The organism is Streptomyces sp. NPDC037083 (assembly GCF_055606485.1).
The window spans coordinates 1-115,343 of record NZ_JBVJSQ010000016.1 but is presented as its reverse complement, the minus strand read 5'-3'; the positions used below and the strand labels follow the sequence as shown (position 1 = coordinate 115,343).

The 115,343-nt window shown below is 72.1% G+C and carries 92 protein-coding genes and 2 pseudogenes (1 of these 94 running past the window's edge); 73 read left to right on the top strand and 21 right to left on the bottom strand.

The annotated features are described in order from the left end of the window. Window positions 1-205, bottom strand: the start of a protein-coding gene (locus ACZ7DE_RS34495; protein WP_470768454.1) for a CAP domain-containing protein. The gene continues 932 nt to the left of window position 1, outside the view; 205 of the gene's 1,137 nt are visible here — the first part of the coding sequence; the start codon lies at window positions 203-205; its stop codon lies off the left edge, out of view. 196 nt (window positions 206-401) lie between these two features. Between ACZ7DE_RS34495 and ACZ7DE_RS34490 the strand changes: the two genes are divergently transcribed. The 4 genes from ACZ7DE_RS34490 to ACZ7DE_RS34475 all read left to right on the top strand — a co-directional run bounded on the left by ACZ7DE_RS34490 (window position 402) and on the right by ACZ7DE_RS34475 (window position 6,678). Beyond that, a complete protein-coding gene (locus ACZ7DE_RS34490) occupies window positions 402-683 on the top strand; it encodes an acylphosphatase (RefSeq protein ID WP_470768191.1) in 282 nt (93 codons plus the stop codon). Between the two features lie 380 nt (window positions 684-1,063). After that, window positions 1,064-1,267: a hypothetical protein gene (locus tag ACZ7DE_RS34485; protein ID WP_020128723.1), complete on the top strand. Its 204-nt coding sequence runs from the start codon at window positions 1,064-1,066 to the stop codon at window positions 1,265-1,267. Between the two features lie 257 nt (window positions 1,268-1,524). Then, the gene (gene smc / locus ACZ7DE_RS34480; RefSeq protein ID WP_470768188.1) at window positions 1,525-5,079 is read left to right on the top strand and encodes a chromosome segregation protein SMC; all 3,555 of its coding nucleotides are present in this window, start codon (window positions 1,525-1,527) and stop codon (window positions 5,077-5,079) included. A gap of 180 nt (window positions 5,080-5,259) precedes the next feature. Next, entirely contained in the window at window positions 5,260-6,678 is a 1,419-nt protein-coding gene (locus tag ACZ7DE_RS34475; protein ID WP_470768186.1) for a sugar porter family MFS transporter, read from the top strand. 96 nt (window positions 6,679-6,774) lie between these two features. Here ACZ7DE_RS34475 and ACZ7DE_RS34470 read toward each other — a convergent pair whose 3' ends face one another. Then, entirely contained in the window at window positions 6,775-7,746 is a 972-nt protein-coding gene (locus tag ACZ7DE_RS34470; RefSeq protein ID WP_470768183.1) for an LLM class flavin-dependent oxidoreductase, read from the bottom strand. Window positions 7,747-8,503: 757 nt separating this feature from the next. On the opposite strand from ACZ7DE_RS34470, the gene ftsY reads away from it, so the two are divergent. Beyond that, complete coding sequence (gene ftsY, locus ACZ7DE_RS34465) at window positions 8,504-9,718, top strand: signal recognition particle-docking protein FtsY (protein ID WP_470768181.1); 1,215 nt, start codon at window positions 8,504-8,506, stop codon at window positions 9,716-9,718. Between the two features lie 216 nt (window positions 9,719-9,934). Here the strand turns inward: ftsY and ACZ7DE_RS34460 are convergent, their stop codons facing one another. Then, a complete protein-coding gene (locus ACZ7DE_RS34460; RefSeq protein WP_470768179.1) occupies window positions 9,935-10,591 on the bottom strand; it encodes a bifunctional DNA primase/polymerase in 657 nt (218 codons plus the stop codon). 448 nt (window positions 10,592-11,039) lie between these two features. Here ACZ7DE_RS34460 and nsdA point away from each other — a divergent pair, with 448 nt between their 5' ends. The 6 genes from nsdA to ftsH all read left to right on the top strand — a co-directional run bounded on the left by nsdA (window position 11,040) and on the right by ftsH (window position 20,736). Continuing rightward, window positions 11,040-12,524, top strand: coding sequence for a transcriptional repressor NsdA (nsdA, locus tag ACZ7DE_RS34455; protein WP_470768177.1), 1,485 nt, complete (start codon window positions 11,040-11,042; stop codon window positions 12,522-12,524). Between the two features lie 362 nt (window positions 12,525-12,886). Then, the gene (locus tag ACZ7DE_RS34450) at window positions 12,887-14,230 is read left to right on the top strand and encodes an ammonium transporter (protein WP_470768175.1); all 1,344 of its coding nucleotides are present in this window, start codon (window positions 12,887-12,889) and stop codon (window positions 14,228-14,230) included. Next, window positions 14,227-14,565, top strand: a complete 339-nt coding sequence (locus tag ACZ7DE_RS34445) for a P-II family nitrogen regulator (RefSeq protein WP_003997576.1) — start codon at window positions 14,227-14,229, stop codon at window positions 14,563-14,565. The genes ACZ7DE_RS34450 and ACZ7DE_RS34445 overlap by 4 nt, the downstream gene beginning before the upstream one ends. 26 nt (window positions 14,566-14,591) lie before the next feature. Next, complete coding sequence (locus ACZ7DE_RS34440; protein ID WP_470768172.1) at window positions 14,592-17,039, top strand: [protein-PII] uridylyltransferase; 2,448 nt, start codon at window positions 14,592-14,594, stop codon at window positions 17,037-17,039. Window positions 17,040-17,159: 120 nt separating this feature from the next. Further along, entirely contained in the window at window positions 17,160-18,710 is a 1,551-nt protein-coding gene (ffh, locus tag ACZ7DE_RS34435) for a signal recognition particle protein (RefSeq protein ID WP_470768170.1), read from the top strand. An 85-nt stretch (window positions 18,711-18,795) separates the two neighbouring features. Continuing rightward, window positions 18,796-20,736, top strand: coding sequence for an ATP-dependent zinc metalloprotease FtsH (ftsH, locus tag ACZ7DE_RS34430; RefSeq protein ID WP_470768168.1), 1,941 nt, complete (start codon window positions 18,796-18,798; stop codon window positions 20,734-20,736). Between the two features lie 27 nt (window positions 20,737-20,763). Here ftsH and ACZ7DE_RS34425 read toward each other — a convergent pair whose 3' ends face one another. Continuing rightward, window positions 20,764-21,621: an SAM-dependent methyltransferase gene (locus ACZ7DE_RS34425; RefSeq protein WP_470768166.1), complete on the bottom strand. Its 858-nt coding sequence runs from the start codon at window positions 21,619-21,621 to the stop codon at window positions 20,764-20,766. Between the two features lie 200 nt (window positions 21,622-21,821). Between ACZ7DE_RS34425 and proS the strand changes: the two genes are divergently transcribed. The 18 genes from proS to ACZ7DE_RS34335 all read left to right on the top strand — a co-directional run bounded on the left by proS (window position 21,822) and on the right by ACZ7DE_RS34335 (window position 36,725). Next, window positions 21,822-23,237: a proline--tRNA ligase gene (gene proS / locus ACZ7DE_RS34420; RefSeq protein WP_470768164.1), complete on the top strand. Its 1,416-nt coding sequence runs from the start codon at window positions 21,822-21,824 to the stop codon at window positions 23,235-23,237. Window positions 23,238-23,497: 260 nt separating this feature from the next. Beyond that, window positions 23,498-24,094: a hypothetical protein gene (locus ACZ7DE_RS34415; protein WP_470768162.1), complete on the top strand. Its 597-nt coding sequence runs from the start codon at window positions 23,498-23,500 to the stop codon at window positions 24,092-24,094. Window positions 24,095-24,491: 397 nt separating this feature from the next. After that, complete coding sequence (rpsP, locus tag ACZ7DE_RS34410) at window positions 24,492-24,911, top strand: 30S ribosomal protein S16 (protein ID WP_470768160.1); 420 nt, start codon at window positions 24,492-24,494, stop codon at window positions 24,909-24,911. 5 nt (window positions 24,912-24,916) lie between these two features. Then, a complete protein-coding gene (locus ACZ7DE_RS34405; RefSeq protein WP_003973401.1) occupies window positions 24,917-25,156 on the top strand; it encodes an RNA-binding protein in 240 nt (79 codons plus the stop codon). A gap of 113 nt (window positions 25,157-25,269) precedes the next feature. Next, window positions 25,270-25,824: a ribosome maturation factor RimM gene (gene rimM / locus ACZ7DE_RS34400; protein WP_470768158.1), complete on the top strand. Its 555-nt coding sequence runs from the start codon at window positions 25,270-25,272 to the stop codon at window positions 25,822-25,824. Further along, on the top strand, window positions 25,824-26,657 hold the full coding sequence (gene trmD / locus ACZ7DE_RS34395) for a tRNA (guanosine(37)-N1)-methyltransferase TrmD (protein WP_470768156.1): 834 nt from the start codon (window positions 25,824-25,826) through the stop codon (window positions 26,655-26,657). Before rimM ends, trmD begins: the two co-directional genes overlap by 1 nt. A gap of 137 nt (window positions 26,658-26,794) precedes the next feature. Continuing rightward, the gene (gene rplS / locus ACZ7DE_RS34390; protein WP_020128707.1) at window positions 26,795-27,145 is read left to right on the top strand and encodes a 50S ribosomal protein L19; all 351 of its coding nucleotides are present in this window, start codon (window positions 26,795-26,797) and stop codon (window positions 27,143-27,145) included. A gap of 45 nt (window positions 27,146-27,190) precedes the next feature. Next, on the top strand, window positions 27,191-27,922 hold the full coding sequence (gene lepB, locus ACZ7DE_RS34385; protein WP_470768153.1) for a signal peptidase I: 732 nt from the start codon (window positions 27,191-27,193) through the stop codon (window positions 27,920-27,922). After that, a complete protein-coding gene (gene lepB, locus ACZ7DE_RS34380) occupies window positions 27,915-29,012 on the top strand; it encodes a signal peptidase I (RefSeq protein ID WP_470768151.1) in 1,098 nt (365 codons plus the stop codon). The genes lepB (ACZ7DE_RS34385) and lepB (ACZ7DE_RS34380) overlap by 8 nt, the downstream gene beginning before the upstream one ends. After that, a complete protein-coding gene (gene lepB, locus ACZ7DE_RS34375; RefSeq protein ID WP_470768149.1) occupies window positions 28,900-29,877 on the top strand; it encodes a signal peptidase I in 978 nt (325 codons plus the stop codon). The genes lepB (ACZ7DE_RS34380) and lepB (ACZ7DE_RS34375) overlap by 113 nt, the downstream gene beginning before the upstream one ends. A gap of 109 nt (window positions 29,878-29,986) precedes the next feature. Continuing rightward, window positions 29,987-30,769 carry a signal peptidase I gene (lepB, locus tag ACZ7DE_RS34370; RefSeq protein WP_470768147.1) on the top strand — a complete coding sequence of 261 codons (783 nt, stop codon included), beginning with the start codon at window positions 29,987-29,989 and terminating at the stop codon, window positions 30,767-30,769. Then, window positions 30,759-31,292 (top strand): NUDIX hydrolase, encoded by a 534-nt coding sequence (locus ACZ7DE_RS34365; RefSeq protein WP_470768145.1) that lies wholly within the window; start codon window positions 30,759-30,761, stop codon window positions 31,290-31,292. Before lepB (ACZ7DE_RS34370) ends, ACZ7DE_RS34365 begins: the two co-directional genes overlap by 11 nt. 56 nt (window positions 31,293-31,348) lie before the next feature. Then, on the top strand, window positions 31,349-31,657 hold the full coding sequence (locus ACZ7DE_RS34360) for a DUF2469 domain-containing protein (RefSeq protein WP_005311352.1): 309 nt from the start codon (window positions 31,349-31,351) through the stop codon (window positions 31,655-31,657). A gap of 127 nt (window positions 31,658-31,784) precedes the next feature. Then, window positions 31,785-32,162, top strand: a complete 378-nt coding sequence (locus ACZ7DE_RS34355) for a YraN family protein (protein WP_470768143.1) — start codon at window positions 31,785-31,787, stop codon at window positions 32,160-32,162. Window position 32,163: 1 nt separating this feature from the next. Continuing rightward, the gene (locus ACZ7DE_RS34350) at window positions 32,164-33,789 is read left to right on the top strand and encodes a YifB family Mg chelatase-like AAA ATPase (protein WP_470768141.1); all 1,626 of its coding nucleotides are present in this window, start codon (window positions 32,164-32,166) and stop codon (window positions 33,787-33,789) included. Then, window positions 33,786-34,946, top strand: coding sequence for a DNA-processing protein DprA (dprA, locus tag ACZ7DE_RS34345; protein WP_470768139.1), 1,161 nt, complete (start codon window positions 33,786-33,788; stop codon window positions 34,944-34,946). Before ACZ7DE_RS34350 ends, dprA begins: the two co-directional genes overlap by 4 nt. 264 nt (window positions 34,947-35,210) lie before the next feature. Then, window positions 35,211-36,053, top strand: a complete 843-nt coding sequence (gene whiG / locus ACZ7DE_RS34340) for an RNA polymerase sigma factor WhiG (RefSeq protein WP_470768137.1) — start codon at window positions 35,211-35,213, stop codon at window positions 36,051-36,053. A gap of 114 nt (window positions 36,054-36,167) precedes the next feature. Beyond that, window positions 36,168-36,725, top strand: coding sequence for a TetR/AcrR family transcriptional regulator (locus tag ACZ7DE_RS34335; RefSeq protein WP_470768452.1), 558 nt, complete (start codon window positions 36,168-36,170; stop codon window positions 36,723-36,725). A 514-nt stretch (window positions 36,726-37,239) separates the two neighbouring features. Here the strand turns inward: ACZ7DE_RS34335 and ACZ7DE_RS34330 are convergent. Further along, on the bottom strand, window positions 37,240-37,920 hold the full coding sequence (locus ACZ7DE_RS34330) for a M23 family metallopeptidase (protein ID WP_470768135.1): 681 nt from the start codon (window positions 37,918-37,920) through the stop codon (window positions 37,240-37,242). A 281-nt stretch (window positions 37,921-38,201) separates the two neighbouring features. On the opposite strand from ACZ7DE_RS34330, the gene rpsB reads away from it, so the two are divergent. The 11 genes from rpsB (at window position 38,202) to ACZ7DE_RS34275 (ending at window position 49,953) form a co-directional block, all read left to right on the top strand. Beyond that, on the top strand, window positions 38,202-39,146 hold the full coding sequence (gene rpsB / locus ACZ7DE_RS34325) for a 30S ribosomal protein S2 (RefSeq protein WP_470768133.1): 945 nt from the start codon (window positions 38,202-38,204) through the stop codon (window positions 39,144-39,146). A 160-nt stretch (window positions 39,147-39,306) separates the two neighbouring features. After that, a complete protein-coding gene (gene tsf, locus ACZ7DE_RS34320) occupies window positions 39,307-40,143 on the top strand; it encodes a translation elongation factor Ts (RefSeq protein ID WP_470768131.1) in 837 nt (278 codons plus the stop codon). 189 nt (window positions 40,144-40,332) lie between these two features. Next, window positions 40,333-41,091: a UMP kinase gene (pyrH, locus tag ACZ7DE_RS34315; protein WP_470768129.1), complete on the top strand. Its 759-nt coding sequence runs from the start codon at window positions 40,333-40,335 to the stop codon at window positions 41,089-41,091. 173 nt (window positions 41,092-41,264) lie between these two features. Beyond that, window positions 41,265-41,822, top strand: a complete 558-nt coding sequence (frr, locus tag ACZ7DE_RS34310) for a ribosome recycling factor (protein WP_401312829.1) — start codon at window positions 41,265-41,267, stop codon at window positions 41,820-41,822. Continuing rightward, a complete protein-coding gene (locus ACZ7DE_RS34305) occupies window positions 41,822-43,018 on the top strand; it encodes a phosphatidate cytidylyltransferase (RefSeq protein WP_470768127.1) in 1,197 nt (398 codons plus the stop codon). The genes frr and ACZ7DE_RS34305 overlap by 1 nt, the downstream gene beginning before the upstream one ends. Window positions 43,019-43,195: 177 nt before the next feature. Next, the gene (locus ACZ7DE_RS34300; protein ID WP_470768125.1) at window positions 43,196-43,645 is read left to right on the top strand and encodes an SRPBCC family protein; all 450 of its coding nucleotides are present in this window, start codon (window positions 43,196-43,198) and stop codon (window positions 43,643-43,645) included. 140 nt (window positions 43,646-43,785) lie between these two features. Further along, window positions 43,786-44,670 carry a hypothetical protein gene (locus ACZ7DE_RS34295; protein ID WP_470768123.1) on the top strand — a complete coding sequence of 295 codons (885 nt, stop codon included), beginning with the start codon at window positions 43,786-43,788 and terminating at the stop codon, window positions 44,668-44,670. 187 nt (window positions 44,671-44,857) lie between these two features. After that, window positions 44,858-45,964, top strand: a complete 1,107-nt coding sequence (gene rlmN / locus ACZ7DE_RS34290; protein ID WP_470768121.1) for a dual-specificity RNA methyltransferase RlmN — start codon at window positions 44,858-44,860, stop codon at window positions 45,962-45,964. A gap of 211 nt (window positions 45,965-46,175) precedes the next feature. Then, window positions 46,176-47,258, top strand: a complete 1,083-nt coding sequence (locus tag ACZ7DE_RS34285; protein ID WP_470768119.1) for a thiamine ABC transporter substrate-binding protein — start codon at window positions 46,176-46,178, stop codon at window positions 47,256-47,258. Between the two features lie 74 nt (window positions 47,259-47,332). Further along, the gene (locus ACZ7DE_RS34280; RefSeq protein WP_470768451.1) at window positions 47,333-48,934 is read left to right on the top strand and encodes an ABC transporter permease; all 1,602 of its coding nucleotides are present in this window, start codon (window positions 47,333-47,335) and stop codon (window positions 48,932-48,934) included. Then, the gene (locus ACZ7DE_RS34275) at window positions 48,934-49,953 is read left to right on the top strand and encodes an ABC transporter ATP-binding protein (protein ID WP_470768117.1); all 1,020 of its coding nucleotides are present in this window, start codon (window positions 48,934-48,936) and stop codon (window positions 49,951-49,953) included. Before ACZ7DE_RS34280 ends, ACZ7DE_RS34275 begins: the two co-directional genes overlap by 1 nt. A gap of 95 nt (window positions 49,954-50,048) precedes the next feature. Here the strand turns inward: ACZ7DE_RS34275 and ACZ7DE_RS34270 are convergent, their stop codons facing one another. The 7 genes from ACZ7DE_RS34270 to ACZ7DE_RS34240 form a co-directional block, all read right to left on the bottom strand. Further along, window positions 50,049-50,774, bottom strand: coding sequence for an LAETG motif-containing sortase-dependent surface protein (locus ACZ7DE_RS34270; RefSeq protein WP_470768115.1), 726 nt, complete (start codon window positions 50,772-50,774; stop codon window positions 50,049-50,051). A 162-nt stretch (window positions 50,775-50,936) separates the two neighbouring features. Then, a complete protein-coding gene (locus ACZ7DE_RS34265) occupies window positions 50,937-52,064 on the bottom strand; it encodes an LOG family protein (RefSeq protein WP_470768113.1) in 1,128 nt (375 codons plus the stop codon). A gap of 45 nt (window positions 52,065-52,109) precedes the next feature. Next, window positions 52,110-52,529 (bottom strand): VOC family protein, encoded by a 420-nt coding sequence (locus ACZ7DE_RS34260; RefSeq protein WP_470768111.1) that lies wholly within the window; start codon window positions 52,527-52,529, stop codon window positions 52,110-52,112. Window positions 52,530-52,691: 162 nt separating this feature from the next. Continuing rightward, window positions 52,692-54,131 carry a hypothetical protein gene (locus ACZ7DE_RS34255; RefSeq protein ID WP_470768110.1) on the bottom strand — a complete coding sequence of 480 codons (1,440 nt, stop codon included), beginning with the start codon at window positions 54,129-54,131 and terminating at the stop codon, window positions 52,692-52,694. Continuing rightward, window positions 54,113-54,856: an ABC transporter ATP-binding protein gene (locus ACZ7DE_RS34250; protein ID WP_470768108.1), complete on the bottom strand. Its 744-nt coding sequence runs from the start codon at window positions 54,854-54,856 to the stop codon at window positions 54,113-54,115. Before ACZ7DE_RS34250 ends, ACZ7DE_RS34255 begins: the two co-directional genes overlap by 19 nt. 194 nt (window positions 54,857-55,050) lie before the next feature. Then, window positions 55,051-56,415, bottom strand: a complete 1,365-nt coding sequence (locus tag ACZ7DE_RS34245) for an aspartate aminotransferase family protein (RefSeq protein ID WP_470768106.1) — start codon at window positions 56,413-56,415, stop codon at window positions 55,051-55,053. Window positions 56,416-56,434: 19 nt separating this feature from the next. Further along, window positions 56,435-56,953, bottom strand: coding sequence for an Lrp/AsnC family transcriptional regulator (locus ACZ7DE_RS34240; protein ID WP_470768104.1), 519 nt, complete (start codon window positions 56,951-56,953; stop codon window positions 56,435-56,437). A 200-nt stretch (window positions 56,954-57,153) separates the two neighbouring features. Here ACZ7DE_RS34240 and ACZ7DE_RS34235 point away from each other — a divergent pair, with 200 nt between their 5' ends. From ACZ7DE_RS34235 to ACZ7DE_RS34200, 8 genes are all read left to right on the top strand, one after another. Continuing rightward, window positions 57,154-58,593 (top strand): gamma-aminobutyraldehyde dehydrogenase, encoded by a 1,440-nt coding sequence (locus ACZ7DE_RS34235; protein WP_470768103.1) that lies wholly within the window; start codon window positions 57,154-57,156, stop codon window positions 58,591-58,593. Between the two features lie 185 nt (window positions 58,594-58,778). After that, complete coding sequence (locus ACZ7DE_RS34230; RefSeq protein ID WP_470768101.1) at window positions 58,779-59,156, top strand: sortase-dependent protein; 378 nt, start codon at window positions 58,779-58,781, stop codon at window positions 59,154-59,156. Next, window positions 59,153-59,800, top strand: coding sequence for a class F sortase (locus tag ACZ7DE_RS34225; protein ID WP_470768099.1), 648 nt, complete (start codon window positions 59,153-59,155; stop codon window positions 59,798-59,800). The genes ACZ7DE_RS34230 and ACZ7DE_RS34225 overlap by 4 nt, the downstream gene beginning before the upstream one ends. Beyond that, complete coding sequence (locus ACZ7DE_RS34220) at window positions 59,797-60,294, top strand: RNA polymerase sigma factor (RefSeq protein WP_470768097.1); 498 nt, start codon at window positions 59,797-59,799, stop codon at window positions 60,292-60,294. The genes ACZ7DE_RS34225 and ACZ7DE_RS34220 overlap by 4 nt, the downstream gene beginning before the upstream one ends. Continuing rightward, entirely contained in the window at window positions 60,278-60,799 is a 522-nt protein-coding gene (locus tag ACZ7DE_RS34215) for a hypothetical protein (RefSeq protein WP_470768095.1), read from the top strand. Before ACZ7DE_RS34220 ends, ACZ7DE_RS34215 begins: the two co-directional genes overlap by 17 nt. 74 nt (window positions 60,800-60,873) lie before the next feature. Then, on the top strand, window positions 60,874-61,833 hold the full coding sequence (locus ACZ7DE_RS34210) for a hypothetical protein (protein ID WP_470768093.1): 960 nt from the start codon (window positions 60,874-60,876) through the stop codon (window positions 61,831-61,833). 49 nt (window positions 61,834-61,882) lie between these two features. After that, window positions 61,883-62,542, top strand: coding sequence for a hypothetical protein (locus ACZ7DE_RS34205; protein WP_470768091.1), 660 nt, complete (start codon window positions 61,883-61,885; stop codon window positions 62,540-62,542). Beyond that, window positions 62,517-63,407, top strand: coding sequence for an inositol monophosphatase family protein (locus tag ACZ7DE_RS34200; RefSeq protein ID WP_470768089.1), 891 nt, complete (start codon window positions 62,517-62,519; stop codon window positions 63,405-63,407). The genes ACZ7DE_RS34205 and ACZ7DE_RS34200 overlap by 26 nt, the downstream gene beginning before the upstream one ends. Here the strand turns inward: ACZ7DE_RS34200 and ACZ7DE_RS34195 are convergent. Then, on the bottom strand, window positions 63,397-64,812 hold the full coding sequence (locus ACZ7DE_RS34195) for an ArsB/NhaD family transporter (RefSeq protein WP_470768087.1): 1,416 nt from the start codon (window positions 64,810-64,812) through the stop codon (window positions 63,397-63,399). The two genes, ACZ7DE_RS34200 and ACZ7DE_RS34195, sit on opposite strands and share 11 nt — an antisense overlap. A 136-nt stretch (window positions 64,813-64,948) precedes the next feature. Between ACZ7DE_RS34195 and ACZ7DE_RS34190 the strand changes: the two genes are divergently transcribed. Both ACZ7DE_RS34190 and ACZ7DE_RS34185 read left to right on the top strand, forming a co-directional pair. After that, entirely contained in the window at window positions 64,949-70,792 is a 5,844-nt protein-coding gene (locus ACZ7DE_RS34190; protein WP_470768085.1) for a WD40 domain-containing protein, read from the top strand. Between the two features lie 268 nt (window positions 70,793-71,060). After that, window positions 71,061-72,761: an RNA polymerase sigma factor gene (locus ACZ7DE_RS34185; protein ID WP_470768084.1), complete on the top strand. Its 1,701-nt coding sequence runs from the start codon at window positions 71,061-71,063 to the stop codon at window positions 72,759-72,761. Between the two features lie 42 nt (window positions 72,762-72,803). On the opposite strand, the gene ACZ7DE_RS34180 is transcribed toward ACZ7DE_RS34185, so the two are convergent. Next, window positions 72,804-73,502 carry a glycerophosphodiester phosphodiesterase gene (locus tag ACZ7DE_RS34180; protein ID WP_470768083.1) on the bottom strand — a complete coding sequence of 233 codons (699 nt, stop codon included), beginning with the start codon at window positions 73,500-73,502 and terminating at the stop codon, window positions 72,804-72,806. Between the two features lie 34 nt (window positions 73,503-73,536). Continuing rightward, window positions 73,537-74,685, bottom strand: a complete 1,149-nt coding sequence (locus tag ACZ7DE_RS34175) for an adenosine deaminase (RefSeq protein WP_470768081.1) — start codon at window positions 74,683-74,685, stop codon at window positions 73,537-73,539. A gap of 253 nt (window positions 74,686-74,938) precedes the next feature. Here ACZ7DE_RS34175 and ACZ7DE_RS34170 point away from each other — a divergent pair, with 253 nt between their 5' ends. After that, the gene (locus tag ACZ7DE_RS34170) at window positions 74,939-75,871 is read left to right on the top strand and encodes a DUF4190 domain-containing protein (protein WP_470768080.1); all 933 of its coding nucleotides are present in this window, start codon (window positions 74,939-74,941) and stop codon (window positions 75,869-75,871) included. Between the two features lie 44 nt (window positions 75,872-75,915). Here the strand turns inward: ACZ7DE_RS34170 and ACZ7DE_RS34165 are convergent, their stop codons facing one another. Then, entirely contained in the window at window positions 75,916-76,476 is a 561-nt protein-coding gene (locus ACZ7DE_RS34165; protein WP_470768078.1) for an NADAR family protein, read from the bottom strand. A 231-nt stretch (window positions 76,477-76,707) separates the two neighbouring features. Between ACZ7DE_RS34165 and ACZ7DE_RS34160 the strand changes: the two genes are divergently transcribed. The 7 genes from ACZ7DE_RS34160 (at window position 76,708) to ACZ7DE_RS34130 (ending at window position 84,473) form a co-directional block, all read left to right on the top strand. Beyond that, a complete protein-coding gene (locus ACZ7DE_RS34160; protein ID WP_470768076.1) occupies window positions 76,708-78,219 on the top strand; it encodes a gamma-aminobutyraldehyde dehydrogenase in 1,512 nt (503 codons plus the stop codon). A gap of 57 nt (window positions 78,220-78,276) precedes the next feature. Further along, complete coding sequence (locus ACZ7DE_RS34155; protein ID WP_470768074.1) at window positions 78,277-79,524, top strand: ABC transporter substrate-binding protein; 1,248 nt, start codon at window positions 78,277-78,279, stop codon at window positions 79,522-79,524. Further along, window positions 79,521-80,681, top strand: a complete 1,161-nt coding sequence (locus ACZ7DE_RS34150) for an ABC transporter ATP-binding protein (RefSeq protein WP_470768072.1) — start codon at window positions 79,521-79,523, stop codon at window positions 80,679-80,681. Before ACZ7DE_RS34155 ends, ACZ7DE_RS34150 begins: the two co-directional genes overlap by 4 nt. A 1-nt stretch (window position 80,682) precedes the next feature. Then, the gene (locus ACZ7DE_RS34145; RefSeq protein WP_470768070.1) at window positions 80,683-81,612 is read left to right on the top strand and encodes an ABC transporter permease; all 930 of its coding nucleotides are present in this window, start codon (window positions 80,683-80,685) and stop codon (window positions 81,610-81,612) included. Further along, window positions 81,613-82,413, top strand: coding sequence for an ABC transporter permease (locus ACZ7DE_RS34140; protein ID WP_470768068.1), 801 nt, complete (start codon window positions 81,613-81,615; stop codon window positions 82,411-82,413). It begins immediately after the preceding gene. A 33-nt stretch (window positions 82,414-82,446) separates the two neighbouring features. Then, entirely contained in the window at window positions 82,447-83,865 is a 1,419-nt protein-coding gene (locus ACZ7DE_RS34135) for an NAD(P)/FAD-dependent oxidoreductase (protein WP_470768066.1), read from the top strand. A 155-nt stretch (window positions 83,866-84,020) separates the two neighbouring features. Next, window positions 84,021-84,473, top strand: a complete 453-nt coding sequence (locus ACZ7DE_RS34130; protein WP_470768064.1) for a bifunctional DNA primase/polymerase — start codon at window positions 84,021-84,023, stop codon at window positions 84,471-84,473. Window positions 84,474-84,623: 150 nt separating this feature from the next. Here the strand turns inward: ACZ7DE_RS34130 and ACZ7DE_RS34125 are convergent, their stop codons facing one another. Beyond that, window positions 84,624-86,282 carry a PucR family transcriptional regulator gene (locus ACZ7DE_RS34125; protein WP_470768062.1) on the bottom strand — a complete coding sequence of 553 codons (1,659 nt, stop codon included), beginning with the start codon at window positions 86,280-86,282 and terminating at the stop codon, window positions 84,624-84,626. 116 nt (window positions 86,283-86,398) lie between these two features. Further along, window positions 86,399-88,780 (bottom strand): type IV secretory system conjugative DNA transfer family protein, encoded by a 2,382-nt coding sequence (locus ACZ7DE_RS34120; protein ID WP_470768059.1) that lies wholly within the window; start codon window positions 88,778-88,780, stop codon window positions 86,399-86,401. Between the two features lie 260 nt (window positions 88,781-89,040). Between ACZ7DE_RS34120 and gabT the strand changes: the two genes are divergently transcribed. The 3 genes and pseudogenes from gabT to ACZ7DE_RS34105 all read left to right on the top strand — a co-directional run bounded on the left by gabT (window position 89,041) and on the right by ACZ7DE_RS34105 (window position 93,421). Continuing rightward, window positions 89,041-90,375 (top strand): 4-aminobutyrate--2-oxoglutarate transaminase, encoded by a 1,335-nt coding sequence (gene gabT / locus ACZ7DE_RS34115; protein ID WP_470768057.1) that lies wholly within the window; start codon window positions 89,041-89,043, stop codon window positions 90,373-90,375. 122 nt (window positions 90,376-90,497) lie between these two features. Further along, a pseudogene (locus tag ACZ7DE_RS34110) lies at window positions 90,498-91,399 on the top strand (phosphatase PAP2 family protein); the annotation flags it as partial. A 576-nt stretch (window positions 91,400-91,975) separates the two neighbouring features. Continuing rightward, on the top strand, window positions 91,976-93,421 hold the full coding sequence (locus ACZ7DE_RS34105) for an aldehyde dehydrogenase family protein (RefSeq protein WP_470768449.1): 1,446 nt from the start codon (window positions 91,976-91,978) through the stop codon (window positions 93,419-93,421). 107 nt (window positions 93,422-93,528) lie between these two features. On the opposite strand, the gene ACZ7DE_RS34100 is transcribed toward ACZ7DE_RS34105, so the two are convergent. Then, window positions 93,529-96,369 (bottom strand): glycoside hydrolase family 3 C-terminal domain-containing protein, encoded by a 2,841-nt coding sequence (locus tag ACZ7DE_RS34100; protein ID WP_470768054.1) that lies wholly within the window; start codon window positions 96,367-96,369, stop codon window positions 93,529-93,531. Between the two features lie 323 nt (window positions 96,370-96,692). On the opposite strand from ACZ7DE_RS34100, the gene ACZ7DE_RS34095 reads away from it, so the two are divergent. The 8 genes and pseudogenes from ACZ7DE_RS34095 (at window position 96,693) to ACZ7DE_RS34060 (ending at window position 106,748) form a co-directional block, all read left to right on the top strand. Next, entirely contained in the window at window positions 96,693-98,387 is a 1,695-nt protein-coding gene (locus ACZ7DE_RS34095) for an extracellular solute-binding protein (protein WP_470768052.1), read from the top strand. Between the two features lie 26 nt (window positions 98,388-98,413). Next, window positions 98,414-99,448 carry an ABC transporter permease gene (locus ACZ7DE_RS34090; RefSeq protein WP_470768050.1) on the top strand — a complete coding sequence of 345 codons (1,035 nt, stop codon included), beginning with the start codon at window positions 98,414-98,416 and terminating at the stop codon, window positions 99,446-99,448. After that, on the top strand, window positions 99,445-100,380 hold the full coding sequence (locus ACZ7DE_RS34085; protein ID WP_470768047.1) for a carbohydrate ABC transporter permease: 936 nt from the start codon (window positions 99,445-99,447) through the stop codon (window positions 100,378-100,380). The genes ACZ7DE_RS34090 and ACZ7DE_RS34085 overlap by 4 nt, the downstream gene beginning before the upstream one ends. A gap of 252 nt (window positions 100,381-100,632) precedes the next feature. Then, window positions 100,633-102,852, top strand: a complete 2,220-nt coding sequence (locus tag ACZ7DE_RS34080; protein WP_470768045.1) for a WD40/YVTN/BNR-like repeat-containing protein — start codon at window positions 100,633-100,635, stop codon at window positions 102,850-102,852. A gap of 41 nt (window positions 102,853-102,893) precedes the next feature. Continuing rightward, a pseudogene (locus ACZ7DE_RS34075) lies at window positions 102,894-103,058 on the top strand (Beta-galactosidase C-terminal domain); the annotation flags it as partial. After that, window positions 103,055-105,307, top strand: coding sequence for a glycosyl hydrolase family 95 catalytic domain-containing protein (locus tag ACZ7DE_RS34070; protein WP_470768043.1), 2,253 nt, complete (start codon window positions 103,055-103,057; stop codon window positions 105,305-105,307). The pseudogene ACZ7DE_RS34075 and the gene ACZ7DE_RS34070, both read left to right, overlap by 4 nt. A gap of 47 nt (window positions 105,308-105,354) precedes the next feature. Then, entirely contained in the window at window positions 105,355-106,068 is a 714-nt protein-coding gene (locus ACZ7DE_RS34065) for a glycoside hydrolase family 12 protein (RefSeq protein ID WP_470768041.1), read from the top strand. 35 nt (window positions 106,069-106,103) lie between these two features. Then, entirely contained in the window at window positions 106,104-106,748 is a 645-nt protein-coding gene (locus ACZ7DE_RS34060; RefSeq protein ID WP_470768039.1) for a chorismate mutase, read from the top strand. A gap of 54 nt (window positions 106,749-106,802) precedes the next feature. Here ACZ7DE_RS34060 and ACZ7DE_RS34055 read toward each other — a convergent pair whose 3' ends face one another. After that, window positions 106,803-108,845 (bottom strand): glycoside hydrolase family 31 protein, encoded by a 2,043-nt coding sequence (locus ACZ7DE_RS34055; RefSeq protein WP_470768037.1) that lies wholly within the window; start codon window positions 108,843-108,845, stop codon window positions 106,803-106,805. 75 nt (window positions 108,846-108,920) lie between these two features. Continuing rightward, complete coding sequence (locus tag ACZ7DE_RS34050; RefSeq protein WP_470768035.1) at window positions 108,921-109,934, bottom strand: LacI family DNA-binding transcriptional regulator; 1,014 nt, start codon at window positions 109,932-109,934, stop codon at window positions 108,921-108,923. Window positions 109,935-110,332: 398 nt separating this feature from the next. Here ACZ7DE_RS34050 and ACZ7DE_RS34045 point away from each other — a divergent pair, with 398 nt between their 5' ends. The 4 genes from ACZ7DE_RS34045 to ACZ7DE_RS34030 form a co-directional block, all read left to right on the top strand. Further along, entirely contained in the window at window positions 110,333-112,267 is a 1,935-nt protein-coding gene (locus tag ACZ7DE_RS34045) for an acyl-CoA dehydrogenase family protein (protein ID WP_470768033.1), read from the top strand. Between the two features lie 95 nt (window positions 112,268-112,362). Continuing rightward, window positions 112,363-113,616 (top strand): 1-deoxy-D-xylulose-5-phosphate reductoisomerase, encoded by a 1,254-nt coding sequence (gene dxr / locus ACZ7DE_RS34040; protein WP_470768029.1) that lies wholly within the window; start codon window positions 112,363-112,365, stop codon window positions 113,614-113,616. Beyond that, window positions 113,613-114,917 (top strand): M50 family metallopeptidase, encoded by a 1,305-nt coding sequence (locus ACZ7DE_RS34035; protein WP_470768027.1) that lies wholly within the window; start codon window positions 113,613-113,615, stop codon window positions 114,915-114,917. Before dxr ends, ACZ7DE_RS34035 begins: the two co-directional genes overlap by 4 nt. Window positions 114,918-115,146: 229 nt before the next feature. Then, window positions 115,147-115,343: flavodoxin-dependent (E)-4-hydroxy-3-methylbut-2-enyl-diphosphate synthase (locus tag ACZ7DE_RS34030; protein ID WP_276112244.1), on the top strand; the 197-nt coding region annotated here is incomplete at its 3' end.

Here is a 115,343-nt window from a genome sequence, read left to right as displayed (position 1 = left end):
TGGCGTACAGGTACTCCTGGCTCCGGGCGACGGAGTCGGCGTACGCCTCGGGGTTCAGATACGGCGCGATGCCCATCGTGGGGCGGTCGTTGCCGTACCGGTCCTGCGGGGTGTGACTGTCCGCGTGCGAGCCGTGCGTCTGTGTGACCCCCGTGGCGCGGCCCGTGGCGGCGCGGCCGGCGGCGGAGCGTCGGTGGCGTCCCATGTCCTTGCCTTCCTCGTCCAAGCGGTGTTCCCGAGGGCCGACCGGGTCCGGGGCGACGTGCGCCTCCTGCTCCCCCTGGTCGACCAGACTCACCCGATCGAGTGAGTTTCATATGAGAATCGTTGGGTGGGGACGGTACCGCATGGCGCTCGGGGAGGAAGTGCCCCGAGTGACATTGCGCGGTTAGGTTGCACCCATGAGCGAGGATGTAAGGCTGGTCGCCTGGGTGCGCGGACACGTCCAGGGCGTGGGATTCCGCTGGTTCACGCGGGCGAAGGCGTTGGAGATCGGCGGCCTGAGTGGTTTTGCTCTCAATCTGGCGGACGGACGGGTCCAGGTCGTCGCCGAGGGGGCCAAGGAGGGCTGCGAGGGACTGCTCGAATGGCTCCTGGGTGACGACACGCCCGGGCGCGTGGACGGCGTCACCGAGATATGGGACACACCGCGCGGCGGCTACGACGGCTTCGCGATCCGCTGACGATCGCGGGCGAACGGGCCCCGGCGAAACGGGGGGACATGCCACCGGCACCTGCCCGAAGCAGAAAGGGCCAGGTGGTTGCCAAGAATCGCTTGCAGTGGCAGGCTCCGCACGCAAGGATGATCGCCACGCCTCGAGGGCCCCGCGGGAGTCGCAGCGCCGCCGTTTCCGGCCGCGCGCCACCGGGTTGCCGCCAATACGGGGCGTGATCGTGTTGACCGTCAAACTTTTTGGTGAGACGCTGAAAGCACCCCGCGCACCTTAGCTGTTTGGCATGGATGAACGTCAGCAACAACAAGATCCTGCCAGGCACCGCGGGTGCGAATCCCTCACGACCCACACCGCTTCGGTCGGTCACTCAGTGTGGAGGACCATCCATCATGGCAAAGGCGCTTCTCGGTTACGTCGGCGGCTCCGACCCGCGACTCCTCGCCGAGATGCGACGGCTCCAGCAGCGTGTACAGGATCTGGAATCCGAGCTCGGACGGATCCAGGCCGAGAACGACGCGCTGACGGCTGCCGCTTCTCACGAATCGCTTCTGGAGAGCATCGACGCACGCCAGGCGGAGCCTGCGCTCACCTGATCGCTGCACCGCTGCACAACGGCACACGCAGTGGTCGGGCGGCACATCATCAACCGCGTCGGACCGCTAAGTTGTCAGAGTTTGCAAGGGACGCCTATTCGGCGTCCCTTCTTTCTTGCCTCGCTGCTCCTGTGGCCCCCGCCAGTCGTTCCCCCGTCACCCTTTCAGTCTCTTAACGTTTGGTGTGCCCTGCGCGTTCATGGGTGAAACCGCGGGTTCATGGAGTGAGACACCCCCGGAAGGTAGAGTCCAGCGCCGTGCACCTCAAGGCCCTGACCCTCCGGGGGTTCAAGTCGTTCGCCTCCGCGACCACGCTCCGGTTCGAACCGGGGATCACGTGCGTCGTCGGACCGAACGGCTCGGGCAAGTCCAACGTCGTCGACGCGCTCAGCTGGGTCATGGGCGAGCAGGGCGCCAAGTCGCTGCGCGGCGGCAAGATGGAGGACGTCATCTTCGCCGGCACCACCGGGCGTCCCCCGCTGGGCCGCGCCGAGGTGTCCCTGACCATCGACAACTCCGACGGGGCGCTGCCCATCGAGTACGCCGAGGTGACGATCACGCGGATCATGTTCCGCAACGGCGGCAGCGAGTACCAGATCAACGGCGACACCTGCCGGCTCCTCGACATCCAGGACCTGCTGTCAGACTCCGGCATCGGCCGTGAGATGCACGTCATCGTCGGCCAGGGCCAGCTCGACTCCGTCCTGCACGCCGATCCCATGGGCCGCCGCGCCTTCATCGAGGAGGCCGCGGGCGTCCTCAAGCACCGCAAGCGCAAGGAGAAGGCGCTGCGGAAACTGGACGCGATGCAGGCCAACCTCGCGCGCGTGCAGGACCTGACCGACGAACTGCGGCGCCAGCTCAAGCCCCTCGGCCGTCAGGCGGCCGTCGCCCGCCGCGCCGCCGTCATCCAGGCCGACCTGCGCGACGCCCGGCTGCGGCTGCTCGCCGACGATCTCGTACGCCTGCGCGAGGCCCTGCAGGCCGAGGTCGCCGACGAGGCCGCCCTCAAGGAGCGCAAGGAGGCCGCAGAGCAGGAGCTGCGCAAGGCCCTCCAGCAGGAGGCCCTCCTGGAGGACGAGGTCCGGCGACTCGCGCCGCGCCTGCAGCGCGCCCAGCAGACCTGGTACGAGCTGTCCCAGCTCGCCGAACGCGTTCGCGGCACGATCTCGCTCGCCGACGCCCGCGTGAAGAGCGCCACCTCGGCTCCCCCGGAGGAGCGGCGCGGCCGCGACCCCGAGGACATGGAGCGCGAGGCCGTCCGGGTCCGGGAGCAGGAGGCCGAACTGGAGGCCGCCCTCGAAGCGGCCCGGCACGCCCTGGACGACACCGTCGCCCACCGCGCCGACCTGGAGCGGGAGCTCGCCGCCGAGGAACGCCGGCTCAAGGACGTCGCGCGGGCCATCGCCGACCGACGCGAGGGACTCGCCCGGCTGAACGGGCAGGTCAACGCGGCCCGTTCGCGCGCCGCCTCGGCCCAGGCCGAGATCGACCGGCTGGCCGCCGCCCGCGACGAGGCCCAGGAACGCGCCGTCGCCGCGCAGGAGGAGTACGAGTCGCTCAAGGCGGAGGTCGACGGCCTCGACGCGGGCGATCAGGAGCTGGGGGAGCGCCACGACGAGGCCAAGCGGCAGCTCGCCGAGGCGGAGGCGGCCCTCGCCGCCGCGCGCGAGGCGGCCACGGCGGCCGAACGCAGCCGCGCCGCGACCCAGGCCCGCCGCGAAGCCCTGGCGCTGGGACTGCGCCGCAAGGACGGCACCGGCGCACTGCTCGGCGCGCGGGATCGCCTCAGCGGTCTGCTCGGGCCGGCCGCCGAACTGCTCACCGTCACCCCGGGACACGAGGTCGCGCTCGCCGCGGCCTTCGGGGCGGCGGCCGACGCGATCGCCGTGACGACGCCCGGGTCCGCGGCCGAAGCCATCCGTCTGCTGCGCAAGCAGGACGCGGGCCGGGCCGCGCTGCTGCTGAGCGGCGCCCCCGACGAGCCCCCCGAGGAGGAACGCGGCGACGGGCCGCCCTACGCCGCCGACCTCGTCCGGGGACCCGTCGAACTGATGCCCGCCGTACGGCGTCTGCTGCGCGGGATCGTCGTCGTCGCCACGCTCGAGGACGCCGAGGAGCTGGTCTACGGCCGTCCCGGTCTCACCGCGGTCACGGCCGAGGGCGATCTGCTGGGGGCGCACTTCGCGCACGGCGGGTCCGCCGGGGCGCCCAGCCTGCTGGAGGTGCAGGCGTCCGTCGACGAGGCCGCGGCCGAGCTGGAGGAGCTGGCCGTGCGCTGCGCGGAGCTGGCGCGGGCGCAGGACGAGGCGGGGGAACGGCGCAAGGAGTGCGTCGCGCTCGTCGAGGAGCTCGGGGAGCGGCGGCGGGCGGCCGACCGGGAGAAGTCGGCCGTGGCCCAGCAGCTCGGGCGGCTCGCCGGACAGGCGCGGGGCGCCGCCGGTGAGGCCGAGCGGTCCACGGCGGCCGCGGCGCGGGCGCAGGACGCGCTCGACCGGGCCGTCCAGGAAGCCGAGGAGCTGGCCGAACGGCTGGCCGTCGCGGAGGAGATGCCGGTCGAGGAGGAGCCCGACACCTCCGCCCGGGACCGGCTCGCGGCCGACGGCGCGAACGCCCGGCAGACCGAGATGGAGGCGCGGCTGCAGGTCCGCACCCACGAGGAGCGGGTCAAGGGGCTGGCCGGGCGGGCCGACTCCCTGGACCGGGCCGCGCGAGCCGAACGCGAGGCACGCGCGCGTGCGGAGCAGCGGCGGGCGCGGCTGCGGCACGAGGCCGCCGTCGCGGAGGCCGTGGCCGCGGGCGCGCGGCAACTGCTCGCCCACCTCGAGGTCTCCCTCGGGCGGGCGGAGGCGGAGCGGGTCGCCGCCGACGCCGCGAAGGCGCGCCGTGAGCAGGAGCTGGCCGCTGCCCGCACCGCCGGGCGCGATCTGAAGGCGGAGCTCGACAAGTTGACGGATTCAGTTCACCGGGGCGAGGTACTCGGCGCCGAGAAACGGCTGCGGATCGAGCAGCTGGAGACGAAGGCGCTGGAGGAGCTGGGTGTCGAACCGGCGGGGCTCGTGTCGGAGTACGGCCCGCACCAGCTGGTGCCGCCCTCGCCCCCCGCCGAGGGCGAGGAGCTGCCGGAGGACCCGGAGCATCCGCGCAACCAGCCGCGGCCGTTCGTCCGTGCGGAGCAGGAGAAGCGGCTCAGGGCCGCCGAGCGCGCGTACCAGCAGCTCGGGAAGGTCAACCCGCTTGCCCTGGAGGAGTTCTCCGCGCTGGAGGAGCGTCACCAGTTCCTCAGTGAGCAGCTGGAGGACCTCAAGAAGACCCGCGCCGATCTGCTGCAGGTGGTGAAGGAGGTCGACGAGCGCGTCGAGCAGGTCTTCACCGAGGCCTACCGGGACACCGCCCGCGAGTTCGAGGGCGTGTTCGGCCGGCTCTTCCCGGGTGGGGAGGGGCGGTTGGTGCTGACCGACCCCGACAACATGCTCACCACGGGCGTCGACGTCGAGGCGCGGCCGCCGGGCAAGAAGGTCAAGCGGCTCAGTCTGCTCTCCGGTGGCGAGCGCTCGCTGACGGCCGTCGCCATGCTGGTGTCGATCTTCAAGGCCCGGCCCAGTCCGTTCTATGTGATGGACGAGGTCGAGGCGGCGCTCGACGACACCAACCTGCAGCGGCTGATCCGGATCATGCAGGAGCTGCAGGAGGCCTCGCAGCTGATCGTGATCACGCACCAGAAGCGCACGATGGAGGTCGCCGACGCGCTGTACGGCGTGTCCATGCAGGGCGACGGTGTGTCGAAGGTGATCAGTCAGCGACTGCGCTGATGCGGCATGTCTTCAAGAAGTGAACGTTTGTGGTGCCGTCCTGTCTCAGTTCTCACATTTTCCTGCGTTTGATTTTGAAACTTGAAGGCATAAGGTCAGGAACGATGGATTTACCTTCAGGCACCACCTACCTGGAGGGCTGACCCCACCGGCAGCGTTGCCGGTGCCCGAGGAGTTCACGTGACCAGCACAGCGCAGGCATCCCCATCAGGAGCACGGACGGCTCACCCCGATCATCTCGGGCACGTCATCTTCATCGCCGCGGCCGCCGCGATGGGCGGCTTCCTCTTCGGCTACGACAGCTCCGTCATCAACGGCGCCGTCGAGGCCATCCGGGACCGCTACGACGTCGGCTCCGCAGCCCTCGCCCAGGTCATCGCCATCGCCCTGATCGGCTGCGCCGTCGGCGCGGCGACTGCCGGCCGCATGGCCGACCGCATAGGCCGCATCCGGGTCATGCAGATCGCCGCCGTGCTGTTCACGGTCAGCGCCGTCGGCTCGGCCCTGCCCTTCGCGCTGTGGGACTTCGCCCTGTGGCGGGTCGTCGGCGGCTTCGCCATCGGCATGGCCTCCGTCATCGGCCCCGCCTACATCGCCGAGGTCGCCCCGCCCGCCTACCGCGGCCGGCTCGGCTCCTTCCAGCAGGCCGCGATCGTCATCGGCATCGCGATCTCGCAGCTGGTCAACTGGGGTCTGCTCAACGCCGCCGGCGGCGACCAGCGCGGCGAGCTCATGGGCCTGGAGGCCTGGCAGGTCATGCTCGGCGTGATGGTCGTCCCGGCCGTCCTCTACGGTCTGCTCTCCTTCGCCATCCCCGAGTCCCCCCGCTTCCTGCTCTCGGTCGGCAGGCGCGAGCGGGCCCGCGAGATCCTCAAGGAGGTCGAGGGCGAGAACGTCGACCTGGACGCCCGCGTCGCCGAGATCGAGCACGCGATGAGCAGCGAGCACAAGTCCACCTTCAAGGACCTGCTGGGCGGCGGCTTCTTCTTCAAGCCGATCGTCTGGATCGGCATCGGCCTGTCCGTCTTCCAGCAGTTCGTCGGCATCAACGTCGCGTTCTACTACTCCTCGACGCTGTGGCAGTCGGTCGGCGTCGACCCGACGGACTCGTTCTTCTACTCCTTCACGACGTCGATCATCAACATCGTCGGCACCGTGATCGCGATGATCTTCGTGGACCGCGTCGGCCGCAAGCCGCTCGCCCTCATCGGCTCCGTCGGCATGGTGGTCGGCCTCGCGCTGGAGGCGTGGGCGTTCTCCTTCGACCTGGTCGACGGCAAGCTGCCGGCCACCCAGGGCTGGATCGCCCTGATCGCCGCCCACGTCTTCGTCCTCTTCTTCGCCCTCTCGTGGGGCGTGGTCGTCTGGGTCTTCCTCGGCGAGATGTTCCCCAACCGGATCCGCGCCGCCGCCCTGGGCGTGGCCGCCTCCGCGCAGTGGATCGCCAACTGGGCCATCACCGCGAGCTTCCCGTCGCTGGCCGACTGGAACCTCTCCGCGACCTACGTGATCTACACGCTCTTCGCCGCGCTCTCGATCCCCTTCGTCCTGAAGTACGTCAAGGAGACCAAGGGCAAGTCGCTGGAGGAGATGGGCTGAGCCTCGGCACGAGGCTTCCGAGCCCCCTGAGCTCGAGGAGCCGGGCCAAGTCCCCGCTGCCCGCTCCTCGACACCCGTAGGACGTACTGCCCCGGCTCACCCCCCGAGCCGGGGCAGTACGTCCTCGCAGAACAGCCGCAGGCTCCGCCACCCCTCCTCCACCGGCACCCCGCCCGCCAGCGGATGCAGGACGAGATGGTCGAGGCCCTGCGCCACACACTCGTCCGGCGTGAGGATCCGGTACACGCCCTCGTCCCGGAGCTCCTCGACCGTCAGCGCCCCCGACCGCACCGCCGAGCGGATGTCCCCCGACTGCCAGGAGGCGTACGTGCGGGCCTCGTGCAGGAAGTGCCCGCCGTACTCGGCCCACGCCCGGTCCGGATCCTCGGCGACGTGCAGCAGCGGTGTCTCGGCGCCGGGCATCATCGTCCACCCCTGCGTGCCGTACTCCACGAGCCGCTCCTTGTAGTACGCCTCCAGTTCCGGAAGGTGGGCGCTCGGGAAGAACGGCAGGCCGAGCCGGGCGGCCCGGCGGGCGGCGGCCTCGGAGGAGCCGCCCACCAGAAGGAGCGGGTGCGGGTCGGTTCCCGGACGCGGGGTGACCCGTACCGTACGGCCCCGGTAGTCGAACTCCTCGCCGGTCCAGGCCTTCAGCACGGTCTCCAGCACCTCGTCCTGGAGCCGGCCCCGACGCTTCCAGTCCACGCCGGCCCGGGCGTACTCCTCGGGCCGGTATCCGATCCCGGCGACCGTGACCAGCCGGCCGCCGCTCACCAGGTCGAGCACCGCGATGTCCTCCGCCAGCCGCAGCGGGTCGTGCAGCGGGCCGATCACCGCGGAGACCGTCACCGCCAGCCGCCGGGTCGCGCCCAGCACCGCGCCCGCGAAGACGAACGGCGACGGCAGCCAGTTGTTCTCGACGCCGTGGTGCTCCTCGGTCTGCAGGGTGGTCACCCCGTGCTCGTCCGCGTACGCGGCCATCTCCAGCGCGGCCCGGTAGCGGACGCCCAGCTCGGCGGGGGTCGCGCCGGGGGCGACGAGGTTGAAGCGGACGACGGTGACGGGCATGGGACCCCCTTCGGCGGATGTGGGGGGACGGTAGCTGACGGTGTATCAGATAGCCATGGTTCGGGACCGCCCGCCCGAAGAACCGGCTCCGGCCATGCGCAGGGTGGTGGTCGTGGAGACGTACGCGATGCCCTGGCCGAGCCACGACGCCCGCCACGACAGGGCCGGCCACGACCCGGCCGCTCATGACTCGGCCGCCCATGACCCGGCCGCCATGACCCGGCCGCCCATGACTCGGTCGCCCGCGACCCGACTGTCCGTAATTCGGCGGCGACGGCGCGACCGCCAGCGACTCGGCCAGCCGCGACCCGACCGCCCGTAATGCGGAGGCCGCGACCCGGCCGCCCACGAGGGCCGCCCGTGACTCGGCCGCCCACGACCCGGCCGCCCATGACCCGGCCGCCCATGACCCGGCCGCCCACGACGCGGCGCCCGATGACTCGGTCGGCCACGACCCCGCCGACCGCACCGGCCGGCCCCGGGGAGGCCGTGAGTGGAGTGCGGCGTCCTGCATCGCCCGCCGGCTCGACGCCGCCGAGAGCACGCCCGGTACCGCCGTCGGCTCGGGTCGGCGCGCACCCGGCACCCCCTCCGCCCCCGGTCCGCCGCCGGGGGCGTGCCCGGCGGGGCGGGAACAGGGCGGGCCCGGGGGTCCGGCGTGGCGCGGCGGTCCCGCCCACGGGTGGGCCGACCGGCCGACGCGCGGCCGGGCCGCCGCCCGCCCCGGCGCACAGGGGTCGCGCATACTGGGTGCGTTATGGAAACCGTCATCCTTGCTGTAGTCATCGCCGTGGTCGTGCTCGCGGTGCTCGGCGGGCTCGTCGTCGGCAGTCGACGGCAGAAGTCGCTGCCCCCGCCGCCCCCCACCGCGCCCGACCTCACCGCCCCGCCGACCGAGCCGCACGTCGGCGACGAGGCCGAGACGCCGCGCGACGAACCGCGCCGCACCATCGAGGAGGTGGACCTTCCCGGCGGCGGCCCGGCCGGCACCGCCGTCGAGGAGCCGCCCGCCGGCCCCGTTCTCGAGGTTCCCGAGCTCGAGATCCCGGAGCCCACCGAAGGGCGGCTGGTCCGCCTCCGCGCCCGTCTCTCCCGTTCGCAGAACGCCCTCGGCAAGGGGCTGCTCACGCTGCTGTCGCGCGAGCACCTCGACGAGGACACCTGGGAGGAGATCGAGGACACCCTGCTCACCGCCGACGTCGGCGTGCAGCCCACCCAGGAGCTGGTCGACGCGCTGCGCGCGCGGGTGAAGGTGCTCGGCACCCGCACCCCCGAGGAGCTGCGCGGCCTGCTGCGCGAGGAGCTGCTCAAGCTGGTCGGCACCGAGGTCGACCGCACGGTGAAGACCGAGCCCGCGGACCGCAAGCCCGGCATCGTGATGGTCGTCGGGGTCAACGGCACCGGCAAGACCACCACCACCGGCAAGCTCGCGCGCGTGCTCGTGGCCGACGGCCGGACCGTCGTCCTGGGCGCCGCGGACACCTTCCGCGCCGCCGCCGCCGACCAGCTGCAGACCTGGGGCGAGCGCGTCGGCGCCCACACCGTGCGCGGCCCCGAGGCCGGCGACCCCGCCTCCGTCGCGTTCGACGCGGTGAAGGAGGGCAAGGAGATGGGGGTCGACGTCGTCCTCATCGACACCGCCGGGCGACTGCACACCAAGACCGGGCTCATGGACGAGCTCGGCAAGGTCAAGCGGGTCGTCGAGAAGCACGCCCCGCTGGACGAGGTGCTCCTCGTCCTCGACGCCACCACCGGGCAGAACGGGCTCGTCCAGGCCCGGGTCTTCGCCGAGGTCGTGGACATCACCGGCATCGTGCTGACGAAGCTGGACGGCACGGCGAAGGGCGGCATCGTGGTCGCGGTCCAGCGCGAGCTGGGCGTCCCGGTCAAGCTGGTGGGACTCGGCGAGGGCGCCGACGACCTGGCGCCGTTCGAGCCGGAGGCGTTCGTGGATGCGCTTATCGGCGAGTGACGACCGTTCCGAACCGCCCACGGACCGCAACCATCGATTGAGGCGCCGCGACGGCGACCGGCCAGGTCCGCGGGAGCGGCGCAGGTTCAGGTGCGCACAGGGCGAAGCGCCCGCCCCCAGGTGCAGTGGGGGCGGGCGCTTCGCGGTGTAAGCCGCCGTACTCGCGTACTCGCCGTAACTCGCCGTGCGCGCGTACGCGGCGTACCGGGCGGGCGGCTACGCGCGCGAGCGGTGCGCCAGGTAGGCCAGCGTGCCCAGCAGCAGCCGCGCCTCCGGCGGACGGGTGGCCGAGTCCAGCGCGGGCGGGCGCAGCCAGCGCGCCGGGCCGAGGCCGCCGCGGTCGGAGGGCGGGCCCGTGACGAACGTGCCGGGGCCGAGACCGCGCAGGTCGAGGGCGGCCGGGTCGTCCCAGCCCATGCGGTAGAGCAGGCCGGTCAGCTCCGCGGCCGCGCCGGGGGCGACGAAGAACTGGGTGCGGCCCTCCGGGACGGCGACGACCGGACCGAGGGGCAGACCCATGCGCTCCAGGCGGACCAGGGCGCGCCGCCCTGCGGACTCGGCGACGTCGATCACGTCGAACGCATCCCCGACGGGCAGCATCACCGCGGCGCCCGGGAACTCCGCCCAGGTCCGGCTCACCTCGTCGAGGGTGGCGCCGGCCGGGACCCTGGGGGCGAACTCCAGGGGATGCGCGCCCGGAGCGCGGCAGTCGGGGCGTCCGCACGAGCAGACGCCGGCCGCGGCCCGTGCGCCCGGCACCGCGTCCCAGCCCCACAGTCCCGTGAACTCGGCGACAGCGGTGCACTCGGACGAGCGACCGCGCCTGCGCGCGCCGGAGCGGATCTCGCGGATGCCGCCGATCGTGAAGCCCATGCCCCCTCCAACGGGTCCGACGCGCCGATGGTTACGCAGCGGTCGCGCATCGTGACTCTGTGTGGTTCCGCTTCCCGGTGGCCGCATGGTCCAGCACAGCGCCCGGAAGCGCCCCCGGTGGTGCGCTCGGCTGCGCGCGCCCCTGAGTGCTCCGCTCCGCCCACTTCCGGCCGTCCTATGTCAAGTGAATCGCGTGCAGGCCACCGGGAGTTCATTCGAAGGGGTGGCGAATGGTGGCGTTTCCGGGATCCTCGTGGCTGGACCCGTGATCGTAGGATTACTTTGAGTGTGCGGGTCCTGGAGGCACATGCGCTTGTGGGTATGCCGGAGGCAAGTCGGCTTTCCGTTCGAAGGGTGACAAGTACCGTACGCCGGGCCGTATTTACCGGCATTCTGATAAGGCTTGGCGCACTCAGTGACAAGTGGTCTCAGGGATGGGGGCGTTCCAGTGAGCGGCAACGGCGGAAGCGGAAGTAACGCTGCGAGCGCGGACAAGCGCCCGAACGAGCTGCTCACTTCGTGGTTCGTGCGCAGTGGCTGGTCGAAGGGCGAGCTGGCACGTCAAGTCAACCGTCGGGCACGCCAGTTGGGCGCCAACCACATCTCCACGGACACCTCCCGGGTGCGCCGCTGGCTCGACGGCGAGAACCCCCGCGAGCCCATCCCCAGGATCCTGTCCGAGCTGTTCTCCGAGCGGTTCGGCTGCGTCGTCTCCGTCGAGGACCTCGGGCTGCGCGCCGCGCGGCAGGCGCCCTCCGCGACCGGCGTCGACCTGCCCTGGACGGCCCCGCAGACGGTGGCCCAGCTCAGCGAGTTCTCGCGCAGCGACCTGATGCTGGCCCGGGGCGGCTTCCTCGGGACCTCGCTGGCCCTGTGCGCGGGCCCGTCCCTCATCGAGCCCATGCAGCGCTGGCTGGTCCCCTCGCCGCCCGCCCCCCTCCAGGAGCCGGACTCGGTTCCCACCAGCCGGGCCCGCGGCCGGCTCTCCCGGCCCGAGCTGGACCTGCTGGAGTCCACCACCGTGATGTTCCGGCAGTGGGACGCCCAGTGCGGCGGCGGCCTGCGCCGCAAGGCGGTCGTCGGGCAACTCCACGAGGTGACCGACCTCCTCCAGGAGCCCCAGCCCGAGGCCACCTCGAAGAAGCTCTTCAAGGTCGCCGCCGAGCTGGCGGAGCTGGCCGGCTGGATGTCGTACGACGTGGGCCTGCAGCCGACCGCGCAGAAGTACTTCGTCCTCGCCCTGCACGCAGCCAAGGAGGCCGGCGACCGGCCGCTCGGCTCCTATGTGCTGTCCAGCATGAGCCGCCAGATGATCCACCTCGGCCGGCCCGAGGACGCCCTGGAGCTGATCCACCTCGCGCAGTACGGCAGCCGGGACTGCGCGAGCCCGCGCACCCAGTCCATGCTGTATGCGATGGAGGCCCGCGCCTACGCCAACATGGGGCAGCCCGGGCGGTGCAAACGCGCGGTCCGCATGGCCGAGGACACCTTCGCCGAGGCGGACGAGTGGGACGAGCCGGACCCGGACTGGATCCGCTTCTTCTCCGAGGCCGAGCTGTACGGCGAGAACAGCCACTCCTTCCGCGACCTCGCCTACGTCGCCGGCCGCAGCCCCACGTACGCCTCCCTGGCCGAGCCCCTGATGCGCAGGGCCGTCGAGCTGTTCGCGGGCGATGGCGACCACCAGCGGTCGTACGTCCTGAACCTGATCGGCATGGCCACGGTCCACCTGCTGCAGCGTGAGCCCGAGCAGAGCGCCACCCTCGCCACCCTCGCCATGAAGGAGGCCAAGAAGGTGCGCTCCGAACGGGTCAACACTCGTATCCGAAAGACCGTCGACAGCGCTGTACGCGATTTCGGGGATCTCTCCGAAGTCGTGGACCTGACCGAGCGGCTCACCGTCGAGCTCCCGGAGACCGCCGAAGCCGTCTGACCCGCCCGACCCGCCTGCTCCGCACGCGGTGATCCCCCAGAGGAAAACCCATGTACCCCGGCCGCGGCCGGTCCTCCCGAACTGCCCGACTCGGCTCCCCCATGCCAGGTCATCGGAAGGCCGACCGCGGCCGGTTTCTCTTCCTTCAGTGAAGGTTGCGCCACGATAACGATCCGCTCGCCGGACATCAGGCAGTTCATCGAGGCGTAACGCACGAGGCGTCTTCGTCACGGCGGCGAAACAACGAGGGGCGTCCACCGAAACCGCGCTGCGCGAATCTCTTGGCGCATAACCGGCCCACCCCTCACGAACCCGCTCTGGCTTCGCCCGCACGGGGCCGTACCTACGACGAGGAGACGCCGATGGCAGCAGCCATCACGCTTGCCGCGGAGGCACCCAAGCTGTCCTCCGCGAACACAGGCTTCATGCTCATCTGTTCCGCCCTGGTGCTGATCATGACCCCGGGCCTCGCCTTCTTCTACGGAGGCATGGTCCGCGTCAAGAGCACGCTGAACATGCTGATGATGAGCTTCATCAGCATCGGGATCGTCACCATCCTGTGGGTGCTCTACGGCTTCTCCCTCGCTTTCGGGACCGACTCCGGCAGCCTCATCGGCTGGAACTCCGACTGGGTCGGCCTGAGCAACATCGGCCTGACGGAGCTGTGGGACGGCTACACGATCCCGATCTTCGTGTTCATGGTCTTCCAGATGATGTTCGCGATCATCACGCCCGCCCTGATCAGCGGCGCCCTCGCCGACCGTGTGAAGTTCTCCGCCTGGGCGCTGTTCGTCGCCCTGTGGGCCACGGTCGTCTACTTCCCGGTCGCGCACTGGGTCTGGGGCGCCGGCGGCTGGGCCTTCGAGCTCGGTGTCATCGACTTCGCCGGCGGTACGGCGGTCCACATCAACGCCGGTGCCGCGGCCCTCGGCGTGATCCTCGTCATCGGCAAGCGCATCGGGTTCAAGAAGGACCCGATGCGCCCGCACAGCCTGCCGCTGGTCATGCTCGGCGCCGGTCTGCTGTGGTTCGGCTGGTTCGGCTTCAACGCCGGCTCGTGGCTCGGCAACGACGACGGCGTCGGCGCGCTGATGTTCGTCAACACGCAGGTCGCCACCGCCGCCGCCATGCTGGCCTGGCTCATCTACGAGAAGATCCGCCACGGCGCGTTCACCACGCTGGGCGCCGCCTCCGGCGCGGTCGCCGGCCTGGTCGCCATCACCCCCTCGGGTGGCGCGGTCTCCCCGCTCGGCGCGATCGCCGTCGGCGCCATCGCCGGTCTGCTGTGCGCCATGGCCGTCGGCCTGAAGTACAAGTTCGGCTACGACGACTCGCTCGACGTCGTCGGCGTCCACCTCGTCGGCGGTGTCGTGGGCTCCCTGCTGATCGGCTTCTTCGCCACCGGCAAGGGCCAGTCCACCGCGACCGGCGTCCTCTACGGCGACCACTCCTTCGACCAGCTGTGGAAGCAGTGCGCCGGCGTCTTCGCGGTGCTCGCCTACTCGCTGGTGGTCTCCGCGATCCTCGCCTTCCTCCTCGACAAGACCATCGGCATGCGGGTCTCCGAGGACGACGAGGTGGCCGGCATCGACCAGGCGGAGCACGCCGAGACCGCATACGACTTCAGCGGGGCCGGCGGCGGCGCCGCCCGCACGACCGCACTCCCGACCGCGGTCGCCGACGCGAGCAAGAAGGTGGACGCATGAAGCTCATCACCGCCGTCGTGAAGCCCCACCGGCTCGACGAGATCAAGGAAGCCCTGCAGGCCTTCGGCGTGCACGGCCTGACGGTCACCGAGGCGAGCGGCTACGGTCGTCAGCGGGGCCACACCGAGGTCTACCGTGGTGCCGAGTACACCGTCGACCTGGTCCCCAAGATCCGCATCGAGGTGCTGGCCGAGGACGACGACGCCGAGCAGCTGATCGACGTCATCGTCAAGGCGGCCCGCACCGGCAAGATCGGTGACGGCAAGGTCTGGTCCCTCCCGGTCGAGACGGCCGTACGGGTCCGCACCGGCGAGCGCGGCCCGGACGCGCTCTGACGGCAGAACAGAACAGGAGTCGCTGGGTGACGAGTACGGACGTGCGCAACGATGCAGAGGACTCGGGACCCAGCGGCTACGCGGCGGCCCGGCTGCGCCTCCTCACCGAGGGGGCGCGGTCCGGGCCGCCGCGCCGTGCGGCCCTCGCGGAACTGACCGACGACTGGCTGGCCGGGCTCTTCACCGCCGGCGCCGAGGACCTGAAGGGCGTGTCCCTGGTCGCCGTCGGCGGCTACGGCCGCGGCGAGCTGTCCCCGCGCAGCGACCTCGACCTCCTCCTGCTGCACGACGGCGGCGACGGCAAGGCGGTCGCCGCCCTCGCCGACCGCATCTGGTACCCCGTCTGGGATCTGGGCCTCGCCCTCGACCACTCCGTCCGCACCCCGGCGGAGGCCCGCAAGACCGCGGGGGAGGACCTGAAGGTCCAGCTCGGTCTCCTGGACGCCCGCCACCTCGCGGGCGACCTCGGCCTGACGGCGGGACTGCGCACGTCCGTGCTCGCCGACTGGCGCAACCAGGCGCCCAAGCGGCTGCCCGAACTGCAGGAGCTGTGCGCCGAGCGCGCCGAACGCCAGGGCGAGCTGCAGTACCTGCTGGAACCCGACCTGAAGGAGGCCCGCGGCGGTCTGCGCGACGCCACCGCGCTGCGCGCCGTCGCCGCCTCCTGGCTGGCGGACGCGCCCCGCGAGGGCCTCGACGACGCCCGCCGCCGGCTCCTCGACGTACGCGACGCCCTGCACCTGGCCACGGGCCGCGCGACCGACCGGCTCGCCCTCCAGGAACAGGACCAGGTCGCGGCCGAGCTGGGTCTGCTGGACGCCGACACGCTGCTGCGGCAGGTGTACGAGGCGGCGCGGGTCATCTCGTACGCGAGCGACGTCACCTGGCGTGAGGTGGGGCGCGTGCTGCGGTCGCGCGCCGTGCGGCCCCGGCTGCGCGCCATGCTCGGGGGCGCCAAGCCCGCGCCCGAGCGGTCGCCCCTGGCCGAAGGAGTGGTGGAGCAGGACGGCGAGGTGGTGCTCGCCCGCGCCGCCCGCCCCGAACGCGACCCCGTGCTCCCGCTGCGGGCCGCGGCCGCCGCCGCGCAGGCCGGGCTCCCGCTCTCCCTGCACGCGGTACGGCGTCTGGCGGCCACCGTGCGCCCCCTGCCCACGCCCTGGCCCGCCGAGGCCCGCGAGCAGCTGGTCACCCTGCTCGGTTCCGGCCAGCCCACCGTCGAGGTCTGGGAGGCGCTGGAGGCCGAGGGCCTGATCACCCAGCTGCTGCCCGACTGGGAACGGGTGCGCTGCCGGCCGCAGCGCAACGCCGTGCACATCTGGACCGTCGACCGGCACCTCATCGAGACCGCCGTGCGCGCCTCCGAGTTCACCCGCAGGGTCAGCCGCCCCGACCTCCTCCTGGTCGCCGCGCTGCTGCACGACATCGGCAAGGGCTGGCCCGGCGACCACTCGGTGGCGGGCGAGATCATCGCCAAGGACGTCGCGGCCCGCATCGGCTTCGACCGCGCGGACGTCGCCGTGCTGTCCTCCCTCGTACGGCATCACCTGCTGCTCGTCGAGACGGCCACCCGGCGCGACCTGGAGGACCCGGTCACGGTCCGCTCGGTCGCCGACGCGGTCGGCTCGCAGAGCACCCTGGAGCTGCTGCACGCGCTGACCGAGGCGGACGCGCTGGCCACCGGGCCGGCCGCCTGGTCCTCCTGGCGAGGTTCGCTCGTGGCGGACCTGGTCAAGCGGGTCGGGGCGGTGCTCGCCGGAAACGAGCCGGAGGAGCCCGACGCCGCGGCGCCGACCGCCGAGCAGGAGCGGCTCGCCATCGAGGCGGTCGCCACGGGCAGCCCGGTGCTGTCCCTGCGCGCACAGACCGAGCCGCCCGCGGAGGAGCAGTCCGCCGAGGACCCCGAGCCGCTCGGCGTGGAGCTGCTCATCGCGGTGCCCGACCAGGCGGGCGTGCTGCCCGCGGTGGCCGGCGTGCTCGCCGTGCACCGTCTGACCGTCCGCACGGCCGAACTGCGCGCCCTGGACCTGCCGACCGGAGTCGAGGGCTCCGTCCTGCTGCTGAACTGGCGGGTGGCCGCCGAGTACGGTTCCCTGCCCCAGGCCGCCCGGCTGCGCGCCGACCTCGTACGGGCCCTCGACGGCTCGCTGGACATCGCCGGACGGCTCGCGGAACGGGACGCCGCCTACCCCCGTCGCCGAGGCGTGGTCGCCCCGCCGCCGCGTGTGACGGTCGCCTCCGCCGCCTCCCGGCACGCCACGGTCATCGAGGTGCGCGCGCAGGACGCCCCGGGCCTGCTGTTCCGGATCGGACAGGCCCTGGAGGACGAGGGACTGCGCGTGCGCAGCATGCACGTCTCCACCCTCGGCGCGAACGCCGTGGACGCCTTCTACGTCACCGGGGCGGACGGTGCGCCCCTGCCCGGCGACGAGGCAGCCTCCGTCACCCGCAAGCTGGAGGAGACGCTGCGCGCGTGAGCGCGGGCTGCGTGACACGTCCCCGTCCGCTGAATACAGCAGGCGGGGACGAATGCCTTGCGCGGCCGGATACCCTGGAAGACGCTCAGACTGCCCCCGACTCCGAGGACCGACGCCGCCGTGTTCGATACTCTCTCCGATCGCCTTTCAGCGACCTTCAAGAACTTGCGCGGCAAGGGGCGCCTGAGCGAAGCGGACATCGACGCCACGGCGCGCGAGATCCGCATCGCGCTGCTCGAGGCGGACGTCGCCCTGCCGGTCGTCCGCTCGTTCATCAAGAACGTCAAGGAGCGCGCCCTCGGCGCCGAGGTCTCCAGGGCGCTGAACCCCGCCCAGCAGGTCCTGAAGATCGTCAACGAGGAACTCGTCACGATCCTCGGAGGCGAGACCCGCCGCCTGCGCTTCGCCAAGCAGCCGCCCACCGTGATCATGCTGGCGGGTCTGCAGGGCGCCGGTAAGACCACCCTCGCGGGCAAGCTCGGCCGCTGGCTGAAGGAGCAGGGCCACTCGCCGCTGCTCGTCGCCTGTGACCTCCAGCGCCCCAACGCCGTGAACCAGCTCAGCGTCGTCGCCGAGCGCGCGGGCGTGGCCGTCTACGCGCCCCAGCCGGGCAACGGCGTGGGCGACCCGGTCCAGGTCGCCAAGGACTCCATCGAGTTCGCCAAGTCCAAGGTCCACGACATCGTGATCGTGGACACCGCCGGCCGCCTCGGCATCGACGCCGAGCTGATGCAGCAGGCCGCGGACATCCGCGACGCCGTGTCGCCAGACGAGATCCTCTTCGTCGTCGACGCGATGATCGGTCAGGACGCCGTCAACACCGCGGAGGCATTCCGGGACGGCGTCGGCTTCGACGGTGTCGTGCTGTCGAAGCTCGACGGCGACGCCCGCGGCGGCGCCGCCCTGTCGATCGCCTCCGTGACCGGCAAGCCGATCATGTTCGCCTCGAACGGCGAGAAGCTCGACGAGTTCGACGCCTTCCACCCCGACCGGATGGCCTCCCGCATCCTCGACATGGGTGACCTGCTCACCCTGATCGAGCAGGCGGAGAAGACGTTCAGTCAGGAAGAGGCCGAGAAGATGGCCTCCAAGCTGGCGTCCAAGAAGGGCCAGGACTTCACCCTGGACGACTTCCTGGCCCAGATGGAGCAGGTCAGGAAGATGGGCAGCATCTCCAAGCTGCTCGGCATGCTGCCCGGCATGGGCCAGATCAAGGACCAGATCGCCAACCTCGACGAGCGTGACGTCGACCGCACCGCCGCGATCATCAAGTCGATGACCCCGGGCGAGCGCCAGGACCCGACGATCATCAACGGCTCGCGCCGCGCCCGCATCGCCAAGGGCTCCGGTGTCGAGGTCAGCGCGGTGAAGGGCCTGGTCGAGCGGTTCTTCGAGGCCCGCAAGATGATGTCCCGCATGGCCCAGGGCGGCGGCATGCCCGGGATGCCGGGGATGCCGGGGATGGGCGGCGGCCCCGGCCGGCAGAAGAAGCAGCCGAAGCAGGCCAAGGGCAAGCAGCGCTCAGGCAACCCGATGAAGCGCAAGCAGCAGGAGCTGGAGGCGGCCCAGCGGCGCGAGGCGCAGGCCCAGAGCGGCAACGCGCTCGGGCTGCCGCAGCAGGGCGGCCAGGACTTCGAGCTGCCGGACGAGTTCAAGAAGTTCATGGGCTGAGACCCGCAGTCGTCGAGGGCGCCCTCCGTGCCGGAGGGCGCCCTCAGCGCATGCCGGGTCGCGTTCTCTGCCGTAACGTCCAGGTATGAGCAATGCCGCTCCGGCGCGCAAGGCCCCCGATCAGCTCTGGCGTACCGAGGGCACCCCGGACGACGGAACACGCCCCCCGGACGGCAGGGGGCCCCGCGGTCGTTGGTGGGGGCTGGCGATCACCGCGGTGATCGTCTTCCTGCTGGCGTACATCGGGCTGAACTACCTCGGCGGGGGCGACGAGCCGACGATCTCCTACACGGAGTTCAGCAGACAGGTCGACGCGGGCAACGTCGACAAGATCTACTCCAAGGGCGACGCGATCCAGGGCCAGCTCAAGAAGGCCCGCGACGACCCCGACGGCGGGGGCGAGTACACCAAGTTCAAGACCCAGCGCCCGGCCTTCGCGGACGACGACCTCTGGCAGGGCCTGGACCGCCAGGACGTCACGGTGACCGCCCGGCCGGTCGTGCAGCAGCGCAGCCTGCTGGCCAACCTGCTTCTGTCGCTGGCGCCGATCGTGCTCCTGGTCGCCGTGTGGATCTTCTTCGCCCGGCGCTACGGCGGCGGCCTCGGCGGCGCGGGCGGCATGCTGGGGCGAAAGACGCCGCCCAAGCCGGTGGAGCTGCGCCCCGGGGGCCCACGCACCACGTTCGCCGACGTCGCCGGCATCGACGAGGTCAAGGGCGAGCTGGACGACGTCGTCGACTTCCTGGAACACCCCGAGGCCTACCGCCGGATGGGCGCGAAGATGCCCCGCGGCGTGCTGCTCGCCGGCTCGCCGGGAACCGGCAAGACCCTGCTGGCGCGCGCGGTGGCGGGCGAGGCCGGGGTGCCGTTCTTCTCCGCCTCGGCCTCCGAGTTCATCGAGATGATCGTCGGCGTCGGCGCGTCCCGGGTCCGCGAGCTGTTCGCCGAGGCACGCAAGGTGGCGCCGTCGATCATCTTCATCGACGAGATCGACACCATCGGGCGGGCCCGCGGCGGCGGCGCCTCGATGAGCGGCCACGACGAGCGCGAGCAGACCCTGAACCAGATCCTCACCGAGATGGACGGCTTCTCGGGGTCCGAGGGCGTCATCGTCATCGCGGCGACCAACCGCGCCGACATCCTCGACCCGGCGCTCACCCGGCCCGGCCGCTTCGACCGGGTGGTCAACGTCTCCCCGCCGGACCGCGCCGGACGCGAGGCGATCCTCGCCATCCACACCCGCGACATCCCGCTCGCGCCCGAGGTGGACCTGGCCCGGGTGGCGCGGACGACGCCCGGCATGACGGGTGCGGATCTCGCCAATCTCGCCAACGAGGCCGCGCTGCTCGCCGTGAAGCGCAAACAGGACCAGGTGACCCAGTCCGACCTGTCCGAGGCCCTGGAGAAGGTGCAGCTCGGGGCGGAGCGCACGCTGATCATGCCCGAGGAGGACCGCCGCCGCACCGCCTTCCACGAGAGCGGCCACGCCCTTCTGGGCATGCTCCAGCCAGGCGCCGACCCGGTGCGCAAGGTCACCATCGTGCCGCGCGGCCGCGCGCTCGGGGTCACCATGTCGACGCCCGAGGTGGAGCGGTACGCGCTCTCCGAGGAGTATCTGCGCGGCAGGATCATCGGCGCCCTCGGCGGCATGGCGGCCGAGCAGGTCGTCTACGGCGTGGTCACCACCGGCGCCGAGAACGACCTGGAGCAGGTCACCAACATCGCCCGCGGGATGGTCGGGCGGTGGGGCATGAGTGAACGGGTGGGCCGCCTCTCCGCGCTGCCCAGCGACGCCCAGCAGGCCTACGGCCTCGCCGCCGCGCCGGCGACCCTCGACGTCATCGACCACGAGATGCGCCGCATCGTCGACGACTGCTACGAGGAGGCCTGCCGCAAACTCCGCGACCACCGCGGGCAGTTGGACGCCCTCGCGCTGGCGCTGCTGGAGCACGAGACGCTGGAGGAGGCCGACGCGTACCGGATCGCGGGGATCACGCGGGTGACCAAGGCGGACGAGAACGCGTAGCGGGCGCGGTCCTCGTGGACCCGCGCGTCAGACGGTCCGCGCGATCAGGTACCGGAACACATGGGGCATCCACACCGTTCCGTCGGGCCGCCGGTACGGGTGCAGCGCCTCCGTCACTTCCTTGTCGACCTGCGCCTGGTCCGTCGCCGCGACCGCCGCGTCGAGCAGGCCCGTGGAGAGCAGCCCCTTGAGGGCGCTGTCCACGTCGGCGTACCCGAACGGGCAGGCGACCCGGCCCGATCCGTCCGGCCGCAGCCCGGCCCGCCGGGCGACCTCCTCCAGGTCGTCGCGGAGCGCGGGGCGCAGCCGGACCGTGCCGCGGTCCTGCTCCGCCAGCTTGGCCGCGACCTGCAGCACCGCCGTGGTGGCGCAGCGCTCGGGCGGACCCCAGCCGACGAGCACCACGGGGGCGCCGTGCAGGGCGAGCGGTGTCGCGGCCGTCAGCAGTTCGGTCAGTTCCTCCGTGTCGCCCGCCACGCGTCCGATCGGCTCGAACGCGGTCACCACGGTGTATGCGGTCGGCTGCGCGCCCGGGCCGTCCGTGGGCAGACGGTCGGTGAGCCGGATGTCCGCACGCGCGTGTGCCCCCCAGCTCTCCCGGAGCAGCCGCTCGCGCGCGAGGGCGAGCCGTGCGGGGGAGGAGGACTCGACACCGGTGAGGGCCGCGCCTCTGGAGGCCGCCATCACCAGGGCGAGGCCGGAGCCGCAGCCGAGGGAGAGGAGCCGGGTGTCGGGCCCCACGTCCAGTCGGTCGTGGACGGCCTCGTAGAGCGGAACCAGCATGCGTTCCTGGATCTCGGACCAGTCACGCGCGCGTGCACCCAGATCCGCGCGGGGCCCCGGCCCCGCGTGAGGCAGGTGCTGCCGCACGAGCACAGGTGTCATGGAAAAGCGCCCCAATCCGCCGAGAGTCTGCTGCCGTACCCGATCAGGTGGGCCCCCGTGCGGTGCCTCGCACCGCCCCCGTATGCCAGGTAACTCCCCGTCTGCGGCCGCGTCCAGGGGTCGCGGGGCCCTGCTTGGGGACGGCATGTGCCTGTGGCGAGAATTCACATTCCGGCAACTTGCAGCCGTACCATCGCGCCATGGCAAAGGCTCCCGTTCTCACCCCGCGGGCGGACGACTTCCCTCGCTGGTACCAGGATCTGATCACCAAGGCGGAGCTGGCCGACAACGGCCCGGTGCGCGGCACGATGGTGATCCGGCCGTACGGCTACGGGCTGTGGGAGCGGATGCAGGCGGAGATGGACGCCCGCATCAAGGAGACCGGCGCCGAGAACGCGTACTTCCCACTGCTGATCCCGCAGTCCCACCTCACGCGCGAGGCGGACCATGTCGAGGGTTTCGCGCCCGAGTTGGCCGTGGTCACGCACGGCGGCGGCAAGGAGCTGGAGGAGCCGGCGGTGGTCCGGCCCACCTCCGAGACGATCGTCAACGAGTACTTCTCCAAGTGGGTGCAGAGCTACCGCGACCTGCCGTTGCTGATCAACCAGTGGGCCAACGTGGTCCGTTGGGAGCTGCGGCCCCGCCTCTTCCTGCGCACGTCGGAGTTCCTCTGGCAGGAGGGCCATACCGCGCACGCCACGTACGAGGAGGCCCGCGACTTCGCCGCGCACATCCATCGCGAGGTCTACGGGGACTTCCTGGAGAACGTCCTCGCGATCGACGCCGTCGCCGGCCGCAAGACGGTGAAGGAGCGCTTCGCGGGCGCCGTCAACACGCTCACCCTGGAGAGCATGATGGGCGACGGCAAGGCCCTGCAGATGGTCACCAGTCATGAGCTGGGGCAGAACTTCGCCAGGGCCTTCAACACCCGCTATCTGTCGAAGGACGGCACGCAGGAGCTGGTCTGGCAGACCTCCTGGGGATCGACGACCCGCATGATCGGCGCCCTGGTGATGGCCCACGGCGACGACGACGGGCTGCGGGTGCCGCCGCGGCTGGCGCAGATCCAGGCCGTCGTCCTGGCGGTCAAGGACGACGAGGCGGTTCTGGCCAAGGTCCGCGAGCTGGGCGACCGGCTGAGGGCGGCGGGCGTGCGGGTCCGGATCGACGACCGCACCGACGTCCCCTTCGGGCGGCGCGCCGTCGACTGGGAGCTCAAGGGCGTGCCCGTCCGCATCGAGATCGGGCCCCGTGACCTGGAGAACGGCACGGCGATGCTGGTCCGCCGGATCCCCGGGGGCAAGGAACCAGTGGCGATCGACGGGCTGACGGGTCTGCTGCCGGCCGTCCTGGAGGAGGATCAGGCGCTGCTGCTGCGGCAGTCCCGTGAGCGTCGCGAGTCCCGGACGGCGGACGTCTCCACGATCGAGGAGGCGGCCGAGGTTGCCGTCGCCGGCGGCTGGGCGCGCGTCCCGTGGGCGGTCCTGGGCGAAGAGGGCGAGGCCAGGCTGGCCGAGCGGTCGGTGACCGTACGGTGTCTGGTCGCCGAGGACGGGTCGGTGCCGGTCGACGGGGACGCCCCCGGTAACGTCGCGGTCGTCGCGCGCGCTTACTGAGGCAGAGCCCTCCGCCCGGGAGAGCGGCCGAAACGTCTCTTGCGCCCCTGCGGAACATCAGCACCCGGCGCACGGACTTGGGCTACGCGCCGGGTCGTACGCGGGACTACGCACCAGCTTGGTACGAGCTGTGAGGCTTCTCCGCAGATCAGCGCACCCGCCCTCGTCCGGACGCATGAGTACCGACTGACGGGTACGTGCAAATTATTTGGGATGCCCCGGAATAGGAACACAGGGGCACCCCCGCTCGTTGTCATTACGTGAGCACGACACAGACACCACCAGTTCTCGCCGCAGAGCTGGCAGAGGCGTGGGCCGACATTCAGCGGTACCACCCCGAGCTGCCGGATCTCGCCGCGCCAGAGTCCCTGATCGGGGAGTCGTCGTCCGCCTGCGGTCACGAGCTCTCCTTCGAGCGACTGCTTCACGAGGCAGTCCATGGCATCGCCGCAGCCCGCGGCGTGCGCGACACCTCCCGTGCCGGCCGCTACCACAACCGCAGATTCCTCGCGATCGCCGAGGAACTGGGCCTCGACCACCCCGAGGAACCCCATCCCAGCAGCGGTTTCTCCCTGGTGACGCTCAATCCCGAGGCCAAGCGCCGCTACCGGCCGACCATCGAGCGCCTCCAGCGGGCCCTGAAGGCCCACACGGCGGCCACCTCCGCGGACACCAGCCGCACCTTCCGCGGTCCCGCGGCCCGCCACGGCTCCTCGGGCGGAGGCGTCCGGGTCAAGGCCGTCTGCGACTGCGGGCGCAACGTACGGGTCGTGCCCTCGGTCCTGGCCCAGGCGCCGATCGTGTGCGGAGGCTGCGGCAAACCGTTCCGGATCCCGGAGATCGCCGGCGCGGCGTAGTACCGGACGGGCCCGGCACCGGCATCTCGTGGCTGCCGGTCGACGGCGAGACGCGGGGTGTTCCCGAACCGCGACAGCCGTGCCGCCCCCAGCGCCCCGAGGGCCTGGGGGGATTTCCAGCGGCACGGGTGGGCGCGGTCGGCACCCCGCGGCGCCCGGCCGCGCACCCGGCGCGCGTCCACCGCGCCGCCGGGTGCCGCTGCGGCGTGCCCGGCTGCCGCCGGACCCTCGGCCCGAAGCGACCCGCCGCGTGTGGCACAATGGCTAGCTGTACTCGACAGTCGCACAGGACCCCTCTCTCCTCCGGCTGACGCGTCCATCGGGCACTCGGGTACCGCAACCCCACGCGGCAATCTCGCCGTGCCCAACCACGTCAAAACCAGGAGAACCCACTCCCGTGGCAGTCAAGATCAAGCTGAAGCGTCTGGGCAAGATCCGTTCGCCTCACTACCGCATCGTCGTCGCCGACTCCCGTACCCGTCGTGACGGTCGTGCGATCGAGGAGATCGGCAAGTACCAGCCGACGTACCACCCGTCGATCATCGAGGTCGACGCCGACCGCGTGGCGTACTGGCTGGGCGTCGGCGCGCAGCCGACCGAGCCCGTGCTCGCCATCCTGAAGAAGACCGGCGACTGGCAGAAGTTCAAGGGCGAGCCCGCCCCGGCGCCGCTGCTCGTCGCCGAGCCGAAGAAGGCTCGCCCGTCGTTCGAGGCCCTTGGTGGCGACGACTCGGGCAAGGGTGAGGCCATCACCCAGAAGAAGAAGGCTGAGAAGAAGGACGAGGCTGCCGCCGAGTCCGAGTCGACCGAGGCCTGAGCAGCATGCTCGAAGAGGCGCTTGAGCACCTCGTGAAGGGCATCGTCGACAACCCCGACGATGTGCAGGTCGCCTCGCGCAACCTGCGCCGCGGACGCGTGCTCGAGGTCCGGGTGCACCCGGACGACCTCGGCAAGGTGATCGGCCGCAACGGCCGCACCGCACGCGCTCTGCGCACCGTCGTGGGCGCCATCGGCGGCCGGGGCGTCCGTGTCGACCTCGTCGACGTGGATCACGTCCGCTGACGCGTATCGCAGCACCGGCTCGGGCCGGGGAGGGCCACTGGCCGTCCCCGGCCCGCAGTCGTTACGGCACTCGTGACGACAGGCACGACAGGCACGACAGGAGATCTTGAGAAGTGCAGCTCGTAGTCGCACGGATCGGCCGCGCCCACGGCATCAAGGGCGAGGTCACCGTCGAGGTACGCACCGACGAGCCGGAGCTGCGGCTCGCCCCCGGCGCCGTCCTGTTCACGGAGCCGGCCTCGACCGGCCCGCTGACCATCGAGACGGGCCGCGTCCACAGCGGCCGTCTCCTCCTGCGCTTCGAGGGCGTGCGTGACCGCAACGCCGCCGAAGCCCTGCGCAACACCCTCCTGATCGCCGAGGTCGATCCCGAGGAGCTGCCCGAGGAGGAGGACGAGTACTACGACCACCAGCTGATGGACCTGGACGTGGTGACCAAGGACGGCGCCGAGGTCGGCCGGATCACCGAGATCTCCCACCTGCCCTCCCAGGACCTCTTCATCGTCGAGCGGCCCGACGGCAGCGAGGTGATGATCCCGTTCGTCGAGTCGATCGTCATCGAGATCGACCTCGAGGAGCAGCGGGCCGTCATCGACCCGCCTCCCGGTCTGATCGACGACCGCGCCGAGATCGCCTCCTCCCGCGAGTCGGCCGGGGAAGAGTCCTGATGCGCCTCGACGTCGTCACGATCTTCCCCGAGTACCTCGACCCGCTGAACGTCTCCCTCGTCGGCAAGGCACGCGCGCGTGGCCGGCTGGACGTGCACGTGCACGATCTGCGGGAGTGGACGTACGACCGGCACAACACGGTCGACGACACCCCCTACGGCGGCGGCCCCGGCATGGTCATGAAGACCGACCCCTGGGGCGACGCCCTGGACTCCGTCCTCGCCGACGGCTACGAGCGGGGTTCGCACGCCCCGGCGATCGTCGTCCCCACCCCCAGCGGACGCCCCTTCACCCAGGAACTCGCCGTCGAGCTCTCCGAGCGCCCCTGGCTGATCTTCACGCCGGCCCGCTACGAGGGCATCGACCGGCGGGTCGTCGACGAGTACGCCACCCGGGTCCCCGTCTACGAGGTCTCCATCGGCGACTACGTGCTCGCCGGCGGGGAGGCCGCCGTCCTGGTCGTCACCGAGGCGGTGGCGCGTCTGCTGCCCGGTGTGCTCGGCAACGCCGAGTCCCACCGCGACGACTCCTTCGCCCCCGGCGCCATGGCCAACCTCCTGGAAGGCCCCGTCTACACCAAGCCGCCCGCCTGGCGCGGCCGCGAGATCCCGGAGGTGCTGCTCAGCGGCCACCACGGGAAGATCGCCCGCTGGCGCCGCGACGAGGCCCTGCGGCGCACGACGGCCAACCGGCCCGACCTGATCGAGCGTTGCGACCCCAAGTCCTTCGACAAGAAGGACCGCGAGATGCTCTCCATCCTCGGCTGGGCGCCCGACCCGGAGGGCGAGCCCCACGGTCGATTTTGGCGCAGGACCGAGGGCGTGGAACAATAGGTCGCTGTTGTGCGCCGTCCGGTGTGCGCCCCTGCCACAGGGGGACACGACGCCCGCCTCGACGGGCACACGGCACTCAATCCTCGAACTTCTAGTTCCGTTGATGACCTGTGGCATCAGCGAAGAAAGCAGACGAAATGTCTCACCTGCTCGACTCCGTCGACGCCGCGTCGCTGCGCAGCGACGTCCCGGCCTTCCGCCCGGGTGACACCGTCAACGTCCACGTCCGCGTCATCGAGGGCAACCGCTCCCGTGTGCAGCAGTTCAAGGGCGTTGTGATCCGCCGCCAGGGCGCCGGTGTCCGCGAGACCTTCACGGTCCGCAAGGTCTCCTTCTCCGTCGGCGTCGAGCGCACCTTCCCGGTGCACACCCCGATCGTCGAGAAGATCGAGCTCGTCACCCGCGGTGACGTGCGCCGCGCCAAGCTGTACTACCTCCGTGAGCTGCGCGGCAAGGCCGCGAAGATCAAGGAGAAGCGCGACAACTGAGCGCCTTCCGGGGTTCACAGAGGGGCCGGATAGCATCTGGCCCCGATGGACACCGAAGCTCAGCCGACGACGGAGCGCGATCGCTCCTCCCGCCCTTCCGTACCCGTGGACGTCTCCCAGGAGACCCCGGACCCGGAAGGACCGGAGGGACGGTCGCGTTTCGCGTTGGCGGGGCGGATCACGCAGTGGCTCCCGGGCGGCCGGATCAGCCTGACCCTGCTGGTCTGCCTGCTGTTCCTGCCGCTCCTCGGCGCTTTCGTGGCGCAGCCGTTCCAGATTCCCAGCGGATCCATGGAAAACGGATTGAGGATCGGCGACCGCGTTCTCGTAAATAAGTTGGCGTACCGTTTCGGTGCCGCGCCCCGGCGTGGCGACGTCGTCGTGTTCGACGGCACCGGCTACTTCGGGAACTCCGACTACATCAAGCGCGTCGTGGGTGTAGGGGGAGACCACGTGGTCTGCTGCGACAAGGAGGGGAGGATCCAGGTGAACGGCCGGTCTGTCGACGAGTCGACATTCCTTTATCCCGGCGACAGCCCGTCCACGGTGGACTTCGACGTGGTCGTGCCCGACGGCACGCTGTTCGTCCTCGGCGACCACCGCGGCCGCTCCAGCGACTCGCGGGACCACCTCGGCTCACCGGGCGGCGGCATGATCCCCGTCGACGACGTGATCGGCCGCGCCGACTGGATCGTCTGGCCCTACGCGCACCTCACCCGTCTGTCCCGCCCGGGTGCCTACGCGGGTGTGCCCGGCGCGGAGGGCGCCCATGGGTAACCGCGGCAAACCCCGCGGCGTGCCCAGCTCCGCGGCGGACAACCTCCTGCCCACCGGCTCGCGACGCGCCGCGAGCCCCAGCGGCGGACGCTCGCGCGCGGAGCGGCGCAAGCTGCAGCGCAAGGTCAAGCGCAAGCGCAGGCGCTCGGCCGTCCGGGAGATCCCGCTGCTGGTCGGCGTCGCCGTCCTGATAGCCCTGGTCCTGAAGACCTTCCTCGTCCAGGCCTTCGTGATCCCGTCCGGCTCCATGGAGCAGACGATCCAGATCGGCGACCGCGTCCTGGTCGACAAGTTCACCCCGTGGTTCGGTTCCAGACCCGAGCGCGGGGACGTCGTCGTGTTCAAGGACCCCGGCGGCTGGCTCAACGACGAGCAGACCACCGCGAAGAAGAAGGACCCGGTCGTCGTCAAGCAGCTCAAGGAAGGGCTCACCTTCATCGGTCTGCTGCCGTCCGACAACGAGAAGGACCTCATCAAGCGGGTCGTCGGAGTGGGCGGCGACCGCGTCGTGTGCTGTGACACGCAGGGGCGGGTGACCGTCAACGGCGTTCCCCTGGAAGAGGGGGCCTATCTCTATCCCGGCAACCAGCCCTCCAGCACCCCGTTCGACATCACCGTCCCGCAGGGGCGGTTGTGGGTGATGGGCGACCACCGGGCCAACTCCGCGGACTCGCGGTCCCACCAGAACACCGACTACGGCGGCACCGTCTCGGAGGACGAGGTGGTGGGCCGGGCCATGGTCATCGCCTGGCCCCTGGGTCACTGGGTCCGTCTCAAGGAACCGCAAACTTTCTCATCCGTGACCGGCTCGACTGCCACGGCGACCGCGTCCGCCCGGCTGTCGCATAGTGTTGCACCCGGCGATCCGAACGGATCGATTCGACAACTCCCGAGCCCTGCGGAACTCCCGCTCGTTATGGGAGTGGTGGGCCTGCGTCGTATGTGGGGCAGGCGGCGGCACAGAGTAAGGAGTTGGCGTGGGGGATGTGGCGGTTGGCGCACGGTCCGGGCACGACGGCGAGGATCACCGCGGACACCCCGTGGAAGCCGCCGACCCGGCTCCGGACGGCGTCGTGACCTCCGGGAGTGACCCCGCGGGCGGTGACGGCCCGCCGGCGAGCGAGCCGCCCCGGACCGGGGGTGAGGGCTCGGGCGACCGGACGCCGAAGGCGAAGAAGCCCCGCTCCTTCTGGAAGGAGCTGCCGATCCTGATCGGCATCGCGCTCGTCCTCGCGCTGTTGATCAAGACGTTCCTGGTGCAGGCGTTCTCCATCCCGTCGGCCTCGATGGAGAACACCCTCAAGATCGGCGACCGGGTCCTCGTGGACAAACTGACCCCGTGGTTCGGCTCCGAGCCGGAGCGCGGCGAGGTCGTCGTCTTCCACGACCCCGACGACTGGCTGGCCGGCGAGAACACCGCCAACCCGAACGCCTTCCAGACCGTCCTCAGCTGGATCGGCCTGATGCCGTCCGCCGAGGAGAAGGACCTGATCAAGCGGGTCATCGGCGTCGGCGGCGACACCGTCTCCTGCAAGGGCACGGGCCCGCTCACGGTCAACGGCAAGGCTCTGAACGAGCCCTACGTGTACCCCGGCAACACCCCGTGCAGCCAGGACGACCAGGGCGGCCAGTTCACGGTGAAGGTCCCCAAGGGCTCCGTCTGGGTGATGGGCGACCACCGCCAGAACTCCCGCGACTCGCGCTACAACCAGTCGGACAAGAACCACGGCATGGTGCCCGTGGACCAGGTCGTCGGGCGCGCCATCGTCAAGGCATGGCCGATCAGCCACTGGGGCACGCTGCCGGTGCCGGACACCTTCGACCAGTACGGACTGAGCGACCAGTCCGCGGCGTCCGCGGCCCTGACGGCCGCACCCGGGGGCCTCGCCCTCGTCGGCTCGGTGCCGGTGGTGCTGTGGCGTCGCCGCAGGGAACGCGGCTCCGAGACCCGCTGACCTTCCGCCTCCCGCTCGGCAAACCCTTTCCCAAGCTTGCGACCGAGGCTGTGAAGACCCGGGACCAAGGGCTGACCCGGTTCGGTACCGCCGGGTAGGGTGCGGATCCATGGGTGGCGAGAGCACTACGCGTACGGCCCCGCACAGCGGCGGTGGCACCAGCAACGGCCCGGTGGGCAGCCGGACCGGACAGCTTCTGTCCGGCCTGGCCGTCGCACTGGGCCTGGTGCTGTTCCTCGGCGGATTCGGCTGGGCAGCCCTGGTCTACCGGCCGTACACCGTGCCCACCAGTTCCATGAGCCCGACCATCGCCGCCGGCGACCGCGTGCTGGCCGAGCGGGTCGACGGCGGCGAGGTGCGCCGCGGGGACGTCGTCGTCTTCACCGACAAGACCTGGGCGAGCAACGCGCCCGTGGTCAAGCGCGTGGTCGCGGTCGGCGGCGACACGGTCGCCTGCTGCACCGACGGCAAGCTGACCGTCAACGGCGAGCAGATCGAAGAACCGTATCTGCCCCCGGGCACCCTGGCCGAGATCAAGAACTTCCCGACCGTGAAGGTCCCCGACGGCAGGCTCTTCCTGCTCGGCGACGAGCGGCAGGGCTCGCTGGACTCGACCGCCCACCTCACGGACGCGGCCCAGGGCACGGTGGCGCGCAGCGCCGTCAAGGCCCGCGTCGACGCCGTCGTCTGGCCCATGGACGGCATGCTCAAGCGGCCGACGGGCTTCGAGACCCTCGGCGCCCTCTCCGAGCCCGGCCCGCTGGCCATGATCGGCTGGCTGATCGTCGTCGGGGCGGTGCTGGTCCTCGGCGGCGGCGCGTACGGGCCGATCGCCAAGCGGACGTCGGGCCGCCGCGACCGCGTGCGGCCGGAGTCCGCCGGTGCCCGCTGAGGCCGACGAGCCGACGGGGACGAGCGCCGACTCCTACGAGGGCGGGCTGCGCAAGGTCGCCAGGGTCGTCCTTCTCGACCCGCGGGACCGCATCCTGCTGCTGCACGGCCATGAGCCGGACGATCCGGCGAACGACTGGTGGTTCACCCCCGGCGGCGGGGTGGAGGGCGACGAGACCCGTGAAGAGGCCGCTCTGCGGGAACTCGTCGAGGAGACCGGCATCACCGAGGTCGAGCTGGGCCCGGTGCTGTGGCGCCGGATGTGCTCCTTCCCGTTCGCGGGCCGACGCTGGGACCAGGACGAGTGGTACTACCTGGCCCGCACGACCGTGACGGCGACCCGGGCGACGGCCCTGACCGAGCTGGAGCGGCGCAGTGTCGCCGGAGCGCGTTGGTGGACGTGTCAGGAACTGACCCAGGCACATGAGACGGTGTATCCGACCAGACTCGCCGAGCTGCTGTGCAAGCTGTTGGACGAAGGTCTCCCGGCCGGACCCGTAACCCTTGACACGGAAATCGTCTAGGGGCGCGCGGGACTGGCGCACAATGGGGAGATCGCACGGCTGAAGGGGAACATGCCATGAGCGCCGAGGACCTCGAGAAGTACGAGACCGAGATGGAGCTGAAGCTCTACCGGGAGTACCGCGACGTCGTCGGTCTGTTCAAATACGTGATCGAGACCGAGCGGCGCTTCTACCTCACCAACGACTACGAGATGCAGGTGCACTCGGTCCAGGGCGAGGTGTTCTTCGAGGTGTCGATGGCGGACGCCTGGGTGTGGGACATGTACCGGCCGGCCCGGTTCGTGAAGCAGGTGCGGGTGCTCACGTTCAAGGACGTGAACATCGAGGAGCTGAACAAGAGCGATCTGGAGCTCCCGGGCAGCTGAGATCGCCTGAGCCCGTCTCCCGCACGCCCGTGTGAGTGACGGGGTTGTCCACAGCCGCCGGGTTCTCCACCAAGATCCTTTTCGTGGCGGCGGATGCGTGAGCGTGGGTGCCGGAGGTGGTGCCCACATGAACACGCACACGGATCTGGCCCGAGGCGCGCTCGGCAGGTACGGCGAGGATCTGGCCGCACGGCGGCTGGCCGAGGCCGGGATGACGGTCCTGGAGCGCAACTGGCGCTGCGGCAGGAACGGCGAGATCGACATCGTCGCCCGGGACGGCGACGTCCTGGTCGTCTGCGAGGTGAAGACCCGCCGGGGCGGCGCGTTCCAGCACCCGATGGCGGCGGTGACGCCGGAGAAGGCCGAGCGGCTGCGCGCTCTCGCCGCGCGGTGGATCCAGGCGCACGGGGGAGCCCCACCGGGCGGCGTCCGCATCGACCTCGTCGGGGTGGTCCTGCCCAGCCGCGGAGCGGCCGTCGTCGAGCACGCGCGGGGGGTGGCCTGAGATGGGGTTCGCGCGTACGTGCTCGGTGGCGCTGGTGGGCGTCGAAGGGGTCGTGGTCGAGGTCCAGGCCGACCTGGAACCCGGAGTGGCCGCGTTCACGCTGGTGGGGCTGCCGGACAAGAGCCTGAGCGAGAGCCGGGACCGGGTGCGGGCCGCGGTGGTGAACTCGGGCGGCGAGTGGCCGCAGAAGAAGCTCACCGTCGGACTCAGCCCGGCCTCGGTGCCCAAGGGCGGATCGGGCTTCGACCTCGCCGTCGCCTGCGCCGTGCTCGGCGCGGCCGAACGGATCGACCCGAGGGTCCTCGCCGACATCGTGATGATCGGGGAACTGGGCCTGGACGGACGGGTGCGCCCGGTCCGGGGCATCCTCCCCGCGGTGCTGGCCGCGGCCGACGCCGGATACGAACAGGTGGTGGTGCCGGAGTGCGCCGCCGCCGAGGCGTCACTGGTACCGGGCGTCTCCGTGCTCGGGGTGCGCAGCCTGCGGCAACTGATCGCCGTCCTCGCGGACGAGCCCGTGCCCGACGAGGAGCCCGACGAGGCGGGCCGTCCGGATCCGCTCATGGCCGGCCTGCGGATGCCCGGCACCGGCGCGGCCACCGGCATGCACAGCATGGGCGCCGCCCAGCAGGACCAGGAACACGACCTCGCGGACGTCGTCGGCCAGCGCTCGGCGCGCACCGCGGTCGAGGTGGCCGCCGCCGGCGGACACCACCTCTTCCTGGAAGGGCCGCCGGGAGCGGGAAAGACCATGCTCGCCGAGCGCCTGCCGGCGGTTCTGCCCCGGTTGAGCAGGCAGGAGTCGCTGGAGGTCACGGCGGTGCACTCGGTGGCCGGACTGCTGCCGCCGGGCAAGCCCCTCATCGACGTGCCCCCGTACTGCGCCCCGCACCACTCGGCCACGATGCAGTCGCTGGTCGGGGGAGGTCCCGGGGGCGCCCGCCCCGGCGCCGTCTCCCTGGCGCACCGCGGGGTGCTCTTCCTCGACGAGACCCCGGAATTCGGCAGCCACGCCCTCGACGCCCTGCGCCAGCCGCTGGAGGCGGGCCATGTGGTGATCGCGCGAAGCGCCGGCGTGGTGCGGTTCCCGGCCCGGTTCCTGATGGTGCTCGCCGCCAACCCGTGCCCCTGCGGCCGGTTCTCGCAGCGGGACACCCTGTGCGAGTGTCCGCCCTCCGCGATCCGCCGGTACCAGGCACGACTGTCCGGCCCCCTGCTCGACCGGGTCGACCTGAGGGTCGAGGTCGACCCGGTCAGCCGGGCCGAGCTCGCCCACCGCGGCCCCGGTGGTGAGTCCACGGCCACCGTCGCCGACCGGGTGCGGGCCGCCCGCGAGCGGGCGGCGGCCCGGCTGGCGGGCACTCCATGGCGGACCAACAGCGAAGTGCCGGGCCGTGAGCTGCGCAGTCGCTGGCACGCCGCGACCGGGGCCATGGACGAGGCGGAGCGCAACCTGGAGCGCGGGATGCTGACCGCCCGGGGACTCGACCGCGTGCTGCGCGTCGCCTGGACCGTCGCCGACCTCGTCGGCCACGACCGGCCCGACACGATGGACGTGGCCCTTGCCCTGCAACTGCGCACGGGCGTGCCGCGCGGGGTCCCGATGGTTCTCGGGGCGCTGACGTGAACGGCGGCGGCGCACCGGTCGACGACCGGCTCGCCCGCGTCTTCCTCGGGCGCGTCGTCGAGCCAGGGGACGAGGTGGGTGGGCAGTGGGTGCGGGAGCGGGGCGTCCTGGAGGTGGTACGCCGGCTGTGTGGCGACGGCGAGCCGCTGCCCGGGGTGACCGCGCGGCGGTGGGCCGGGATGCGGGCGCGGGCCGCGCGGGCCGAACCGGAACGGGATCTGGCCGTCGCCCGGGAGGCCGGGGTGCGCTACGTGTGCCCCGGCGACGCCGAGTGGCCGGGAACGCTGGACGAGCTCGGGGACGCCCGGCCGCTGGGGCTGTGGGTACGGGGGCGGCCCAGTCTGCGGATGTGGGCGCTGCGGTCGGTCGCCGTCGTCGGCGCCCGCGCCTGCACCGAGTACGGCGCCCACATGGCGGCCGCCCTGTCCTGCGGACTCGCCGAACGAGGGTGGGTGGTGGTGTCCGGCGGGGCCTACGGGGTCGACGGCGCCGCCCACCGGGGCGCCCTCGGAGCGGGCGGCGCCACCGTCGCCGTCCTCGCCTGCGGGGTCGACCGGCCCTACCCGAGCGGCCACACGGAGCTGATCGGCCGCATCGCCCAACAGGGACTGGTGGTCGGGGAGTTGCCGCCCGGAGACCATCCCACCCCGAGCAGATTCATCCTGCGCAACCGGGTGATCGCCGCGCTCACCCGGGGCACGGTCGTCGTCGAGGCCGCCTACCGCAGCGGCTCGCTGGTCACCGCACGGGCGGCGCAGCGGCTGGGGCGGCACACCATGGGAGTCCCCGGACCGGCCACCAGCAGCCTGTCGGCAGGGGTGCACGAGCTGCTGCGGGGCGAGGCCGTGCTGGTCACCGACGCGGCGGAGGTCGTCGAGCTGGTCGGAGACATGGGCGAGCTCGCTCCGGACCGGCGGGGGCCGGTGCTGCCGCGCGATCTGCTGGAGCCGGACGCCCGTCGCGTCCTGGCCGCGCTCCCCGCCCGGCGGCCCGCGGCGGCCGACGAGATCGCCCGCGAGGCCCGGACCACACCGGACGACGCCATCGCCAGGCTGTACGAGCTCAGAGCGCTGGGCTACGTCGAACGACACGGCGACGGCTGGAAGTTGACACGCCAGGCGATGGTCTCCGTTCGAGGGGGTCGTCCTCCGTGTTGACCCGGGGGGTTCGGCCGTCCGGGGGAATGCCGAAAGCCTTGGGAATTCAGGTAGTTGACCCGCCTCGGCGGTCACCCGCAGCGATCGCGGCGGCCCTGGAGGGCGCTCAGCGGAACGTATCTGCGTACCGGTCGGGGCCCGCCCTTCGCGCACCGCGACACCACAGTCACGCTACGCTCACGAGGATTCCGGCACAGAACGGCACCACTGCACCACGCGGTACCCACCACACGCACTTCACGGCAGAACGGCACAAGGCGACGAATGCCCCAGCACACCTCCGGGTCCGACCGGGCGGCTATCCCCCCAGCCGCCCGTGACGGTGGCAGCGTGCGGCCGCCCGCTCCCTCGACGCTCGACGAGCTGTGGCGGTCGTACAAGGCGACGGGGGACGAGCGGCTGCGCGAACAGCTGATCCTGCACTACTCGCCGCTGGTGAAGTACGTGGCGGGACGGGTGAGCGTCGGGCTGCCGCCGAACGTGGAGCAGGCCGACTTCGTCTCCTCCGGGGTCTTCGGACTGATCGACGCGATCGAGAAGTTCGACATCGGCCGGGAGATCAAGTTCGAGACGTACGCGATCACCCGGATCCGCGGCGCGATGATCGACGAGCTGCGGGCCCTGGACTGGATCCCGCGGTCGGTGCGGCAGAAGGCGCGCAACGTGGAGCGCGCCTACGCGACGCTGGAGGCACGGCTGCGGCGGACGCCGTCGGAGTGCGAGGTGGCCGCCGAGCTGGGCATCGCGGTGGACGAACTGCACGCCGTGTTCAGTCAGTTGTCGCTGGCCAACGTGGTGGCGCTGGAGGAGCTGCTGCACGTCGGGGGTGAGGACGGGGACGGCCTCAGCTTCATGGACACCCTCGAGGACACCGCCGCCGACAACCCCGTGGAGGTGGCCGAGGACCGGGAGCTCAGACGGTTTCTGGCCCGGGCGATCAACACGCTGCCCGACCGGGAGAAGAAGGTCGTCACGCTGTACTACTACGAGGGGCTGACGCTCGCGGAGATCGGCAACGTGCTGGGCGTGACCGAGAGCAGGGTCAGTCAGATCCACACCAAGTCCGTTCTCCAGTTGCGTGCGAAACTGGCGAGCTTCGGTCGTTGACCCGGGCCGGCCCGGGCCCGCGGCCGGTTCCGCCAGGAGTACGGCCGCGGTCACTCCCGCCGGGGGCGCAGCGTCCGTAGAGTGGTTGACGTGCCAAGGATTCGAGCGGCCTCCGTGGCCGAGCACCGGTCGATGCAGCGTGCCGCCCTCCTGGACGCGGCACGCTCCCTGTTGTCCGAGGGCGGGACGGAGGCGCTGACCTTCCCGGCCCTCGCCGAGCGGACGGGGCTCGCGCGCTCCTCCGTGTACGAGTACTTCCGGTCACGGGCCGCCGTGGTCGAGGAGCTGTGCGAGGTCGACTTCCCCGTGTGGGCCGCCGAGGTCGAGGCGGCCATGGCCGCGGCCGACGGGGCGCAGGCCAAGATCGAGGCGTATGTACGGCGCCAGCTCGCGCTGGTCGGCGACCGGCGCCACCGGGCCGTCGTGGCGATCTCGGCGAGCGAACTGGACGCCGCGGCCCGGGAGAAGATCCGGGCGGCCCACGGCGGGCTCGTGGCCATGATCGGGGAGGCCCTGGCGGAACTGGGGCACCCGCAGCCCCGGCTGGCGGCCATGCTTCTGCAGGGAGTCGTCGACGCGGCCGTGCGCCGGATCGAGCTCGGAGCCGCGGAGGACCCCGCGGCGATCACGGATGCGGCGGTGGCGATGGCGCTGCGCGGGGTCGGCGGCTGAGGAACTGACGGGCGGGGAGCTGGTGGCCGGCGACCGAGGAGCCGGTGCCGACGACCGGGGAACGGGTGGCTGAGGACCCAGTGGCCGGGGAGCCGACGGCTGCCGGAGCTGGCAGCCGGGGAGACGGCGACCGGCGGCCGGGTAGGCCGTGGCTGAGGATCCGGTGGCCGACGACCGGGGAACGGGCGGTTAAGGAGCCGGTGGCCTGGCGCCCGGCGGTCGGGGAGCCAATGGCCGACGCCCGCGGGGAGCACACGGCTGAGAAGCTGACGGCCGGGAAACCGACGGCCGTTGACCGAGGAGCTGACGGCCGGGAACCGACGGCCGATGCCCGGCGGCTGGGGAGCCGATGGCTGAGGAGCCGGTGGCCGACGACTGGGGAGCCGCGGTTGAGGACCCGGTCGCCGACCCCGGTGGCCGGGGAGCCGACGGCTGAGGAGCCGGCGGCTGAGGTGACCCGACGGCTGAGGACCCGGCGTCTGAGGACCCGGCCGCCGCGGAGGTGGTGGTCCGGTCACGGTAGGGGTACGCCGAGCACCGGCAGCAGCCGTGACGGGCCCCTCCGCCACAGCCACGGGGGCAGCAGCGACAGCGGGTCCAGATAGGCCCCGCCTCTCAGCAGCCCCCAGTGCACGCAGGCGTGCGGGCAGTGCGAGCCCGTCGGTTCCACCGTGCCGACGACCTGCCCCGGAGTCACCTCGTCGCCCTTGCGCACCGACGCCCGTACCGGCTCGTACGTCGTCCGCAGGGGAGGCTCGCCCGTCCCCGTGAGTTCCACCGCGACGACGCCCCTGCCCGCCACCTGGCCGGCGAAGGACACCCGCCCGGCGGCCACGGCCCTCACCGGGGCGTTCGGAGCGGCCGCCAGGTCGACCCCCCGGTGGCCGCGGGCGTACGGCGTCGCCGGGGGATCCCAGCCGCGGACCACCGTCGGGCGCGTGCCCACCGGCCAGACCCGACCCACCGCCGGGACGGCAGAGACAGTTGGGCCGGTTGGGGTTGAAGGGATCGAAGGGGCTGGAGGAACCGACGGGGCTGGAGAGGTCGAGAGGGCAGCCGGGGCAGCCGGGGCAGCCGGGGCCGGTGGGGGCTCCGGGGTCCGGGGCGGGGCCTGCGGGTTCGCCCACGCCACGGACGCCAGCGTCATGATCGTCAGGAGCGGCGCCAGGCCGCCGAGGCATCGCTTCGCACGCATGGGAGAACCGTTCCGCATCCCGCCGGTCAGGGCCCCGGGCCTGTGGACCGCCCACCGGTTGTGGACAGCGGCGTCACCCGGTACCTCGCGGGTCACGTACACTTCTTCTGGCGATCCGGGTCACCGGGTCGACTTCGCACGCCCCGGTATCGGGGGCCGGCTCCGGCCGGTCTTCCGGTACTCGCGCCCCTCGGTCCTCAGCGGCTCGGCGCATCGCGGGCGTCAGGCGCGGGAGCCGTCCGGCCCCTGCGGCACAACCGAGAAAAACAAGGAGAACGGCCATGGCCGTCGTCACGATGCGGGAGCTGCTGGAAAGCGGCGTCCACTTCGGTCACCAGACCCGTCGCTGGAACCCGAAGATGAAGCGCTTCATCTTCACCGAGCGCAACGGCATCTACATCATCGACCTGCTCCAGTCGCTGTCGTACATCGACCGCGCCTACGAGTTCGTCAAGGAGACCGTCGCCCACGGCGGCACGGTCATGTTCGTCGGCACGAAGAAGCAGGCGCAGGAGGCCATCGCCGAGCAGGCCACCCGCGTCGGCATGCCCTACGTCAACCAGCGCTGGCTGGGCGGCATGCTCACCAACTTCTCGACCGTCTACAAGCGTCTGCAGCGCCTCAAGGAGCTCGAGCTCATCGACTTCGAGGACGTCGCCGCCTCGGGTCTGACGAAGAAGGAGCTCCTGGTCCTCTCGCGTGAGAAGGCCAAGCTGGAGAAGACCCTCGGCGGTATCCGCGAGATGTCCAAGGTGCCCAGCGCCGTCTGGATCGTGGACACCAAGAAGGAGCACATCGCGGTCGGCGAGGCCCGGAAGCTCAACATCCCGGTCGTCGCCATCCTCGACACCAACTGCGACCCCGACGAGGTCGACTACAAGATCCCGGGCAACGACGACGCGATCCGCTCCGTCACCCTGCTCACCCGCGTGATCGCCGACGCCGTCGCCGAGGGCCTCATCTCCCGCTCCGGCGTCGCCACCGGCGACAAGGGCGACAAGGCCGCCGGCGAGCCGCTGGCCGCCTGGGAGCGCGACCTGCTCGAGGGCGAGAAGAAGGCCGACGCCGAGAAGGCGGACGACGCCGCCGAGAAGCCGGCCGAGGCCGCCGCTGAGGCCGAGGCCCCGGCTGCCGAGGCTGAGGCTCCCGCCGCCGAGGCCGTCGAGGCCCCCGCCGCCGAGGCCGCCCCCGCCGCCGAGGCCGCTCCGGCCGCCGAGGGCGAGTAGGCCTGAGTCAGGCCGTGAGCCGTGCGGTCGCCTCGCGTCCGCACGGCCCAGGGACGAAGTGACGGCGGGGGGCGCCGAGTGCGCCGCCCGCCGTTCACCCACAGCCCCCAGATCTTCGTAGATCTTCGAGACTTCGAACTCCGAGAGAGATTCACAGATCATGGCGAACTACACCGCCGCTGACGTCAAGAAGCTCCGTGAGCTCACCGGCGCCGGCATGATGGACTGCAAGAAGGCGCTGGACGAGGCCGAGGGCAACGTCGACAAGGCCGTCGAAGCGCTCCGGATCAAGGGCCAGAAGGGCGTCGCCAAGCGCGAGGGCCGCTCCGCCGAGAACGGCGCCGTGGTCTCGATCATCGCCGACGACAACTCCTCCGGCGTCCTCGTCGAGCTGAAGTGCGAGACGGACTTCGTCGCCAAGGGTGACAAGTTCCAGGCCGTCGCCACCGCGATCGCCGAGCACGTCGCCAAGACCGCCCCGGCCGACATCGAGGCGCTCCTCGCCTCCGAGATCGAGCCCGGCAAGACCGTCCAGGCGTTCGTGGACGAGGCCAACGCCAACCTCGGCGAGAAGATCGTGCTGGACCGCTTCGCGCAGTTCACCGACGGTTACGTCACCGCCTACATGCACCGCACGATGCCCGACCTGCCCCCGCAGATCGGTGTCCTCGTCGAGCTGGACAAGCCGAACGCGGAGATCGCCAAGGGCGTCGCCCAGCACATCGCCGCCTTCGCGCCGAAGTACCTCTCCAAGGAGGACGTGCCGGCCGAGGTCGTCGAGTCCGAGCGCCGCGTCGCCGAGGAGACCACCCGCGCCGAGGGCAAGCCCGAGGCCGCCCTGCCGAAGATCGTCGAGGGTCGCCTCAACGGCTTCTTCAAGGACGCCACGCTGCTCGGTCAGCCGTACGCGCTCGACAACAAGAAGTCCGTCCAGAAGGTCCTGGACGAGGCCGGTGTCACCCTGAAGCGCTTCACGCGCATCAAGGTCGGCATCTGAGTCCGTACCGCGATCGACGCGTCGGCCCGATAGGGTCGGGTGCAGTCGTCCGGTACGCCGTCACGCGCACGTGTGACGGACGACAGCAGATCTGACGAGGAGGCCATTGCCGCGCACGGGTTGCCCACGACACCCCACCGGCAATGGCCTTCTTCGTATGTGCACCACGTGAAAGAGGCGGGATCTCCCATGACCACCAAGGCCGAGAAGAGCGACGACGGCAAAGTACGCGGCCGGTTTCTGCTGAAGCTGTCCGGAGAGGCGTTCGCCGGTGGCGGCGGCCTGGGCGTGGACCCCGACGTGGTGCACAAGATCGCCCGGGAGATCGCGGCCGTCGTCCGTGACGGCGCCGAGATCGCGGTCGTCATCGGCGGCGGCAACTTCTTCCGCGGCGCCGAACTCCAGGTGCGCGGCATGGACCGGGCCCGTTCGGACTACATGGGCATGCTCGGCACGGTCATGAACTGCCTCGCCCTCCAGGACTTCCTGGAGAAGGAGGGCATCGACAGCCGCGTGCAGACCGCCATCACCATGGGCCAGGTCGCCGAGCCGTACATCCCGCTGCGCGCCGTGCGCCACCTGGAGAAGGGCCGCGTGGTCATCTTCGGCGCCGGCATGGGCATGCCGTACTTCTCGACCGACACCACCGCCGCGCAGCGCGCCCTGGAGATCGACGCCGAGGCGCTGCTGATGGGCAAGAACGGCGTGGACGGCGTCTACGACTCCGACCCGAAGACCAACCCGGCGGCCGTCAAGTTCGACGCCCTCGGCTACGGCGAGGTCATCACGCGCGAGCTGAAGGTCGCCGACGCCACCGCCGTCACGCTGTGCCGCGACAACAAGCTGCCGATCCTCGTCTTCGAGCTTCTCGCCGAGGGCAATATCGCTCGCGCCGTCAAGGGTGAGAAGATCGGCACGCTTGTGGGTGAGCAAGGCAGCCGGTCCTGATCGGTGGAACCGCGGTTTCGTACGACAACACCTGACCGGGGGACGGACCCTGGTCGGGGGATGGACAATGTCCTGCCGGTCGGGAACCGTGCAGGAAGAAGACGCGACGCAGCCGGCCGCCGCCCCCGCAAGGATCCGCAGCCGGGCCTACTCAAGACACGCAGGAGCAAGTGGTGATCGAAGAGACCCTCCTCGAGGCCGAGGAGAAGATGGAGAAGGCCGTCGTGGTCGCCAAGGAGGACTTCGCCGCGATCCGCACCGGCCGTGCGCACCCGGCGATGTTCAACAAGATCGTGGCCGACTACTACGGCGCGCCGACGCCGATCAACCAGCTGGCTTCGTTCTCCGTGCCGGAGCCGCGCATGGCGGTCGTGACCCCGTTCGACAAGAGCGCGCTGCGCAACATCGAGCAGGCGATCCGCGACTCCGACCTGGGCGTCAACCCGAGCAACGACGGCAACATCATCCGAGTGGTGTTCCCCGAACTCACCGAGGAGCGCCGCCGCGACTACATCAAGGTCGCCAAGAGCAAGGGCGAGGACGCCAAGGTGTCCATCCGCTCGGTCCGTCGCAAGGCCAAGGACGCGATCGACAAGCTCGTCAAGGACGGCGAGGTCGGCGAGGACGAGGGCCGCCGTGCGGAGAAGGAGCTCGACGACACCACCGCGAAGTACGTCGCCCAGGTGGACGAGCTCCTGAAGCACAAGGAAGCGGAGCTGCTCGAGGTCTGATGAACGACTCTTCCTGGGGCTCACCGCCACACGCCGGGTCGCGGGCCGGGTACTGGGGGCCCGTCGACCAGGGGCCTGCCCAGGGGGCCGCCCCGGCGGGTCCCGCGTACGATGCGCCTGAGGCGCAGCAGACTCGCCCCATGCCCATCGTCCCCGACGTACCCGCGCACGGCGGAAACCAGGATGACGACCGGGGGGCCGCTCGGCTGGGCGGCCCCTTGTTCCCAGACGAGAACTACGGCAACGCGCCCGGTGCCGGCGAGCCCCACGGCCGCGCCGCCCGGAGCGACGACACCCCGACGGCACAGCCCTCTGCGGCGGTGCCGCAGAATCCGGAGCCCATGCCCGACGCCCCTCACCCGGCGCCCGCACCGCAGAAGAAGAGCGCGGGCCGAGACCTGGGCGCGGCCATAGGAGTCGGGGTCGGGCTCGGCGCGGTGATCATCGCGTCGCTGTTCGTCGTCAAGGCCGTGTTCGTCGGCGTGATAGCGGTCGCCGTCGTCGTCGGCCTGTGGGAGCTGACCAGCAGGCTGCAGGAGCGCAAGGACATCAAGGCGCCGCTCGTACCGCTCGCGGTCGGCGGCGCCGCGATGGTCGTCGCCGGATACGTCCGGGGGCCGGAGGGCGCCTGGGTCGCCATGGCCCTCACCGCGCTCGCGGTGCTGGTCTGGCGGATGACGGAACCGCCCGAGGGATATCTGAAGGACGTCACGGCCGGCGTCTTCGCGGCCTTCTACGTTCCGTTCCTGGCCACGTTCGTCGCGCTGATGCTCACCGCCGACGACGGAGCGTTCCGCGTCATGACGTTCCTGCTGCTGACGGTCGTCAGTGACACGGGCGCGTACGCGGTCGGCTGGCGCTTCGGCAGGACCAAGCTCGCCCCGCGCATCAGCCCGGGCAAGACCCGCGAGGGCCTGCTCGGCGCGGTGTCGTTCGCGATGGTCGCCGGCGCGCTGTGCATGCAGTTCCTGATCGACGACGGCACCTGGTGGCAGGGTCTGCTGCTCGGTTTCGCCGTCGCGGCCAGCGCCACGCTCGGCGACCTCGGCGAGTCCATGATCAAGCGGGACCTGGGCATCAAGGACATGGGCACGCTGCTTCCGGGCCACGGCGGCATCATGGACCGGCTGGACTCACTGCTGCCGACGGCTCCGGTCGTCTGGCTGCTGCTCGTGCTGTTCGTGGGTTCCGGCTGACCCACGGCGTGACCGGCCCGGGCGTGTGCAGCGCCTGACGGCTTGTGCGGGCCCCCGTCCTGTTCTCCAGGGCGGGGGCCCGCTGCCGTGGCCCGGCGGGCGGTCGAGTGGGACGATTCTGTTGAGGGGACGGGAATCCGGTCCCTCGGGGGAATCTCCCGAAAGGGGGCGGGCTTCATGTCCGACTTCACTGAATCGATCGACGTCGACCGCAGCCCCGAGGACGTCTGGGCGTATGTGATCGACCCGTCCCATCTGCCGGAATGGCAGCAGAGTGCGGTCTCGGCGGAGGCGCTCGACCCCGGGCCCGTCGGTGTCGGCTCCCGGGTACGGGTCACCCGGCACGTCGGCCGCCGCGAGATGCCGATGACCATGGAGTACACCGAGTACGACCCACCGCACGCCTGGGGTCTGAAGGGCGTCGACGGACCGATCCGCGGCAGGATGCACGGTGAGATCACTCCCCTCGACGACGGCCGCCGCTCCCGGGTGACCATGGACCTCGACTTCGAGGGCAGGGGCTTCGGCAAGGTCCTTCTGCCCCTCGTGGTCCGCCCCCAGGTCCGCAAGGAACTGCCGAACAACGAGCGGCTGCTGAAGAACCACCTGGAGCACGGGCCGGCGTAGGCAGGTCGGCCGGCCCATTCGCCACTTCTGTGGCCCTTGCCTCGCGGGTCGCACCGCTCACCCGCCGGTGCCGGACAGCGGTTACCGTCGACCTTCCTGTGTCGACAAACCCGATGTCCGGCAGCGTGAGGGGGACGGGTGTGACCGTGGACGCGGAACACCGGCAGCCCGGGTTCGCGCCGATGACGAGGCGATGCTGGGAGCAACACGCCCTCCATCTGCTGCGAACGGCTCGCGACGCCGCCCGGCTCCTCGGCGACCGGCGGAAGCGGGACGAGCTCGGGCGCACGGTGGACGAACTGTGGACGGCCGTCGTGGGGCTGGTGCCGAGGCTGTCGGAGCTGCCCGGCCCAATCCCCCTCGACACCGCCCACCAGACGGACCTCATCCGGCGCGCGGGCGAACTGGCGGTCCTCCTTCGTGCCTACAACTGGGCCGATGCGGACCTCACCCCGGGGGAGATGCAGGAGGCGGTCGTCGGGACCGAGCACATCGGTGAGAGGGGCGCGGCCGACGGCTTCGACGCCCTCGGCAAGCTCGTCCTGCCGACGGCCTCCGCCGAGGGCTGGGCGGCCGAGCTCGCCACCAGGGCGGCGGAGGGGAACGAGGAACTGGAGCGGGTGGTCAAGCTCTTCAAGTACCTCCTCCACCCCACGCCCCTGCTCATCCTGGACGACCTGTCGGAGATCACCGGCAAGGCAGTGCACTCCCTGAACGTCGAAAAGCTGCTCACCTGCGTGGACGACCTCGGCACGACCTTGGAGTCCGGCTGCTTCCTCGACGCGATGGGGCTGGGACCGGACGACGACGACACGGAATTGGAGGGAACGGATTCGCTCGACGGGCCCGACCCGTCAGCCGGCCGACCCGCTGACGGCCCGAAGGCACCGCCGCTGGACGTCCTGCCGGAGTACGACTACCTCAACGACGGCTGGCGCAGATGGTCGGACGGCCCGGGCCATGACGGGTTCGCCCCGGGCGGCGAAGCGAACGGCCCGGGCGGCTTCGACGTACCAGACATCTGATCCGGACCTCTGATCCGAGCCCACCCTCCCTGCTGTCTGCTCGAGGGATCCCGGGCCGGGGACCCCTTTCACCTGCGCAGACGCCACCGGAGCCCGAGCCCGGGACGACGAGGAGCGGCCGTCGGCGACGGCCCCGCACGACTCGCGGCCCGGGCCACGGGAATCGATCTGCGACACTGGTAGCGCCATGCCTAAGCCCGGAGAACTCACTTTCGTCGCCCCCCGCGGAGCCAAGAAGCCGCCGCGGCATCTCGCCGACCTCTCGCCCGCCGAGCGTAAGGAGGTCGTGGCGGAGATCGGGGAGAAGCCGTTTCGTGCCAAGCAGCTCTCGCAGCACTACTTCGCCCGGTACGCGCACGACCCGGCGGAGTGGACCGACATCCCCGCCGGCGCCCGCGAGAAGCTGCGCGAGGCGCTGCTGCCGGACCTGATGTCGGTCGTACGGCATCTGTCGACGGACCAGGGGACCACCCGCAAGACCCTGTGGCGGCTGTTCGACGGCACGCTCGTGGAGTCGGTGCTGATGCGCTACCCGGACCGGGTGACCATGTGCATCAGCTCGCAGGCCGGGTGCGGTATGAACTGCCCCTTCTGCGCCACCGGGCAGGCCGGGCTCGACCGCAACCTGTCCACCGCCGAGATCGTGCACCAGATCGTCGACGGCATGAGGGCGCTGCGGGACGGAGAGGTTCCCGGCGGGCCGGCCCGGCTGTCGAACATCGTCTTCATGGGGATGGGCGAGCCGCTCGCCAACTACAAGCGCGTCGTCGGCGCCGTCCGGGCGCTCACCGACCCCGCGCCGGACGGGCTCGGGCTGTCGCAGCGGGGCGTCACCGTGTCGACGGTCGGGCTCGTGCCCGCCATCCACCGGTTCGCCGACGAGGGCTTCAAGTGCCGTCTCGCGATCTCCCTGCACGCTCCCGACGACGAGCTGCGCGACACCCTCGTCCCCGTGAACACACGGTGGAAGGTGCGCGAGGTGCTGGACGCCGGGTTCGAGTACACCGAGCGGTCCGGACGGCGGCTGTCCATCGAGTACGCGCTGATCCGCGACATCAACGACCAGGCGTGGCGTGGGGACCGGCTCGGACGGCTGCTGCGCGGCAAGCCCGTCCACGTCAACCTCATCCCGCTGAACCCGACCCCGGGCTCGAAGTGGACGGCCTCCCGGCCGGAGGACGAGAAGGCGTTCGTCGAGGCGATCGCCGCGCACGGGGTGCCCGTGACCGTCCGGGACACGCGTGGTCAGGAGATCGACGGGGCGTGCGGTCAGCTCGCGGCCACCGAGCGGTAGTCTGAGGACCGTACACATCTTCATATTCCGACAGGGGAGCGCCACAGCGCTGAGAGTGCGGCATCCAGGTCCGCAGACCCTCTGAACCTCGCCCAGGTCATTCTGGGTAGGAAGTTCGGTCATCACTCGAGCTGTTGCGCCCTGCCCGGCGTCCCGCGCGGACCCGGGCGGGGCCGCGTCTCTTCCTGGCCAACCCCAGGAGGAAAATCCAGTGCAGAACAAGACTGTCGTGGCCGTGGCCGCCGGGCTCGGCCTGGTCGTGTTGTCCGCGTGCGGGTCGACGGACGGCAAGGAGGCGGCGGGCCCGGCGCAGTCCAGGACCGTCACCCTCGTCAGTCACGACTCGTGGGCCGTCTCCAAGGACGTGCTCGCCGACTTCGAGAAGGAGTCCGGCTACAAGGTGAAGGTCCTCAAGGACGGCGATGCCGGGCAGGCCGTCAACAAGGCGATCCTCACCAAGGACAACCCCCAGGGCGACGTTTTCTTCGGCGTCGACAACACCCTCCTGTCCCGCGCCCTCGACAACGGGCTGTTCCAGTCGTACGAGGCCAAGGGGCTGGGGCAGGTCGGCAGCGAGTACCAGCTGGACGCGCAGAAGCACCGGGTCACTCCCGTCGACTTCGGCGACATCTGCGTCAACTACGACAAGCAGTACTTCTCCGAGCACAAGCTGACCCCGCCCGCCTCCTTCGACGACCTGGTGAAGCCCGCCTACCGGAACCTCCTCGTCACCGAGAACGCCTCCACCTCCTCGCCCGGACTCGGCTTCCTGCTCGGGACGGCCGCGAAGTACGGCGACGACGGCTGGGAGGCGTACTGGAAGAAGCTGAAGGCCAACGGCGTGAAGGTGGTCGACGGCTGGGACCAGGCCTACAACGAGGAGTTCTCCGGCTCCGCCGGGGGGAAGAAGGCGAACGCCGACCGGCCGCTCGTCGTCTCGTACGCCTCCTCGCCGCCCGCCGAGGTGATCTACGGCGACCCGAAGCCGACCACCGCGCCGACCGGCGTCGCGGCCGGCACCTGCTTCCGGCAGATCGAGTTCGCGGGGCTCCTCGACAACGCGGCCAACGACAAGGGCGGCAAGGCGCTGATCGACTTCCTGGTGTCCAGGAAGTTCCAGGAGGACATGCCGCTCAACATGTTCGTGTACCCGGTGGTGAAGGGGGCGGCCGTGCCCGCCGAGTTCACGCAGTACGGGCCCGCCGCCAAGGACCCCGAGACCATGGACCCGGCGAAGATCGCCGGCCACCGCGACCAGTGGGTCAAGTCGTGGACGTCACTCGTACTGAAGTAGCCTCGGACAAGGGCGGCAGGGGGCTCGAGGGGGCCGGGCGCGGCAAGGGGAGCGCGGCGGCGCGGCTCGGTCTCATGGCCGTGCCCGTCGCGTTCTTCGCGCTGTTCTTCGCCTACCCGGTCGCCGCGATCGTCGCCCGCGGGCTCCACGTCGACGGCTCCTGGCGGTTCGGGCGGCTGTGGGACGTGCTCGGACAGTCCGACATCCGGCACGTGCTGTGGTTCACCACCTGGCAGGCGCTCGCCTCCACCGCGCTCACGCTGCTGGTGGCGCTGCCGGGCGCGTACGTGTTCGCGCGCCTCGACTTCCCGGGCAGACAGGTGCTGCGCGCCGTCGTCACGGTCCCGTTCGTGCTGCCCACGGTCGTCGTGGGCACGGCGTTCCTCGCGCTCGTCGGGCGCGGCGGACTGCTCGACGAGCTGTGGGGCGTCCGCCTCGACACCACGGTGTGGGCGATCCTGCTCGCGCACGTCTTCTTCAACTACGCGGTCGTCGTGCGGACGGTGGGCGGGCTGTGGGCGCAGCTCGACCCGCGGCAGGAGGAGGCGGCGCGGATGCTGGGCGCGTCCCGGCTGCGGGCCTGGCGCACGGTCACCCTGCCCGCGCTCGGGCCCGCCGTCGCGGCCGCCGCGCTGATGGTCTTCCTGTTCACCTTCACCTCCTTCGGTGTGGTGCAGATCCTCGGCGGGCCGACCTTCTCCACCCTCGAGGTGGAGATCTACCGGCAGACCTCCGAGATCTTCGACCTGTCCACGGCCGCCGTCCTGACGGTCGTCCAGTTCGCGGCCGTCGGCGCGATCCTCGTCGTGCACGCCTGGACGGTGCGCCGGCGCGAGACGGCGCTGCGGCTGGTGGACGCGGCCGGGACGGCGCGCCGGCCGCGCGGGGCCGGGCAGTGGGCGCTGCTGGCCGGGGTGCTCGCGAGCGTCGCCGTCCTGCTGGTGCTGCCGCTCGCGGTGCTGGTGCAGCGGTCGCTCGACGCGCCCGGCTTCGCCTACTACCGGGCGCTGGGCAGCGACGACGGCAACGTCTTCCTCGTCCCGCCGATCGACGCGATCGGCAACTCGCTGCAGTACGCCGTCGCCGCGACCGCGATCGCCGTGGCCGTCGGCGGGCTCGCCGCGGCCGCCCTCGCCCGCAGGGACGCCGGCCGGCTGGCCCGGGGCTTCGACGCGCTGCTGATGCTGCCGCTGGGGGTCTCCGCGGTGACCGTGGGCTTCGGGTTCCTGATCGCGCTCGACGAGCCGCCGCTGGATCTGCGCGCCGCCTGGATCCTGGTGCCGCTGGCCCAGGCGCTGGTCGGCGTGCCCTTCGTCGTACGGACCATGCTGCCGGTGCTGCGGGCGGTCGACCACCGGCTGCGGGAGGCGGCGGCCGTGCTCGGGGCGTCGCCCTGGCGGGTGTGGCGGGAGGTGGACCTGCCGATGGTGCGGCGGGCGCTGCTGGTCGCGGCCGGGTTCGCCTTCGCGGTGTCGCTGGGGGAGTTCGGGGCGACGGTGTTCATCGCGCGGCCCGACAACCCGACGCTGCCGGTCGCCGTGGCGCGACTGCTGGGGCGGGCCGGAGAGCTCAACTACGGCCAGGCGATGGCCCTTTCGACGATTCTGATGGTGGTGTGCGCGGTGGCCCTGCTGGTGCTGGAGCGGCTGCGGACCGACCGGACGGGGGAGTTGTGATGTTGCTGGAGCTGCAGCGCGCCACCGTGCGGTTCGGCGGCCGGGCCGTGCTCGACGAGGTCGATCTCGCGGTCGCCGAGCACGAGGTGGTGTGTGTGCTCGGGCCCAGCGGCAGCGGCAAGTCCACGTTGCTGCGGGCGGTGGCCGGACTCCAGCCCCTGGACTCGGGGCGGGTCTCGCTCGACGGGCGCGACCAGGCGGCGGTGCCCGCGCACCGGCGGGCGCTCGGGCTGATGTTCCAGGACCACCAGTTGTTCCCGCAGCGGGACGTCGGCGGCAACGTGGCCTTCGGACTGCGGATGCGCGGCATGTCCAGTGGACGACAGGGCGAACGCGTGAAGGAGTTGCTGGAACTTGTCGGGCTGCCCGGGGCGGAGCACCGCGCCGTGACCGCGCTCTCCGGCGGCGAACAGCAGCGGGTGGCGCTGGCCCGGGCCCTCGCGCCGAGCCCGCGCCTGCTGATGCTCGACGAGCCGCTCGGTCAGCTCGACCGTTCGCTCAGGGAGCGGCTGGTCGTCGAACTCCGGCAACTGTTCGACCGGTTGGGGACCACCGTGCTCGCCGTCACCCACGACCAGGGCGAGGCGTTCGCGCTGGCCGACCGGGTCGTGGTGATGCGGGACGGCCGCATCGCCCAGTCCGGCACTCCCCTCGAGGTCTGGCAGCGCCCGGCGGACGCGTTCGTGGCCCGGTTCCTCGGCTTCGACAACGTGGTGGAGGCCAATGTCACCGGGGAGGTCGCGGTCACGCCGTGGGGCAAGGCGCCGGTTCCGGCGGGTTCCGGCCAGGGCGCCCGCACTCTCCTGGTCCGTCCGGCCGGCGTGCGCCTGGTGGACGCGGGCGAGGGACTGCGCTGCACGGTCGCCGCCCGCAGCTTCCGGGGCACGCATGTCGCCGTGCATCTGCAGCCGGAGGGCGCGCCGAGGCTGGAGGCGGCGTGCGCGTTGCGTGACGCGCCGGAGGTCGGGAGCGTGGTGGGGGTGTCCTTCGACCCCGCCGAAATCGTGGTGCTGGACTGAGTCACGCCCGCCCGCCCGCGGCGAAGACGAGTGGCCCGCCCCGGATCGGGGACGGGCCACACGCGTACGTGCCTCGTGCCGGTCGGCGGCGCGGATCAGCGGTGGCTGGACCCGCGGCGGCGCATACCGAAGAACACCGCGCCACCGCCGACGACGACCAGGACGGCCGCGATGCCGACGATCAGACCGGTGTTGGAGTTGGCGCCGGTCTCGGCGAGGTTGGACTCCTGGGCCGCGGCCGAGGGGGCGTTGCTCGCGGAGGCCGGGGGCGCGGCGTCGTCGCTCGCCGAGCCGGACGGGGACGGCGACGCGGTGACCGTCTCGGCCGGCGGCGGAGCGGTGTCCGACGGCGACGACGACGGAGTCGAGGACGGCGTGGCGGTGGGGGTGGACGTGTCCGCGGCCTTGCAGGCCTTGGACGGGGTGGTCACGTTCGGGCTGATGTCGGCGTCGACGAGCTTCTTCTTCTTGCCCTCGAGAGCCAGGACGTGGACCCGGTACTCGGCGTTGGGCTCCCAGTTCTCGGCGAAGGAGACGGTGACGCCCTTCTTCGAGCCCTTGACGGTCTGGGCCACGCCGACCTGCCTCAGATCGCCGCCGTTGTTCTCGAGGAAGACGGTGATCTCGGCGGGGGTGCCCGTGGGGTCCTTGTCGGTGACGGTGATGACGCCCTTCGTGCCGTCACAGGCGGCAGCGGCGGAGAACTCGCCTATCTCGCAGGCCAGCGCGGTGCCCGAGGCACTGAGCGCGAGGGCTGCGGAAGCGGCGACGACACCGAGCGTGCGCACGGAGAGTGCGGCGGTACGGCGGGAAAGGGACACGTTTGTCCTTTACGGGATGCGCAACTGCGGGGGGTGGAGGGGGAGATGGCGCCCCCGGTGAGCCGAGTGCGTCACCATCCCCAGCAGACTCACAGGTCTATAAGCGTTCCATAAGAAGTGTCAATGCGGTGCCCCCTCCGAGCGGTTGCCTTTGCCCGCTTATTAACCACCGAGACGTTTCAACGCCTCCGGCGCTTCCTCGATCCGGTCGACGAGGGCGATACGGGACTCCATCGACCGCTCGCGGGCGAGCGAGCGCAGGAGCGGCCAGGCCGGCAGGCGTTCCGTCCAGTGCGCCCGGTCCACGAGCACCATCGGCGTCGGCTCGCCCCGCGACTCGTAGTAGTTGGGCGTCGCGTTGTCGAAGACCTCCTGGACGGTCCCGGCGGCGCCCGGCAGGAACACCACGCCCGAGGTGCAGCGGGCCAGCAGGCCGTCCTCGCGGGTGGCGTTGGAGAAGTACTTGGCGATGTGCGCGGCGAACGGGTTCGGCGGCTCGTGGCCGTAGAACCAGGTGGGGACGGCGACCGATGGGCCGCCGCCGGGACGGTTCGCGCGGACCTCGAAGGCGGCCCGCGCCCAGTCGGTCACCGAGGGCGTGAACGTCGGCGCCTTGGCGAGGAGCCGGAGGGAGTCGGTGAGCATCTCGTCGTCGAACGGCGCCGCGTACGCGCCGAGGTTGGCGGCCTCCATCGCGCCGGGTCCGCCACCGGTCGCCACCATGAGCCCGCTGCGGGCGAGTTCACGGCCGAGGCGGGCCGCACCGGCGTACTCCTCCGTGCCCCGCGCCATGGCGTGGCCGCCCATGACGCCCACCACGCTCTCCCCGACGAGGAGTTCGTCGAGGGCGTCGGATATGGCGTCGTCGTGGATCGAGCGGAGCATCGAGCCGAATATGTCGCCGTCCGCCTTCGTGCGCCGGAACCAGGCGTACGCGAGGGCGTCCGGGGTCGCCTCGTAGCCCTCGTCCAGGGACGCGAACAACTCGTCGGGGGAGTAGACGAAACCGCGGTACGGGTCGAAGGGCAGGCCCGGTACCGGGGGGAAGACCAGGGCGCCGGAGGCACGGCACTTCGTGGCCGCCTCCGGGTCCATCGGGCAGCCGAGGAAGACGGCCCCCGAGGTGTCCAGGGCGAGGAGGGCGTCCGTACGGGCCGTCAGGTCGACGGACTGGACGCGGAAGTGGGAGAGCGTGCCGTGGGCGCGGACCACCTCGTCGAACTCGGCGAGGCACTCGATCTCACGGTCGTGGGAACCGTCGAACGGCTGGGCGGGTGTCGTCGGATGCACCCGCCCATGCTAGGCACTGCCGTGCCGGCGGCCGGTCGTCCTCGGTCAGCCCTGGACGGCCGACGGGTCCATCCAGACGATTTCCCAGGTGTGGCCGTCGAGGTCGTCGAAGGCGCGGCCGTACATGAAACCGTGGTCCTGGGTCTCGCCGCTCGGCGAACCGCCCAGCGCGAGCGCCTTGTCGACCAGTGCGTCGACCTCCTCGCGGCTCCGGGCGCTCAGCGCGACGAGGACCTCGCTGGTGCGGGTGGAGTCCGCGATCTCCTTCTTGGTGAAGGTCGAGTAGAACGGCTTGGTGAGCAGCATCGCGCAGATCGTGTCGCTGATCACCACGGAGGCCGCGTTGTCGTCGCTGAACTGCGGGTTGATCGAGTAGCCGAGCTCCGTGAAGAACTTCTTCGAGGCGTCGAGGTCGTTCACGGGCAGGTTCACGAAAATCATCTGCTGGTAGGCCGGGGTGCTCATCGGGTCTCTCCCATGGTGTTCGTGTCGCTGGTGTGTGGTGCTCGAGGGGGTAGACCGGGGGGCCGCCCGGAACTCATCGGCGAACGCGCACCTTTTTCGAGTGGCGTGGCGGAGCTGCTGGACGGTGGCCGACGGGGGCGGTGGCCCGCGCCCGTAGAGGGCTCAGCCGGTCAGGGGAAGCGCCGCGAGTTCGGCCACGGCCAGGGTGAGCGGGACGAAGAGCGCCAGCAGGGCGCCGGTGCGCAGGGCGGCGGCGCCGCGCAGCGTCTTGGCCGGGGCGCCGAGACGCAGGAGGGCGGCGGTGGTGTCGGCGCGGCACTGCCTGGCCTCCACGGCCGCCGTCAGCAGCGTGGCGACCGTGCACCCCACGACCACGAGGGCGCCGAGGGCGGTGAGCGGGCCGAAGGAAGGGCCGGCGGGGCCGCTCAGCGAGGCCATCGTGTACGCCCCGGAGGCCACCGCGCAGACCACGCCCAGCGGACGGCCGATACGGGACGCCTCCTGCATCAGGCCGCGGCCCGCGAGGAGGCGCAGGGCGCCGGGGCGGACCGCCTGCAGCGCCCGGCCGCACAGGTGGGTGAGGCCGGGGCCGGCGAGCGCGAGGCCCACGACGGTGAGGATCCAGCCGAGCAGAACGGCGGCGGGACCGGCGGGCAGGCCCCCGGGAAGGGGCAGCGCGCCGATGTCCGGACCGCGGTTGGCGTACGCCTCCACGGCCAGCCCGACGGCCAGCACGGCCGTGCCCCAGGGCAGGGCGGTGGGGTCGGGGGCGGGGACGTCCTGAGGGAAGGGCATGCCGGCGGGGGACGCCGTCGCGGTGCCGGGGTCGCCGGCACCGGCCTGCCCCACGGCGGCTGCCGGGCCCGCAGGGCGGCCCGCGTCGCCCGGCGCCGGCCGCGTGCCGTTGACCGGGGTGTGGGAGCCGCCGGCGGCGACGGCGGCCGGGACGGGGTCGGCGGCGCTGCCGCCCTCGGGCCGCACGATCCGGCTGCCGAACCTGGCGTACGTGCCGAGCCTCTCCCTCGGACCCGTCGCCGTGTACGCCCCGAACCGGCCGAACATCCGCGGCGCCGACAGTGCCGCCACGCGTGCGTCCCTCGGGCAGAGCATCAGCGCCACAGCGACGCAGGAGGAGACCGGCGCCAGGGCCAGCAGAGTGAGCGCGGCCGGCAGCGGGAGCGGCCGGTTTGCCGCCAGGAAGTCCTGGGCCGCTCCGTCGAAGGGCATGCCCGTGAGGTCGCCGCGCAGATGGAGGAAGAGCAGGAGGGCCAGCATGGAACCGAGCAGCGTCGACAGCGCCGTCGTCGTCGCCGAGACGGCCATCAGGCGGAGCGGGCCCAGCCCGATCGCCGCCAGACCGGGGCGGGGACGGGTGCCGGGGTCGGTGCGGGCCACCGCCCGCGCGAAGTAGACGGTGGCGGCCAGCGGGACCGCGCACCAGGCGAGCCGGAGCGCGGAGGACGCCGCTTCCTCCGGGTGGGCCAGGGCGTGCCCGAGGGTGCACAGGAAGAGGAAGCCGGTGCCCGCCGAGGCCGTCGCCACCAGAAGGCGGCGGAACTGGACGGCGGGACGGGCGCTGCGGGTCAGACGGAGAGCGAGCACGCCGCCCCCCGGCCTTCCGACTCCGCGACCGGGGGCAGATGGACGGTCTTCACCCTGCGCCCGTCCAGCAGCGGCACCGTGCGGTCGGCGACGGCCGCGCTCTCCGCGTCGTGGGTGGCCAGCACCACGGTGATGCCGTGGGAGCGGGCGGCCGTCGTCAGGGTGCGCAGGACGTGGGCCCGGTCCGCCCGGTGCAGGGGCGCCGTGGGCTCGTCCGCGAACAGGACCGAGGGGGCCGGGGCGAGGGCGCGCGTGATGCAGACGCGCTGGCGCTCGGCCTGTGTGAGCTCGTGCGGGCGGCAGCGGGACCTGTCGCCGACGTCCAGGCGCTCCAGCCACTCCAGGGCGGCGACCTTGGCCCGGCGGCGGCTGGTGCCGCGCAGCATCAGGGGGAGGGCCGCGTTCTCCCAGACGTTGAGCTCGGGGACGAGGAGCGGCGCCGGGTCGATCCAGCCGAAGCGGTCCCGGCGCAGCCGTTCGCGGGCCATCGGGCCCATGGTGTGCACGGGGACGCTGTTGAACCAGACCTCGCCGCGCTGGGCGGGCGCCAGCCCGGACAGACACCGCAGCAGGGTCGTCTTGCCGCTGCCGCGCGGTCCGCTGACGGCGAGGATCTCGCCCTCCCGCACCCCCAGCGAGACCCCGCCCAGCCCGGGGGAGCCGTCGGGGTGCGTGAAGTGCAGGGAGCGTGCCCAGAGCACGTCGTTGTCCGGCGGGGCCTCCATGGCGTACACCTCGGTTCAGATCTGTGGTTCCCGTGCCCGTTCCCCCGTGCGGGGGAACGAAGGCAGGGCCGATCGGTCACTGGCACGCTAAGGAGACGACGGCGGGCATCCGGACAGCACGCGGCCCCGGGGCGCCGTTTCTCACTCGAACGGTCGACCCCGGGGCCGGTGTTGATCAGCTGATCAGGCTGATGTCACAGCTTCGTCCACGCCTCCGTCAGCGTGGCGCGCAGGATCTGTTCGATCTCGTCGAACGTCCCCTGGTCGGAGATCAGCGGCGGGGCGAGCTGGACGACCGGGTCGCCGCGGTCGTCGGCACGGCAGTACAGGCCGTTGTCGTAGAGGGCCTTGGACAGGAAGCCGTACAGGACGCGCTCGGTCTCGTCGGCGTCGAAGGACTCCTTGGTCGCCTTGTCCTTGACCAGTTCGATGCCGTAGAAGAAGCCGTTGCCGCGGACGTCGCCGACGATCGGCAGGTCGTGCAGCTTCTGCAGGGTGCGCAGGAACGCGCCCTCGTTGTCGAGCACGTGCTGGGTGAGGTTCTCGCGCTCGAACAGGTCGAGGTTGGCGAGGCCCACGGCGGCGGACACCGGGTGGCCGCCGAAGGTGTAGCCGTGCAGGAAGGTGTTGTCGCCCTTGTAGAACGGCTCGGCCAGCCGGTCGCTGACGATGCACGCGCCGATCGGGGAGTAGCCCGAGGTCATGCCCTTGGCGCAGGTGATCATGTCCGGGACGTAGCCGAACTTGTCGCAGGCGAACATCGTGCCCAGGCGGCCGAAGGCGCAGATGACCTCGTCCGAGACGAGCAGCACGTCGTACTGGTCGCAGATCTCGCGCACCCGCTGGAAGTAGCCGGGCGGGGGCGGGAAGCAGCCGCCGGCGTTCTGCACCGGCTCCAGGAAGACCGCGGCGACCGTGTCCGGGCCCTCGAAGAGGATCTGCTGCTCGATCTGGTCGGCGGCCCAGCGGCCGAAGGCCTCCGGGTCGTCGCCGTGGATCGGGGCGCGGTAGATGTTGGTGTTCGGGACCTTGTGGGCGCCCGGGACCAGCGGCTCGAAGGGGGCCTTCAGGGCCGGCAGGCCGGTGATGGACAGGGCGCCCTGCGGGGTGCCGTGGTAGGCGACCGCGCGGGAGATGACCTTGTACTTGGTCGGCTTGCCCTGCAGCTTGAAGTACTGCTTGGCGAGCTTCCAGGCGGTCTCGACGGCCTCTCCGCCGCCGGTCGTGAAGAAGACCTTGTTGAGGTCGCCCGGCGCGTGGTGCGCGAGGCGCTCCGCCAGTTCCACGGCCTTGGGGTGGGCGTAGGACCACACCGGGAAGAACGCGAGCTCCTGCGCCTGCTTGAAGGCCGCTTCGGCGAGCTCCACGCGGCCGTGGCCCGCCTGGACCACGAACAGGCCCGCGAGACCGTCGAGGTAGCGCTTGCCCTTGTCGTCGTAGATGTACGTGCCCTCGCCCCGGACGATGGTCGGGACCGGGGAGTTCTCGTACGAGGACATGCGGGTGAAGTGCATCCACAGGTGGTCGTACGCGGTGCGGCTGAGGTCCTTGGTGCTCACGGTTATCGGGTCCTCACGGTTATCGGGTTCCCCACATGTAGGTCTGCTTCTTCAGCTTCAGGTAGACGAAGCTCTCGGTGGAGCGCACGCCCGGCAGGGCACGGATGCGTTTGTTGATGACGTCCAGCAGGTGGTCGTCGTCCTCGCAGACGATCTCGGCGAGGATGTCGAACGAGCCCGCGGTCATCACCACGTATTCGACCTCCGGCATGGCGGTGAGCGCGTCGGCGATGGACTCGACGTCGCCCTCGACATGGATCCCGACCATCGCCTGCCGGCGGAAGCCCACGGTGAGCGGGTCCGTGACGGCGACGATCTGCATCACGCCCTGGTCGAGCAGCTTCTGGACGCGCTGGCGCACGGCCGCTTCGGAGAGGCCGACGGCCTTGCCGATCGCGGCGTACGGCCGGCGGCCGTCCTCCTGGAGCTGCTCGATGATGGCGAGGCTGACGGCATCCAGGTGAGGGGTGCTGCCGTTCCTGGACTCGCGGGAGTCCCTGTGCTCTGCGCTTCGACTGGCCACGAGCACACTGTGCACGAGGTCTCGACAGTTCCGCAAGGTCGAGGCGATGAAATTCGTTGTTTACGTGAGTGAGATCTGCGGATTCCGCAGCCCTCCTGTGAGTAGGGGTGTTGAAAACGTCGGCGGGCGGATTAGGGTGGTGTCTCAGTCAATGGACACCCCGACCGTCGCACGACGGTCACCCCCAGCAGTCAGAATCTGACAGGAGGCCGGCAGTGAGCACCGAGCTGCGTCGTCTGCGCAACTACATCGACGGTGAGTTCCGGGACGCCGCCGACGGACGGACCACCGAGGTGGTCAACCCCGCGACGGGCGAGGCGTACGCGACCGCGCCGCTGTCCGGCCAGGCGGACGTGGACGCCGCGATGGCCGCCGCCGCCAAGGCGTTCCCGGGCTGGCGCGACACCACCCCGGCCGAGCGCCAGAAGGCCCTCCTCAAGATCGCGGACGCGTTCGAGGAGCGGGCCGAGGACCTCATCGCGGCCGAGGTGGAAAACACCGGCAAGCCGATCGGGCTGACCCGGTCCGAGGAGATCCCGCCGATGGTCGACCAGATCCGCTTCTTCGCGGGTGCGGCCCGGATGCTGGAGGGGCGCTCGGCCGGCGAGTACATGGACGGGATGACCTCGATCGTCCGCCGTGAGCCGGTCGGCGTCTGCGCGCAGGTCGCGCCCTGGAACTACCCGATGATGATGGCCGTGTGGAAGTTCGCCCCGGCCATCGCGGCGGGCAACACCGTGGTGCTCAAGCCGTCGGACACCACCCCGGCCTCCACCGTCCTGATCGCCGACATCATCGGTTCGATCCTGCCCAAGGGCGTCTTCAACGTCGTCACCGGCGACCGGGACACCGGCCGGCTGATGGTCGAGCACCCGACCCCGGCGATGGCCTCCATCACCGGCTCGGTGCGCGCCGGCATGTCCGTCGCCGAGTCGGCGTCGAAGGACCTCAAGCGCGTCCACCTGGAGCTGGGCGGCAAGGCGCCGGTCGTGGTCTTCGAGGACACCGACATCGCCAAGGCCGTCGAGGACATCTCCGTGGCCGGCTACTTCAACGCCGGCCAGGACTGCACGGCCGCCACGCGCGTCCTCGTCCAGGAGTCCATCCACGACGAGTTCGTCGCCGCGCTCGCGAAGGCCGCGTCCGAGACGAAGACCGGGCAGCCGGACGACGAGGACGTGCTGTACGGGCCGCTCAACAACCCCAACCAGCTCAAGCAGGTGGCCGGCTTCATCGAGCGGCTGCCCGCCCACGCCAAGGTCGAGGCGGGCGGCGAGCGGGTCGGCGACAAGGGCTACTTCTACGCCGCGACCGTGGTGTCCGGGCTGAAGCAGGACGACGAGATCATCCAGAACGAGGTCTTCGGGCCGGTCATCACCGTCCAGTCCTTCTCGGACGAGGAACAGGCGGTCCAGTGGGCCAACGGCGTCGACTACGCCCTCGCCTCGTCGGTGTGGACCAAGGACCACGGCCGCGCCATGCGGATGTCCAAGAAGCTCGACTTCGGCTGCGTGTGGATCAACACCCACATCCCGCTGGTCGCCGAGATGCCCCACGGCGGCTTCAAGAAGTCCGGCTACGGCAAGGACCTCTCGGGCTACGGCTTCGACGACTACACCCGCATCAAGCACGTCATGACGTCTCTCGACGCGTAACGCGCCGCGCCCCAGAGGCGGTTCGGCCCCCGGTCTCTCGATCGGGGGCCGTTCGCCGTCCCGGGCGGGGCCGCTCGCCGGCGCGCAGGGATCACCACGGCTTTGCCATCTCTTTACAACCTGCCCCCGGGCTGGCTCGTCTCTTCGCTCGATTCCGTCAACGGACCGACGAAAGAGAGCGATTCATGCGACTCATGCCCCGAACGGGCCTCGCCGCCCTGGCAGTTGCGAGCGCGGCCCTGCTGATGGGCGCGGCGCCCGCGTCGGCCGACGCCGGGACGCCGACGCCCGGTCCCACCACCGCGGACCGCAGCACGACCCCGGCGCCGGCCGACGCGGGTCGCGACGCGACCCCGGCCCCCGCCCCCACCAAGGCCCCTGCCGAGGCGTCCGCCGTGCCGAGTCAGGTCGGCGCCGTACCGCGGGGCGGGGCCGACACCGGCGTCGGCGAGCCCGCCCCCGAGGGGCACGGCGGCCTGATCGGCGGCGGCGCTGCGGCCGCGTTCGCGGCGGCCGGCTCCGTCCTCTACGTCGTGCGGCGCCGGAGGGCGACCGGCGCATGAGCCCGCTCTCCAGGCGCGCCCCGGCCCTCGCGGCACTGGCGGCGCTGCTCCTCACGGGCTGCGCCGGCCACCGGGCCGACCCGGCCGCGTCGTCCGGCCCGACCACCGCGGGCAGGTCCGGCTCCTCGGCCCCGGCCGCCCGGGCAGCGCATCCCCTCGCGCGCTCGGCGCCGGTCGGGCTGCGGATCCCGGCGATCGGGGTCGACGCCCGGGTGATGCGGCTGGGGCTGGCCGCCGACGGCAGCGTGCAGGTGCCACCGGTCGAGGAGCACGACCGGGCGGGATGGTACGAGCACTCGCCGACTCCGGGACAGACCGGGCCGTCGGTGATCCTCGCCCACGTCACGGTCGGCCGGTACGGCGACGGCGTCTTCCGGCACCTGGACCGGCTGCACACCGGCGACTGGATCGTGGCGCGCCTGGAGAACGGCACGACGGCCGAGTTCGCCGTCACCGGCGTGCGGACCGTCGACAAGGCGCGGTTCCCCACCGAAGAGGTCTACGGGAACGTGGACCGGCCCGAACTGCGTCTCATCACGTGCGGCGGCCCCCGTACCGGCGACGGATACCGCGACAACGTGATCGTCTTCGCCGCGCTGAGCACCGGGCCGGGCGCCGCGTCGAGTACAGCGGGAGAACGTTGAAACGCTCACGCTCGCGGGAGAGGGCGGCGTCCGAGCTGTTCGCCGCCCTCTACCCGCGCCTCGCGGGCTGGTGCCGCCGTCTCGTGGACGACGACGAGACGGCCCATGAGATCGCCTCGGAGGCGTTCACCCGGCTCTGGGCCCGCTGGACGGCCGTGGCGGAACCCCAGGGCTTCCTCTTCGTCACCGCGGCCAACCTGGTCCGCGACCACTGGCGCAAGCTCGAACGCGAACGCAGGGCCGTGCGCCGGGTCACCGCCGAGGCCGCCGTCGCCGCGCCGGCCGAACCGGCCGACCCGTCGGTGCGGATGCTCGTGCAGTCCCTGCCGGACCGGCTGCGCGTGCCGATCCTGCTGCACTACTACGCTGACATGCCGATCAGGGAGGTGTCCGTGCTGACCGGGCGCAAGGAAGGGACCGTCAAGGCCGACCTGCACGCGGCCCGCGAACTGCTCCGCGTCCACCTGAGGAGAAGCGTTGATCACACCGGCTGACGACTTCGACGACGGCCCGGAACTCGACCCCCACGACCCCCTGACCGTCATCCTGCGGCCCGCCGCAGGCCACCTCGGCCCGCCGCCCGGCCGGTACGAGGAGATCCGCCGCGGCGCGGTCCGCCGCCGGGTGCTGCGCGCGGCCGCCGGGGTCGGCGCGACCTGCGCCCTCGCCGCGCTCGCCGTCCTGCTGCCGCTGCGGCTGACGACGTCCGACGCGCCCGTCCGCCCGGTGGTCCCGCTCGCTCCGCCCCCGGCGAGCAGCGGTCCGTCGGCCGTCCCCACCCCGTCGGCTTCGCCGCCGCCCGTCACCGAGCGCCCTACCAAGGGGGTGGACGAGCCCCCCGCCCCCGACGCCCGGGCCTCGACTGTCCCCACCGACACCGCTGCCCCCGGCCCGGAGCGCACCCACGGCCGGACCCCGACGCCGGCCGGGCGGGACACGACGGAGCTCGGGTCGAGTGCGCCCTCCGTTGCGCCGTCCGCGTCGAGTACGCGCCGGTGAGGCCGGTCGACGCACCGTAGCCGTGCGGGGGCGGTCGCTCCTACCATGGAGTCCGCCGTCGGGGGAGGGTGGTCGTGTCACGCAGTACACCGCAGCCGTCGGGGCGCCGGCTGGAGGACTCGATCGCATGGGCGGTCAGGAACGCGGACGGCGTCGTCGCCATCGCCGTGGCCCTCACCGTGGGTCTGCTGGACATCACGGACAAGGGCTTCGACAAGGACCACGACATCGTCACCGGCTCGATCCTGCTGGTGCTGGCCGCGCTGGTCTTCGGTTCGCTGGCCGAGCGCCGGCGGCGGATGGCCGACATCCGGGCCGCCACCGCCGGGACGAGCCGGGCGATCGAGGACCTGGCCATGGTCCGCACGCTGGCCGGCCCCGAGGTGGGCCTGGCGCACGAACAGGCCCGGCGCAGCACCAGCCGCTGGGTGTTCAAGGGCGGCACCGGCACCTACCTGCGGGCGGTGACCCTGCCCGAATGCGTGCTGGAGGCGCAACGGCAGCGCCGCTCCCTCAGTATGAAGATCGACATCGTCAACCCGGCCGACGACACGGTGTGCGAGGCCTACGCTCGCTTCCGACGCACCTTCGGACACGGGGACACCGGCGGCTGGACGCCGGAACGCACCCGCAAGGAGTCCTACGCCACCGTGCTGGCCGCCAGTTGGCACCGGCAACGGCTGGACACCCTGGAGATCGACGTCCATCTCAGCTCCGTGGCACCGGCGTTGCGCTTCGACCTGTCCGACACCTGCCTGATCATCACCCAGGACGACCCGCGCCGCGTGAGCCTGTTCGTGGAGCGGGGGCGGCCGCTGTACGACTACTACGTCACCGAGTTGCACCAGAGCCGCGAGCAGGCGGTCAAGCTCGACCTGCGGGAGGCCACCCCGCTGAGCGAGGAGCCGACCGTCGACGAGGTCAGACGCCTGCTCGACCGGCTCGGACTGCCGTTGCCGGCGAGTTTCACCGACCGCGACGTCGGCGACGTCATCGACAAGGCGCTGCGTGCGGAGGATCCCTACCGCAGGTGAGCGCGGCCCCGGCGCGATCCGCCGGGCAGGCCCTGGGGGGTGCGGAGCGATGGACTACCCGGCCCTGGAACGGGCCGCACGGCGGGGTGAGTCCGCCGAACTGGTGCGGCACGCCGCGTCACAACTGCAGACGATCGTGTCCGGCGGGCGGGTGCTGCGCGCGGTGCGCCATCCGCTGGGCTTCGTCTGCCTGCCGGTACTGCGCGACGGGGCGGAAGGGGTCTGCGTGCACGTCTTCGGACCGACGGACCCCGTCCTGATTGACCATCAAGTGCACTCGCACAGCTGGGAGTTGACCAGCACGGTGCTGTACGGGGAGCTGGGCAACCGGCGGATGGAGGTGGCCGAGGAGACCGCGCGGCCCACCCACCGTGTGTTCGAGGTGCACAGCGCACCCTCCGGGGTGGACGAACTGCGGCCCACCAGACGGCTGGTGCGCTGTTCGCCGGGCCCCGAGCAGTCCAGCTCACGAGGCCAGACCTACGCCCTCCCGGCGGGTGAGTTCCACACCACCGTGGTGCCGGACGGCCGTCCGACCGCCACCCTGGTGCTGGGACGGACGCTGCCCGGCCGGGCGGACCTCTCCCTGGGTCCGATACGGGCCCCGGGGCACCGGGTGGTCCGCAGGATGTGCGACGCGGCCCAGACCGCCCGGATCGCCCGTGCCGCGCTCAGGAGGATCCATGAGTCCCACCCCCCGCTCGTCTGACTTCACCGCCGAGTGCCGTACGGCGGTGGCGGCCGCCGAGGCGGCCGGGGCGCTGCTGCGGTCCCGGTTCCCCGACGGCTTCGCGGCCCGCCCCAAGGGCGCGCTCGGCGACGTCGTCACCGACCTGGACCTGCTGGCCGAGGCCATGGTCGTCGACCGCATCCGTGCGGACTTCCCGCACGACCGCGTCCTCGCGGAGGAGGCCGGCGAGCTGGGCGGCGACGGGGGCGGCGGCCGCACCTGGCTGGTGGACCCCCTCGACGGCAGCAACAACGTGGTGATCGGTCTGCCCGTCTACGTCGTCGGCATCGCCCTGTGCGTCGACGGGACGCCGGTGGTCGGCGTGGTGCACGACCCGGTGACCGGACGGACCTGGTCGGCCCGGCACGGCGCGGGCGCCCACGGCCCGGCCGGCCCGCTCGCCCCGATCCCTCGGCCGCCCTCGCCCGCGGGGCCGCTCCTCGCCTGGACCCAGGGGCACGCGGTGCCTCGCGACGACCCGGCCGTGCGCGCCCTGCGGCACAGCCTGGAGCTGCGCTCGCGCCGGCTGCTCCAGCTCTGGGCGCCGCTGGTGGCCTGGGCCATGCTGGCCAGGGGCGACATCGACGGCTTCGTCGGCTACCGCGCGGAGGCCGTCGACCTGCCGGCCGGCGCCCTGTTGGCCCGCGAGGCCGGGGTGGCCCTCCGGCGTCTGGACGGGGGGGACTTCAACCCCGCCTTCACCGGCCCCGACACCGACCGTTCCTTCGTCGCCGGGCGCCCGGAGATCCTGCCGTCCCTGCTGGAGCTGGTGGCGGCCGCCGCGACACCGCTGCCCGGCGGGGTGCCGCCGCAGGGCAGGGCCGGCGCGACCGCTACCGGGTGAGGGCCAGCGCCCCCACCGACGCCGTCACCGCGCAGACGGCCAGCACCGCTCCCGTGCCGATCAGCCGGGTCAGCGGCACCCGGACGCCGTGTGCGACGCAGCGCTCGTACCACAGGAGGGTCGCCAACGAGGCCCACGGCGTGATGACCGGACCGGCGTTGACGCCGATCAGCAGGGCGAGGAGCTGGTCGTGGTTGCCGACCGGGACCGCTCCCTCGCCGGCCAGGTAGACGGGAAGGTTGTTCAGGACGTTCGACAGACCGCCGCCGACCGCTGCCGCCCGGAACTGGCCCAGTACACCGCCGTCGTGGCCGACCGCGGCGGCCAGCAGGTCGTGCAGCCCGTGCGCGTTGACGGTCTCCACCACCAGGAACATCCCGGGCACCATCACCAGCAGCCGCCACGGCACGAGCGACCACCGCAGCGCCGGGCGGTCCCGCAGCGCGAACGCCGTGACGACCACCGCGGCCGCCGTCGCGGACGCGACATACAGCTCCACGTCGGCGGCCAGGATCGCCAGCAGGAAGCCGCCGCAGGCGAGGGCGCAGGCGCGGAACAGGACGGGGTCGGCGGGACGGTGCACGGGGGGCGGTACATACCGCCCGCCCCCCACGGGCCTCGCCGACGGCCTCCCCGCCGCGTCCCCGGCCCGCGCGTCCCCGGCCCGGTCGGCGCGCGCAGGCCCGTCTTCCTCCTGCCCGTCCTGTGTCTTCCCGTCCGGCGTCTTCCCGTCCTGTGCCCGTGCGTCCTGTGCCCGTACGTCCTCCGCCCCTACGTCCTGTGCCCGTGCCGCGCCCGGGCCGCCTCGTCCCCGTCGCGGGGGCGGCTCGGCCGTGCGGCGTGCCGGGCGCCAGAAGAAGCCCCACAGACAGGCCGTCGTCACCGCGATCGCCGCCAGCTGCGGGGCCCACATGCGGCCCGCCAGTCCCAGGGAGGACAGCGCCACCCGGTCCGCGGCCAGCAGGTTGGTCAGGTTGGAGACGGGCAGGAGGAGACTCGCGGTGTTGGCCAGCCATACGGTCGTCATCGCCAGCGGGACCGCCGCGATGCCGACCCGGGAGGCCAGCGCCAGCATCACGGGCGTCAGGAGAACGGCCGTGGTGTCCAGGTTCAGGGAGATCGTCGTGAGTGACGCGAACGCGACGCACAGCAGGAACAGAAGCGCGTAGCTGCCCCGGCCCGCCCTCGCCACCCGCGCCGCCACGACGTCGAACACCTCGGCCCTGCTGGTGAGTTCGGCGAGCACGATCACCGTGCCCAGGAAGGCCAGCAGCGGGGCGATCCGGGTCATGGCGTCGGACGCCGAACCGGTGGGCAGCAACCCCGTGGCCACGCACACCAGTCCGGTCGCGAGGAGACCGATCGCCACCCGGTCCAGTACATGCAGACGCCGTAAGACACGCACGAGTGGAAGGGTCGCACAGTTGTGCCCCCCTGTGACCAGGGGCTGCTTTGCGACAGATTCGCCGAAGGCGCCTTCCAGCCGGTTCCGCGGCCGCGAAAACAGTCCATGCCGACGCCCCCCGATGCATCATGAGGACATGGGGGACCGTCAGATGTCGGGTGAAACAGGACCGTTGGACTTCTTCGTCAGCTACTCGCCCGCGGACGAACGCTGGGCGTCGTGGATCGCCTGGACGCTGGAGGAGGCCGGATACCGCACCGTCCTGCAGGCCTGGGACTTCGTGCCGGGGACGAACTTCGTCGACTTCATGGACCGCGGGGTGAGCGAGTCCGCGGCCGTCGTCGCCGTCCTCTCGCGCAACTACGAGCGCTCCCGGTACGGCCGCATGGAGTGGCAGGCCGCGCTGCGGGCCGACCCGGACCTGCCCGAGCGCCGGCTGATCACCGTGCGGGTCGAGGACATTCCGGTGGAGGGACTGCTCGCCACCCTCACCTATGTGGACCTGGTGCCGGTGACCGACGCGTCCGCCGCCCGCGACCTGCTGCTCACGCGGGTCCGCCAGGCCCTCGACGGCCGGGCCCGGCCCACCCTGCGGCCCGACTACCCGGGCAGCGGGCAGCCCGTGCCGCCGGCTCCGGCGTCGCCGCCCGCCCCGCGGAACGACCGGCCGCTCGGGCGGCCCGGCTGGGCCGGGCGGCGCAGGCCCGCCGCGCCTCCCGCGTACCCGAGGGCCGCCGCGGCCCCGGCGGCCCGTGACGCGGTCACCGTGCTGCAACTGGCCGGACCCGCCTTCGGCCGCGGCCAGGACCCGGCCGAGTTGCAGGCGGCGATCTGGGGCGATCTCGTCGAGCTCACCGACGCGGGAGCGCCCTCACCCGATCTGCTGGTCGTCACCGGCGACCTCACCGCCTCCGGCAGTCCCCGCGAGTTCGACCAGGCGCTCTCCTTCCTCACCGGACTACGGGCGCTGCTCGGCCTCGAAGCGCACCGGGTCGCCGTCGTCCCCGGCGGTCACGACGTCAACCAGGCCGCCTGCCGGGCCTACTTCAGCACCTGCGAGGCGGACGAGATGCCGCCCCGGCCGCCGTACTGGCCCAAGTGGCGGCACTACACCCGGCTCTTCCAGGAGCTCTACCAGGGACTCGACGCCGTCTTCGACAGCGATCAGCCGTGGACCCTCTTCCCCGTGCCCGAACTGCACACCGTCGTCGCCGGGCTCAACTCCTCGATGGCGTACAGCCACCGGCTCGACGACCGGTACGGCTTCGTCGGACCCGAGCAGGCCGCCTGGTTCGCGCAGGCGCTGCGGCCCTACGAGGAGGAGGGCTGGCTGCGGATCGGCGCGCTGCGGCACGCCCCCGGGACCGCCCGCGTCGGCGTGCTGCGCGGCGCGGCCGCCCCGGACGGGTCGGGCCCGCTGCGCGACACGGAGGTGCTGGCCCGGCTCACCGCGCCCCGCCTGCACCTGCTGCTGCACGGCCCGGCCGGCCCCGGCGCGCACTCCGCCCTGCCCACCGTGGGCGGCGAGCTGCCGCTGCTGGGTGCCGCGGCCCCCGGCCGGCACCAGTTGCTGCGCATCGGCCGCGACGGTCTCACCGCCTGGCCCGGGCCGGGCGAGCCGCGCCGCACGCGGGGCGACTGGCGACGCGCGCACCGCGCCTTCGCCCCCGACGACGTGTCCGGCGCACCCGGCGGGCCCGACGGCGAGCCCGGCCCGGGCGCCGCCCACGACCCCGAGCCGCGGGCCGTGCAGTCACCGGCCGAGATACTGCTGGCCCGAGTCGCGGAGGTCTGCCGCACCCGGCACGAGGGCGCGCAGATCCGCCCGGTGGCCGGACCGGTGCCCCAACTCCTCGTCACCTGGACCCAGTCGGGGTTCGTGCGCCAGCAGCGCGTCGCCGTGCACACCGGAACGCCCACCGACCAGGACGTCGAACGGGTCGTCGCGCTCGTCCACGCGGCCGACTCCGAGACCGAGGCCGAGCTCGTCCACGACGGCCCCCCGCCCGCCCGGGAACTGCGCGACCAGGCCCGCCGCAGAGGCGTCCGGGTGCGCAGCTTCACCGAGTTCCAGGGCCTGCTCGACCTGCGGGCCTACGTCGGCGCCCAGAGCGAGCGGCTGCGCACCGACCCCCGCTACCCCCCGGGCATGTACCTGCCCCAGCGGTACCGCGAGATCGAGCGGCTCGACGCCGAGGACCGCGACGGCCTGGTCGACGACATGCTCCGCCTGCTCGACTCCGACCAGGGCCGCTTCCTGCTCCTGCTGGGCGACTTCGGCCACGGCAAGACGTTCGCGCTGCGCGAGCTGGCCCGTCGCATCCCGGTCGAACTCCCGCACCTGGTACCGCTGCTGGTGGAACTGAACACGCTGGACCGGGCCTACTCCTTCGAGGGGCTGGTCGCCGCCCACCTCGCCGCCCACGGCGTCGACAACATCGACCTGCGCGCGTTCCGGTACATGCTCCAGCAGGGCCGGATCGTGCTCCTCTTCGACGGCTTCGACGAACTCGTCACCCGGGTGACGTACGACCGGGCCGCCGAACGCCTCCAGGTGCTGCTGGACTCCGCGGTCGACAGCGCCAAGATCGTCGTCAGCAGCCGCACCCAGCACTTCCGCTCCCAGGGGCAGGTGCTGACCGCGCTGGGCGAACGCGTCGGCCTGCTCCCGCACCGCCGGGTGCTGGCCGTCCAGGAGTTCACCCCGCAGCAGATCCGCGCCTACCTGGTCAACCGCTACGACGGCGACGACCGCGCCGCCGACCGCCGGGTCCGCCTGCTCGACGCCATCCCCGACCTGCTCGCCCTGTGCCGCAACCCCCGTCTGCTCGGCTTCGTCGCCGACCTCGACGACGACCAGCTGCGCGCCGTCGCCGGGGCGGGCCGCGCCCTCAGCCCGGCCGGTCTCTACGAGGAGGTGCTCACCGCCTGGCTGCGCTTCGAGCAGCAGCGCGCGAGCGGCGGCAGCGGCCGAGCCCCCGGGCTCAGCCTGGACCAGCTGTGGCGGGCGGTCACCGCGCTCGCCCTGCGGCTGTGGGAGAGCGGCCAGGACTCGCTGCGCCTCGACGAGCTGACCGACGTGGCCGAGACCCTGACCGGCCTCGCCGACAGCCGTCTGTCCGTCCCGCAGGCCGCGCACGCGGTCGGCTCGGGCAGCCTGCTGGTGCGCAGCGAGGACGGCGTCTTCCGCTTCATCCACGGCTCGGTCGTGGAGTGGCTCATCGCCCGCGAGTGCGCCGTGCGGCTGGCGGCCGGGGACAGCGCGCTGCTCGGCCGGCGTCAGCTCAGCCGCCTCGCCGTGGAGTTCCTGTGCGACCTGGCCGACCACCGGGCCTGCCAGGAGTGGGCGGAACAGGTGCTGGGCGAGCGGGACTCCGGGGGCGCGGAGGTCTCCCGCGCCAACGCCGTGAAGATCCTCTCCCGGCTGCGGGTGCCCGCCCACACCGATCTGCGCGGCGCCGCCCTCGGCGGGGAGGACCTCTCCTACCGCGACTTCTCCGGCGTCGACCTGACCCGAGCCGACCTCACCGACGCCCGTCTGGTGGGCGCCAACCTCTCCGGCGCCGTCCTGCGCGACGCCCGGCTGACCGGCGCGCGGCTCGACGGCGCCGATCTGACCGGCGCCGACCTGCGCGGGGCCGATCTGCGGCGGGCCCGGCTGATCCGCACCGACCTGACCGGCGCCCTGGTCGAGGGCGGCCGCTGGCGGCGCGCCGCGCTCATCGGCGCGACCACCGGGCCCGGGCTGCCGGACACCCCCGAACTGGCCGCCGCCGCCTTCGCCCCCGGCATGGCCGTCGACTCCGGTTTCCGGCCGTCCGCGGTCGGCGTGCCCTACGGCTTCGACATGCGCACCAGCCGGCTGCCCGAACCGATCTCCTACAGTCCGGACGGCGAACTCCTCGCCGTCGGCAGCGAGGACGGCGGCGTCCTGCTCTGCGACGCCGTCACCGGCACCGCGCTGCGCACCCTGCAGGGCCACACCGACCGCGTCTACGCCGTCAAGTTCCGCGAGCGGGTGCTGGCCACCGGAAGCGCGGACGGCACGGTACGGCTGTGGGACCCGGTGTCCGGCGCGTGCGGACACGTCCTGCGCATTCATGACAACGGCGTCTGGCCGGTCGTCCTCGACGCCGAGGGCGCCCTGCTGGCCACCGGCGACGCCGACGGCGTGGTCACGGTGTGGGACACCGCCACCGGCGTTCCCCTGCACCGGCTGCCCGGCCACTCCGCGCCCGTCTACACCGTCGCCTTCGCGGCGGACGGCGCCACCCTCGTCACCGGGGACGCCTCCGCCGCCGTACGGCTGTGGGACGTCGCCACCGGACGACTGCTGGGGGCGCTGCCCGGGCACCGGGGCGCGGTGTTCCGGGCCCGGTTCAGTCCGGACGGGACGCTGCTCGCCACCGGCGACATGGGCGACGGACGGGCCGGGACCGTGCGGGTGTGGGACGTGGCGGGGCGGCGGGTGGTGCACACCTTCGCCGGACACGCGGGCCGCGTCTACACCCTGGACTTCCATCCCGGGGGCCGCCTCCTGGTGAGCGGCGACACCGAGGGCGAGGTGCGGCTGTGGGACCTGGCCGCCGGGGCAGCCGCCGGGGTGCTCGGCGGCTGCCGCGGGGCCGTGTACCAGGTCCTGTTCGATCCCGAGGGGACGCTGCTCGCCGCCGGGGACAGCCAGGGCGTCGCCCGGCTGTGGCGCGTCGACCCGCAGGCCGATCCGGTCGCCGTGCCGCTCACCCGCCAGCCCACGGAGCACCGCGGCTCGGTCTGGGTGTGCAAGTTCCGTCCGCCCGCGGAGAGGACCGCGGGAGCCGCCGGCCCCGCCCCGGATTCCGGCTCGCTGCTGGTCACCGGCGGCAACGACGGCGTCGTCCGGCTCTGGGACCCGGCCACCGGCCAGGGACGGCGGATCCTGCGCGGCCACGGCCGGCGGATCGGTACCCTGTCGTTCAGCGCCGACGGCTCCATGCTGGCGGCGGGCGGCAACGACGGCGTCGTCCGGCTGTGGCACACCGCCTCCGGGCGGCGGCTGCGGGAGCTGGCCGGACACAGTGACCGTCTGGTCTCGGCCGTGTTCAGCCCCGGCGGCCCGCTGCTGGCCACCGCGAGCAGCGACGGCGACATGTACCTGTGGAACGCCGAGACGGGCGAGTACCAGCGCGAGATGGACGTGGAGACGGACCACGTCTGGGCGGAGGCGTTCAGTCCGGACGGCGAACTGCTCGCCACCGCCAACGACGACGACACCGTGTGCCTGTGGTACCGGGCGACCGGCGCGCACGTCGTCACCATCGGCGAGCACTTCGGACGGGTCCGCTCCATCGGCTTCCGGCCCGACGGCGCGGTCCTGGCGACCGGCTGCGACGACCGCCGGGTGCGGATCTGGGACGTGGCCGAGCGCCGGGTCACCGCCGTGCTCGACGGGCACACCGACCGCGTGTACGCCGTCACGTTCGCGGCCGACGGCTCCTGGCTGGCCAGCGCCTCCTGGGACGGCCGGGCGGTGATCTGGCGGGACGGCGTGGCCGTGCACCGGCTGACCGGGCACACCGGCAAGCTGTGGACGGCCGCTGCGCATCCGCGCCGACCGCTGCTGGCGACGGCCGGCGACGACCGGACGGTCCGGCTCTGGGACACCCGCACCGGCCGCGAGGCCACGGCCCTGACCGGTCACACGGGCCGGGTGCTGGCGGTCTGCTTCAGCCCCGACGGCTCGCTGCTGGCGAGCGGGGGCGAGGACGGCACGGTCCGGGTGTGGGACGTCCCCGCCGACGGCCCGGCCGCGCTCCGCGCCACCCTGGTCGGCCTGCCGGGCGGCTGGGCCGCGCTCGCGCCGTCCGGCGGCTACAAGTACGAGGGCGACGTCACCGGCGAGTTCTGGCACGCGGTGGGCATGTGCCGATTCGAGCCGGGCGAGCTGGACGGCCACCTCCCGGGAGTTCGCAACGTACCGCTGGAGGCCCCGCTGGAATAACCGGCCGGAATGTCCGGCCGGAGGGCTTGCTGGAGTGTCCGGCCGGACAGCCCACTGGAGGGCCTGCTGGAGTGATCCGCCGTACGACCCGGCGAGTGACCTTCTGGGGTCCTCCGGGCCGACCCGGCAAAGTGACCCTCTGGGGCCCCGCCGGAGGGCCCCGCCGAAAAGTGTTATCGCGGGCGTCCGCGCTCCGTCTCCGCATCGTGACCCCCGTTGTGATCCCCGACATAGCCACCGCCCAGGGCCGCCCTGAAAGGGTGCGGGCATGAGCACACATGCCGACGCCGAGGGCGGCCGGCACTGGCGGGCCACCATCGCCGACGCGCAGGCCGGCGACCGGCGGGCGCTGGAGGAGCTGGTGGCGGGCTGGCTGCCGCTGGTCTACAACGTCGTCGGACGCGCCCTCAACGGCCACGCCGACGTCGACGACGTCGTGCAGGAGACCATGCTGCGCGCCGTCGACAACCTCGGCTCGCTGCGCGACCCCGACAGCTTCCGGTCCTGGCTCGTCGCCATCGCCATGCGGCAGATCCGCGACCGCGCCCGCCGCCGGACGGCCCAGCGCCTCGACGAGAGCGTGGCGTCGGGCGAGGCCGCCGACTTCGCCGAACTCACCGTGCTGCGGCTTCAGTTGGAGGGACAGCGGCGCGAGGTCGCGGAAGCGGTGCGCTGGTTGGACGACGAGGACCGGCAACTGCTCTCCCTGTGGTGGCTGGAGGTCGCGGGCGAGCTGACCCGGCGCGAACTCGCCGCGGCCGTGGGCATCAGCCGGCAGCACGCCGCCGTGCGCGTCCAGCGCGTGAAGGAACGCCTGGAGGTCTCCCGCGGCATCGTGCGCGCCCTCGACGGCGCCTGCCCCGACCTGCGGGAGCGCACCGCTCGCTGGAGCGGTCGCCCCGACTCCGTGTGGCGCAAGCGGCTGGCCCGGCACATCCGCGGCTGCGGCTACTGCGGCGACGCCCGCGAGTCCGTCGTCCCCGCGGAGCGGCTGCTCGTCGGGATCGCCCTGGTGCCGGTCCCGGCCGGATTCACGATCTCGCTGGCCTTGGGCGGCAAGACGGCCGCCGCGGCCGCCGGCACGGCCTCCGCCGGCTGGTCGGCGAAGGTGCTCACCGCGATGACCAAGCCCGCCGTCGCGGTGACGGCCGGCGCGACGCTCGCCGCGGGCGGCGCCTACGTCGGGCTCCAGACCCCCGACGAGCCGCCCGCGCGCGCGGTCGTCGCGCCCACGGCGGCGACCACCCCCGCCGCCCCGACCTCCCCGCCCCCTTCTTCGGCCCCGGCCTCGGCGTCGCCCACTCCGTCCGCCTCGCCGTCGGCGACGCGGGAGAAGACCGCCCGGTACGGCAGCGTCGTCGACGCCGTCGACCGCGCGCCCGACCCGGACACACCGCCCGCCGCGCTGCCGCAGCGGCCCGCGGCCGGCGTCACCAGCAGCGGCGGCGCGCACGCCACCATGAACCACCGCGGGGACGGCGTGACGCTCAGCGGGCAGGGCTATGTCCTGGTGCGCTGGCAGATCTCGCCGCAGAACCGGCCCGGCGGCCTCGCCATGCCGAGCTGGAGCGGCCTGAAGGGCAAGCTCTTCCACGTGGCCTCGGGCGGCGGCCGCCGGATGGACGACCCCGTCAGCGCCACGGACACCACCGCCACCGGCATGGGCAGCACGACCACCGGCTACGTCGTGCTGCCGCCCGGCGCCCAGCAGATGTGGCAGAACGAGTACTTCTACCTCGCCGGCAGCGTCACCCTCACCGTGAACGAACGCGGCGCCGACTACGGCCTCAACGTCTTCCCGACGACCTGGGACGCCGTGGAGAGGGACGTCACCAGCGGTCCCGCCCAGGGCGCCCTGCGCTACGGCCTGGTCCGCGACACCGGCCGGGACGACACCCCGGTCCCGCAGTACCTCACCCGTGAGACCCCGGCCGACCCGGCGACCGTGCCGCAGCGCTCGGCCGTGTGACACCCCGAGGGGTCGGCCGCGCGGCGTCGGCCCCGGCGGCCGTCAGCCCCGCCCGCGCAGCGCCGTCAGGACGTCGATGCGGTTGGTGGTGATCGAGTCGACGCCCAGGTCGATGAGCCGGCGCATGGCGCGACGGGTGTCGGGCGTCCAGACGGAGAGCAGGTAGCCGTCGTGGTGGACGCGCGCCGCGAGGTCCCGGTCCACCAGGGAGAAGCGGTAGTTGAGCCAGCGCGGCTTGACCGCCGCGAGCAGCCCCGGCCGCGGAGGCGCCAGACTGGTGCAGGTCAGGGCGATCTCGGCGGACGGGTCCGCGGCGCGCACCGCGAGCATCGCGACGGCGCCCGCGCAGTAGTACACCCGGTCCGCCGCCCCGGCCTCGCGCACGGCGTCGACGATCCGCCGCGCCGTGCGCACGTCCCGGGTCCCCGGCAGGTCGAGCATCAGCCGGGCGCCGTCGGCCGCCGCGAGCGTCTCCGCGAGCGCCTCCCCGAGGGTCGGCACCGCGCCGGCCGTGAGCCCGCGCACCTCGTCCGCGGACAGCGACCGCAGCGGCCGGTCCTGCTCCCACAGCCGCTTCAACGTCTCGTCGTGCAGCAGGACGGGGACGCCGTCCCTGGTGAGCCGTACATCGAGCTCGACGGCGTCCGCGCCCCGGTCGAGCGCGGAACGCAGCGAGTCGATCGTGTTCTCACGGAAGCGGTAGGGGTCGCCGCGGTGGGCCACGGCGGTCACGTTCTGCATGGGCCCATTGTGGCGGGACCGCGCGGGTCCGCCGTCAGGGGGCGAGCCACCCGGCGGTGTAGGCGTCGATCTCGTCCCTGACGCGTGCCTTGCCGGCCTCGTCGAGGAAGGAGGCGTCGACGGCGTTCCCGGCGAGGTCGGCGACACCCCGCTCGTCGAGGTCGAGGAGGCGGGCGGCGACCTTGTACTCGTTGTTGAGGTCGGTGCCGAACATGGGCGGGTCGTCGGAGTTGATCGTGACCAGCACGCCGGCCTTCACGAACTCTGTGATCGGGTGCTCGTCGAGGGTGCGGACCGCGCGCGTGGCGATGTTCGAGGTCGGGCAGACCTCGAGGGCGATGCGGTGCTCGGCGAGGTGCGCGAGCAGCTTCGGGTCCTGCGCGGAGCTGGTGCCGTGCCCGATGCGTTCGGCGCGCAGGTGGGTCAGGGCGTCCCACACCGTGCCGGGGCCGGTGGTCTCGCCGGCGTGCGGCACCGACCGCAGCCCGGCGGCGATCGCCCGGTCGAAGTACGGCTTGAACTGCGGGCGGGGTACGCCGATCTCGGGGCCGCCGAGGCCGAAGGAGACCAGCCCCTCGGGGCGGATCCGGTCGTCGGTGGCGAGCCGCGTCGTCTCCTCGGCGGCCTCCAGTCCGGCCTCGCCGGGGATGTCGAAGCACCAGCGCAGCACGGTCCCGAACTCCGCCTCGGCCGCCTTGCGGGCGTCCTCGATGGCGTCCATGAAGGCGAGTTCGTCGATGCCGCGCCGGGTCGAGGAGAACGGGGTGACGGTCAGCTCGGCGTAGCGCACCTGCTGGCGGGCCAGGTCACGGGCGACCTCGTACGTCAGCAGCCGGACGTCCTCCGGGGTGCGGATGAGGTCGACGACGGACAGGTACACCTCGATGAAGTGGGCGAAGTCCGTGAACGTGAAGTAGTCGGCCAGGGCCTCGGGGTCGGTGGGCACCCTGGAGTCGGGGTGCCGGGCGGCCAGCTCGGCGACGATGCGGGGGGACGCGGAGCCGACGTGGTGGACGTGCAGTTCGGCCTTGGGCAGCCCGGCGACGAAGGCGTGCAGATCGCGGGCGCCGGCCGCGGCCGCGGCGGTGGGACCGGCGGGCGCGCCGGACGCGGGGGAGCCGGGGGTCGCGGCGGGGTCGCCGGACGCGGCGGCTGCTGAGGATGCGTCGAGGCGGTCGGTCATGGGGTCCTCCCCGGGACGGCGTCCCGGGCCCTGCGGGCCGGACGGGACGCGGGTGATCGGCTGATCGATGAGTCGGGCTCATCGTATTCGGCGGAGCCGGCGGCCCGTCGTCGGCCCGATCCGTGCCGCCGCCCGCCGCCCACCCGGTCGGCCGCGGGCCGTAGCATGACGGAACGTGCGCGGGGCGGAACGGCGTACGGGTGACGGAACGCAGGACGCACGCCCGGCAGCGGGCGACAAGGGGGATCCACGCATGTCCGACGACGCGCCGACTCCGGCCGGCGACCCCGCCCCCACCGAGGCGCGCGGTCCGCGGGACGCGGTCTCACCGGTGCCGTTGGACAAGGACGCGGTGGCCGGGGCCGGGGCTTCGGGTGTGGTGGAGGACGGTGCCGGTGGCGCCGTGCGCGGTGCGTGGCCGGCGCCTGCCTCGGGTGAGGCAGAGGGCCCGCGGGACGCGGTCTCGCCGGTGCCGTTGGACAAGGGCGCGGCTGCCGGGGCCGGTTCGGCGGGCGTGTCGGACGGGTGGGCGGCTCCGGGCGGCGGCGCGTGGGGCGGGCCCGGTCACACCGTCGCCGGGAACGAACCGTTGGCTCCCGCCCCGTCGGATCCGACGCCGCCGTCCCTCTACGACCAGCGGACGGTCACCTCGCTGCCCGCCCAGGACGGTGCGCAGCCCTGGGCCAACCCCCTCGGCGCCCCACAGGCCGGTGGGACGCTCGGGTCCTTCCCGCCGCCGAACCCCGCCGCGGCCCTCGGCGGCCCGCCGCCCAACCCCTTCGCGCCTCCCGCGCAGGGCGCGGCGGTCCCCCCGCCGCCCATCGCCCCCGACGGGCCCGGGCAGGTCCCCTACGGCTACCCCGGCGGCTACGGCTACCCGTCCCACCCCCACTACGGGGGCGGAGCCCCGGGCCTCTACGGCTGGGCCCCGAACGGCGCGGGGGACGGCAACGGCATGGGCATTGCCGGGCTCGTGCTCGGGATCCTCGCCGACATCCTCTTCTGCCTGTGGCCGCTGGCCGTCGTCCTCGGCATCCTCGGTGTCGTCTTCGGCGCGATCGGCCGTGCGAAGGCCCGCCGGGGCGAGGCCTCCAACCCCGGTCAGGCGCTGGCGGGCGTCATCTGCGGAACCGTGGGCATCGTGCTCGCCGTCGGACTCGGCGTGCTGGTGATCGTGGCCCCCTGAGGTTTGCCGCGAGCGTGCCGGGAAGGAAGCGGAGCGGGGCCGGCTCAGGCTCCCGTCCGCAGCCGCTCCCTCGCCTCCATCAGCGCGAACCCCAGCAGGTTCGGCCCCTTCCAGCGCTGCGGATCCATCGCCGCCTCGTCGTCCGCCGCCAGGCCGATGCCCCACACCCGGTCCACGGGGCTGGCCTCCACCAGCACCCGGTTCCCCGTGCCGAGCAGGAACTCGCGCAGCCCGGCGTTCGAGGCGAACTTGTGGACGCTGCCCTCGACCACGATCCGGAACCGCTCCCGCTCCCAGGTCTCCTGGTCGAAGCCGCGCACCAGCCTCCCCTCCTTCTTCGCCTGGGCGGGCGATCCCGCGGCCAGCGCCCGGTGCTCCGCCTCGGCGTCCTCGAAGAGCCGCGCCTTCTCCGCCATCATCCAGTGCTCGGCCGTCGCATAGCCGACTCCGTCGACCACGAAGGGTGACGGCCACCACTGGCTGAGGCAGCTCGCGCCGAGCCGCCCGTCCGGGCGCGGCCGGTGTCCCCAGAAGAGCAGGTACTTGATCCTTGCCCCCGCCCGGATGGCGCCGACCAGCGCCTCCCGGTCCTCGATCTTCTCCATGCAGCCGAGCATGGCACGCGCCACCGACACTGCGTCCCGCCTTTTCCGCTCCGACTCGACACCTGGTCGAGCCCTGCCGACCCCTGTCGACAGATTCCGTCGCGTAACCAAAAGGCAACAACGGAATCACTTGTTGGAGTGCCCTTGCTCTGTCAGGATCGGCAATCAAATCGAGCTGGAGCTACGCCACCCGCCCGCGAACACATCGGGGCGAAGGCGGAGGAGAGCGACATGCAGGACCGGTTTCCCGTACAGGAACGTTTCTCGGACGGCGCGCAGTACATCGCCGGCCGCCTGACGAAGGGCACGTCCGGCCGAACCCACGCCCTGATCGACCCCGCCACCGGCGAGGAGGTCCACACCTACGAACTGGCGGGCGCGGACGACGTCGACGCCGCCGTCGCCGCCGCGCGTGCGGCCTTCCCCGACTGGTCGGGGGCCACTCCGGGCGAGCGCTCCGACGCCCTGCACCGGTTCGCCGGCGTGCTCGCCGACCACGCCGAGGACCTGGCCCGCGCCGAGTCCCTCCAGTGCGGCAAGCCCCTGAAGCTGACCCGGGAATTCGACGTCCCCGGGACGATCGACAACACGGCCTTCTTCGCCGGAGCCGCCCGTCACCTCGCGGGCCAGTCCGCCGGCGAGTACTCCGGCGACCACACCTCCTACGTCCGCCGCGAGCCCATCGGCGTCGTCGGCTCCATCGCCCCCTGGAACTACCCCCTCCAGATGGCCGCCTGGAAGATCCTCCCGGCGATCGCCGCGGGCAACACCATCGTGCTCAAGCCCGCCGAGCTCACGCCGCTGACCTCGCTCCTCTTCGCCCTGGCGGCGACGGAGGCCGGGATCCCCGACGGTGTGATCAACATCGTCACCGGGACCGGGAAAGAGGCCGGTGAGCACCTGGTGGGGCATCCCGGCGTCGCCATGACCTCCTTCACCGGCTCCACCGCCGTCGGCAAGCGCGTCGCCGAGGTCGCCACCGCGACCGTCAAGCGGCTGCACCTGGAGCTCGGCGGCAAGGCGCCCTTCGTCGTCTTCGACGACGCCGACCTGGAGGCCGCCGCGAACGGCGCGGTCGCGGGCGCGCTCATCAACACGGGGCAGGACTGCACGGCCGCCACGCGCGCGTACGTGCAGCGGCCGCTCTACGAGGCGTTCGTCGAGCGGACGGCCGCCCTGATGGAGACGGTCCGGCTCGGCGACCCCTTCGCCCCCGGCACCGACCTCGGCCCGCTGGTGTCGCACCTCCAGCGCGACCGGGTCGCCGCCTTCGTCGACCGGGCGCGCGGCTACGCGCGCGTGGTCACCGGCGGCGAGGCGCCGGGGGGCGAGCTCGGGAAGGGCGCGTACTACCTCCCGACTCTGATCGCGGACGCGGCTCAGGACAGCGAGGTCGTCCAGTCCGAGATCTTCGGGCCGGTGCTGGTGGTCCTGCCGTTCGACGGTGACGACGAGGGCATCCGGCTCGCCAACGACACCCCCTACGGCCTCGCGGCCTCCGCGTGGACCCGGGACGTGTTCCGGGCGAACCGGGCGACACGCGAGCTCGAGGCCGGATGCGTGTGGATCAACGACCACATCCCGATCATCAGCGAGATGCCTCACGGCGGCTACAAGGCCTCCGGCTTCGGCAAGGACATGTCAGCGTATTCGTTCGAGGAGTACACCCAGGTAAAGCACGTTATGTTCGACAACACGGCGGTGGCCCGCAAGCCCTGGCACCGCACTGTCTTCGGGGACTGAAAGCGACGACGAACGGCCGCCGACCACGGCCGGATCTCCCGAAAGGGCACCACGCGCATGGAGCAGTACGAGCCCGACCGCCTGAGCCCGGCCCAACTGGCCGCCATACGGCGCAGCTTCCGCAACGGCAGGGCGGCCATGACCCGCCGGTCGCTGCTGCGCGCCTCCGCCGGCGGAGCGCTCGCCCTCGGCGGCCTCGGCGCGCTGAGCGGCTGCGGGATCCCCGCGGCGGGCAAGACCGCGGGCGGCACGGCCGCGGACGACCACTCGGCGAAGGAGAAGACCGTGAACTTCTCCAACTGGACCGAGTACATGGACGTCGACGACAGCGGCAAGCACCACCCCACGCTCGACGCCTTCACCCAGCGGACCGGCATCAAGGTCAAGTACACCGAGGACATCAACGACAACAACGAGTTCTTCGGCAAGATCAAGCCGCAGCTCGCCGCTGGCCAGGACACCGGCCGCGACCTCATCGTCCTCACCGACTGGCTGGCCGGCCGCCTCATCCGCCTGGGCTGGGTGCAGAAACTCGACGCGTCCAACCTGCCGCACGCCTACGCCAACCTGTCGCAGCAGTTCCGCAGCCCCGACTGGGACCCGGGCCGCGCCTACTCCTACCCCTGGCAGGGCATCTCCACGGTCATCGCGTACAACAAGAAGGCGCTGGACGGCGTCGAGGTGAAGTCGGTCTCCGACCTGCTCGACAACCCAAGGCTCAAGGGCCGCGTCGGTTTCCTCACCGAGATGCGCGACAGCATGGGCATGACCCTGCTGGACATGGGCAAGGATCCGGCGAAGTTCACCGACGACGACTACGACGCGGCCATCGCGCGCCTGCAGAAGGCCGTGGACAGCGGCCAGATCCGCCGCTTCACCGGCAACGACTACACGTCCGACATCACCAGCGGCGACTTCGCGGCCTGCATCGCCTGGGCCGGCGACGTCGTCCAGCTCAAGGCGGACAGCCCCGACGTCGACTTCGTCATCCCGGACAGCGGCTACCTGACGTCCAGCGACAACATGCTGATCCCCAACAAGGCGCGTCACAAGACGAACGCCGAGCGGCTCATGGACTACTACTACGAGCCGGAGCCGGCCGCCGAACTCGCCGCGTACATCAACTACGTCTGTCCCGTGGACGGCGTGAAGGACGCTCTGGCGAAGATCGACGAGGATGCGGCGAACAACCCGCTGATCATCCCTGACAAGGCCATGCAGGCGAAGTCCCACTCCTTCCGCTCCCTGAGCTCGAAGGAAGAGACCGCCTACGAGGCGAAGTTCGCGAAGCTGACCGGGGCGTGACGACGATGAAGACGACCGACAACGGCAGCGGCGACGTCCGCCTGACCGGCATCAGCAAGACCTACGGCTCCTTCACCGCCGTCCACCCGATGGACCTGACCGTCCCGCAGGGCTCGTTCTTCGCCCTGCTCGGCGCCTCCGGCTGCGGCAAGACCACCACCCTGCGCATGATCGCCGGCCTGGAGGAGCCCTCCTCCGGAACCGTCCACCTCGGCGACCAGGACGTCACCGCCCTCCCGCCGTACAAGCGGCCGGTGAACACCGTCTTCCAGTCCTACGCCCTCTTCCCGCACCTCGACATCTTCGAGAACGTCGCCTTCGGTCTGCGCCGGCGCGGCATCAAGAGCGTGAAGAAGCAGGTGGAGGACATGCTGGAGCTCGTCCAGCTCGGCGAGCAGGCGCGCAAGAAACCGCACCAGCTCTCCGGCGGCCAGCAGCAGCGCGTCGCCGTGGCCCGCGCCCTGATCAACCACCCCAAGGTGCTCCTGCTCGACGAGCCCCTCGGCGCCCTCGACCTCAAGCTGCGCCGTCAGATGCAGCTGGAGCTCAAGCGGATCCAGACCGAGGTCGGCATCACCTTCGTGCACGTCACGCACGACCAGGAGGAGGCCATGACGATGGCCGACACGGTCGCCGTGATGAACGGGGGCCGCGTCGAACAGCTCGGCTCCCCGGCCGACCTCTACGAGAACCCCCACACCACGTTCGTCGCCAACTTCCTCGGCACCTCCAACCTCATCGAGGCCGAGGTCGACTCCAGGAGCGGCGACGACATCGTGCTCAAGGCGGGCGGCGGCAAGCTCGTGCTGCCCGAGGCGCGCTGCTCCGCGCCCACGACGACCGGCGGCAGGGTGCTGGTCGGCGTCCGCCCGGAGAAGATCTCCCTCACCCACGCCGACGAGGCGGGCGAGATCCCCGAGGGCCGCAACCGCATCACCGGGAAGATCGCCAACTCCTCGTTCATCGGCGTCTCCACCCAGTACGTCATCGACAGCTCGGTCTGCCCCGAGTTCGAGGTCTACGCCCAGAACATCGACCGCGACTCCCGGCTGGTCCCCGGCGCCGACGTCGTCCTGCACTGGAGCCCGGCCCACACCTTCGGCCTGGACGCGGCACAGGACATCGACGCCGGCATCCAGGAAGAGGCGGCGGTCTGACATGGCGACGCTCACCGAGGCGCCCCCGCCTCTCTCCCCGACGGCGCCCGCGCACAAGCCGCCCCGCAGACGCGGCCGTCTGACGCCGTACTGGCTGCTGCTTCCCGGACTGCTCTGGCTGATCGTCTTCTTCGCGCTGCCGATGATCTACCAGGCCTCGACGTCCGTGCAGACGGGATCCCTGGAGCAGGGCTACAAGGTCACCTGGCACTTCGCGACCTACTGGGACGCGCTGAGCGCCTACTGGCCGCAGTTCCTGCGCTCGGTCCTGTACGCGGCCTCGGCGACGATCCTGTGCCTGATCCTGGGCTACCCGCTGGCCTACCTGATCGCCTTCCGCGCCGGACGCTGGCGCAACCTGATCATGATCCTGGTGATCGCGCCGTTCTTCACCAGTTTCCTGATCCGCACCCTCGCCTGGAAGACGATCCTCGCGGACGGCGGTCCCGTCGTCGGCGCCCTCAACACCCTGCACGTCCTCGACGTCACCAGCTGGCTCGGCTGGACGGCGGGCGACCGCGTCCTGGCCACACCGCTCGCGGTGGTCTGCGGTCTGACGTACAACTTCCTGCCGTTCATGATCCTGCCGCTGTACAGCTCCCTGGAGCGCATCGACGGGCGCCTCCACGAGGCGGCGGGCGACCTGTACGCCAAGCCGTCCACCACCTTCCGCAAGGTCACCTTCCCGCTGTCGATGCCGGGCGTGGTCTCCGGAACGCTGCTGACCTTCATCCCGGCGGCCGGCGACTACGTCAACGCCGAACTCCTCGGCTCGACCGACACCCGCATGATCGGAAACGTCATCCAGACGCAGTTCCTGCGCGTGCTGGACTATCCGACGGCGGCGGCCCTGTCCTTCATCCTCATGGCCGCGATTCTTCTCATGGTCACCTTCTACATCCGCAGGTCCGGGACGGAGGATCTGGTCTAAATGCCCTTCGTCAACTGGCTCAAGCGCCATTTCGTGGTCATCGCGGGACTCTTCACGCTCGCGTACCTCCTCCTGCCGAACGTCGTCGTCACGGTGTTCTCCTTCAACAAACCGAAGGGCCGCTTCAACTACCAGTGGCAGCAGTTCTCCACGGCCGCCTGGAAGGACCCGTGCGGAGTCGCGGGCCTGTGCGGCTCGCTGTCGCTCAGCCTCCAGATCGCGGTCTGGGCGACCATCGGCGCCACGCTCCTCGGCACGATGATCGCCTTCGCGCTGGTCCGCTACCGCTTCCGCGCACGAGGCGCCGTCAACTCGCTGATCTTCCTGCCGATGGCGATGCCCGAGGTCGTCATGGCGGCCTCGCTGCTCACGCTGTTCCTCAACCTGGGCGCCCGGCTGGGCTTCTGGACGATCCTCATCGCGCACGTCATGTTCTGTCTCAGCTTCGTCGTGACGGCCGTCAAGGCACGCGTGATGTCGATGGACCCGCGGCTGGAGCAGGCCGCCCAGGACCTCTACGCCGGGCCGGTGCAGACGTTCCTGCGCGTCACCCTGCCCATCGCGGCCCCCGGGATCGCCGCGGGCGCGCTGCTCGCCTTCGCGCTCTCCTTCGACGACTTCATCATCACCAATTTCAACGCGGGCTCGACCGTCACCTTCCCCATGTTCGTCTGGGGATCGGCGCAGCGCGGGACGCCCGTCCAGATCAACGTCGTCGGCACGGCCATGTTCCTGGTCGCCGTGCTGCTCGTCCTGACGTCGATGATCATCAGCAATCGCCGCAACAAGCAAAAGGCGTAAGCCTTGGCGGAACCCCCGTAGGGAGTTGAAATCATGGCCCCGAGCGCCATGAACCGGTGGATCTCCTCGCTTTCCGACGCTCAGCCCGTCCCGTACTGGCTGGAGGACCCGGGCAAGCCCCGCCCCGAGCCCGCGCTCACCGGGGCCGAGACCTGCGACCTGCTGGTCGTCGGCGGCGGCTACAGCGGTCTGTGGACCGCGCTGGTCGCCAAGGAGCGCGAGCCGCAGCGGGACGTCGTGCTGCTGGAGGGCCGCGAGGTGGGCTGGGCCGCCTCGGGCCGCAACGGAGGCTTCTGCGCGGCCTCGCTCACCCACGGCCTGCCCAACGGGCTCGCCCGCTGGCCGGACGAGATCCACCGGCTCCAGGAACTGGGGATGCGCAACCTCGACGAGATCGAGGCGGCGATCGCCCGGTACGGCATCGACTGCGACTTCGAGCGCTCCGGCGAGATCGACGTCGCCACCGAGACGTACCAGGCGTGGGAACTGCGCGACTGGTACGAGGAGCTCGACCGCGCCGGCCTCGCCGACGGCATCGAGTTCCTCGACGCCGACGCGGTGCGCGAGCAGGTCGCCTCGCCCACCTTCGAGGCCGGCCTGTACGACCGCAGGGGCGTCGCCATGCTGCACCCCGCCAAGCTGGCCTGGGGCCTGAAACAGGCGTGCCTGCGGCTCGGGGTGCGCGTGTACGAGCACACGCCCGCGCTGAGCCTGAAGCCGTACGGCGCGGGGATGGCCGTCGGCACGCCGTACGGGCGGGTCCGTGCCCGGCAGGTCGCCCTGGGCACGAACGTCTTCCCGAACCTGGTCAGACGCGTGCGGGCGTACACCGTCCCGGTCTACGACTACGCGCTGATGACCGAGCCGCTGACCGCCGGGCAGCTCGACTCCGTCGGCTGGAAGAACCGGCAGGGGCTCGGGGACTCGGCCAACCAGTTCCACTACTTCCGGCTGTCGGCCGACAACCGGATCCTGTGGGGCGGGTACGACGCCGTCTACCCCTACGGGGGCCGGGTGCGCGCCGAGTACGACGACCGCCCGGAGACGTACGCCAAGCTCGCCGGGCACTTCTTCGACTGCTTCCCGCAGTTGGAGGGCGTCCGCTTCAGCCACGCGTGGGGCGGGGCCATCGACACCTGCTCGCGGTTCTCGGCGTTCTTCGGCACGGCGCACCAGGGCAAGGTGGCGTACGCGGCCGGGTACACCGGCCTGGGTGTGGGGGCCACCCGCTTCGGCGCCGAGGTGATGCTCGACCTGCTGTCGGGGGAGAGCACCGAGCGGACGTCGCTGGAGATGGTCCGCAAGAAGCCGCTGCCCTTCCCGCCCGAGCCGTTCGCCTGGACCGGCATCGCCCTCACCAAGTGGTCGCTGGCCCGGGCCGACGCGCACGGCGGGCGGCGCAACCTGTGGCTGAAGACGATGGACAGACTGGGGCTGGGCTTCGACAGCTGACCCGTGTCGCCGGCCGGCCCTGCCGACAGGCCGCACCCAGGCCGGGGGGCGACCCGGTTCACCCCTACGGGTGGCCCGAACCCGCGTAATGCTCGCCGGAGACCTCCCTCTCCCTCGTGACGCGACCGCGTCCAGAGGGAAAGGGAGGTCTTCACATGGCTGGGGCGAAGACGGCAGTCGAGTGGCTGGTATCCGTCGCACCGGATCCCGAGGCGTGCCGCTGGGAATGGGAGCGCAACCCGCTGGGGGTGGCGCTGCTGCCCGCCGGGAAGGCGTGGGACGTGCTCGTCCTGCCGGGCGACCTCGGCCGTCGCACCCTCGACGTACTGACCCGGATCCTCGACCGGCCCGGCCCCGTGCTCGTCGACTTCGGCGACGACCGCATGGGTTTCTTCGTGACGCCCGGCACGGCCGCCCGCTGGCTCGGCACCGGAATCCGCACCGCCGGGGCCGGCACCTGGATCGTCGTGCCGTACCCGGGCCGTTCGACCGGGAACGTCCGCTGGCTGGTCCCGCCGGACGGCACCGGCACCCTCACCGACCTGGCGCTCCTCGAACTGGCGATGCACGAGGCGGCGGCGGGCCCGGTGGCCGGAGAGGACGGCTGACCGGCCGGCGGCCCTCGCCCGGTACGGGTCGGCGCATCTCCACGTTCCCCGGACCGGGGGGACATGGCGGCCTCGCCACACCCCTGACGGCCCCACCGCTGCGGTCGTCCCCGGGCGGCCCGGCCGACCGCGCACCCGCGGACCCGGGGCCTACTCCGTCGACGTCGCCTTCAACGCCAGCCACAGCTCCATGCGGACGTCCGGGTCGTCCAGGGAGCGGCCGAGGATCTCCTCCACCCGGCGCATCCGGTAGCGCAGCGTGTGCCGGTGGACGCCCAGGTCGGCCGCCGCCGCGTCCCACTGACCGTGCCGGGAGAGCCAGGCCCGCAGGGAGGCCACCAGGTCGCCGCGGCCGGTCGCGTCGTGTTCGTGCAGCGCGCGCAGCAGTCCGTCCGCGAATGCCTTGACCGCGTCGTCCGCGAGCAGGGGCAGCACGGAGCCCGCCGCCAGCTGCTCGTGCTCCACGAAGAAGCGGCCCCGCCGCCGCGCCACGGACAGCGCCTGCTCCGCCTGCCGGTACGCCGCCGCCGTCGCGATCGGCCCGGCCGGCGCGGACAGACCCACGACGATCTCGTCCTCCTCGCCGGACTCGGCCCCGCCGCCCCCGGCCGCCCGGACGCCCTCCACGGCCGTCGCGTACTGCGCGCACGCCACCGCGGTCGCGCCCCCGTCCTTGACGAGCGCCACCAGCCGATCGCCCGCGGGCACCGTCAGCACGGCCTCCCCGGCCCGGGCGGCGGCCGACTCGATGGCTTCGGCCAGACCGCCGAAAGGGTCTCCGGCGGCGGCCGTCGGCGCGCGTCCCGACAGCTCCGCGTGCGCCCGCGCGGCCGAGGCCGACGCCGCCTCGGCGACGATCACCCGGAAGGGGGCGTCGAGCAGATCGCCGTACAGGTCGCCGGCGACGGCCCGCGCGTGGTCCGGCTCGCCCGCCAGCAGCATGCGCAGCACCGCCGCGCCGATCCGCTGCTGCGCCGCGTGCAGCGAGCGGGAGCGCTCCGTGGTGAGGGTCAGCAGGGCGATGGCCGAGTGGACGGCGTACCGCTCGGCGGTGCCCAGGGCCGACGCGGTGCCGACGGCGAGCGCCGCGCGCGGACGCCGGCCGGTGCCCAGGGAGTGCAGTTCGACCCGGTCGTCGTGCCGGTCATCGGGCTCGGCGTGGTCCGCCGTGCCGCTCCCGACCACCGCCGAGGCGGGGGCCGGCCGCTCCCGCAGCCGCTCCACCTCCGCCGTGAGCCGCGCGGCCCGCCGCCCCGCCCACTCGGGCGCGGCCGCCACCACGGCCCCCGAGGCGTCGTACAGCGCCGCCCACCCGTTCACCTGGGCGGCAAGCGCGCCGAGCAGCCCCTCGGGGCCCTCGGTCAGCGCCTGTTTCGTCAGCTCCCGCTGGGCCGCGAACCCGGCGGTCACCGCCCGGTACTGGTCGGCCGCGATCGCCGCCGACACCGCCTTGCTGATGGCGAGGAAGGGCGTGCGGCGAGGCACCTCCAGCAGCGGCAGGCCCTCCTCCCCGGCCGCGTCCACCAGCGCCTTCGGGATCTCCTCGTAGTTGACGCCGACGGCGAAGCCGAGCCCGACCACCCCGGCCTTGGCCAGCCGCCGCACATAGCGCCGCATGGCCTCGGGATCCTCCGCGTCCAGCTTCAGCGCGGTGATCAGCAGCAGCTCCCCGCCCTCCATGTACGGCACGGGGTCCGCCAGCTCGCTGACGTGCGCCCAGCGCACCGGCACGTCCAGGCGGCCCTCGCCCGCCCGCACGGTCAGCTTCAGCGCGGAGTGGTGGACGAGCGAGGCGAGCGTGGGAGGCATGGGGCCTTCAGGTCGAAGAGGCGATCGGCGGTGTGATCGGCGGGTGATCTTTTGGCCGCTTCGTATGAAGGGCCTGGGTCGATTCTGCCTCACCGTACGGGCCGCCGGACGCCCCTTCAGCCGCGCAGGTCCACCAGCAGCGGCGGCGCGTGCTCGCCGCGCACGCTGGTCAGGGACAGCACCGCGTGCCCGGGCGGGACCTCGTGCGCCAGCTGGGACGCCGACCACCGCTCCCGCTCGACCTGGCGCACGGTCACCGCGTCCGTGGTCACCGCCCTGCCGGTCACCAGTTTGCGCAGCGCGTGGATGGCGCGGGTCATCGGCTGGTCGGCGAACACGGTGTGCTTGGCGACCTCCGTGGTCTCCACCCACTCGGTGCCCCAGGTCTGCGCGAACCGGCCGCCGTCCCAGGTGGTGATCCCGCAGAAGGCCATCCGGCAGCCGACGGCCCCGTACAGCGGCCCGTGCAGCGCCTCGGGGACGTCACCGATCGTGCGCAGGGCGAGCACCACGCCCGCGTTCTGCGACCGCAGCCGCTGCAGCCGGCGCACCGACCCGTCGGTGACGGCCCCGGTGGCGTCGTCCAGGACCAGACAGGCGAAGTGGTCGCGGCGTTCCCGTACGACGGCGTGGAACTGGGCGAGGACCAGCCGGGTGATCAGCCGGGCGGCCTCCTCGTGGCCGCGCTCGGGCAGGTCGATCCGCACCCGGAGCGGGTGGTGGGCGACGGCGCGCAGCGAGAACGCCCGGTGCGCGTCGCCGCCCGCGCCGAAGAACCCCGCGAACACCGGCCGGTTCAACAGCGCCAGCCGGTCGGCGAGGGGGCGGCCGGGGTCGCCCGGCGTACCCGTCTGCCGGATGCGGGCCTGCAGCTCACGGCGCATCACCTCGTCCCCGGTCACTTCCTCCCGCAGCGCGGACAGCGCGCCGGGCTCGCCCTCCAGAAGCTCGCGCAGCTCGGTGAGGGCGGGGAAGCGGCCGTGCGCGGCCCGATACGGGCCGAGCAACTGGGCCAGCGCCGTGGCCGCGCCCTGGCCGCTCACCGCGTCGAGGTCGCCGACCAGCGCCTCGGCGAGGATCGCGGCCGCCTCGTCCGGGTCGTCGCAGCCCGCGTACGGGTCCAGGTCGTGCACGGACGACGGGTCGCCGATCCGGACGATCACGTCGAAGGCGGAGTCGGCGCCGAGCGGGCCGCTGCCGGGCGAGGACACCGCGACCACGGCGCACGTCCCGGTGAGCGCCTGCAGGGCCAGCGCCTCGGTCAGCGGCTCGATCAGGGTGCGCGTCTTGCCCGAGCCGGACGGCCCGACCGCCAGCAGCGAGGTGCCCAGCACGTCCGGCCCGAGCGCGGCCCCCGCGTCGTGGTAGGCGGCCGGAGTGCGCTCGGCGGCCACCCAGCGGCCGATGCGCACCTGCCCGGCGAGCAGGTCGTGGCGGGCCGTGCGCCGGGGCAGGTCGCGGTCGCCGGAGGGGTGCGTCCAGGCCGCCCCGCCCTGCCGCAGCACGTTCTCCCTGAAGTCCGCGAGCCCCGCCGCCCACGCCTGCCGCACCCGCACGCAGTCCACGTCGTTCATCCGGCCGGCGGCGACCTCGCCGGTGAGCAGGTCGGCCGCCTCGTACTGCCCGGCCTCCCGCAGCTCGGGCCACTGGGATCGGGGCCGCTCGGTTGCGGGCGCGCCGTGGTCGGGCCCGGCCCCACGGGCGGCGAGCCGTTCCCTCGCGTACGGCAACCAACCGCCGACCCGGGCGAACGGCCACGCCACCAGCACCGTGATGACGGCGTAGAGCGTGTTCGTGAACAGGGGGGAGGCGAACAGCTCGTAGCCGCCGGAGATCAGCACGACGAGCGAGAACAGCGGGTCGACGACCGGCAGCGCGTCCCAGCCGACGCCGAAGGCGCCGGGGAAGACGAAGCTCAGCGCCGCCAGGGCGCCGAGCAGGGCGATCAGGGCCCGCGCGGGCTGCGGCCGGCTCCCGACGAAGTGCCGCACGGCGTGCGGCCAGCTGCCCAGCCGGCCCATGGCGTACAGGAGGACGGCGAAGAAGACGCCGTCGTAGACCACCCGCGCCTCGGCGCCGTCCATGGTCTTCGGGGAGGCGATCGTGCCGCCCCACCACCAGTCGTCCGGGGTGAACAGCCGCAGCAGGGTGAACTGGTACGGCACGCTGCCCCGCCGCCACAGCGACCACAGGACCAACGCGACGACCAGCGGGACCAGCATGCCGACGACCGTCACGGGCGCGAGCCGCTCCGCCGCCCGCGCCGCCTTCGGCAGCCGGTACCCGAAGCGCCAGATGCCCGGTCCGGACGCGGGGCGCGCCTCGTCGAGCCAGTCGGCGACGGCGGACGCGGCCCGGGGGGCGTGCTCCACGGCGGGCGGGACGCCCGGCGCCCGGGTCGGTCGCGGGGGCGTCGAGGGCGGGTGTGCGGGCCCCGCCGGGCGCGGCACAGGATTCGCATGCGTACCCCGCGCGTCCTGCGTCCCGTCGCTCTCCATCGCCCCTGCCCCCTGACCAGCCGCTGCGTCCGTCGTCAGCGAGTCAATCTAACGCGCCCACAAGGGGAGTTCATCGCTCACGCGGCCGGGGCCGGGCGGATCGCCTCCCCTCGGCACTGTCCATGACGGACAACCCGCCCCTGCGACACCGCCCACATGGAGCATGCCCACCCTCCGCTCGCCGTCCTAGCCTGCGAGAAAAGAAGGCAAGCGTCCGCAAAGCCCCCCTTCCCCCGTTCGCAGAACCACAGGAGCCCGTCATGACCGCCCTTCCGCAGGAGCGCCGTGTCGTCACCGCCATCCCCGGCCCGAAGTCGCAGGAACTGCAGGCCCGCCGTACCGCCGCGGTCGCGGCCGGTGTGGGCTCGGTGCTCCCCGTCTTCACCACGCGCGCGGGCGGCGGCATCATCGAGGACGTCGACGGCAACCGCCTGATCGATTTCGGCTCCGGCATCGCGGTGACCTCCGTCGGCGCGTCCGCCGAGGCCGTCGTGCGCCGGGCCACCGCCCAGCTCGCCGACTTCACCCACACCTGTTTCATGGTCACCCCCTACGAGGGCTACGTGGCGGTCGCCGAGGCCCTCGCCGAGCTCACCCCGGGTGACCACGCGAAGAAGTCCGCCCTGTTCAACTCCGGCGCCGAGGCCGTCGAGAACGCCGTCAAGATCGCGCGGGCGTACACCAAGCGCCAGGCGGTCGTCGTCTTCGACCACGGCTACCACGGCCGGACGAACCTCACGATGGCCCTGACGGCGAAGAACATGCCGTACAAGCACGGCTTCGGCCCGTTCGCGCCCGAGGTCTACCGCGTCCCGGTCGCCTACGGCTACCGCTGGCCCACCGGCGCCGAGAACGCGGGCCCCGAGGCCGCCGCGCAGGCCATCGACCAGATCGTCAAGCAGGTCGGCGCGGACAACGTGGCCGCGATCATCATCGAGCCGTTGCTCGGCGAGGGCGGCTTCATCGAGCCGGCCAAGGGCTTCCTGCCGGCGATCAGCAAGTTCGCGTCCGACAACGGCATCGTCTTCGTGGCGGACGAGATCCAGTCCGGCTTCTGCCGCACCGGCCAGTGGTTCGCGTGCGAGGACGAGGGCATCGTCCCGGACCTGATCACCACGGCCAAGGGCATCGCGGGCGGTCTGCCGCTGGCCGCCGTCACCGGCCGCGCCGAGATCATGGACGCCGCGCACGCGGGCGGCCTGGGCGGCACCTACGGCGGCAACCCGGTCGCCTGTGCGGGCGCGCTCGGCGCGATCGAGACGATGAAGGAACTCGACCTCAACGCCCGGGCGAAGAACATCGAGTCCGTCATGAAGGCCCGCCTGAGCGCCATGGCCGAGAAGTTCGACATCGTGGGCGACGTCCGCGGGCGCGGCGCGATGATCGCCATCGAGCTGGTCAAGGACCGCACGACGAAGGAGCCGAACCCCGAGGCGACCGCCGCGCTCGCCAAGGCCTGCCACCAGGAGGGTCTGCTGGTCCTGACCTGTGGCACCTACGGCAACGTGCTGCGCTTCCTGCCCCCGCTGGTCATCGGCGAGGACCTGCTGAACGAGGGTCTCGACATCATCGAGCAGGCTTTCGCGCGCATCTGAGCCGCCGCCTCGCACAGGTGATTCCCCACGCCCGCAGAGCGTGTGAAGAACGTGTGCGAGGAGGATGGCGGGACGGGATTCGGCCTGTCGTACCGACAGTCCCTGCCGTAGGTTCTACCCGGATGAGAGATACACCCCGCCCACAGGGGACTGTGGGCGGAGCCCAGGCCGGGGCCTCCCCAGCTTCGACCTGGTCGTGCCCTCGCGCACACAACCGGAGCTTCCGGCTTCGGATCTCCACACCGATCGGACGGTCGCCCGCCCCAAACCCCCCGGGGCGGCGACGATCCGGTCCGGACGGCCATCCCGGAATCACCCCCCCTGTTCCGGGGTGGCCGACCTCCTTCTCTGGTGCAGACCACGAAAAAGCGGACCCCGGATTCGATCCGGGGTCTTTTTCGCGCGACCGCAGTCCGCTCCTGACAAGCTGGGGCGCATGTCGACGCGCCTCCCTCCGCAGGACCTGCTGGGTCCGCCGGCCCTTCTCTTCGCCCTGGTGACCTGGCAGGTGGTCGTCGACGGGCCGCTCCTGCGTCTGGACGAGCGCCTCAGCCGTGCCCTCGTCCACCCGGACCGGGCCTCCGAGCTGCTGGCCGACCTGGGGAACGTGCAGGTCGCGGTGCCGGTCCTGGCGCTGGTCGCCGCGTACGCGGCCTGGCGGGGAAGGAGCGCGGGCGTCGCGCGGTGGTGGGTGCCGTCCGTCGCCGCGCTGGGCCTGATGGCGCTGGTGCCGCTGATCGTCGTCCCGCTGAAGGAGTGGACGGACCGGCCCGGTACGCCCATCGTGCCGCCGGCCACCGGCTACTACCCGTCGGGGCACACGACGACGGCGGCCATCGCCTACGGCTCCGCGGCGCTGATCCTGCTGCCGTGGCTGTTCACCCCGCTCGCCCGCCGGCTGGCCGTCGCCACGAGCACGCTCCTCGTCCTGGCCGTGTCCTACGGACTGGTCCGGCGCGGCTACCACTGGCCGCTGGACGTCGTGTCCGCCTGGTGTCTGTGCGCGGTGCTGCTCGGCGCGCTGTGGCTCCTCCTGGACCGGAACCTGGACCGGGACCCCGACCCAGACCAGGACCTGGACCCAGACCGGGACCTGGACCCAGACCGGGACCAGCACTTGGCCCCGGCCAACGCCCAACACCGGGACCCGGACCAGGACCCGGACCAGGACCCGGACCCGGACCAGGACCCGGACCAGGACCCGGACCAGGACCCGGACCCGGACCAGGACCCGGACCCGGACCGGGACCAGCACTTGGCCCCGGACCGGGACCCGGCGGCCCCGGACCGGGACCCGGCGGCCCCGGACCGGGACCCGGCGGCCCCGGCCCCGGACCCGGCGGCCCCGGCCCCGGACCGGTTCGGTGCGGGAGCCGAGCGACCGCGCCAAACCGGCGAACCCCGACCGCGCCAAACCGGCGAACCCCGACCGCGCCAAACCGGCGAACCCCGACCGCGCCAAACCGGCGAACCCCCGTCGTCCACCCGTACGACTCGGACAAGCGACCCCCGGGCGTCCCGCGCCTACCGTGGAGCACTGAAACCACTGGACACCCCCTAAGCGGAAGGGCCGGACTCGCAGATGACCCAGGAAACACATGTGGGGGCCACCCACGCCTTCTGGCTCGCCGGCCGCCAGGTCACCGGCGAGGACAGCTTCGACGTCACCTCCCCGTGGGACGGCCGGCTCGTCGCCCAGGTCAGCGTGCCGACGGACGCCCAGGTCGAGGAGGCCGTGGCGGCCGCCCACGCCGTGCGGGACGAGTTCGCCGCCACCCCGGCCCATGTGCGCGCCGCCGCCCTCGACCACGTCAGCAAGCGGCTCCTGGAGCGCACCGAGGAGATCGCCCGGCTGATCTCCGCCGAGAACGGCAAGCCCATCAAGTGGGCGCGGGGCGAGGTCGGCCGTGCCGTCTCGGTGTTCCGGTTCGCCGCCGAGGAGGCGCGACGGTTCAACGGCGGTGAGGCCCAGCGGCTCGACACCGACCTCGGCGGTCAGGGGCGGCTCGCCCTCACCCGCCGTTTCCCCAAGGGCGTCGTGCTCGGCATCGCGCCGTTCAACTTCCCGCTGAACCTGTGCGCCCACAAGGTCGCCCCGGCGATCGCGGCCGGCGCGCCGATCATCCTGAAGCCTGCCCCGGCGACCCCGCTGTCCGGCCTGATTCTCGGCGACCTGCTCGCCGAGACGGACCTGCCCGCCGGCTCCTGGTCGATCCTCCCGGTCTCCAACGAGCGCATGCCCGCCCTCGTCCAGGACGAGCGCCTGCCGGTCATCTCCTTCACGGGCTCCGAGAAGGTCGGCTACGCGATCATGGACTCGGTCCCGCGCAAGCACTGCACCCTGGAGCTGGGCGGCAACGGCGCGGCCGTGGTCCTCGCGGACTACGCCTCCGACGCCGACCTCGACTGGGCCGCCGTCCGCATCGCGACCTTCTCCAACTACCAGGGCGGCCAGTCCTGCATCTCCGTGCAGCGGGTCATCGCGGACGCCTCCGTGTACGACCGGCTGCTGCCGCGCATCGTGAAGGCCGTCGAGTCCCAGGTCACCGGCGATCCCTCGGACGACGCCACCGACGTCGGCCCGCTGGTCAGCGAGGACGCCGCCAAGCGCGTCGAGGCATGGGTGGACGAGGCCGTCGCCGCGGGCGCCAGGCTGCTCGCCGGGGGCAAGCGCGACGGCGCCTCCTACGCGCCGACCGTCCTCACCGACGTGCCGGCGGACACCACGATCGCCTGCGAGGAGGTCTTCGGACCGGTCCTCACCGTGACGAGGGTGGACGGCGAGGCCGAGGCATTCGCGGCCGTCAACGCCTCCAAGTACGGCCTCCAGGCGGGCGTGTTCACCCACGACCTCCAGGTCGCCTTCCGCGCCCACCGCGCGCTGGAGGTCGGCGGCGTCGTCGTCGGCGACGTGCCCTCCTACCGCGCCGACCAGATGCCGTACGGCGGCGCCAAGCAGTCCGGCGTGGGCCGCGAGGGCGTCAAGTTCGCGATGGACGACTACACCTACGAGCGTGTGCTGGTCCTGACGGGCCTCGCGCTCTGACCGTTCTCCAGCACATGGGAACCGTTTTCATATAGTGTTCCCGAAGGGGTCCGGCGCCGCTGCCTTCCGGCGCCGGACCCCTTCTTCGCGTCGGCTCCTGCGGACCCTCAGCCGGAGAAGCCGACCTGCGCGAGCCGCACCGGGCCGCGCAGCCTGATGTGCAGGTCGCGCACGCCCTCGGCGGTGAAAGGGGCCTCGACGCCGACGTAGTCGTAGGGGCCCGGCGTGGGCGTGCCGAGGGTCAGCACGGCCGGTGGCGCGCCGTCGCCCGTGGACAGCTCGACCGTGCCCTGCCCGGCCACCGTCACCGTCACCCCGGTCGCGCCGGCGCCGAAGTCGCAGGCCCGGTAGAGCAGCTCGCCCGCTTGGCCCGCGACCGGCGTCACCGCTTCGCCCGACGTCTTCGAGCGGTCGACGATCTCGGTGCCGCTCTGCTCGTCGAAGTCGACGGCCGCCAGCCGGTCGCGCAGGACCGTGCGCGGGCCGGACGGTTCACCGTCGAGAGTGACCGTCCCGCGCAGCCGGACGTCCGCGCTGGACGCGCCGACCAGGAGGTCGTACGGGCCGGACTCCAGCCGCCACCGGCCCCGCGCCACGTCCCAGAAGGCGAACGCGGACAGCGGGACCTCGAAGGACAGCTCCGCCCTGGCGCCGGGCGCGAGCCGCACGCGGCGGTGGCCGAGCAGCTCGCGGCGCGGCCGGGTGACCGAGGGGTCCACGGCGCGGGTGTAGAGCTGGGCGACCTCGTCGGCGGCCCTGTCACCGGTGTTGGCGACCGTGAACGCGACGTGCACGGAGCCGTCCTGGACGCGTACCGCCAGGTCGGCGTAGGAGAACGACGCGTACGACAGGCCGTGGCCGAACGGGAAGAGCGGGACGCCCTCGAAGTACAGGTACGTCTGGCGGCCGCCGATCACGTCGTAGTCGAGGAGGTCGGGCAGGTCGGCGTCGTCGGCGTACCAGGTCTGCGGCAGGCGGCCGGCGGGGGAGACGTCGCCGGCCAGCACCCGTGCCAGCGCGGTGCCGCCGGCCTGGCCGCCGTGCGCGGTCCACAGCGCCGCGGACAGCGGGCCCGGCTCGAACGCGTACGGGTACGCCGACACCAGGGCCAGCACCGTGCGCGGGTTCGCCGCGCGGGCCGCCGCCAGCAGCCGCTCCTGGTGGTCCGGCAGCCGCAGCGTCGTGCGGTCCTGCGTCTCACGGCCGTTGATGTGCGGGTCGTTGCCCGCCACCACCACGACCACGTCGGCCCCCGACGCGACCCGGGTCACCGCGTCCTCGCCGGGCTCGACGACGACGAGCTCGAAGACCTCGGCGTTCTCCTCGGCAACCTTCACGCCGTCGGCGGCGACACAGACATGGCGACCCGTGCCCAGATGCAGCAGGAGGTGACCGTTTCCATGGGGTTCGAGGCGGAACGTCTCCTGGACGAACCAGCCGCCGGGCTGGTCGGCGGAGGCGCGCAGGCGGCCGTCCTCGGCCACGGAGAGATAGCGGCCGTCGGGGGCGCGCAGCGTCAGCACCCCCTCGCCCCACTCGACGAGCGCGAGCTCCGTGCCGACGGCGTCCGCGGTCAGCGTCGGGAGATCGGTGCGGCCGGCGAGCAGCGCCGGATCGAGGGCGCCCTCCGCGCCGGGCGCCCCGCCCCCGGGGGCGTCGGGGGCGTCCGGCACCTTCAGGAACGTTCCGGCGGAGGTTTTGAGGAGCACCCGGTCCACGCCCTCCGCGAACCGGACCCGCTCGGCGCCGAACCGCTCGTACAGCCCCTCCAGCGGGGTGGAGCGGTGGATCAGCGTGCCGCTGTACCAGTCGAGCTTGCACTCGTCGGCGAGGGGGCCGACCACGGCGATCCGGGCGTCGGCGGCCAACGGCAGTACGCCGTCGTTGCGCAGCAGGACGATCGCCTGCTCGGCGGCCTCTCCGGCGAGGGTGCGATGGGCCGGGGTGTCGAACTCGCCGGTGCTCGCGTGCGGGTCGTAGTGCGGGTCGAACTCGCCGAGGCGGAAGCGGACCGAGAGCTGGCGTCGCACGGCCGTGTCGACGTCCGCCTCCGTCAGCAGGCCCTGCTCCAGCGCCCCCCTGACCCGGGCGACGATCTTCGAACTGTCGGTGCCGTGGTCGGTGAAGCTGTCCACGCCGGCGACCAGCGCGGCCGCCGTCGCCTCCTCGTGGGTGTCGAAGTAGTGCTCGGAGTCGACCAGGTTGGAAGGCGCGCCCGCGTCCGAGCAGACCAGCAGCTCCTCGTCGGTCCAGGTGCGCAGATGCTCGCGCAGATACGGCGAGACGTGGTTGGGGCGGCCGTTGACCAGGTTGTACGCGGGCATCACGCCGGCCACCGCGCCCGCCTCCACGGTCGCGCGGAAGGCGCGCAGGTCGTACTCGTGCAGCACGCGCGGGCGCACCGAGGACGAGGTGACGTCGCGGCCGGTCTCGTTGTTGTGGGCCAGCCAGTGCTTGAGGACCGGGGCCGTCCGCCAGTACGTCGGGTGATCGCCGCGCAGCCCGTGGGCGTAGGCCGTCGCGATGGCCGAGGTCAGCGCGGGGTCCTCGGAGTAGCCCTCCTCGTTGCGTCCCCACAGGGGGTTGCGCAGCAGGTTGACCGTGGGGGACCAGACGTTGAGGCCGACGCGCTCGTCGCGGGCGCGCATCGCGCGGGCCTCCCTGGACACCGCCTCGCCGACCCGGCGCACGAGGTCGGTGTTCCAGGTCGCGCCCAGTCCCACGGCCTGCGGGAACACCGTCGCCGGGCCCATCCACGCGACGCCGTGCAGGGCTTCCTGGCCGGTGCGGAACGCGGCGATGCCGAGGCGCTCGACGGCGGGCACGAACTGGTGCAGGAAGGAGACCTTCTCGTCGAGCGTCAGGCGCGACAGCAGATCGTCGATGCGCTTCGCGACCGGCAGTTGCGGATCGCGGAAGGGCGGCGTGGGCGGCGTGTGTGCGGTCACGTGGGGATCCCTTTGCGGTGGACCGGGGAGGGCTCTTTCGAAGCGCTTCGATGCTCATTCGACACGAGGGCGGGTGTCAAGAGAGCCTCACGCTAATTTCAAGCGGGCCATAAGCACAGGACGTCCCTGACCCCTCCGAGGAATCTTGGGGACGACCCTTGTGCGCCCCCGGGTGTTCACTTAACCTCGCAGCAACATCGAAGCGCTTCGACTGAATGGACGCCGCTGGTCGAAGGGCTGCTTCAGCTCAGCCATTTCCACTCGAGACACCGCAGCCGACGGCCACCGCCGGGTGTCCTGGTGCGCCACGAAGGGTTGACGCAATGACGCCGAACGCCGCTTCCGCCTCCTCCGGGCCCAGCCGGAGAAGCTTCCTCGCCTCCACGGCGGTCGCCACCGCAGCGGTGGCGGGAGGGATGCCGTTGCTGGCCGCCTGCGGCGGTTCGGACAGCGGCTCGCGCGAGGGCACCACGTCGGGCAAGGACGCGAAGAAGATCCTGCCCGCCTACGTGGCCGGCAACGTGGTGACGCCGGACATCCCGTCCAAGAACGGCTCGGCGATGGGCTTCACCGCGAAACTCGACGTCGCCACCCTGAAGACCTCGGTGCCGAAGAAGCTCGGCAAGGGTGGCAGGGTCACCGTCATGTCACCGTTCTGGGGATCGCCGCCGAAGGGCGGCAACCCCTACTACGCGTCGATGAACGAGCTGATCGGCGTCGACGTCCAGTGGCGCAACCAGGACGGCAACACCTACGACCAGAAGCTCGGCGCGGTCCTCGCCTCCAGCGACGTGCCGGACGTGGTGGTCGTCCCCGGCTGGAACATGATGGGCAAGATACCCAGCGCCATCATCAGCAAGTTCGCCGACCTCTCCCCGTACCTGTCCGGCGACAAGGTCAAGGAGTACCCGAACCTCGCGGCGATCCCCGGCGACGCCTGGCAGCGTTCCATCTTCGGGGGCAAGCTGATGGGCCTGCCGATGCCGGCCTCCTACGTCCAGAACATCGTGCCCCTCTACCGCAAGGACGTCTTCGACAAGCAGGGCTACGAGGTCCCGCGGTCCGCCGACGAGTTCATGGCCCTGTGCAAGGACATCACCAACGCCAGGGCCAAGCGCTGGGCCTGCGGCGACATGAAGTGGACCGCTTTCAACACCTTCGGCGTGATCAGCGGCGGGGAGAAGGCGCTCGCCTGGACCGTCGTCGACGGCAAGCTGATCCACCGCATGGAGACCCCCGAGTACCTGGAAGCCCTGGAGTGGACGCGCAAGCTGTTCGCCGCCGGGTACGTGCACCCCGACTTCAAGCTGGGCAAGAGCCAGGCCACCGACCCCGCCCCCAAGTTCGCCGCCGGGGAGTTCCTCATCTGGAACAACGACGTCTCCAACTGGTACGGGCAGCAGGCCTCCCAGGCCACCCAGAACCCCGATTTCAAGGTCTGGGGCATGGACCTGTGGAACCACGACGGCGGTGACCCCACGCTGTGGGCCGCGAATCCCGCCGGCATCTTCGCCTTCGTCAACAAGAAGGCCTCCGAGTCCGTCGTCCGCGACGTCCTGGCGGTCGCCAACGTCACCGCGGCGCCGTACGGCACCAAGGAGTGGATGATGACCAACTACGGGGTCGAGGGCACGCACTACACGCTCAAGGACGGTGTGCCCGTCAAGAACGACAAGGGCAACAACGAAGTCCTCAACGCCTTCGTCATGGTCGCGAGCCCGCCCGCCACCATCGCCCACCCCGACCTCCCCGACTACACCAAGGGCATGGTCGAGTGGCAGCAGCGGATGGGCTCCTTCACCAGGAAGTCGTCCTTCTGGGGCCTGCAGATCACCGAGCCGTCCCGCTACACCAACCTCTCCAACGACTTCGAGCAGTTGGAGGACGACATCGCCCGCGGCCACAAGAAGGTCGCCGACATGCAGCAGGCCATCTCCGACTGGAAGAAGAAGGGCGGGGACCAGCTGCGCGACTGGTACCGGAAGCTTCTCGACGAGAACGGTCCGGCGGCGAGCTGACCGGCTCCGAGGCAAGGAGAACGGCCGTGTCCCACAGCACGGTGCCTCGCAGCACCGCCGAGGCCAGCACGCCGAAGAAGACCCCGGCGGCGTCCGGTGACGCCCCCTCTCCCCGCGACCGGCGCGTACCGGGGAAGCTCGGTCCGCGGCTCAGGTTCCGCCGCGACCGCGTCCTCATCCTGATGACACTGCCGGCCGTCGTGCTGGTCATGGTCTTCAACTACCTGCCGATCCTCGGCAACATCGTCGCCTTCCAGGACTACGACCCCTACGTCAGCGACAACGGCGTCGTGTCGATTCTGCACAGCCCCTTCGTGGGCCTGGAGAACTTCCGGCGGATCTTCGACGACTCGGCGTTCTGGCAGGCCGTGCAGAACACGCTCGTGCTGTTCCTCATCCAGATCGTGGTGTTCTTCCCGGTCACGATCGGGCTCGCGCTGCTCATCAACAGCGTGGTCAGGCCCCGGGTGCGGGCCGTCGCGCAGGCGGTGCTCTACCTGCCGCACTTCTTCTCCTGGGTGCTGGTCATCGCCGTCTTCCAGCAGATGTTCGGCGGCGCGGGCGTGCTCTCCCAACTGCTGCGACAGCACGGGTACGACGGCCTCGACATCATGACCGACCCCGGCACCTTCCCGTTCCTGATCACCGCGCAGAGCGTGTGGAAGGACGCCGGGTGGGGGATCATCGTCTTCCTCGCCGCGCTGGCCTCGGTTCCCCAGGACCACTACGAGGCCGCCGCGATGGACGGCGCGGGACGCTGGCGCCGCATGTGGCACGTCACCCTCCCCGCCCTGCGCCCGGTGATCGCCCTGCTTCTCGTGCTGCGCGTCGGCGACGCCCTGACCGTCGGGTTCGAGCAGATCCTGCTGCAACGCGACGCCGTCGGACCGGCCGCCGGGGAGGTCCTCGACACGTTCGTGTGGTGGAACGGCGTGCGCAACCAGGACTTCGGCTACGCGGCCGCCGCCGGTCTGATCAAGGGCGTGGTCAGCATCGGCCTGGTCCTCACCGCGAACAAGGTGGCCCATCTCATGGGCGAGCAGGGGGTGTACAGGAAGTGACCGCCGTCATCGACGAACCGGCGAGCAGGCCCAACCCGTGGGCCGCGCCTCCGCGCCCGGCGTGGGAGGAGGAACCCTCGAAGGCCGGCCTGGCGGGCAAGGGCATCGCCCTGTTCTTCGCCTGCCTGGCCATCCTCTTCCCGCTGTGGATCATCGTCGTCACCAGCCTCTCCTCACGGAAGACCATCGACGAGGCGGGCGGACTGGTGATCGTGCCCAAGGGCGTCACCCTCATCGCCTACGAGGAACTGCTCGGCGGCGGCCAGGTCACCCGCGCGGCCGCCATCAGCATCCTCGTGACGCTGGTCGGCACCCTGTTCTCCATGGCGGTGTCCGTCCTGTGCGCCTACGGACTGTCCCGCACCGGCTCCCTCGGCCACCGCGGGATCCTGATGACGCTGCTGGCGACCATGTTCTTCAGCGCCGGCCTCATCCCCACCTACCTGCTGGTGCAGTCCCTCGGACTCACGGACAGCTATCTCGCGCTGATCCTGCCGAGCGCCGTGAGCGTCTTCAACATCCTGGTGCTGCGCGGCTTCTTCATGGGCATCTCCCAGGAACTCGTCGACAGCGCGCGCATCGACGGGGCCGGGGACTTCCGGATCCTCTGGCAGATCGTCATGCCGCTGTCGCGCGCGGTCCTCGCGGTGATCACCCTGTTCTACGCCGTCGGGTACTGGAGCGCGTGGTTCAACGCCTCGCTCTACCTGAACGACCAGGACATGATGCCGTTGCAGAACGTCATGATCCAGCTCGTGCAGAAGCAGGAGGCGCCGGTCGGCCTGGGGCAGGCCATCAAGACCGGTCAGCTGTCGGGGCTCGCCATCCAGATGGCGGTCATGGTGATGGCGCTGCTGCCGGTGGCCGTGCTGTCCCCGTTCGTCCAGAAGCACTTCAAGAAGGGGATGCTGACCGGCGCGGTGAAGGGCTAGCGACTCCGCCGGTCCGGCCGAGGCGTCGGTCCGGCCGAGGCACCGGTCGGTGCGCCGGCCGGGCCCGGTCCGTGGCCGGTCGTGCCCGCGCGGCGGACCCGCGCATCGACACCGTCCCGCGGCCGTCGAGCCGCGGTCACCTCTGCGCACGGCCGCGGGCAGCCGTGCCGCGGGCGAGCGGGTCCGCCCCCGCCCGGCACCAGCACCCCCGACCCAGGTCCCGGAAGCCAACCCCCCTCGCGAGGTACCTCCATGCACCCGTCCCGCCCCACCCGCCGTACCGTCCTCGCCGGCTCAACCGCCGCCGCGTTCACCACCCTGTCCGCCGTGCGGGGGCACGCCCACGCCGCGGAGACCGGCGAGGGTGCAGCCCCCGCCTACCGCTGGCGCAACGCCGTCATCGGGGGCACCGGCTTCGTCACCGGCGTCCTCTTCCACCCCGCCGTCCGCGGCCTCGCCTACGCCCGTACCGACATCGGCGGCGCCTACCGGTGGGACGACGCAACCGCCCGCTGGACCCCCCTCACCGACCACCTCGGCTGGGACGACTGGAACCTCCTCGGCGTCGAGGCCCTCGCCGTCGACCCCGCCCACCCCGACCGCCTCTACCTCGCTCTCGGCGCCTACGCCCAGTCCTGGGCCGGCAACGGCGCGGTCCTGCGCTCCGACGACCGCGGCGCCACCTGGGCCCGCACCGACCTCGCCGTGAAGCTCGGCGGCAACGAGGACGGCCGGGGCACGGGGGAGCGGCTGCTGGTCGATCCGCGCGACAGCGACACCCTGTGGCTCGGGACGCGCCACGACGGGCTGCTCGAGTCGACCGACCGGGGCGCCACCTGGGCGGTTGCCGACGGTTTTCCCGCGACGCCGTCCGCCACCGGGCAGGGCGTCACGCTCCTGGTCGCCGCGGGGCGCGCGCTGTACGCCGGGTGGGGCGACTCCGGCGGAACCCCGGCCAACCTGTACCGCACGACCGACGGCAGCACCTGGCGGGCCGTCCCCGGGCAGCCTTCCGGCGCCTCTGCCAAGGTGCCGATCCGGGCCGCCTACGACTGCCACACGCGTGAGCTGTACGTGACGTACGCCGACGCGCCCGGCCCCAACGGACAGTCCGACGGCAGTGTGCACAAGCTGGCCACGGTCACCGGCACGTGGACCGACGTCACGCCCGTCGAGCCGGGCGGGACGTCGGCCGGGGGAACCGGAACCGACTCGTTCGGCTACGGCGGCGTCGCCGTCGACGCCCGCCGCCCCGGCACCGTCGTCGTCTCCACCAACAACCGCTGGGCGGCCGTCGACACCCTGTACCGGACCACGAACGGCGGCCGCACCTGGACCTCCCTGAAGGAGTCGGCGGTCCTCGACGTGTCCGAGACCCCCTTCCTCACCTTCGGCGCCGACCGCCCCAAGTTCGGCTGGTGGATCCAGGCCGTGGCCGTCGACCCCTACGACTCGAAGCACGTCGTCCACGGCACCGGCGCCACCCTCTACGGCACCCGGGACCTGAAGCACTGGGCCCCGCAGATCCGCGGCCTGGAGGAGACCTCGGTACGTCACCTGATCTCGCCCCCGACCGGGGAGGCGCACCTGATCAGCGGCCTCGGGGACGTCGGCGTGATGTACCACGAGCGACTCACGGCGTCGCCGTCGCGGGGCATGGCGAGCAACCCCGTGTTCGGATCGGCGACCGGACTCGCCCAGGCCGCGGCCAGGCCGTCGTACGTCGTCCGCACGGGATTCGGCGACCACGGCAACGGCGCCCACTCGTACGACGGCGGCAGGACCTGGGCGCCCTTCGCGGCCCAGCCCGCCCTCGCCAAGGACGCGCCGGGGCCGATCGCCGTGAACGCCGACGGCAGCGTGCTGCTGTGGACCTTCGTGCACTGGGACGGCACCAAGTACCCCGCCCGGCGCTCCACGGACAACGGAGCGACCTGGTCCGAGGTCGCCTCCTTCCCCAAGGGCGCCACCCCGCTCGCCGACCCGGCCGACCCGGCGCGCTTCTACGCGTACGACACCGACACCGGAACCCTGTTCGCCAGCACGGACGGCGGCCTCACCTTCACCGGGCGGGCGGGCGGACTGCCCGCGGGCGACAGCCAGTTCCAGCTGACCGCGGCCCCGGGGCGCTCCGGGGACCTGTGGCTGAGCGCCAAGTGGAACGGCCTCCACCGCTCCACCGACGGCGGAGCGACCTTCACGCAGCTCACCAGCTGCTGGGCCTCGTACACCCTCGCCTTCGGCAAGGCCGCCGACGGCGCCGACTACCCGGCGATCTACCAGGTCGGCGCGACGGAGGCGATCACCGCCGTGTACCGCTCCGACGACGGCGCGAAGAGCTGGGCGCGGATCAACGACGACCGGCACCAGTGGGGCTGGACCGGCGCGGCCATCGCCGCCGACCCGCGGCTGTACGGCCGCGTCTACGTCGCCACCAACGGCCGCGGCATCCAGTACGGGGAGCCCGTCTGATGCCCGCCGTCGACCGGCCCCGCCTCGCCGACGCCACCCGCGGCGCCGAGGCCGTGCGCCGGGGCGACCTGCTGTTCCTGCTCCACCACGGCCGCGAGCCGGTGACCGTCGCGCTGCCGGGCGCCCACCACGACCTGCTGACCCGGACGGTCCTCACGGACGAGATCACGCCGGGTCGCTACGGAGCGGTGGTGCTGCGCTCATGACCCACGTGCCGTCCCGCGCGCACCCCGCCCGCCCGAGCACCGACAGCCCGGTGCAGGGCACCCATGAGCACCGGCCGGCCCGGCGCTGGGAGGACGCCTTCCTCAGCGGCAACGGCCGGCACGGCGCCCTCGTGTTCGGCGACCCCCACGACGAGCGCGTGGTCGTCACCCACCACACCCTGGTCCGCCCCAACGGGGCCGAACACGCCCGCCCGCCCGAACTGGCCGCCGCACTCCCCGCCCTGCAGGACAGGTTGCTGGCCGGAGAGTGGGAGGCAGCCGAAGCCTTCACCGACCACCGGCCCCTGCAGTGGGTCCAGCCCTTCCACCCGGCCTTCCGGACACGGCTGCGCACGGCGCCCCCGGACGAGCGGCACCGCCACGGCCGCTGCCTGCGCTCCGTCGACTTCGCGACCGGCGAGACGTCGGCCATCTGCGGGGGCGCCACCAGCCAGGTCTTCGTCTCCCGCGCCGACGACGTGATCGTCCAGCGGGCGACCGGCCTCGACCTGGACGTCTTCCTGGACCACCGGCTCCCCGGCGCGCCCGACGGGCTCGCGGTCGGCCAGGAGGCCGTCCTCACCCCGGACGGCGCCCTGCTCGCCCTGACCGTCCGCTACCCCGACAGCGACCGCGGGTACACGGGCGTGACGCTCGTCGTCGTCACCGGCGGCCGCACACGGCTCGCCCACCCCGGGCTGCGGACCGCCGGAGCCGACTCCGTACTGCTGCTCACCCGTGTGCACCGGCACACCGGCGATCCGGACGTCGCCGGGGCGCAGCGCGCCCTGGGCGAGCTGCCGCACTCCTACGACGCCCTGCTCGCCCGTCATCTGCCGCTGCACCGCACGGCCTACGAGCGCGTCTCCCTCGACCTGCACGCCGACCCCGCCGAACGCGGCCTGCCCGGCTCCGAACTGCTGGAACGGCCCCGCAGCCCGGCCCTGCTGGAGCGCCTCTTCGCCGCCGGCCGCTACCACCTGCTGTCCTCCAGCGGCCTCAACCCGCCCCGGCTGCCCGGACTGTGGACCGGCGACTGGGACACCGCCTGGTCCGGGGCGTTCACCAACGACGCCAACGTCAACCTCCAGACCTCCTCCGCCGCGGCGGCCGCCCTCCCCGAGGTCACCGAGGCGCTCGCCTCCCTCGTCCACCGCCAGCTCGACGACTGGTGCGAGAACGCCCGCGCGGTCTTCGGCGCCCGGGGCGCGGTCGCGCCCGCGCACAGCGACGGCGAGTCCGGGCTGACGTACCACTTCAGCCGCGAGTACCCGCTCCACCTGTGGACGGCCGGCGCCGACTGGCTGCTCAAGCCGCTCGTCGACCACGACGAGACGCGCGGCGAACGCGATCCGCGCACCGCCGCCGCCCTCGACGAGGTCGCCCTCTTCTACGAGGACTTCCTCACCCGCACCGCCTCCGGCGCTCCGGACGGGCAGCTCGTCGTCGTCCCCTCCTACTCGCCGGAGAACCGTCCCGCGAACGCCGGCTGGGGCGCCGTCGACGCGGCCATGGATCTCTCGGCCGCCCGCCACGCGCTGCTCACCGCCGCCGCGTACCGCCCGGACGACCCCGAACGGGCCGCCCGTCTGCGCGCCCTCGCCGACCGCCTCCCGCCCCACCGGATCAACGCCGACGGCGCCCTCGCCGAATGGGCCGGGCCCGGCCTCGACGACACCTACGACCACCGCCACCTCAGCCACCTCTACGGCGTCTGGCCGCTCGACGAGATCAACCCCTACGACACGCCGGACCTGGCCGCCGCCGCACACCGCGCCCTGGAGCTGCGCGGCGCCGAGAACGACTCCGCGCACGGCCACCTCCACCACGCGCTGATCGCGGCCCGTCTGCGCGACGGCCACCGGGTCGCGGGCGCCCTCGGCTCCGTGCTGGGCGGCGACTTCTTCCACGCCTCCCTGATGAGCGCCCACTACCCGCACCGCGACGTCTACAACGCCGACGCGGCGCACACCCTGCCCGCCGTGCTCATCGAGGCGCTCGTCCAGTCGACCCCCCACCGACTGGTCCTGCTGCCCGCGTCCGCCCCCGCCCTCCCGGAGGGCGAACTGCGGGGGGTGCGGACCCGGTTCGGCGCGGAGCTCGACCTCTCCTGGAACCGCGACGGCGCCCGTGCCGTCCTCAGGCCGCGCCGAAGCCACCGCATCGAAGTCCGGACTTCCTCCGGCGACGCCCAGCCGCTCGACCTGGTCGCCGGAGAAGACCGCGTCCTCACCCTGGGGGCGTGGTGACTCCCCACGAAGAACCCGCACATCCCCCCACCCATGGAAGGGACACCATGGCAACACGCACGCTCAGCGGCATCACGACGGCGATACTGGCCCCTGCCCTCGCGCTCGGCGCCACCGTCGGCCTCGCGGCCGCGCCCGCCCAGGCCGCCGTCTGGAACTCCTGCGACCAGTGGGGCAACACCAGCCTCAACGGCTACACCCTCTACAACAACATCTGGGGCTCCGGCGCGGGCAGCCAGTGCATCTGGGCCAACTCCGGCACCAACTGGGGCGTCTGGGCCAACCACCCCAACACCGGCGGCATCAAGTCCTACCCCAACTCCAAGAAGGTGATCAACAAGTCGATCACCTCGCTGAGTTCGCTGTCCAGCAGCTACAACGTGAGCGTCCCGTCGTCCGGCGCGTACAACACGTCGTACGACATCTGGGACACCGACTACGACTACGAGATCATGCTCTGGGTCAACAAGACCGGAGCCGTCGGCCCGCTCGGCAGCTCACAGGGGAACGTGACGCTCGGCGGTCACACCTGGACCGTCTACAAGGGCAACAACGGCGCCAACGAGGTGTTCTCCTTCATCCGCACCTCCAACTCGTCCTCCGGCACCGTGAACGTCCTGCCGATCCTCAAGTGGATCAAGGACACCAAGGGCTGGTTCGGCAACGAGACCATCGGTGACGTCCAGTTCGGCTACGAGATCACCTCCTCGTCCGGCGGCCTGAACTTCACCACCAACAACCTGACCGTGAGCAGCAGTTGACCTGATCATGGGGTGGCCTCGGGTTGGATGGGAGCATGCGTACCACCACCCCCCTGCGCCGCTTCCTGACCACCGTGACCGCGACCGCGGCCGTCGCCCTCGCAGCGACGGGCACCGCGGTCGCGGTTCCGCTCTCCGCCCCCGCCGCGTCCACCGCGGCACCGCGTACCGCCCCCCACGCCGGTTCCGCCCTGCACCCCGTCTCCGCCCTGCACCCCGTCGTCGAGCTGTCCGCCGAGCGCCTCGCCACCGCCGACCTGGTCGCCGCCGCGAAATGGGGCACCGACAGCCCCATCGACGACCCCGCCCGCGAGCAGCAGGTCCTCGACAACGTGGCCGCCCAGGCCACGCAGCTCGGCGCCGACCCGGACGAGATCCGGACGGTCTTCCGCGACCAGATCGAGGCCAACAAGACGGTGCAGCGCGGCCTCTTCCAGCGCTGGACCGACCACCCCGACCAGGCGCCCACCACCCGCCCCGACCTGACCGTCGTACGGCAGGAGATCAACCGCGTCACCAGCGCGCTCGTCCAGGCCCTCGCGGACACGGCCGCCGACCGCCACGCCCTCACCTGCCGCCCCGGCCTCGCCCTGGCCGCCCTCCAGGTCCACCACGAGGACCGCCTCGACGCCCTGCACACCCGGGCGCTCGTCCGCTCCCTGGCCTCCGTCTGCGGCTGACCGCACGGCGACGCGGCCGGCCCCACCCCCGGGGGACCGGCCGCACCGGCACGGCTACTCCGCCACAGGCAGCCGTGCCCCGTCCCGCAGGAACAGCGGGAGGCGGTCCAGCGGGGCGTCGACCGTCACGACCGCGCCGCCCTCGTACGTCTCACCCGTCCACGCGTCCGTCCAGGCCGCGCCCGCCGGCAGGTACGCCGTGCGGGTCGTGGCGCCCGCCGTCAGCACCGGGGCGACGAGCAGGTCCCGGCCGAAGAGGTAGGAGTCGTCCACCGACCAGGCCTGCCGGTCGTCGGGGAACTCCAGGAACAACGGGCGCATGGGCGGCAGGCCCTCCTCGTGCGCCTCCCGCATCACCCGGAGGAGGTACGGCTTCAGCCGCTCGCGCAACCGCAGGTACTTCTCCAGGACCGCGCCCGCCTCCTCGCCGTAGGACCACACCTCGTTCGGGCCGCCGGTCATGTCCGGGCCCAGCGGCATGCCGGGGTCGCGGAAGCCGTGCAGGCGCATCAGCGGGGACAGCGCGCCGAACTGGAACCAGCGGACCATCACCTCCCGGTACGCGGGGTCGTCCGGGTCGCCGCCGTGGAAGCCGCCGATGTCCGTGTTCCACCACGGGATGCCCGACAGCGCGGTGTTGAGGCCGGCCGCGATCTGGCGGCGCAGGGTCGGGAAGTCGGTGCCGATGTCACCGGACCACAGAGCCGCGCCGTAGCGCTGACTGCCCGCCCACGCCGAGCGGTTGAGGCTGACGATCTCCTCCTCGCCGGCCGCGCGCAGACCCTCGTAGAAGGTACGGGCGTTCTCGGCCGGGTAGATGTTGCCGACCTCCAGGCCCGGGCCCGCCCAGTACCGCAGGTTCTCCGGGAAACCCGGCTTCAGCTCGGGCTCACAGGCGTCCAGCCAGAACGCCGTGATGCCGTACGGGGCGAGGTAGTTGTCGCGGATCCGCGACCACACGAACGCACGGGCCTCGGGGTTCGTCGCGTCGTAGAACGCCACCTGGACCGTCGAGGCGACCCCTTTGTCCGGCCAGTCGGCGTGGGCCATCGGCCCGTACTGGGTGCCGATGAAGTAGCCGCGCTGCTCCATCACGGAGTGGTTCTCGCTCAGCGGCGACACCGACGGCCACACGCTCACCACCAGCTTGACGCCCAGTTCCTCCAGTTCGCGGACCATCGCAGCCGGGTCGGGCCACTCGCTCGGGTCGAACCTCCACTCGCCCAGCTGGGTCCAGTGGAAGAAGTCGCAGACGATGGCGTCCAGGGGCAGGCCCCGCCGCTTGTACTCCCGTGCCACGTCGAGGAGTTCGTCCTGCGTGCGGTAGCGCAGCTTGCACTGCCAGAACCCCGCCGCCCACTCCGGCAGCATCGGCGTGCGCCCGGTGACCGCGCTGTAGCGGCGCTGGGCGTCGGCCGGGGCGCCGGCGGTGATCCAGTAGTCGATCTGGCGGGCCGAGTCCGCGACCCAGCGCGTGCCGTTCCCGGCCAGTTCGACGCGGCCGATCGCCGGGTTGTTCCACAGCAGGGTGTAGCCCCGGCTGGAGGTGAGCACCGGGATGCCGACCTCCGCGTTGCGCTGGACCAGGTCCAGGACCAGACCCTTCTGGTCGAACCGCCCGTGCTGGTGCTGGCCCAGCCCGTAGAGCCGCTCGTCGTCGTAGGCGGCGAACCGCTGCTCGAGGCGGTGGTGGCCGTTGCCGACCGCCGTGTACAGGCGCGAGCCCGGCCACCAGAAGTGGGCGCGCTCCTCGGCCAGGATCTCGGTGCGGTCGTCCGTGCGAAGGAAGCGGATCAGACCCTCCGCGTTCACCTCGACGGTCAGCGCGCCGACCGTCAGCTGCCCCTCGCCGTCGCCGATCTTGACGGTGCTCTCGGTGGCCGGCGGCTCGTCGAGCAGCGCGCCCGGCAGCCCCTGGAGGATCGGCCCGCCGAGCCGGGCGCGCACCCGGACGGCGTCCGGCCCCCACGGCTCGACGCGCAGGGTCTCCTGGCGGCCGCTCCACTCCAGCGCGCCGCCCTGCTCACGGAAGGTGCCGACGGTGGGAGCGGACTGCGCCAGGCTGACCTGAGGCTGGGTTTCGGCGGGCTGGTTCATGTGGTGTGCTCCTTGAAGGAGTGCAGACATGGCGGTGCCCCGGCAGGGGGTACGACAGCGAGGAAGCGGGGTGGGTCAGGAGGCGACGGGCACGGGTCCGGTGCTCGCCCGGACCGTCAACTCGGGCGCGAGCAGCACGACCTCGTCGCTGCCGCGTCCCTCCAGCTTGGCGACCAGACGTTCCACCGCGTGCCGGCCCATCTCCTGCGCGGGGATGGCCACGGACGTCAGCCGCACCGAGGCCTGCACGGCGACCTGTTCGGGGCAGATCGCCACCACCGAGACGTCCTCCGGCACGGCCCGGCCCTGCTGCCGCAGCAGCGCGAGCAGCGGTTCCACCGCCGACTCGTTCTGCACGACGAACCCGGTGGTGCCCGGGCGCTCGTCGAGGATCCGGGCCAGGGTCACGGCCATCGCGTCGTACCCGCCCTCGCACGGCCGGTGCAGCAGTCGCAGGCCGAGCTCCTGGGCCCGGTGGCGCAGTCCGTCGAGCGTGCGCTCGGCGAAGCCGGTGTGCCGTTCGTAGACCGCCGGGGCCTCGCCGACGACGGCGATCTCGCGGTGGCCGAGCTTCGCCAGGTGCTCCACGCACAGCGCGCCGGTCGCCCCGAAGTCCAGATCGACGCAGGTCAGGCCGGTGGTGTCGGCCGGCAGTCCGATCAGGACGGAGGGCTGGTCGGTGGAGCGCAGCAACGGCAGCCGCTCGTCGTCCAGTTCGACGTCCATCAGGATCATCGCGTCGGCGAGACCGCTGCCCGTGACCCGGCGGACGGCGTCGGGGCCCTCCTCGCCGGTGAGCAGCAGGACGTCGTACCCGTGTGTCCGTGCCGTGGTGGCCACCGCGATGGCGATCTCCATCATCACCGGCACGTACATGTCGGTGCGCAGCGGGATCATCAGCGCGATGATGTTCGACCTGCTGCTGGCCAGGGCGCGCGCGCCCGCGTTCGGGTGGTAGCCGAGCTCCCGGATGCTCTGCTCGACGCGCTGCCGGGTGGTCGTGGAGATGGACCGCTTGCCACTGAGGACATAGCTCACCGTGCTCGCCGAGACTCCGGCGTGCTGGGCGACCTCGGCGAGGGTGACCATCCAGCTCTCCAAGTTTGTGAAGCGCTTCGACAGTGCGCATTGCGAACAGGGGCGGGTGAGGGTGGTTCGACAGTAGCCCTAGCAGGGGTGGGTGTCCATAGGTTGTCGAAGCGCTTCGACAGCGAGTTCTGGCGGACGGGTGGAGAACGCTACGGCAACCCCTGGGACCCGGACGACCTCACCCGGGCACTCGTTCGGCGCAAGCGGTCGAGCGGCGGCGCGCACACCCCCTGCGCCGGGCCGGGCGCCGAGGTCTTCAGGGGCACGGGCCGGCGCGGGACGGGCGAACCGGCTCGCGAGGGGTGGCGGGGGCACCACGGATCGGGTACCAACGATCGGGTAGCACCCATCGGTAACCAATGTGGTCCGAGATCCCGATTCGCGGCGAGGTGAGCCTCATGTCCGCACCACCCCTCAAGAAACCCACCGTCACCGAGCGTGAGGCCCGCCAGGTCGCCGAGGCCGCCCGGGAACAGGACTGGCGCAAGCCCAGCTTCGCCAAGGAGCTGTTCCTGGGCCGCTTCCGGCTCGACCTCGTCCACCCGCACCCGGCCCCCTCCGAGGAGGCCGTCCGGCGTGGCGAGCAGTTCCTGGCCAAACTCCGCGACTTCTGCGAGACGAAGGTGGACGCGGCCCGCATCGAACGCGAGGCCCGCATCCCCGACGAGGTCGTCGACGGGCTCAAGGAGCTCGGCGCCCTCGGCATGAAGATCGACCCCAAGTACGGCGGCCTCGGTCTCACCCAGGTGTACTACAACAAGGCCCTGGCCCTGGTGGGCTCCGCCAGCCCGGCCATCGGCGTGCTGCTGTCGGCGCACCAGTCCATCGGAGTTCCGCAGCCGCTGAAGATGTTCGGCACCCCCGAGCAGAAGCAGAAGTTCCTGCCCCGTTGCGCCACCACCGACATCAGCGCCTTCCTGCTCACCGAGCCGGACGTCGGCTCCGACCCGGCGCGCCTGGCCACCAGCGCGGTGCCCGACGGGGACGACTACATCCTCGACGGGGTGAAGCTGTGGACCACCAACGGCGTGGTCGCCGACCTGCTGGTGGTGATGGCCCGCGTCCCGAAGAGCGAGGGGCACAAGGGGGGCATCACCGCCTTCGTCGTGGAGAGCGGCTCGCCCGGCATCACCGTCGAGAACCGCAACGCCTTCATGGGCCTGCGCGGCATCGAGAACGGCGTCACCCGCTTCCACCAGGTCCGGGTCCCGGCCGCGAACCGCGTCGGACCCGAGGGCGCCGGCCTGAAGATCGCCCTCACCACGCTCAACACCGGCCGGCTCTCGCTGCCGGCGTCCTGCGTGGCCGCGGGCAAGTGGTGTCTGAAGATCGCCCGTGAGTGGTCGGCGGCCCGCGAGCAGTGGGGCAAGCCGATCGCCCACCACGAGGCCGTCGGCGCGAAGATCTCCTTCATCGCGGCGACCACCTTCGCGCTGGAGGCGGTGCTCGACCTGTCCTCGCAGATGGCCGACGAGGACCGCAACGACATCCGCATCGAGGGCGCGCTGGCCAAGCTCTTCGCCTCCGAGATGGGCTGGCGCATGGCCGACGAGCTGGTCCAGATCCGCGGCGGCCGCGGCTTCGAGACGGCGGCGTCCCTCGCCGCGCGCGGCGAGCGGGCGGTCCCCGCCGAACAGGTGCTGCGCGACCTGCGGATCAACCGCATCTTCGAGGGCTCGACGGAGATCATGCACCTCCTCATCGCCCGCGAGGCCGTCGACGCCCACCTCTCGGTCGCCGGCGACCTCATCGACCCCGACAAGTCCCTTCAGGACAAGGCGAAGGCGGGCGCGAACGCCGGTGTCTTCTACGCCAAGTGGCTGCCGAAGCTGGTCGCGGGGCCGGGACAACTCCCCAACAGCTTCAGCGAGTTCAAGCACGGCGTCGATCTCTCGCCGCATCTGCGCTACGTCGAGCGGCACGCCCGCAAGCTCGCCCGCTCCACGTTCTACGCCATGTCCCGCTGGCAGGGCCGGATGGAGACCAAGCAGGGCTTCCTCGGCCGGATCGTCGACATCGGCGCGGAGCTGTTCGCCATGAGCGCGGCCTGCGTACGCGCCGAAATGCTGCGCTCGCGCGGCGAGCACGGCCGCGAGGCCTACCAGCTCGCCGACGCGTTCTGCCGCCAGTCCCGCATCCGCGTCGACGAGCTCTTCGCCCGCCTGTGGAACAACACCGACGACATGGACCGGAAGGTCGTCAAGGGCGTCATGGCGGGCGCCTACGCCTGGCTGGAACAGGGCATCGTCGACCTGTCCGGGGACGCTCCGTGGATCGCCGACGCGCACCCCGGGCCCAGTGAACGGGAGAACGTCCACCGCCCGTTCAGGTGATCCGTCGAACACGGTTCCCGTCGCACCGGGCCGCAGGGCGTCCCCCTGGGGGACGCCCTGTCCTGGCGCCGGTCCGCTGCGGCGACAATGGGGGGATGAGCGACAGTCCAGCCCCCCTCGCCGACCCCCACATCGTCTACGACCCGCTCGTGGGCGACGGCCCCAAGGACGTGGTGATCCTCGGTTCCACCGGCTCGATCGGGACCCAGGCCATCGACCTCGTGCTGCGCAACCCGGACCGCTTCCGGGTGACCGGCCTGTCCGCCAACGGCGGCCGGGTCGCCCTCCTCGCCGAGCAGGCCCGCCGGCTGCGGGTGCGGACCGTGGCGGTCGCCCGCGAGGACGTCGTGCCCGCCCTGCGGGAGGCGCTCGCCGCCGAGTACGGCGGCGCTGAGCCGCTGCCCGAGATCCTCGCCGGAGCGGACGCGGCCACGCAGCTCGCGGCCTCCGACTGCCACACCGTGCTCAACGGCATCACCGGCTCCATCGGCCTCGCGCCCACCCTCGCCGCCCTGGAGGCGGGCCGCACCCTCGCGCTCGCCAACAAGGAGTCGCTCATCGTAGGCGGCCCGCTGGTGAAGGCGCTCGCCGAGCCGGGCCAGATCATCCCGGTGGACTCCGAGCACGCGGCCCTCTTCCAGTGCCTCGCGGCCGGCACCCGGGCCGACGTCCGCAAGCTGGTCGTCACCGCCTCCGGCGGCCCCTTCCGCGGCCGGACGAAGGCGGAACTGGCGAACGTGACGGTCGAGGACGCCCTGGCCCACCCCACCTGGTCGATGGGCCCGGTGATCACGATCAACTCGGCGACCCTCGTCAACAAGGGCCTGGAAGTCATCGAGGCGCACCTCCTCTACGACATTCCCTTCTCGCGCATTGAGGTGGTCGTCCACCCGCAGTCGTATGTCCACTCGATGGTTGAGTTCACGGACGGATCGACACTGGCCCAGGCGACGCCCCCCGACATGCGCGGGCCCATCGCCATCGGCCTCGGCTGGCCGCGCCGCGTCCCGGACGCGGCGCCCGCCTTCGACTGGAGCACGGCGTCGACGTGGGAGTTCTTCCCGCTCGACGACGAGGCCTTCCCCTCGGTCAACCTCGCCCGGCACGTGGGCGAGCTCGCGGGGACGGCCCCGGCGGTGTTCAATGCGGCCAACGAGGAGTGCGTGGAGGCGTTCCGCAGGGGGGCGCTCCCGTTCAACGGGATCATGGAGACCGTCACCCGGGTCGTGCAGGAGCACGGCACGCCGGTGACGGGAACTTCACTGACCGTGTCGGACGTCCTCGAAGCGGAGACCTGGGCACGGGCCCGGGCCCAAGAACTGACGGCTACCGCGGAGGCGCGTGCATGACAGCCCTGATGATGATCCTCGGCATAGTCGTCTTCGTGGTCGGCCTGCTCTTCTCGATCGCCTGGCACGAGCTGGGACACCTGTCCACGGCCAAGCTCTTCGGCATCCGGGTTCCGCAGTACATGGTCGGCTTCGGCCCGACCGTCTTCTCGCGCAGGAAGGGCGACACCGAGTACGGCGTCAAGGCGATCCCGCTCGGCGGCTACATCCGCATGATCGGCATGTTCCCGCCGGGCGATGACGGCCGTGTCACGGCCCGCTCCACCTCGCCCTGGCGCGGGATGATCGAGGACGCCCGCTCGGCCGCCTACGAGGAGCTGCAGCCGGGCGACGAGACGCGGATGTTCTACACCCGCAAGCCGTGGAAACGCGTCATCGTGATGTTCGCGGGCCCCTTCATGAACCTGGTGCTCGCCATCGGGCTGTTCCTCACCGTCCTGATGGGCTTCGGCATCTCGCAGCAGACCACCAGCGTCAGCTCGGTCTCCCCCTGCGTCATCGCCCAGAGCCAGAACCGCGACGAGTGCAGGCCCACCGACCCGGCCTCCCCGGCCGCCGCCGCGGGCATGAAGCCCGGCGACAGGATCGTCTCCTTCGCCGGGACGAGGACGGACGACTGGAACACCCTCTCCGACCTGATCCGGGTCAGCGCCGGCAAGGACGTGGCCATCGTCGTCGACCGCAAGGGCCAGGAACTGACCCTGCACGCGAAGATCGCCACCAACCTGGTCGCCAAGAAGGACGCCGGCGGGACGTACGTCCAGGGCGAGTACGTCAAGGCCGGCTTCCTCGGCTTCAGCGCGGCCACCGGCGTCGTCAAGCAGGACTTCGGCGACTCCGTGTCCTGGATGACCGACCGGGTGGGCGAGGCCGTCGACTCCCTCGCCGCCCTGCCCGGCAAGATCCCGGCCCTGTGGAACGCGGCCTTCGACGGCGCGCCCCGCGAGCCGGACTCACCCATGGGCGTGGTCGGCGCGGCCCGCGTCGGCGGCGAGATCTTCACCCTGGACATCCCGGCCTCGCAGCAATTGGCCATGGCGGTGATGCTGGTCGCGGGCTTCAACCTCTCCCTGTTCCTGTTCAACATGCTCCCGCTGCTGCCCCTGGACGGCGGGCACATCGCGGGCGCCCTGTGGGAGTCGCTGCGCCGCAACACGGCCAAGGTCCTGCGCAGGCCGGACCCGGGCCCGTTCGACGTGGCGAAGCTGATGCCGGTGGCGTACGTGGTGGCGGGCATCTTCGTCTGCTTCACGGTGCTGGTCCTGATCGCGGACGTGGTCAACCCGGTGAAAATCTCCTAGGACGGGTCACGGTCACCGCCCCGTCATCCGCTGTTCGAGACGGCCCGGCACGTTCCTCGTGCCGGGCCGTCGCCCATCGAGTGGGTTTGACCGCGGGCGGGCCGCTCCCGCACACGTGTGTCGAGGGTGGGGGAGTGCTCGCGCCCGTCCCGGTGCCGTAATCTCGAAGCCTGGAACCCGCCTCCGACGGGACCTGGGCCTTGATCCACGACTTGGGGTTGCACAGCAGATGACTGCGATTTCTCTCGGCATGCCGTCCGTTCCGACCAAGCTCGCCGAGCGCCGCAAGAGCCGGCAGATCCAGGTCGGGTCCGTGGCGGTCGGTGGAGACGCCCCGGTGTCGGTGCAGTCGATGACCACGACCCGTACGTCGGACGTCGGCGCCACGTTGCAGCAGATCGCGGAGCTGACCGCGTCGGGCTGTCA

What these genes read in the sequence shown, in the direction of transcription:
- ACZ7DE_RS34490 (WP_470768191.1), top strand. Translation starts at nt 402, where the DNA reads ATGAGCGAGGATGTAAGGCTGGTCGCCTGGGTGCGCGGACACGTCCAG.
- ACZ7DE_RS34485 (WP_020128723.1), top strand. Translation starts at nt 1,064, where the DNA reads ATGGCAAAGGCGCTTCTCGGTTACGTCGGCGGCTCCGACCCGCGACTC.
- ACZ7DE_RS34470 (WP_470768183.1), bottom strand. Translation starts at nt 7,746, where the DNA reads ATGCCCGTCACCGTCGTCCGCTTCAACCTCGTCGCCCCCGGCGCGACC.
- ftsY (WP_470768181.1), top strand. Translation starts at nt 8,504, where the DNA reads ATGGAAACCGTCATCCTTGCTGTAGTCATCGCCGTGGTCGTGCTCGCG.
- ACZ7DE_RS34460 (WP_470768179.1), bottom strand. Translation starts at nt 10,591, where the DNA reads ATGGGCTTCACGATCGGCGGCATCCGCGAGATCCGCTCCGGCGCGCGC.
- ACZ7DE_RS34450 (WP_470768175.1), top strand. Translation starts at nt 12,887, where the DNA reads ATGGCAGCAGCCATCACGCTTGCCGCGGAGGCACCCAAGCTGTCCTCC.
- ACZ7DE_RS34445 (WP_003997576.1), top strand. Translation starts at nt 14,227, where the DNA reads ATGAAGCTCATCACCGCCGTCGTGAAGCCCCACCGGCTCGACGAGATC.
- ftsH (WP_470768168.1), top strand. Translation starts at nt 18,796, where the DNA reads ATGAGCAATGCCGCTCCGGCGCGCAAGGCCCCCGATCAGCTCTGGCGT.
- ACZ7DE_RS34425 (WP_470768166.1), bottom strand. Translation starts at nt 21,621, where the DNA reads ATGACACCTGTGCTCGTGCGGCAGCACCTGCCTCACGCGGGGCCGGGG.
- proS (WP_470768164.1), top strand. Translation starts at nt 21,822, where the DNA reads ATGGCAAAGGCTCCCGTTCTCACCCCGCGGGCGGACGACTTCCCTCGC.
- ACZ7DE_RS34405 (WP_003973401.1), top strand. Translation starts at nt 24,917, where the DNA reads ATGCTCGAAGAGGCGCTTGAGCACCTCGTGAAGGGCATCGTCGACAAC.
- trmD (WP_470768156.1), top strand. Translation starts at nt 25,824, where the DNA reads ATGCGCCTCGACGTCGTCACGATCTTCCCCGAGTACCTCGACCCGCTG.
- rplS (WP_020128707.1), top strand. Translation starts at nt 26,795, where the DNA reads ATGTCTCACCTGCTCGACTCCGTCGACGCCGCGTCGCTGCGCAGCGAC.
- lepB (WP_470768153.1), top strand. Translation starts at nt 27,191, where the DNA reads ATGGACACCGAAGCTCAGCCGACGACGGAGCGCGATCGCTCCTCCCGC.
- lepB (WP_470768151.1), top strand. Translation starts at nt 27,915, where the DNA reads ATGGGTAACCGCGGCAAACCCCGCGGCGTGCCCAGCTCCGCGGCGGAC.
- lepB (WP_470768147.1), top strand. Translation starts at nt 29,987, where the DNA reads ATGGGTGGCGAGAGCACTACGCGTACGGCCCCGCACAGCGGCGGTGGC.
- ACZ7DE_RS34360 (WP_005311352.1), top strand. Translation starts at nt 31,349, where the DNA reads ATGAGCGCCGAGGACCTCGAGAAGTACGAGACCGAGATGGAGCTGAAG.
- ACZ7DE_RS34355 (WP_470768143.1), top strand. Translation starts at nt 31,785, where the DNA reads ATGAACACGCACACGGATCTGGCCCGAGGCGCGCTCGGCAGGTACGGC.
- ACZ7DE_RS34350 (WP_470768141.1), top strand. Translation starts at nt 32,164, where the DNA reads ATGGGGTTCGCGCGTACGTGCTCGGTGGCGCTGGTGGGCGTCGAAGGG.
- whiG (WP_470768137.1), top strand. Translation starts at nt 35,211, where the DNA reads ATGCCCCAGCACACCTCCGGGTCCGACCGGGCGGCTATCCCCCCAGCC.
- ACZ7DE_RS34330 (WP_470768135.1), bottom strand. Translation starts at nt 37,920, where the DNA reads ATGCGTGCGAAGCGATGCCTCGGCGGCCTGGCGCCGCTCCTGACGATC.
- rpsB (WP_470768133.1), top strand. Translation starts at nt 38,202, where the DNA reads ATGGCCGTCGTCACGATGCGGGAGCTGCTGGAAAGCGGCGTCCACTTC.
- tsf (WP_470768131.1), top strand. Translation starts at nt 39,307, where the DNA reads ATGGCGAACTACACCGCCGCTGACGTCAAGAAGCTCCGTGAGCTCACC.
- pyrH (WP_470768129.1), top strand. Translation starts at nt 40,333, where the DNA reads ATGACCACCAAGGCCGAGAAGAGCGACGACGGCAAAGTACGCGGCCGG.
- ACZ7DE_RS34305 (WP_470768127.1), top strand. Translation starts at nt 41,822, where the DNA reads ATGAACGACTCTTCCTGGGGCTCACCGCCACACGCCGGGTCGCGGGCC.
- ACZ7DE_RS34300 (WP_470768125.1), top strand. Translation starts at nt 43,196, where the DNA reads ATGTCCGACTTCACTGAATCGATCGACGTCGACCGCAGCCCCGAGGAC.
- rlmN (WP_470768121.1), top strand. Translation starts at nt 44,858, where the DNA reads ATGCCTAAGCCCGGAGAACTCACTTTCGTCGCCCCCCGCGGAGCCAAG.
- ACZ7DE_RS34280 (WP_470768451.1), top strand. Translation starts at nt 47,333, where the DNA reads ATGGCCGTGCCCGTCGCGTTCTTCGCGCTGTTCTTCGCCTACCCGGTC.
- ACZ7DE_RS34275 (WP_470768117.1), top strand. Translation starts at nt 48,934, where the DNA reads ATGTTGCTGGAGCTGCAGCGCGCCACCGTGCGGTTCGGCGGCCGGGCC.
- ACZ7DE_RS34260 (WP_470768111.1), bottom strand. Translation starts at nt 52,529, where the DNA reads ATGAGCACCCCGGCCTACCAGCAGATGATTTTCGTGAACCTGCCCGTG.
- ACZ7DE_RS34250 (WP_470768108.1), bottom strand. Translation starts at nt 54,856, where the DNA reads ATGGAGGCCCCGCCGGACAACGACGTGCTCTGGGCACGCTCCCTGCAC.
- ACZ7DE_RS34230 (WP_470768101.1), top strand. Translation starts at nt 58,779, where the DNA reads ATGCGACTCATGCCCCGAACGGGCCTCGCCGCCCTGGCAGTTGCGAGC.
- ACZ7DE_RS34225 (WP_470768099.1), top strand. Translation starts at nt 59,153, where the DNA reads ATGAGCCCGCTCTCCAGGCGCGCCCCGGCCCTCGCGGCACTGGCGGCG.
- ACZ7DE_RS34205 (WP_470768091.1), top strand. Translation starts at nt 61,883, where the DNA reads ATGGACTACCCGGCCCTGGAACGGGCCGCACGGCGGGGTGAGTCCGCC.
- ACZ7DE_RS34200 (WP_470768089.1), top strand. Translation starts at nt 62,517, where the DNA reads ATGAGTCCCACCCCCCGCTCGTCTGACTTCACCGCCGAGTGCCGTACG.
- ACZ7DE_RS34190 (WP_470768085.1), top strand. Translation starts at nt 64,949, where the DNA reads ATGGGGGACCGTCAGATGTCGGGTGAAACAGGACCGTTGGACTTCTTC.
- ACZ7DE_RS34185 (WP_470768084.1), top strand. Translation starts at nt 71,061, where the DNA reads ATGAGCACACATGCCGACGCCGAGGGCGGCCGGCACTGGCGGGCCACC.
- ACZ7DE_RS34180 (WP_470768083.1), bottom strand. Translation starts at nt 73,502, where the DNA reads ATGCAGAACGTGACCGCCGTGGCCCACCGCGGCGACCCCTACCGCTTC.
- ACZ7DE_RS34175 (WP_470768081.1), bottom strand. Translation starts at nt 74,685, where the DNA reads ATGACCGACCGCCTCGACGCATCCTCAGCAGCCGCCGCGTCCGGCGAC.
- ACZ7DE_RS34170 (WP_470768080.1), top strand. Translation starts at nt 74,939, where the DNA reads ATGTCCGACGACGCGCCGACTCCGGCCGGCGACCCCGCCCCCACCGAG.
- ACZ7DE_RS34165 (WP_470768078.1), bottom strand. Translation starts at nt 76,476, where the DNA reads ATGGAGAAGATCGAGGACCGGGAGGCGCTGGTCGGCGCCATCCGGGCG.
- ACZ7DE_RS34160 (WP_470768076.1), top strand. Translation starts at nt 76,708, where the DNA reads ATGCAGGACCGGTTTCCCGTACAGGAACGTTTCTCGGACGGCGCGCAG.
- ACZ7DE_RS34155 (WP_470768074.1), top strand. Translation starts at nt 78,277, where the DNA reads ATGGAGCAGTACGAGCCCGACCGCCTGAGCCCGGCCCAACTGGCCGCC.
- ACZ7DE_RS34145 (WP_470768070.1), top strand. Translation starts at nt 80,683, where the DNA reads ATGGCGACGCTCACCGAGGCGCCCCCGCCTCTCTCCCCGACGGCGCCC.
- ACZ7DE_RS34140 (WP_470768068.1), top strand. Translation starts at nt 81,613, where the DNA reads ATGCCCTTCGTCAACTGGCTCAAGCGCCATTTCGTGGTCATCGCGGGA.
- ACZ7DE_RS34135 (WP_470768066.1), top strand. Translation starts at nt 82,447, where the DNA reads ATGGCCCCGAGCGCCATGAACCGGTGGATCTCCTCGCTTTCCGACGCT.
- ACZ7DE_RS34130 (WP_470768064.1), top strand. Translation starts at nt 84,021, where the DNA reads ATGGCTGGGGCGAAGACGGCAGTCGAGTGGCTGGTATCCGTCGCACCG.
- ACZ7DE_RS34125 (WP_470768062.1), bottom strand. Translation starts at nt 86,282, where the DNA reads ATGCCTCCCACGCTCGCCTCGCTCGTCCACCACTCCGCGCTGAAGCTG.
- ACZ7DE_RS34120 (WP_470768059.1), bottom strand. Translation starts at nt 88,780, where the DNA reads ATGGAGAGCGACGGGACGCAGGACGCGCGGGGTACGCATGCGAATCCT.
- gabT (WP_470768057.1), top strand. Translation starts at nt 89,041, where the DNA reads ATGACCGCCCTTCCGCAGGAGCGCCGTGTCGTCACCGCCATCCCCGGC.
- ACZ7DE_RS34095 (WP_470768052.1), top strand. Translation starts at nt 96,693, where the DNA reads ATGACGCCGAACGCCGCTTCCGCCTCCTCCGGGCCCAGCCGGAGAAGC.
- ACZ7DE_RS34080 (WP_470768045.1), top strand. Translation starts at nt 100,633, where the DNA reads ATGCACCCGTCCCGCCCCACCCGCCGTACCGTCCTCGCCGGCTCAACC.
- ACZ7DE_RS34070 (WP_470768043.1), top strand. Translation starts at nt 103,055, where the DNA reads ATGACCCACGTGCCGTCCCGCGCGCACCCCGCCCGCCCGAGCACCGAC.
- ACZ7DE_RS34065 (WP_470768041.1), top strand. Translation starts at nt 105,355, where the DNA reads ATGGCAACACGCACGCTCAGCGGCATCACGACGGCGATACTGGCCCCT.
- ACZ7DE_RS34060 (WP_470768039.1), top strand. Translation starts at nt 106,104, where the DNA reads ATGCGTACCACCACCCCCCTGCGCCGCTTCCTGACCACCGTGACCGCG.
- ACZ7DE_RS34055 (WP_470768037.1), bottom strand. Translation starts at nt 108,845, where the DNA reads ATGAACCAGCCCGCCGAAACCCAGCCTCAGGTCAGCCTGGCGCAGTCC.
- ACZ7DE_RS34050 (WP_470768035.1), bottom strand. Translation starts at nt 109,934, where the DNA reads ATGGTCACCCTCGCCGAGGTCGCCCAGCACGCCGGAGTCTCGGCGAGC.
- ACZ7DE_RS34045 (WP_470768033.1), top strand. Translation starts at nt 110,333, where the DNA reads ATGTCCGCACCACCCCTCAAGAAACCCACCGTCACCGAGCGTGAGGCC.
- dxr (WP_470768029.1), top strand. Translation starts at nt 112,363, where the DNA reads ATGAGCGACAGTCCAGCCCCCCTCGCCGACCCCCACATCGTCTACGAC.
- ACZ7DE_RS34035 (WP_470768027.1), top strand. Translation starts at nt 113,613, where the DNA reads ATGACAGCCCTGATGATGATCCTCGGCATAGTCGTCTTCGTGGTCGGC.